Annotated in this window: 99 protein-coding genes and 15 pseudogenes (1 of these 114 running past the window's edge); 58 read left to right on the top strand and 56 right to left on the bottom strand. The window is 60.1% G+C overall.

What is annotated here, in order from left to right; all coding sequences use genetic code 11:
• The 3 genes in view from J1C56_RS28795 to J1C56_RS28785 are tightly spaced (at most 59 nt apart) and all read left to right on the top strand, a layout consistent with a single transcriptional unit that may run on beyond the window.
• Positions 1-268, top strand: partial view of an IS481 family transposase gene (locus J1C56_RS28795; RefSeq protein ID WP_214392401.1) — the end only. It extends 686 nt beyond the left edge of the window; 268 of the gene's 954 nt are visible here — the last part of the coding sequence; the start codon falls outside the window, past its left edge; it ends in the stop codon at positions 266-268.
• A 59-nt stretch (positions 269-327) separates the two neighbouring features.
• Positions 328-837, top strand: coding sequence for a hypothetical protein (locus tag J1C56_RS28790; RefSeq protein ID WP_214393383.1), 510 nt, complete (start codon positions 328-330; stop codon positions 835-837).
• Position 838: 1 nt separating this feature from the next.
• Positions 839-1,537 carry a transglycosylase SLT domain-containing protein gene (locus J1C56_RS28785; protein WP_051355418.1) on the top strand — a complete coding sequence of 233 codons (699 nt, stop codon included), beginning with the start codon at positions 839-841 and terminating at the stop codon, positions 1,535-1,537.
• A gap of 43 nt (positions 1,538-1,580) precedes the next feature.
• Here the strand turns inward: J1C56_RS28785 and J1C56_RS28780 are convergent, their stop codons facing one another.
• Complete coding sequence (locus tag J1C56_RS28780; RefSeq protein ID WP_244493984.1) at positions 1,581-1,913, bottom strand: hypothetical protein; 333 nt, start codon at positions 1,911-1,913, stop codon at positions 1,581-1,583.
• Between the two features lie 129 nt (positions 1,914-2,042).
• Entirely contained in the window at positions 2,043-2,507 is a 465-nt protein-coding gene (locus tag J1C56_RS28775) for a helix-turn-helix domain-containing protein (protein WP_027054613.1), read from the bottom strand.
• Between the two features lie 730 nt (positions 2,508-3,237).
• Here J1C56_RS28775 and J1C56_RS28770 point away from each other — a divergent pair.
• The 3 genes from J1C56_RS28770 (at position 3,238) to J1C56_RS28760 (ending at position 5,676) form a co-directional block, all read left to right on the top strand.
• Positions 3,238-3,582, top strand: a complete 345-nt coding sequence (locus J1C56_RS28770) for a hypothetical protein (protein ID WP_056567658.1) — start codon at positions 3,238-3,240, stop codon at positions 3,580-3,582.
• A 316-nt stretch (positions 3,583-3,898) separates the two neighbouring features.
• The gene (locus tag J1C56_RS28765) at positions 3,899-5,137 is read left to right on the top strand and encodes a DUF1173 family protein (RefSeq protein WP_214393382.1); all 1,239 of its coding nucleotides are present in this window, start codon (positions 3,899-3,901) and stop codon (positions 5,135-5,137) included.
• 254 nt (positions 5,138-5,391) lie between these two features.
• Positions 5,392-5,676: a hypothetical protein gene (locus J1C56_RS28760; RefSeq protein WP_214393381.1), complete on the top strand. Its 285-nt coding sequence runs from the start codon at positions 5,392-5,394 to the stop codon at positions 5,674-5,676.
• Here J1C56_RS28760 and J1C56_RS28755 read toward each other — a convergent pair.
• Together J1C56_RS28755 and J1C56_RS28750 are read right to left on the bottom strand one after the other, a co-directional pair.
• Positions 5,633-6,232 carry a thermonuclease family protein gene (locus J1C56_RS28755; protein WP_214393380.1) on the bottom strand — a complete coding sequence of 200 codons (600 nt, stop codon included), beginning with the start codon at positions 6,230-6,232 and terminating at the stop codon, positions 5,633-5,635. The genes J1C56_RS28760 and J1C56_RS28755 overlap by 44 nt on opposite strands.
• Positions 6,232-6,771, bottom strand: a complete 540-nt coding sequence (locus J1C56_RS28750; RefSeq protein ID WP_214393379.1) for a hypothetical protein — start codon at positions 6,769-6,771, stop codon at positions 6,232-6,234. Before J1C56_RS28750 ends, J1C56_RS28755 begins: the two co-directional genes overlap by 1 nt.
• Before the next feature lie 89 nt (positions 6,772-6,860).
• On the opposite strand from J1C56_RS28750, the gene J1C56_RS28745 reads away from it, so the two are divergent.
• The 14 genes from J1C56_RS28745 to J1C56_RS28680 all read left to right on the top strand — a co-directional run bounded on the left by J1C56_RS28745 (position 6,861) and on the right by J1C56_RS28680 (position 20,770).
• Positions 6,861-7,715 carry a lytic transglycosylase domain-containing protein gene (locus J1C56_RS28745; RefSeq protein ID WP_214393437.1) on the top strand — a complete coding sequence of 285 codons (855 nt, stop codon included), beginning with the start codon at positions 6,861-6,863 and terminating at the stop codon, positions 7,713-7,715.
• A 12-nt stretch (positions 7,716-7,727) separates the two neighbouring features.
• The gene (locus J1C56_RS28740; RefSeq protein WP_081709609.1) at positions 7,728-8,036 is read left to right on the top strand and encodes a TrbC/VirB2 family type IV secretion system protein; all 309 of its coding nucleotides are present in this window, start codon (positions 7,728-7,730) and stop codon (positions 8,034-8,036) included.
• A gap of 5 nt (positions 8,037-8,041) precedes the next feature.
• Positions 8,042-8,350, top strand: coding sequence for a VirB3 family type IV secretion system protein (locus J1C56_RS28735; protein ID WP_214393378.1), 309 nt, complete (start codon positions 8,042-8,044; stop codon positions 8,348-8,350).
• A gap of 2 nt (positions 8,351-8,352) precedes the next feature.
• On the top strand, positions 8,353-10,764 hold the full coding sequence (locus J1C56_RS28730; protein ID WP_214393436.1) for a VirB4 family type IV secretion/conjugal transfer ATPase: 2,412 nt from the start codon (positions 8,353-8,355) through the stop codon (positions 10,762-10,764).
• Between the two features lie 56 nt (positions 10,765-10,820).
• Positions 10,821-11,660, top strand: coding sequence for a hypothetical protein (locus J1C56_RS28725; protein WP_246592082.1), 840 nt, complete (start codon positions 10,821-10,823; stop codon positions 11,658-11,660).
• Positions 11,661-11,671: 11 nt separating this feature from the next.
• The gene (locus J1C56_RS28720) at positions 11,672-12,385 is read left to right on the top strand and encodes a type IV secretion system protein (protein WP_136621825.1); all 714 of its coding nucleotides are present in this window, start codon (positions 11,672-11,674) and stop codon (positions 12,383-12,385) included.
• A 226-nt stretch (positions 12,386-12,611) separates the two neighbouring features.
• Positions 12,612-13,682, top strand: a complete 1,071-nt coding sequence (locus tag J1C56_RS28715) for a TrbL/VirB6 family protein (protein ID WP_214393376.1) — start codon at positions 12,612-12,614, stop codon at positions 13,680-13,682.
• Between the two features lie 13 nt (positions 13,683-13,695).
• A complete protein-coding gene (locus J1C56_RS28710; RefSeq protein ID WP_214393375.1) occupies positions 13,696-14,427 on the top strand; it encodes a VirB8 family type IV secretion system protein in 732 nt (243 codons plus the stop codon).
• Positions 14,424-15,260: a P-type conjugative transfer protein VirB9 gene (virB9, locus tag J1C56_RS28705; RefSeq protein ID WP_214393374.1), complete on the top strand. Its 837-nt coding sequence runs from the start codon at positions 14,424-14,426 to the stop codon at positions 15,258-15,260. The genes J1C56_RS28710 and virB9 overlap by 4 nt, the downstream gene beginning before the upstream one ends.
• 7 nt (positions 15,261-15,267) lie before the next feature.
• Positions 15,268-16,602, top strand: coding sequence for a type IV secretion system protein VirB10 (virB10, locus tag J1C56_RS28700; protein ID WP_246592080.1), 1,335 nt, complete (start codon positions 15,268-15,270; stop codon positions 16,600-16,602).
• The gene (gene virB11, locus J1C56_RS28695) at positions 16,568-17,614 is read left to right on the top strand and encodes a P-type DNA transfer ATPase VirB11 (RefSeq protein WP_214393372.1); all 1,047 of its coding nucleotides are present in this window, start codon (positions 16,568-16,570) and stop codon (positions 17,612-17,614) included. The genes virB10 and virB11 overlap by 35 nt, the downstream gene beginning before the upstream one ends.
• Complete coding sequence (locus J1C56_RS28690; RefSeq protein WP_214393371.1) at positions 17,592-19,919, top strand: type IV secretory system conjugative DNA transfer family protein; 2,328 nt, start codon at positions 17,592-17,594, stop codon at positions 19,917-19,919. Before virB11 ends, J1C56_RS28690 begins: the two co-directional genes overlap by 23 nt.
• Positions 19,920-20,168: 249 nt before the next feature.
• Positions 20,169-20,492 carry a type II toxin-antitoxin system RelE/ParE family toxin gene (locus J1C56_RS28685; protein ID WP_056567608.1) on the top strand — a complete coding sequence of 108 codons (324 nt, stop codon included), beginning with the start codon at positions 20,169-20,171 and terminating at the stop codon, positions 20,490-20,492.
• Positions 20,489-20,770 (top strand): helix-turn-helix domain-containing protein, encoded by a 282-nt coding sequence (locus J1C56_RS28680; RefSeq protein ID WP_056567605.1) that lies wholly within the window; start codon positions 20,489-20,491, stop codon positions 20,768-20,770. The genes J1C56_RS28685 and J1C56_RS28680 overlap by 4 nt, the downstream gene beginning before the upstream one ends.
• A 129-nt stretch (positions 20,771-20,899) precedes the next feature.
• Here J1C56_RS28680 and J1C56_RS28675 read toward each other — a convergent pair whose 3' ends face one another.
• Complete coding sequence (locus J1C56_RS28675) at positions 20,900-23,167, bottom strand: relaxase/mobilization nuclease domain-containing protein (protein ID WP_214393370.1); 2,268 nt, start codon at positions 23,165-23,167, stop codon at positions 20,900-20,902.
• Positions 23,164-23,574 carry a hypothetical protein gene (locus J1C56_RS28670; protein WP_246592078.1) on the bottom strand — a complete coding sequence of 137 codons (411 nt, stop codon included), beginning with the start codon at positions 23,572-23,574 and terminating at the stop codon, positions 23,164-23,166. Before J1C56_RS28670 ends, J1C56_RS28675 begins: the two co-directional genes overlap by 4 nt.
• 327 nt (positions 23,575-23,901) lie before the next feature.
• On the opposite strand from J1C56_RS28670, the gene J1C56_RS28665 reads away from it, so the two are divergent.
• The 3 genes from J1C56_RS28665 (at position 23,902) to J1C56_RS28655 (ending at position 25,488) form a co-directional block, all read left to right on the top strand.
• Positions 23,902-24,594, top strand: a complete 693-nt coding sequence (locus J1C56_RS28665; RefSeq protein WP_214393369.1) for a ParA family protein — start codon at positions 23,902-23,904, stop codon at positions 24,592-24,594.
• Positions 24,591-24,932, top strand: coding sequence for a hypothetical protein (locus J1C56_RS28660; RefSeq protein WP_214393368.1), 342 nt, complete (start codon positions 24,591-24,593; stop codon positions 24,930-24,932). The genes J1C56_RS28665 and J1C56_RS28660 overlap by 4 nt, the downstream gene beginning before the upstream one ends.
• Positions 24,933-25,140: 208 nt before the next feature.
• Positions 25,141-25,488: a WGR domain-containing protein gene (locus J1C56_RS28655; protein WP_214393367.1), complete on the top strand. Its 348-nt coding sequence runs from the start codon at positions 25,141-25,143 to the stop codon at positions 25,486-25,488.
• Between the two features lie 321 nt (positions 25,489-25,809).
• Here the strand turns inward: J1C56_RS28655 and J1C56_RS28650 are convergent, their stop codons facing one another.
• From J1C56_RS28650 to J1C56_RS28630, 5 genes are all read right to left on the bottom strand, one after another.
• Complete coding sequence (locus J1C56_RS28650; RefSeq protein WP_246592076.1) at positions 25,810-26,658, bottom strand: thermonuclease family protein; 849 nt, start codon at positions 26,656-26,658, stop codon at positions 25,810-25,812.
• Between the two features lie 454 nt (positions 26,659-27,112).
• Complete coding sequence (locus tag J1C56_RS28645) at positions 27,113-27,424, bottom strand: DUF736 domain-containing protein (protein WP_027054589.1); 312 nt, start codon at positions 27,422-27,424, stop codon at positions 27,113-27,115.
• A 1,398-nt stretch (positions 27,425-28,822) separates the two neighbouring features.
• Complete coding sequence (locus J1C56_RS28640) at positions 28,823-29,749, bottom strand: ArdC family protein (protein WP_214393366.1); 927 nt, start codon at positions 29,747-29,749, stop codon at positions 28,823-28,825.
• A gap of 334 nt (positions 29,750-30,083) precedes the next feature.
• Complete coding sequence (locus tag J1C56_RS28635) at positions 30,084-30,671, bottom strand: BAR domain-containing protein (protein WP_214393365.1); 588 nt, start codon at positions 30,669-30,671, stop codon at positions 30,084-30,086.
• 26 nt (positions 30,672-30,697) lie between these two features.
• Positions 30,698-31,021, bottom strand: a complete 324-nt coding sequence (locus J1C56_RS28630; RefSeq protein WP_214393364.1) for a hypothetical protein — start codon at positions 31,019-31,021, stop codon at positions 30,698-30,700.
• Positions 31,022-31,180: 159 nt separating this feature from the next.
• Between J1C56_RS28630 and J1C56_RS28625 the strand changes: the two are divergent.
• Positions 31,181-31,378: pseudogene (locus J1C56_RS28625) on the top strand (PhnA protein); the annotation flags it as partial.
• Between the two features lie 46 nt (positions 31,379-31,424).
• On the opposite strand, the gene J1C56_RS28620 reads toward J1C56_RS28625, so the two are convergent.
• The 14 genes from J1C56_RS28620 to J1C56_RS28555 all read right to left on the bottom strand — a co-directional run bounded on the left by J1C56_RS28620 (position 31,425) and on the right by J1C56_RS28555 (position 46,872).
• The gene (locus J1C56_RS28620; RefSeq protein WP_214393362.1) at positions 31,425-32,309 is read right to left on the bottom strand and encodes a DUF7007 domain-containing protein; all 885 of its coding nucleotides are present in this window, start codon (positions 32,307-32,309) and stop codon (positions 31,425-31,427) included.
• On the bottom strand, positions 32,306-32,782 hold the full coding sequence (locus J1C56_RS28615; RefSeq protein ID WP_214393434.1) for a hypothetical protein: 477 nt from the start codon (positions 32,780-32,782) through the stop codon (positions 32,306-32,308). The genes J1C56_RS28620 and J1C56_RS28615 overlap by 4 nt, the downstream gene beginning before the upstream one ends.
• A gap of 96 nt (positions 32,783-32,878) precedes the next feature.
• Complete coding sequence (locus tag J1C56_RS28610) at positions 32,879-34,621, bottom strand: ParB N-terminal domain-containing protein (protein WP_214393361.1); 1,743 nt, start codon at positions 34,619-34,621, stop codon at positions 32,879-32,881.
• Positions 34,622-35,726: 1,105 nt separating this feature from the next.
• On the bottom strand, positions 35,727-36,206 hold the full coding sequence (locus J1C56_RS28605; protein ID WP_214393360.1) for a Ros/MucR family transcriptional regulator: 480 nt from the start codon (positions 36,204-36,206) through the stop codon (positions 35,727-35,729).
• Between the two features lie 174 nt (positions 36,207-36,380).
• The gene (locus J1C56_RS28600; RefSeq protein ID WP_214393359.1) at positions 36,381-36,569 is read right to left on the bottom strand and encodes a hypothetical protein; all 189 of its coding nucleotides are present in this window, start codon (positions 36,567-36,569) and stop codon (positions 36,381-36,383) included.
• A 325-nt stretch (positions 36,570-36,894) separates the two neighbouring features.
• A complete protein-coding gene (locus tag J1C56_RS28595) occupies positions 36,895-42,006 on the bottom strand; it encodes a helicase-related protein (RefSeq protein WP_214393358.1) in 5,112 nt (1,703 codons plus the stop codon).
• 84 nt (positions 42,007-42,090) lie between these two features.
• Positions 42,091-42,489, bottom strand: a complete 399-nt coding sequence (locus J1C56_RS28590) for a DUF3085 domain-containing protein (RefSeq protein ID WP_214393357.1) — start codon at positions 42,487-42,489, stop codon at positions 42,091-42,093.
• A 10-nt stretch (positions 42,490-42,499) separates the two neighbouring features.
• Positions 42,500-43,105 (bottom strand): DUF1419 domain-containing protein, encoded by a 606-nt coding sequence (locus J1C56_RS28585; protein WP_214393356.1) that lies wholly within the window; start codon positions 43,103-43,105, stop codon positions 42,500-42,502.
• A gap of 331 nt (positions 43,106-43,436) precedes the next feature.
• On the bottom strand, positions 43,437-44,339 hold the full coding sequence (locus tag J1C56_RS28580; RefSeq protein WP_214393355.1) for a DUF3991 and toprim domain-containing protein: 903 nt from the start codon (positions 44,337-44,339) through the stop codon (positions 43,437-43,439).
• 178 nt (positions 44,340-44,517) lie between these two features.
• Positions 44,518-44,706: a hypothetical protein gene (locus J1C56_RS28575; protein WP_006205770.1), complete on the bottom strand. Its 189-nt coding sequence runs from the start codon at positions 44,704-44,706 to the stop codon at positions 44,518-44,520.
• Positions 44,707-45,095: 389 nt separating this feature from the next.
• A complete protein-coding gene (locus J1C56_RS28570) occupies positions 45,096-45,503 on the bottom strand; it encodes a hypothetical protein (protein ID WP_056567551.1) in 408 nt (135 codons plus the stop codon).
• Positions 45,500-45,748, bottom strand: a complete 249-nt coding sequence (locus J1C56_RS28565; protein ID WP_027054576.1) for a type II toxin-antitoxin system Phd/YefM family antitoxin — start codon at positions 45,746-45,748, stop codon at positions 45,500-45,502. Before J1C56_RS28565 ends, J1C56_RS28570 begins: the two co-directional genes overlap by 4 nt.
• A 71-nt stretch (positions 45,749-45,819) precedes the next feature.
• Positions 45,820-46,488, bottom strand: a complete 669-nt coding sequence (locus J1C56_RS28560; protein ID WP_246592075.1) for a hypothetical protein — start codon at positions 46,486-46,488, stop codon at positions 45,820-45,822.
• A 108-nt stretch (positions 46,489-46,596) separates the two neighbouring features.
• Positions 46,597-46,872: a hypothetical protein gene (locus J1C56_RS28555; protein WP_214393353.1), complete on the bottom strand. Its 276-nt coding sequence runs from the start codon at positions 46,870-46,872 to the stop codon at positions 46,597-46,599.
• 348 nt (positions 46,873-47,220) lie between these two features.
• Here J1C56_RS28555 and J1C56_RS28550 point away from each other — a divergent pair, with 348 nt between their 5' ends.
• On the top strand, positions 47,221-48,876 hold the full coding sequence (locus J1C56_RS28550; protein ID WP_214393433.1) for an MFS transporter: 1,656 nt from the start codon (positions 47,221-47,223) through the stop codon (positions 48,874-48,876).
• Positions 48,877-48,962: 86 nt separating this feature from the next.
• On the opposite strand, the gene J1C56_RS28545 is transcribed toward J1C56_RS28550, so the two are convergent.
• The 3 genes and pseudogenes from J1C56_RS28545 to J1C56_RS28540 form a co-directional block, all read right to left on the bottom strand.
• Positions 48,963-49,373 carry a hypothetical protein gene (locus J1C56_RS28545; protein WP_420797438.1) on the bottom strand — a complete coding sequence of 137 codons (411 nt, stop codon included), beginning with the start codon at positions 49,371-49,373 and terminating at the stop codon, positions 48,963-48,965.
• Between the two features lie 58 nt (positions 49,374-49,431).
• Positions 49,432-49,539: pseudogene (locus J1C56_RS33795) on the bottom strand (hypothetical protein); the annotation flags it as partial.
• Between the two features lie 172 nt (positions 49,540-49,711).
• The gene (locus tag J1C56_RS28540; protein WP_214393432.1) at positions 49,712-50,098 is read right to left on the bottom strand and encodes a hypothetical protein; all 387 of its coding nucleotides are present in this window, start codon (positions 50,096-50,098) and stop codon (positions 49,712-49,714) included.
• Between the two features lie 394 nt (positions 50,099-50,492).
• Between J1C56_RS28540 and J1C56_RS28535 the strand changes: the two genes are divergently transcribed.
• The 5 genes and pseudogenes from J1C56_RS28535 to J1C56_RS28515 all read left to right on the top strand — a co-directional run bounded on the left by J1C56_RS28535 (position 50,493) and on the right by J1C56_RS28515 (position 55,422).
• Complete coding sequence (locus tag J1C56_RS28535) at positions 50,493-51,398, top strand: ABC transporter substrate-binding protein (protein WP_214393431.1); 906 nt, start codon at positions 50,493-50,495, stop codon at positions 51,396-51,398.
• 30 nt (positions 51,399-51,428) lie between these two features.
• A pseudogene (locus J1C56_RS28530) lies at positions 51,429-52,282 on the top strand (ABC transporter permease).
• Positions 52,283-52,429: 147 nt separating this feature from the next.
• Positions 52,430-53,383, top strand: coding sequence for an IS481 family transposase (locus J1C56_RS28525; protein ID WP_214392401.1), 954 nt, complete (start codon positions 52,430-52,432; stop codon positions 53,381-53,383).
• Positions 53,320-54,028: pseudogene (locus J1C56_RS28520) on the top strand (ABC transporter ATP-binding protein). Before J1C56_RS28525 ends, J1C56_RS28520 begins: the two are co-directional and overlap by 64 nt.
• Positions 54,029-54,075: 47 nt before the next feature.
• Complete coding sequence (locus tag J1C56_RS28515) at positions 54,076-55,422, top strand: LLM class flavin-dependent oxidoreductase (protein ID WP_214393352.1); 1,347 nt, start codon at positions 54,076-54,078, stop codon at positions 55,420-55,422.
• A gap of 222 nt (positions 55,423-55,644) precedes the next feature.
• Here the strand turns inward: J1C56_RS28515 and J1C56_RS28510 are convergent, their stop codons facing one another.
• On the bottom strand, positions 55,645-55,962 hold the full coding sequence (locus J1C56_RS28510; protein WP_214393351.1) for a hypothetical protein: 318 nt from the start codon (positions 55,960-55,962) through the stop codon (positions 55,645-55,647).
• Between the two features lie 71 nt (positions 55,963-56,033).
• Between J1C56_RS28510 and J1C56_RS28505 the strand changes: the two are divergent.
• From J1C56_RS28505 to J1C56_RS28455, 12 genes and pseudogenes are all read left to right on the top strand, one after another.
• A pseudogene (locus tag J1C56_RS28505) lies at positions 56,034-57,329 on the top strand (DUF2130 domain-containing protein).
• 102 nt (positions 57,330-57,431) lie between these two features.
• Positions 57,432-57,575: a hypothetical protein gene (locus tag J1C56_RS28500; protein ID WP_214393350.1), complete on the top strand. Its 144-nt coding sequence runs from the start codon at positions 57,432-57,434 to the stop codon at positions 57,573-57,575.
• 118 nt (positions 57,576-57,693) lie between these two features.
• A pseudogene (locus J1C56_RS33790) lies at positions 57,694-57,936 on the top strand (GrpB family protein); the annotation flags it as partial.
• Between the two features lie 100 nt (positions 57,937-58,036).
• Positions 58,037-58,201: a GrpB family protein gene (locus J1C56_RS33785; protein WP_420797440.1), complete on the top strand. Its 165-nt coding sequence runs from the start codon at positions 58,037-58,039 to the stop codon at positions 58,199-58,201.
• 611 nt (positions 58,202-58,812) lie between these two features.
• Entirely contained in the window at positions 58,813-59,454 is a 642-nt protein-coding gene (gene msuE / locus J1C56_RS28490; protein WP_214393348.1) for an FMN reductase, read from the top strand.
• A gap of 79 nt (positions 59,455-59,533) precedes the next feature.
• Positions 59,534-60,466 (top strand): annotated as a pseudogene (locus J1C56_RS28485) (TauD/TfdA dioxygenase family protein).
• 48 nt (positions 60,467-60,514) lie between these two features.
• Positions 60,515-61,863: pseudogene (locus J1C56_RS28480) on the top strand (LLM class flavin-dependent oxidoreductase).
• A 136-nt stretch (positions 61,864-61,999) separates the two neighbouring features.
• A pseudogene (locus J1C56_RS28475) lies at positions 62,000-62,746 on the top strand (ABC transporter permease); the annotation flags it as partial.
• 37 nt (positions 62,747-62,783) lie between these two features.
• On the top strand, positions 62,784-63,782 hold the full coding sequence (locus J1C56_RS28470) for an ABC transporter substrate-binding protein (RefSeq protein ID WP_214393347.1): 999 nt from the start codon (positions 62,784-62,786) through the stop codon (positions 63,780-63,782).
• A gap of 24 nt (positions 63,783-63,806) precedes the next feature.
• A complete protein-coding gene (locus tag J1C56_RS28465) occupies positions 63,807-64,571 on the top strand; it encodes an ABC transporter ATP-binding protein (protein ID WP_214393346.1) in 765 nt (254 codons plus the stop codon).
• A gap of 216 nt (positions 64,572-64,787) precedes the next feature.
• Positions 64,788-65,054 (top strand): type II toxin-antitoxin system ParD family antitoxin, encoded by a 267-nt coding sequence (locus J1C56_RS28460; RefSeq protein WP_127253916.1) that lies wholly within the window; start codon positions 64,788-64,790, stop codon positions 65,052-65,054.
• Positions 65,051-65,347, top strand: coding sequence for a type II toxin-antitoxin system RelE/ParE family toxin (locus tag J1C56_RS28455; RefSeq protein WP_214393345.1), 297 nt, complete (start codon positions 65,051-65,053; stop codon positions 65,345-65,347). Before J1C56_RS28460 ends, J1C56_RS28455 begins: the two co-directional genes overlap by 4 nt.
• Before the next feature lie 761 nt (positions 65,348-66,108).
• Here J1C56_RS28455 and J1C56_RS33140 read toward each other — a convergent pair.
• A complete protein-coding gene (locus tag J1C56_RS33140) occupies positions 66,109-66,621 on the bottom strand; it encodes a hypothetical protein (RefSeq protein ID WP_246592071.1) in 513 nt (170 codons plus the stop codon).
• A gap of 745 nt (positions 66,622-67,366) precedes the next feature.
• Here J1C56_RS33140 and J1C56_RS33355 point away from each other — a divergent pair.
• From J1C56_RS33355 to J1C56_RS28425, 4 genes and pseudogenes are all read left to right on the top strand, one after another.
• On the top strand, positions 67,367-67,597 hold the full coding sequence (locus J1C56_RS33355; RefSeq protein ID WP_275945188.1) for a hypothetical protein: 231 nt from the start codon (positions 67,367-67,369) through the stop codon (positions 67,595-67,597).
• 138 nt (positions 67,598-67,735) lie between these two features.
• A complete protein-coding gene (locus J1C56_RS28435; RefSeq protein WP_214393344.1) occupies positions 67,736-68,662 on the top strand; it encodes an HNH endonuclease in 927 nt (308 codons plus the stop codon).
• Between the two features lie 427 nt (positions 68,663-69,089).
• Entirely contained in the window at positions 69,090-69,449 is a 360-nt protein-coding gene (locus J1C56_RS28430) for a hypothetical protein (protein ID WP_214393343.1), read from the top strand.
• A gap of 305 nt (positions 69,450-69,754) precedes the next feature.
• A pseudogene (locus J1C56_RS28425) lies at positions 69,755-70,451 on the top strand (IS6 family transposase).
• A gap of 98 nt (positions 70,452-70,549) precedes the next feature.
• On the opposite strand, the pseudogene J1C56_RS28420 reads toward J1C56_RS28425, so the two are convergent.
• The 4 genes and pseudogenes from J1C56_RS28420 to J1C56_RS28405 all read right to left on the bottom strand — a co-directional run.
• Positions 70,550-70,787 (bottom strand): annotated as a pseudogene (locus tag J1C56_RS28420) (transposase); the annotation flags it as partial.
• Between the two features lie 60 nt (positions 70,788-70,847).
• Positions 70,848-71,459, bottom strand: coding sequence for a 4'-phosphopantetheinyl transferase family protein (locus J1C56_RS28415; RefSeq protein WP_214393342.1), 612 nt, complete (start codon positions 71,457-71,459; stop codon positions 70,848-70,850).
• 82 nt (positions 71,460-71,541) lie between these two features.
• Entirely contained in the window at positions 71,542-73,956 is a 2,415-nt protein-coding gene (locus tag J1C56_RS28410) for a phosphopantetheine-binding protein (RefSeq protein WP_275945187.1), read from the bottom strand.
• A gap of 42 nt (positions 73,957-73,998) precedes the next feature.
• Positions 73,999-81,252, bottom strand: a complete 7,254-nt coding sequence (locus J1C56_RS28405; protein ID WP_214393341.1) for a type I polyketide synthase — start codon at positions 81,250-81,252, stop codon at positions 73,999-74,001.
• Positions 81,253-82,019: 767 nt separating this feature from the next.
• Here J1C56_RS28405 and J1C56_RS28400 point away from each other — a divergent pair.
• Positions 82,020-82,358 carry a hypothetical protein gene (locus tag J1C56_RS28400; protein WP_214393340.1) on the top strand — a complete coding sequence of 113 codons (339 nt, stop codon included), beginning with the start codon at positions 82,020-82,022 and terminating at the stop codon, positions 82,356-82,358.
• Positions 82,359-82,432: 74 nt separating this feature from the next.
• Here J1C56_RS28400 and J1C56_RS28395 read toward each other — a convergent pair whose 3' ends face one another.
• Positions 82,433-82,639 carry a hypothetical protein gene (locus J1C56_RS28395; protein ID WP_214393339.1) on the bottom strand — a complete coding sequence of 69 codons (207 nt, stop codon included), beginning with the start codon at positions 82,637-82,639 and terminating at the stop codon, positions 82,433-82,435.
• A 38-nt stretch (positions 82,640-82,677) separates the two neighbouring features.
• Here J1C56_RS28395 and J1C56_RS28390 point away from each other — a divergent pair, with 38 nt between their 5' ends.
• A complete protein-coding gene (locus tag J1C56_RS28390; protein ID WP_214393338.1) occupies positions 82,678-83,220 on the top strand; it encodes a hypothetical protein in 543 nt (180 codons plus the stop codon).
• A 1,400-nt stretch (positions 83,221-84,620) separates the two neighbouring features.
• Here J1C56_RS28390 and J1C56_RS33125 read toward each other — a convergent pair.
• From J1C56_RS33125 to J1C56_RS28365, 6 genes and pseudogenes are all read right to left on the bottom strand, one after another.
• Entirely contained in the window at positions 84,621-85,298 is a 678-nt protein-coding gene (locus tag J1C56_RS33125; RefSeq protein WP_246592113.1) for a CoA transferase, read from the bottom strand.
• A gap of 652 nt (positions 85,299-85,950) precedes the next feature.
• Positions 85,951-86,637, bottom strand: coding sequence for a class I SAM-dependent methyltransferase (locus J1C56_RS28380; RefSeq protein WP_246592063.1), 687 nt, complete (start codon positions 86,635-86,637; stop codon positions 85,951-85,953).
• Between the two features lie 517 nt (positions 86,638-87,154).
• A pseudogene (locus J1C56_RS33780) lies at positions 87,155-88,318 on the bottom strand (transposase); the annotation flags it as partial.
• A gap of 351 nt (positions 88,319-88,669) precedes the next feature.
• Positions 88,670-89,830, bottom strand: a complete 1,161-nt coding sequence (locus J1C56_RS28370; protein WP_214393428.1) for an MFS transporter — start codon at positions 89,828-89,830, stop codon at positions 88,670-88,672.
• Positions 89,831-89,966: 136 nt separating this feature from the next.
• Positions 89,967-90,143 (bottom strand): annotated as a pseudogene (locus tag J1C56_RS33120) (ferredoxin family protein); the annotation flags it as partial.
• The gene (locus tag J1C56_RS28365; RefSeq protein WP_214393337.1) at positions 90,128-90,376 is read right to left on the bottom strand and encodes a CCE_0567 family metalloprotein; all 249 of its coding nucleotides are present in this window, start codon (positions 90,374-90,376) and stop codon (positions 90,128-90,130) included. The pseudogene J1C56_RS33120 and the gene J1C56_RS28365, both read right to left, overlap by 16 nt.
• Positions 90,377-91,104: 728 nt before the next feature.
• On the opposite strand from J1C56_RS28365, the gene J1C56_RS28360 reads away from it, so the two are divergent.
• A complete protein-coding gene (locus J1C56_RS28360; RefSeq protein WP_214393336.1) occupies positions 91,105-91,383 on the top strand; it encodes a hypothetical protein in 279 nt (92 codons plus the stop codon).
• Between the two features lie 611 nt (positions 91,384-91,994).
• Here the strand turns inward: J1C56_RS28360 and J1C56_RS28355 are convergent.
• The 4 genes from J1C56_RS28355 to J1C56_RS28340 form a co-directional block, all read right to left on the bottom strand.
• Entirely contained in the window at positions 91,995-95,198 is a 3,204-nt protein-coding gene (locus J1C56_RS28355; RefSeq protein ID WP_214393335.1) for an acetate--CoA ligase family protein, read from the bottom strand.
• 182 nt (positions 95,199-95,380) lie between these two features.
• A complete protein-coding gene (locus tag J1C56_RS28350) occupies positions 95,381-96,310 on the bottom strand; it encodes a 2-oxoglutarate and iron-dependent oxygenase domain-containing protein (protein ID WP_214393334.1) in 930 nt (309 codons plus the stop codon).
• Positions 96,307-97,014 (bottom strand): class I SAM-dependent DNA methyltransferase, encoded by a 708-nt coding sequence (locus J1C56_RS28345; RefSeq protein WP_214393333.1) that lies wholly within the window; start codon positions 97,012-97,014, stop codon positions 96,307-96,309. The genes J1C56_RS28350 and J1C56_RS28345 overlap by 4 nt, the downstream gene beginning before the upstream one ends.
• Positions 97,011-98,333, bottom strand: a complete 1,323-nt coding sequence (locus tag J1C56_RS28340; RefSeq protein ID WP_246592062.1) for an NAD(P)-dependent oxidoreductase — start codon at positions 98,331-98,333, stop codon at positions 97,011-97,013. The genes J1C56_RS28345 and J1C56_RS28340 overlap by 4 nt, the downstream gene beginning before the upstream one ends.
• 221 nt (positions 98,334-98,554) lie before the next feature.
• On the opposite strand from J1C56_RS28340, the gene J1C56_RS28335 reads away from it, so the two are divergent.
• Together J1C56_RS28335 and J1C56_RS33775 are read left to right on the top strand one after the other, a co-directional pair.
• Complete coding sequence (locus tag J1C56_RS28335; RefSeq protein WP_214393332.1) at positions 98,555-98,776, top strand: hypothetical protein; 222 nt, start codon at positions 98,555-98,557, stop codon at positions 98,774-98,776.
• A 79-nt stretch (positions 98,777-98,855) separates the two neighbouring features.
• Positions 98,856-99,303 (top strand): annotated as a pseudogene (locus J1C56_RS33775) (transposase); the annotation flags it as partial.
• Positions 99,304-99,441: 138 nt separating this feature from the next.
• Here J1C56_RS33775 and J1C56_RS28325 read toward each other — a convergent pair.
• From J1C56_RS28325 to J1C56_RS28300, 7 genes and pseudogenes are all read right to left on the bottom strand, one after another.
• Positions 99,442-99,804 (bottom strand): NUDIX hydrolase, encoded by a 363-nt coding sequence (locus J1C56_RS28325; protein ID WP_246592061.1) that lies wholly within the window; start codon positions 99,802-99,804, stop codon positions 99,442-99,444.
• 467 nt (positions 99,805-100,271) lie between these two features.
• Complete coding sequence (locus J1C56_RS28320) at positions 100,272-101,114, bottom strand: enoyl-CoA hydratase/isomerase family protein (protein ID WP_214393330.1); 843 nt, start codon at positions 101,112-101,114, stop codon at positions 100,272-100,274.
• 548 nt (positions 101,115-101,662) lie between these two features.
• A complete protein-coding gene (locus J1C56_RS33925) occupies positions 101,663-101,782 on the bottom strand; it encodes a hypothetical protein (protein ID WP_476561159.1) in 120 nt (39 codons plus the stop codon).
• Positions 101,783-101,798: 16 nt separating this feature from the next.
• Entirely contained in the window at positions 101,799-102,140 is a 342-nt protein-coding gene (locus J1C56_RS33920; RefSeq protein ID WP_476561158.1) for a pantoate--beta-alanine ligase, read from the bottom strand.
• Between the two features lie 105 nt (positions 102,141-102,245).
• A pseudogene (locus J1C56_RS33770) lies at positions 102,246-102,314 on the bottom strand (hypothetical protein); the annotation flags it as partial.
• A gap of 209 nt (positions 102,315-102,523) precedes the next feature.
• On the bottom strand, positions 102,524-103,456 hold the full coding sequence (locus tag J1C56_RS28305) for a DMT family transporter (protein WP_214393329.1): 933 nt from the start codon (positions 103,454-103,456) through the stop codon (positions 102,524-102,526).
• Positions 103,457-103,955: 499 nt separating this feature from the next.
• Positions 103,956-104,891, bottom strand: coding sequence for a GlxA family transcriptional regulator (locus J1C56_RS28300; RefSeq protein ID WP_338001525.1), 936 nt, complete (start codon positions 104,889-104,891; stop codon positions 103,956-103,958).
• 313 nt (positions 104,892-105,204) lie between these two features.
• Here J1C56_RS28300 and J1C56_RS28295 point away from each other — a divergent pair, with 313 nt between their 5' ends.
• Positions 105,205-106,314 carry a GlxA family transcriptional regulator gene (locus J1C56_RS28295; protein WP_214393328.1) on the top strand — a complete coding sequence of 370 codons (1,110 nt, stop codon included), beginning with the start codon at positions 105,205-105,207 and terminating at the stop codon, positions 106,312-106,314.
• A gap of 2 nt (positions 106,315-106,316) precedes the next feature.
• On the opposite strand, the gene J1C56_RS28290 is transcribed toward J1C56_RS28295, so the two are convergent.
• The 3 genes from J1C56_RS28290 to J1C56_RS28280 form a co-directional block, all read right to left on the bottom strand.
• Positions 106,317-107,243 (bottom strand): 2-hydroxyacid dehydrogenase, encoded by a 927-nt coding sequence (locus J1C56_RS28290; protein WP_214393327.1) that lies wholly within the window; start codon positions 107,241-107,243, stop codon positions 106,317-106,319.
• A gap of 137 nt (positions 107,244-107,380) precedes the next feature.
• Positions 107,381-108,154 carry a class II aldolase/adducin family protein gene (locus J1C56_RS28285; protein ID WP_214393326.1) on the bottom strand — a complete coding sequence of 258 codons (774 nt, stop codon included), beginning with the start codon at positions 108,152-108,154 and terminating at the stop codon, positions 107,381-107,383.
• Positions 108,155-108,180: 26 nt separating this feature from the next.
• A complete protein-coding gene (locus tag J1C56_RS28280) occupies positions 108,181-109,164 on the bottom strand; it encodes an NAD(P)-dependent oxidoreductase (RefSeq protein ID WP_338001519.1) in 984 nt (327 codons plus the stop codon).
• A 79-nt stretch (positions 109,165-109,243) separates the two neighbouring features.
• Here J1C56_RS28280 and J1C56_RS28275 point away from each other — a divergent pair, with 79 nt between their 5' ends.
• The 6 genes from J1C56_RS28275 to J1C56_RS28250 all read left to right on the top strand — a co-directional run bounded on the left by J1C56_RS28275 (position 109,244) and on the right by J1C56_RS28250 (position 114,894).
• Positions 109,244-110,230, top strand: a complete 987-nt coding sequence (locus tag J1C56_RS28275) for a LysR family transcriptional regulator (protein ID WP_246592060.1) — start codon at positions 109,244-109,246, stop codon at positions 110,228-110,230.
• Positions 110,115-111,200 carry a mandelate racemase/muconate lactonizing enzyme family protein gene (locus tag J1C56_RS28270; protein WP_214393325.1) on the top strand — a complete coding sequence of 362 codons (1,086 nt, stop codon included), beginning with the start codon at positions 110,115-110,117 and terminating at the stop codon, positions 111,198-111,200. Before J1C56_RS28275 ends, J1C56_RS28270 begins: the two co-directional genes overlap by 116 nt.
• Before the next feature lie 157 nt (positions 111,201-111,357).
• A complete protein-coding gene (locus tag J1C56_RS28265) occupies positions 111,358-112,329 on the top strand; it encodes an ABC transporter substrate-binding protein (RefSeq protein WP_214393324.1) in 972 nt (323 codons plus the stop codon).
• A 182-nt stretch (positions 112,330-112,511) separates the two neighbouring features.
• The gene (locus J1C56_RS28260; RefSeq protein WP_214393323.1) at positions 112,512-113,546 is read left to right on the top strand and encodes an ABC transporter permease; all 1,035 of its coding nucleotides are present in this window, start codon (positions 112,512-112,514) and stop codon (positions 113,544-113,546) included.
• Positions 113,543-114,598 carry a quaternary amine ABC transporter ATP-binding protein gene (locus J1C56_RS28255; RefSeq protein WP_214393322.1) on the top strand — a complete coding sequence of 352 codons (1,056 nt, stop codon included), beginning with the start codon at positions 113,543-113,545 and terminating at the stop codon, positions 114,596-114,598. The genes J1C56_RS28260 and J1C56_RS28255 overlap by 4 nt, the downstream gene beginning before the upstream one ends.
• Before the next feature lie 26 nt (positions 114,599-114,624).
• A complete protein-coding gene (locus J1C56_RS28250; RefSeq protein ID WP_214393321.1) occupies positions 114,625-114,894 on the top strand; it encodes a hypothetical protein in 270 nt (89 codons plus the stop codon).
• A gap of 30 nt (positions 114,895-114,924) precedes the next feature.
• On the opposite strand, the gene J1C56_RS28245 is transcribed toward J1C56_RS28250, so the two are convergent.
• Positions 114,925-115,343 (bottom strand): UPF0149 family protein (locus J1C56_RS28245; protein ID WP_214393320.1); only part of this gene is annotated, 419 nt, incomplete at its 5' end.

The following is a 115,343-nucleotide window of genomic DNA, read 5'->3' as shown; positions in this document are numbered from 1 at the left end:
CAACGCCTGCCGCGATCTCGGCCTCAAGCACGTCACCACAAGGCCCTATACGCCCAAGACCAATGGCAAGGCCGAGCGATTCATCCAGACGGCGCTGCGCGAATGGGCCTACGCCATAGCCTATCCGACATCCGATCACCGTGCCGCCGAACTGCCCGTCTGGCTGCACAGATACAATTGGCATCGCCCACATGGCAGCCTAAAATCAAAAACGCCTATCAGCCGCCTCGCCTTGACCGAGGACAACCTGTTGAGGCTCCACACCTAGAGGAAGCCGCGATGGCCGGTGTGTTTCCGGCAACCTCGATATTCGGAAGGAGTGCAATCATGATCGACATGGAGAACCTGACGTTATTCAGGACACCAGCCTGCCACCGGCCATCGCCAACGGATCAATGCTTCCCTGACGGCGCGCGATGCGCGGCCTTGACCGCGGCTCCTGCCGGCGGCCACGGCGGGATGATGTTCCGGAGATCTGCCATGGCCAGCCGGACAATCTTCGCGACTCTAGCCGTCTTGATCTCGCCGGCAATCGCGCAAGCACTTGATCCGCTCAAGGCTCCGCAGGGATCATATGTAGCGTCCACGCACACATGTTCCGATCTCGACCAAGGCGTCGGTGCTCTCGAACTTGCCGAGTTCGACGGCGACGCAATCACCGTCGGCGCAAGCACCTGCAAGATAGCAGGCACCCGTCATGCAGACGATGCGTTCCAAGCCTCATGTACAGAGCGTGGCAGCAGCTCCCCGGTCATCACGCCGATGAAGATTACGCGCCCATCCAGCGACGCGCTCTCCATCAATGGCTCCATCTTTAATTTCTGCCCGGGGAAGTAAGATGCTGCGTCCCTTCCCAATACTCCTCTCCGCGCTCCTGGTCGTTGGACAAGCGCGTGTTGCGCAAGCGAATTCCTTCGATCAGGATGCAAGTTCTTGCGACCTCCATGACAAAACCACCTTGCGTTCTCTTTGTACGAACGGAGCGGGTCTGCCGAGCTATCCGTCCACGCAAGAGATGATGGAGCGCAACCCGAACATCGCCAATATGATTGTAGACGCCGCCACCAAGTATGGCGTTGATCCCAAGCTCGCTCTTGCCGTGTCCGCCCACGAAGGCGCGATGTCAGCATGTGCCGGCTCCTTCAGTGGCGTTCTTGGACCGATGCAGCTTACGGGGGCGACCGGTCGCGCCTACGGAATGGATCGGGGTATCTTGTCCGAAAACATTGAAGGCGGCGTAATGACGCTTCGCGATGCTGTCAACTCATGCGGCGGCACGTCAGATATTCGCTGTCTCGCCGATCGTTACAACGGCAGCACTGAAAGCCAGCGCCGTAACTGGACGAACGACGTAAACCGCCGCTACGCCGGCCTCAATTCGGCCGGCCAATCCATTCCTCAGGGATGCGGCGCGCAAGCGGTCTGCCAACTGGGACCAGGCGACTTTCCGACGCCTAACGGTGGTGACACAAAACTCGCTTCATCCGCTCCCGGTCCCGCCGGCAGCGACATCAACGTTGCCTCTGGTCAGGTGTGACCCCGTCTCCCTTATTTGAGGCCGCGCCGTCGGGGCGCAGCCTTCAATGGGAGAGATTTCGCGACGAGAGCTTGCCAAATCCCCGTTTCAGATGACTCGCCAGCTCCTGTCGCACATCATCTGGCCATTGCTCCATCGCAACGCAGTTCACTTCGGCCGCAACCAGCGACCAGTACAACAGATCCGCGTGTCGGCCTTCGAACAGAGCCGCCACGATGAACTGTCCGATCACCAACGTGATCGTCTCGGGCTTGCCTTTCTTCCGCAGAAACTCCGAAACCTCTTCCACCCATGGTTTCGGGTGGCAATCGACGAACGCTGCCGCCTCCTTATAGAGCGCGTCGTCTCCTGCGACTTGCCAGATATTCGCTTGCATCGTGAACCCTTCAGCAAAAGGATGCCATCGCATCGACGCTGCTGGATTCTGTGATATCTGTCAAAGAAATATAAAATAGATTTTCTGCCTATCGTAGCAAATAAATCTACGCTCATTGTTTAGCAGCTTCTACTTTACTCGTATGCTACTGGCCCTGCGTCCCTTTTTGGCCGGAGGTAGCCGCTTCTTCTCGGAGGTTGCCCCAGCGGGGTTGGCTGCCTCTTTCAAAGGAAGCACACCACTAAACTCAGTCATGGAGCGCTTCACAGCACGCGTGGCCTCAATATGCCGCGCAATCTCGTTGAAGTTAAAGCCGAACGTCTCGATGTCCCGCTTCACACTGTCGTCGTCACCAGGCCGACCGATCAGCGTCCACACCGGCACCTTCAGATGCCGTGCCAGCCGCTCAAGAGTAACTAACGTCGGGTTCCCCTTCCCCGCCCGCAACTGGTAGAGCGTGCCACGTGAGAGCCCAGTGGCGTCGGCAAAACTCGCATAGTCGGGGTACTCGTTCTCGATTTGGCGAAGACGCAGTGCGAGCAGGATCGAAAGCCAGCCATCGCTGTCTTCTGTCTTGTTTTTAAATATCGGCACAGCTGCACTCCCGCTTATCGGGCGGAATATGACCGCTATTTTCTGTAAAATGTCTAGTGGTTAGGTTGGCAGCCGAACCGATGACACATTGCCCCATTAAAGTGTCGCGGCATCCTCCCCCATACCTCCCTCAAAGTGAGGCGTATAGCTTTTGGCCACCGCAAATTCATTCGAGGGCACGATAGCATTTCGATCTGCACGCCCTGTGGGAAATGAATAATTAAATGATCCGGTTTGGATGGCCTGGTCATCCGACTTATGAAATTGTCGTGTAATGCCTGATCCGGAGGGACAACCTTGTTCTCTCTTCCCCCGCGACGGGCTGGCCCTGCAATCGTTGCCCCATCCCATTTCGAGTGACCTGGTGCAGAGCGACCAGAAGCGAAACCTCGACGCCGCTGCTTCAAGAGCGTGGATGATTTCCCGGCTATGTGACGGTATTAGGCGGGCTGCGCAGACATGATTCGCATCTGCCAATTACTCTAACGGGCCGCAATGCTTAGCCCCTGCGGAGTCGGCGAGGATCCAATCTCTATCCCGGTTCGAGCTGGAAAAGGCGCCGGGGAATACGCCGCACTCTGAAGCCGGGGTCCCCAAAAGCGACACCATGCCCCCAGCCGTCGATAAACGCTTGATCCATGAGCGGCCCATCCTATCTCTATTGATCATTATAATGACGCGCGATCCGTGATATTATAACGATCGACTTGGAAAACCGAGGCTCTCTGTCATGTTCATCAGGTTCGCGTTCGCAATTTTCGCCGGCGGCGTGCTCGCTTTCTTCGCCCTGCCCGATCAGGAAGCCGGCCTTCGCTTGCTCAGCTTTTCCACTGCTTTCTTGATCCTGTCCCTCGCCGCCGTCTGTGTCATCGCGTTTCTGACGCGCAAACTCGGACGTTATTATCGTCTTCGCTCGTCGTTACAGCCGTCGCGCTGTGATGACGATCTTCCCTTGCATGACGCTGCAAAGTTGGAGCGCTCCGCCTGGTCGACATCCGGCGTCAACCCCAAGGATCCGAACCTCATCTGGCAGTACCGCCTCAACGATCGGCGCCTTGGCCGCTTCAAACTCTAACAGTCCCAACCGCGCCAGGAACCGCTCAATCTCGCGCACATGCCGTCCGCCTGTTTCAACAGGTCTGCGACCTGCCTGATAGGTAACGCAAATGATTGCACGCTTTTGCATGTTAGGCCCGCGTAGTCCATGAGCGTCGCTTTGTTCGGAGGGAAAGCGATGGCGGTGGAATGGACGATCGCCCTGACGCCGCGACGGCCCAGGCTTAACCACGTCAATCCATGGGATGCATCGTTGAAGCCAAAGGGGGTTGAATGAGATATCGATTCAATGATTTAATCATAGGGTGCACGATCTAAGGTCGGATGGCATCCTTATGAGTGACTTTGCTATTCTGGGTCGCACGGTTGGCCCACAGCATCCGGAAATTCAGACGCTCTTGCGTCAGGCGCGCGACAAGCAGGCCCGTGTCTTGTGTTTGTGTCAACATCCCGGAGTGCCGATGTACATTGCCGCTGTCGGCGAGGAATTGATCGTCAAGCGCATGCCGAACACCGGCAAGGACCATGCGGTAGACTGTGATCGCTATGAACTGCCTCTTGCACTGTCGGGAAAGGCGGAGGTCCTGGGTCAAGCGATCATTGAGGATCCTGCATCGGAGGCCGCGCGGCTGAAGCTGGCCTTTGCACTGACACAAGGCAAGGCGCGGCAGGGCCCATCCGGCGAGGGGACTTCGCACCACACCGTAAAAGCCGATCCGAAAAAGCTCACGCTGCGAGGCTTGCTTGATTATCTCTGGGAAGAGGCGGAACTGACGTTAATGGCGCCCGGCTTTGTGGGAAAAAGAAATTGGGGGTTGGTTCGGACATTTCTCTGGGGCGCGGCCGATGCAAAGTCGAGCCAGAAGTTCCAGTTGCGCGAACTGCTGTTTATGCCGGCAATGTACTCGCCTGAGCACAAGGATCGCCTGGCAGCGGATCGGGAGCGGGCTTTCGCCGCGGCAGCTATGGCGAAGCACAGGAAGATCGTGATCGGCATTGTGAAATCGCTGGATCCCGCCCGGTTTGGCGGCAAGCTGTCGATCAAGCATATGCCCGACGCGCCGCTCTTCATGGATGAGAAAATGTTCAAGACTGTGCCGAAGCGCTTTGCAGCGGAATTCGACCTCTGGCGACTGCACGAAAATTCGCACCTGATCACCATCGCAACGGTCACGCAGATGCCGTCCGGCCTTCTGTCGATCGACGAAATCGGCTTTATGAACGTGACGGAAAATTGGATTCCGTTTCAACACAACGACGAAAAGGAATTGATCGAGGTCCTGACCGGGGAGCATCGGCGATTTGTGAAAACGTTGCGCTACAACGTGCTGCCGGCAGCGCCGATGGCCTTCGGTCTTCTGACGGACGTTGACCAACAGGGAACCGCGCTTTTTGTCGTACCGCACGATGCCAAGGAGGCGGTACGGGCGGAATTCGACCATCTGATTTCAAGCTGCGAGCTCGAGACCTGGCGCTGGGACGCAAGCGGCCCCCGGCCGGCGCTACCGGGCAAACAGCAGCGGCTTTCGGCTCCGCCTGGCAGGCAGGCTTTGGAATATCGACGGAACAACTGAAAAGCGGAAGTGATGCGAGGCAGCCGCAGTAATTGGACCCAGCCAGGAAATAGAAATGGTGAACAAGCGAAAGGCCAGATGACGGCACTGATTGGATGCGGTTGGCGAGAGTCCGTGAGAGCGACGAAGCGCAGGCGCCGGCTGGCGCACTCACGGGGCAAGCTGAGCCTGGGGCTTGCGCCTGGCGCCGGTGTTTGCGCTAGAAGCGACCGTTGATCGGGGCCGTGACCCGGGAGTGTGAAAAGGAGAAAGCGATGCTGAAGAAATTCGACATGGATCCGGGAACGGGCATTGTCATCGCAACAATCCTGATTTTGGTGCTGTCCGGCGCCCGGCTTCTGAACCAGTGGGACAGTCTATCGTTTTGGCGAGAGCCGGGGCTGATCGCGGCTATTTTTCTTGGCTCGATTTCGGCGATTGCGCTGGCCGTCGCGTTCGTGATCCGGCGATGGTCTCTGCAGACTGTACAGTATGATCCGGCGCGCCGGGGACCGGTTATCGATTTGCAGGCGGATTCGAAGACTGACCAGCCTGGTTAGATGCGTTTCGGATATCGCGGAGGATGATGGCATTCGGATCGGGCACGTCGGCAAACTGCCACAGGCCAAGGTGCTGCTTTTTAGCGACCTCCTGCGCGACGATATAGGGAGCATGGACCGGAGCGCCGTTCGGAGTCACGGCCGCGAACGCCCAGCCGGTCGAGATCAGCGCCGTGCCGAGATCGATGCGAGAACCGGCCGCGGATCCTGAAGTAGGCTGTGCGACGCAAACAACGAAGCGCGTTTTGGTCGCGGCCTGCCAGGCGGCCGTGTAGCACTGAGGTTTGAGATCCCGGATGAGAGAGACGAGCATGGCAAGGCTTGCATCGCCGCAATCGACACGCCCCCCTGCCCCATTTGTGAAATAAGTGCCTCGCAAGCAGGCTTGAACACCGTAGAGACGGTGGGTCTCGCCGGCATAGGTCCAGGTGTCCCCGGTGCTGAAAGATGCTGTGGCGGGGATCGTAAACCAGGGATTGGGTTTGTCCTCGGCCAGTGCCGGAACACAGGCGAGGACGGCCGCGAGAAGGCCAACGGCTGAGAAGCCAGGCTTCATTATTGATACCTGCTCAGATCGAACCAGAAGCGCTGTTTGCCGTCGGTCGTCGTGAGATCGAGATAGTTTGGCTCCGTCCGCTGCTCGCGCCGCGTCACGGAGGATATGGGATGCGTGCCGGAGCCCGACCCTCTCGGGTAAGTGTCCCAAGAGGCATTCGTCGCATTCCGCAGAGCACAGAAAGCGCCGTTGCTGTCGGGCTTGTAGACAGTTTGTGAGCGAGAGCTGTTGTCGCTCCCGCTCGATTCCGTCTCGGGCGAGACGGCGATCGTGCCGTCCGGGCAGGGTTTGAATTTCTCATATCCGATACGACCGGAACTGCCGGCCTCGGGGCACTGAGGCCAGGGCTGCCCATGCGCGACCATACGGAAAGCGCGCTCGACCGGGGGCACACATTCCCCGACGCTCGCCCAACCCTGAGGGTTTAGGATGCACAGCAAGACCTTGCAGCCGAAGTCATCGGCATGGGCCGGGGCCGCCGACAGAGCCGCCAAGGTCGGCAAAAACGCCACAAGGGGAAGAACTCCGATCATTTTCATTGTGTCTGCCTCAATTTCGCGATTGCAGTTCATCGAATCATTGTATTAATTCGATATCGCAAAATCGGCAACGGCGCAGGATTATCTTGGTGATTCGATTCCGCAAAGCGGTACTGGCAGCGTGTGCGATCCTGGTGATGTGCCAAGGGACGTTTGCGCAGGAAGCCTCGCAAAGATTCCAGGACCGCGTTACGGCACCTGCCACGCGCATCGTTAATGCTGCCGTCGATGCGAATGGCCGGGTGATGCCGGCCTATCAGGTTGAGAGCCAAGACGTGCAGCGGATCGGCGCGCCAGGAGGCGTTGACGGCGCGGCCGCTCCGGTGACATCGACCAAGGCTGACAACCCCTGCCCCGGCGTCGCTGCCCTGTCGAAGGAAGAAGGACAGCGGATCGTCGAAACGATCGCGCGCCAGCAAGGCTTTGCCCCGCCGCTCATTGTCGCGGTTGCACGGGCCGAAAGTCGTTTCAATACGGGCGCGCTATCGCCCAAAGGGGCCTATGGCCTGATGCAGCTTCTGCCATCCACGGCAGCAAGCTACGGTGTCAATATCTGCGATCCCGCGGATAATGTGAAAGGTGGGATCGGCTTTCTACGGGATCTGCATCGCAAATTTCCGAACCCGATATACATGCTCGCCGCGTACAATGCCGGCGAGGTCGCGGTTCTCAAATATAAGGGCGTGCCGCCCTACTCCGAGACGGTCGGTTACGTCGCCAACGTCATCAATGATTTCTACCAATGGCCATCGGCCGGGTCCGAAGCAGTGATGCCCGCCGGCGCCGCGAGCCCCGATCTGGCCGGCGTTCAACAGGCTGCGGCCGGCGCAGCGGATCAACGAAATGACCTATCCCGCAGCAACTCCCGCAATGGCAGCACGACGACGGCTCGAGAAGCGACGGCGCCGGTCTGGCAGGGCGGGATGGTGCAAAACTTTGACTGAGGAGAAGCTTTGATGACCTTGTTGAAGACGATTGCTGCACGCAGCACTGGTGTGGCGATGCCGCTCATGGTGCTGGCGACGCAGGCCATGGCCGGGGGCGGAAATCTCCAGCCGGTGCAAAGCACTTTGCAGACGTTGGTGCAGACCTTGACCGGGCCGATCGCCACGGCCTTGGCGGTTCTGTTTTGCATTTTCATGGGCTTCATGGCCTGGGCGGCACGCCTGTCCTGGTTTGTGGCCGGAAGTTGGGTTTTGGGCATCGTCCTGGTCTTCGGCTCGGCCCAGATCGTCGAATTCTTTCAATCCGCGGTCGGCAGGTGATGGCGATGGCAGACGGCCCGATCGATCCTGGCGAGCCCAAATTGTTGATCACTCCGCTCGTCAAGGGCTTGACCCGAGCGCCGACGGTGCTCGGCATCCCCTACGAGCTTGCGGGGTTCATCGGCGTGCTGACCGCGGTCGTGTTCCTTGCAACCCATAATCTGGTCATGCTCTCTATCTGCGTGCCGCTCTATGCGGTTGCCAGGATCGCGATCATGCGCGATCCCATGTTCATCGAGATCATGTTCATCCGTTCACGGAAGATGCCGCCCCGGAGCGCCAGCTTCTGGGGCGCGCGCAGCTATCGGGTGTGACCGTGGCGATCGCACGGGCTCTTCGTGATGAACTGAGTTTCGGGGCCGTATCTCGTCGGGAGAATCCGGTTTCGGCCCACATACCCTATTCGCGGCATGTGTCCGACGAGGTGATCAAGACGCAGGACGGCATGTTGATGTCCTTCGTTCACATGAGCGGATTGTGCTTCGAGACGATCGATATCGCCGAGATCAATTCGCGCCTGCTCGGCCGCAACGATCTCATTCGGGGGTTGGCGAATTCCCGCTATGCGATCTACTCGCATATCGTGCGCTGCGAGGTGAAGCCGGCGATCGAGTCGAGCTTCGAGAACAAGTTCTGCCAAGAGCTGGATCAGCGCTATACGGCGGCCCTGCGCACGCAGCGCATGTTTGTGAACGACATCTACCTGACGATCGTGCGGCGCGAGTTGCAGGGCACGGTCGGGACGGCGGATCTTGTGCTCCGCAAGCTTTTGGGACGCAGGGCGGCGGACGGTCGAACTTCGAGCGAGGAGCGGGCGCTGATCGAACTGACGGACGTGATGAAAGCTGTCCGAGAGAGCCTGCAGGCGTATGGTGCGCGGGTACTCGGCGCCGTCAAGCGCAATGATGTTTGGCATTCCGAGCCGCTGGAATTCCTGGTGCAGCTTGTCAATGGCGGATTTCCGCGGCCGATGGCACTGCCGCGCATGAAGCTCGCGGAGGCGCTGGCGACGAAGCGGCTGTTCTTCGGCCCGAATGCCCTCGAAATTCGCGGGGCGTTCCCTGGCGAATCGCGATACGGCGCCATCATTTCTGTGGGCGAATACCCCTCCATTACGGGACCGGGGATGCTCAACCCCATGCTGAAGGTGCCGCACGAATTCATCGTCACGCAATCCTTCGCAATCATCGACAAGCCCCAGGCGCTCACCCAGATGGAGCGGGTTGGGCGCAAGATCGACATGTCGGATGAAGCCGGCTCGATCGTCGCCGATCAGCTCGGGGAAGCACGCGATGAGCTTCTGTCCTCGGAAGCGCTCTATGGCTTGCATCATCTGACGGTGCTGTGCCTTGGGAAAACCATGGATGACGTGGCGCGCTGCGTGACCGATGTCGGCACGGCGCTGACCGAGGTGTCCGCGCTATGGGTTCGCGAGGACCTGAATTGCGAACCAGCGTTCTGGGCCACCCTGCCCGGCAATTTCGCTTATGTGGCGCGCAAGTCCATGATCTCATCGAAGAACATGGCGGGCTTCTCGGCCTTCCATAACTATCCGAGCGGCCGGATTGGCGGGGTTCATTGGGGAACGCCGATAAGCGTCCTCGAGACGACGTCGCAAACTGCCTACTTCTTCAACTTCCATGTTCGCGACCTCGGCAACTTCACCCTGAATGGTCCCTCGGGCTCGGGCAAAACGGTGCTGCTCGGCTTTCTTGCCGCACAGGCGCAGCGCATCACGCCGCGGCCCAAGCTGGTTATGATCGACAAGGACCGTGGCCTGGATATCTTCGTGCGGTCGCTTGGCGGCCGCTATGAGGTTCTGAAGGCCGGTGAGCCTTCCGGCTTCAATCCGCTGCGCTTGCCCGATACGCCGCGCAATCGGGAATTTCTGTTCCAGCTTTTCAGCTTCATGCTGCGTCGAGCCGACGGACACGCCCACTCGACGCGCGAGGAGCAAGTCATCCGCAACGCAATCGTCCAGGTGGCGAGCGCGCCGCCCGAAGGTCGAACAATGGAGGAGTTTGCCGAGCTGTTGCGCGGTGCGATGCGCGCCGGCGATGACGATCTCTATTCGCGCTTGCAGCCATGGATGAGGCCGGATCAGCGCGGTTGGTTGTTCAATAACGCGGAAGACTCATTTTCGATGTCGTCCATTTTCGGCTTCGACATGACCAGCGTGTTGAGCGACGCAACGACCAGCACGGCAGCCTTGCTCTATATCTTCCATCGCATTGAGGAGCTGCTTGATGGGCAACCGGTCATGATCTTCCTCGATGAGGGCTGGAAGCTGCTGGACAATGATATTTTCAGCTACTTCATCAAGGACAAGCTGAAAACCATTCGTAAGCTGAATGGCATCATTGGCTTCGGCACGCAGTCAGCGGCGGATATCGTGAAGTCGTCGATCGCCAACACGCTGATCGAACAGACGCCGACCAATATCTTTTTCCCCAACCCGAAGGCCGACGAGGAATCGCACAGGGCGTTCGGGCTGTCGGAGCGCGAGATCAAATGGATCCGCGAAACCCCGCCCGAAGCCCGCAAATTCCTGATCAAGCATGATCAGGACAGCGTCATTGCGCGCCTCAATCTGGGCGCGATGCCTGACGCGATCAAGATCCTCTCCGGTCGAATTGAGACGGTTCAGGAGCTCGACGCGCTGCGCGCGCGCGTCGGCGACGATCCGCAGGTCTGGTTGCCAATCTTTCTTGGGAGGGACCCGGAATGAAGACCATTATAGGCGCGATGGCCGCCCTTGTGACGATTTTCGCGGGATCGACGGCCATGGCGGCCGTGCCGGTTTCTGACAGCCCGATCTTGTCGCAGCGGACCGAGGACAAGGCCGACAAGGTTCAGATCAAGCTCATCCAGGAGGATACGAAGTCCGCCACGCAGGGCGTCAATTGCTCGGTAACGACGCCGAAAAAGGCGCAGAACGTGAAGAGCCCGAAGGCTTCGGTCGATCCGGCGAGTGGCCGGGCGTCCTTGGAACAGGCCAATCCTGACATCAAGGGTTCTTCGGCGTTCGCCTCGACCGGGTCGGGGTCGGGCGCCGTCGGCGGCAATGCCGGTGAAAGGAGCCTGCTCGACAGCACCGGTCAGGTTCTCGGCGGCATGAACGGCAGCATGTCGACCGTGGTCCCCAATAGGCAGGTCCTCGAGACCATGGGGCAGGATGTCGGGACCGACAAAACGGTCATGGAAGCCTTCGACCGCAACAGCGCAATCCGCGCCCAAGGCGGGCTGACCTTCAACGAGGTGATCCAGGCAACCGGGTTCTTCGCCCAAGCTTTCAACGTGCGAAACATCGGCACTGCCACACTGACGAGCCGCGGAACCTCCGGCCTGGTGGTGCCCCCTCCCGCGTCCCCGCCGCCGGGCTCGGGCCCGCCGCCTGGCTCCGGTGGCGCGATGAGCTGCCCCGGGGGTTCGAGCGGCATCGGCAAAGCCGGCAACCCATGCTGCTCGTCGACGGACAGCGCATGCCCGGCGCCGCGCACGACCGACACGGTTGAAAACGTATCGCCCATGCTTACGCAAATCCAAAGGGACGCGACCAGCGCCCCCGTCACCATGACGACCGACGAACTGATGTCGGCTGTCAAGCAATATCAGGCTCAATAGGAGACAGCGCTATGCGTGGAATTGCGTTAACAGCGGCACTCTTGCTTGGCTTTGGCGGCATCGCCTTTGCGCAGGTGCCTACGATCGACGAGGCCAATCTGGAGCAGGCTCGGCAGATTGCATCGGCCACGAGCGAGATCCTCAGCACCGACCGCAACATCATGAACTATACGCAAAAGACGCTCCAGGCCGTCACGGGCGACCGGTCGAGCCAGGCCGGCGAGCTCGCGCAGATGGCCTTGGGCAATGGCGGCTTCTCCATGGGGGACGCGCCCTCGCTTGGGAGCGTGATCTCGGGTGGCTCGTTGTCGTTCGCCGGCCTCGGCAATGGATCGCAGGGGATCGTTTCCAACCTGATCAACGGCTTGCAGTTGGTGAAAACCATCTCGGGTCTGATCAATGGCCAGACGACGCAGATGGATAAGAACTACAGCGCCCTGGTGAACGTCGCGGCCACGGTCACCGGACTGGTCGACTCCTCGCAAAACGGGGTGAAGACCCGTTCCAACGCTTTTCAGTCGGGCGCTCAGCGGATCGGCACGGCGCAGGACATCAAGGGCTCGATCGATCAGAACAGCCAGATCATGGTGCAAACCGGTCTCACCGTGAACGAGCTGATCGGCGCGGTGAACACCGCAACCGCGGCCGCCAACCAGGAAAACATCGATCGTATGAACCTGATCACCCAGGCCTCGCGGGGGCTCGAATACAAGTCCGGCCAATGACGGTGCGCTTTTTTCTAGTAGCGGCCGCCACTATTGGCGCTGTCGCGACCTCGGGGTGCAGCCACAAGCCACTCAAGGCTCCCTGCTCGCGCGACGAGGGACCGATGCAGCCACTGGCGTTCGCGGCGCCCGGACCACAAACAGAAGCGGCGAAGCCATCCGGGTGTGGTCCGATGAAGGCACTCAATAGCGATCCATCTCTGTTTCCAGGTGGGATGGCGAAAAAATGAACTTCAATATCACGACGCTTCTGCAACAGGTCGATCAGTTCGGCAATAACTACGTATCGCAAGCCTACCAGAACCTCGCGTCCGCCTTGACCGGCGGCGGACAGGTGGGCGTCGCCGGCCTGATGCTGACGCTGTACGTGATATTCTGGGCCATCAGCATCTGGCAGGGAACCTCGACCGGATCGGGAAAAGAGATGGTCTGGCGCCTGTTCCGCGCCTTCGTCATCTACGCTCTGGCGACGAGCTGGGGGGACTTTCAAACATATGCCTATTCGTTCGCGAATGAGACACCTTCCGCGATCGGGAACAGCCTTCTCACGAGCGTGTCGGCCAATGTGACCGGGACATCGGCCGGGCTGAACTCCGTCAACTCCGTGCAGACCGCCTTGCAAAATATCTGGGATTCGCTCGCCAACTCCACCGCTGCCTTTATCAAGAGCCTAGGGGTGTTGAACTTCGGCGGCTACGTGCTGGCGGCAATCATCCTCGTCGTCGGCGCGCTGCTCATCGGTTATGCGATCTTCCTCATCATCCTGTCGAAGATCTTTCTTTGGCTTTTGCTGGCGCTCGCCCCAGTGTTCATCATTCTCATGCTGTTCGGCTACACGACCCGGTTCTTCGCTGGCTGGATAACCGCGATCGTGCAGTACATGTGTGTGCAGATTCTGGTCTACGCCTTCTGCGCCTTCTTCATCTCGATCACCCAGACCTATTTCGACGCGGTCAACCGGTCGAACGGTGCTGCGACAACGACTTTGACCGAAGCCGCGCCGCTGATCCTGATCTGCCTCGTCGGCGTGCTGCTGCTGTCGCAAATCACCAACGTTGCCGCCTCACTCGCGGGTGGCATTGGCATTGGAACCCCTTCGTTTGGACGGTTCTACGGCGGTGCTTTCGGAGCGATGGGCCAAGCCGGTCAGCGGACGCTGATGGGACGCATGGGCTGGAGCACGCGGCAGGAACGTTTGGCGGGTCGCGAGCGGGCGCGCGTGAGCCTCGCACAAAGAAGATACGAGAATTCAGCGGAATATGCGCGGCTTTCGCGAAAGCTGACGGATCCCGCATAGTTTTGGGGCACCAATGAGCGATGTGACGGAAAGCGCTGGGGGACCGGCGAAGGAAACCGAGTCTCCATTGCCGTACTACGTGGATGCGGCAATCTGGGAAAAAGATATCGCGCGGCGCAATCGCTGGTCGCGATCTCTGGCATGGTGTGTGGCAAGCGTCGCCTCGGTCATTGCCGTGGCAGCCGTGGGCGCGCTGATCCTGGCGCTGCCGCTCAAGACCTATGAGCCCTACATGGTGGTGGTCGACAAATCCACCGGGTTTGTCGAGGTGAAGCGGCCGCTGGCTGACGGTCCTTTGCAGCAGGACGAGTCGATGGGGATGTTCGATATCGTCCGTTATGTGAAGGCTCGCGAGACCTACGATCCGAAGGCGCTGAAGGACAACTTCGACCTCGCGCAATTGCTGAGCGCCGGCGATGCGTCGAGGGAGCTCGTCGAGCTTTTCAGCCCGGCAAACAAGGTGACCAACCCCGTCGTGCTCTACGGGCGAAACACCGTCGTGGCTGTGACCGTGAAGTCCGTGACATTTCCCAACGAAAGGACCGCCCTGGTCCGGTTCATGACGGAGGAAAAGAGCCAGGCTAACACGGTGCAGCGGCATTGGGTGTCGTTGATCCGGTTCCGCTACACCGGCGCGCCAGCCAGAAACGAGATCCGCTTTCAAAATCCGCTCGGTTTCCAGGTGCTCGAATATCGGCGCGATCAGGAGACGGCGCCGGCACCCACCCCGGAGAGCCCGCAATGAAGGTCGCCGGCATCCTGACGGCAATCGGGCTCGCCGTTTGCGCGGTTCAGCCGGCCCTTGCCGAACAGACCCCTCGGGCGGGATCTCGTGACAGCCGCATTCGCTTCGTCTGGTATCAAAAGGACGATGTCGTGTCGGTGCCGGCCAGCTATGGCGCCTCGACCATGATCGAATTCGGCGATGACGAGAAGATCGAAACCCTCGGCGCTGGCGACGTCCCGGCCTGGAGCATCGAGCCCAACAAGAAGGGCAATGTGCTGTTTGTGAAGCCGATCGAAAAGAATGCGGGCGGCAACCTCAACGTCCTGACGAACAAGCGCAGCTACGTGTTCTTCCTCAACGGCGAGTTTCGGCCGGTTGCGCAACAAGTCTATGCGATCAAGTTCCGCTATCCCGAAGAGGCGTCGGACGCGGCGCTGATGGACGAAGCCCGGGCCCGGGCAGCGCAGCCGAACCGGCAAGGCTTCAAGGCGGAAAATGCCAACTCGTCCTATGCCTATAAGGGGTCGTCGGCAAATAAGCCGCTCGTAATCTACGACGACGGCGTGAAAACCTGGTTCCGCTTCGATCCGGCAAGGGAGGTGCCGGCGATCTATGTCGTCGATAGCGAGCGCAATGAGACCCTTGTGAATTATCGCCGCGAGGGCGCGTACACCGTCGTCGACAAGGTCAATTACCAATGGACCCTGCGCAATGGCAACGAAGCAACCTGCGTCTTCAATCTGAGACTGAACAATGTAAACGAACCGACCGGGCTTGAACCTTACGAGCCGCAGCGTGTCGGCGGTGGGGCTGTTCGGAAAGTGAGGGGACCCGATGCCATCTCCCAATGAGTACAGAATGCTCGCTGAGGAGGGCACGGCGGTCGCCGCGCCAAAATTCGGCGCAAGCACATTGTTCAAGATCGCCGTGCCGCTGGGTGCGGTGGTCTTCGCCGGCTGGATGATCTATGCGGCGACGCGTGCGTCGGACAAGCCGCTGTTGACGGCGTCGGATGGCGAGGAGTTTCACACCACACAGTTTCCCGCACCAGGGCTCGATACGCCGCGTCCCCAGCTTGATAACGGGACCCTGAAAATCCCGACGGCTCCCGAGGAGCCGCCGGCGGCACCAGCACAGCCGCCGTCGACGATCGAGGCTCCCCCTCCCCCTCCGCCAGCATTGCAACCGCCTGCGGCTCCACAGCAGGTACAGGACGATTCCGAGGCCCGTCGTCTGGCTGAGGAAGAACGGCGCAGGCAGGAAGAAGAGGAGCGCCGCAAATGGGAGCGCCTGGGCGCCAAGCAGCTCGTCGTCGATAGCGGCGATACGCCTGGCAGTGCATCAGCACTGGGCGGCAATGGAACGGATGCAGCGGCGGCCGGGAACGCAGGCGAGGGCGAGGAGGACCCCAACCGGCGTTTTTTGGCACGGGCGAGCCAGAGCGGAGCGGATACATCGAAGGCCACGATGAACCCGCGCACCGACGCTCTGGTCGCCCAGGGGACGATGATCAAGGGCGTGCTCGAGACCGCGATCCAGAGCGATCTTGCCGGTATGGTTCGGGCCGTCGTGTCGGAGGATGTATGGTCGTTCGATGGTCGCAGGGTTTTGATCCCCGGTGGCTCCCGCCTTATCGGTGAATATCGCAGTGGCCTCGCAACCGGCCAAACGCGGGTGTTCATTGTGTGGACACGCCTGCTTCGATCGGACGGCATGTCGGTGCAGCTCGGTTCGACGGGCACCGACGAGCTCGGTCGCAGCGGCATGCCGGGCGAGGTCGACAACCATTATTTCGAGCGGTTCGGCTCGGCGATCCTTCTAAGTGTCGTGGGCGGCGCGACCCAGTTCATCGCCAACCTTGGCAATGACCAGAACGGGTCGAACACCAATCAGGCCTATACTGATCCGCAGACCGGACAGACGGTGACAACCCAGACGCAACCCAACCAGTACATGCAGAGCGCCCGCCAGATCGGCGCGCAACAGATTTCGCAAAGCCTCAACCGCATTGCCGAAGAGGCGCTTCGCAACTCGATCAATATCGCGCCCACGATCCACGTCGATCAGGGGTCGCGCATCATGGTGTTCGTGCGCCGCGACCTCGATTTTTCGGAGTTCTATCCGGACCCGGTACGCGAGGCTTTGAGGGAGATACGACGTGAGCGGGCAGCAAAGAACCGTCTTTCTAAATAAGGCGCTGGGGCCCGTGCGGCGCTGGCTCGACGACGAGCGCGTCGTGGAAATCTGTGCGAACGGGCCTGGACTTGTATGGGTCGAAATCGTTGGCTCCACCCATATGGAGCCCTTCGACGTGCCTGAGCTCGACCGCGCCGCAATCACGTACCTCATGGAACGTATAGCGGCATCATCCTCGCAGTCGGTCAGCGAGGAAAATCCCTTGCTTTCGGCCGCCCTCCCCGGCGGCGAACGTTTTCAGGGCGTGCTTGCGCCGGCAACCCCGACAGGGGGCGCCTTCGCGATCCGCAAGCAGGTGGTGAAGGATATGCGCCTTGAGGATTATCGGAAGCGGGGGGCGTTCGATACGATCTCCGTCCAGGATCCCGGCGACTTGAGCGAGACCGACAGCGCCCTTTGCGAATATCTCGACGCCGGCAAGATCGAGGATTTCCTCCGCTTGGCCGTGCGCGAACGTTATTCGATCTTGCTTTCGGGAGGCACATCGTCGGGCAAAACGACATTTCTGAACGCGATTTTGCACGAGGTGCCTTCGGATGAGCGGATTCTCACGATTGAGGATACGCGCGAGGTCAAACCCCACCAGCCCAATTATCTGCCCCTCGTCGCGTCAAAGGGCGACCAGGGCCTGGCGCGCGTGACCGTTGAAACGCTGCTGCAGGCGGCCATGCGCTTGCGGCCGGATCGAATCTTCCTGGGCGAGATCCGGGGAGCGGAAGCCTATTCGTTCTTGCGCGCCGTCAACACGGGTCATCCGGGATCGATCACGACGATCCATGCGGACAGCCCGGCCGGTGCGTTCGAGCAGCTGGCCTTGATGGTCATGCAGGCTGGGCTCGGGCTGAGCAAGGCGGAGATCATCGATTACGTGAGGTCGGTCCTGCCGATTGTGATCCAACAGACGCGCCGGGGCGGCTGGCGCGGAACCTCGGCGATCTGGTTCAACCGCATGACTGAGTGGAGAGCCGCCAGAAAGGTTCCCCAGAATGTCTCGCTTATTGGCTTATAGGCTTTTCCTCGGCCTCATCGGCCTCGCCGCCTTCTTTGCTCTTTGGAGCCTGGCCTACGAGCTGGTGGCGACATGGCGTTGGAATCCCGCCCTCCCTTCCGAAGGCGCCTCGCGCTGGGGGCTTGTAAAGTACCAGAACGCGCAACGCAGCCTGAGCGGCCTGTTCGTTGCCTGGCAGCATTTCAGCCAGCGCCTGGCCTATCATCCCACGCAGGGCGAGACGATCATTCGGGGCGCGATCGCGGTCGCGGTTGTCGTGGCGATCGGCGTCGCCCTGATCTTTGCAAGCCTGATCAACCGCAAGCCAATGCACTACGGCGATGCACGGTTCGGCACGATCATGGACGCCGAAAGGCAAAACCTGCTGGCAAAGCAAGGCTTGATCCTCGGCAAGATGGGTGGGGCGACCATCCGCTCGGATGATCCCGCGCACGTCCTGGTGGTCGGGCCGACCCGATCCGGCAAGGGCGTCAGCTTTGTCATACCGAACGGTTATATGTGGCGAGGATCCTCGGTGTGGTTCGATCCTAAGCGGGAAAACTTCGAGGCGTTCGGTGCGCACCGGCAGGCTCTCGGCGACAAGGTCTTTTTCTTTTCCCCCGGCGAGCGGGATTCGCATCGCTATAATCCGCTGGATTTCATTCGGCGCGATGCGCGCATGCCGACGGACTGCGCGGTGGTCTCCTCCTTCATCATCCCGGAGGCGACAGGAAGTTCCGAGATCTGGGCGCGCGCCGGCCGGCAGCTGCTTTCGGCCATGATCGGCTATGTCCTGACATCGCCACGCTATGAGGGGCAGCGTCATTTGCGAGCTGTCGCGATGCTTCTGTCGACTGGCGTGGATTTTTTGAGGGTGCTGACGAATATCCGCAATGACGAGGAAAAATATCTGCCTTCGTGGGTCGTGCAGGCGCTCAACCAGTTCATTGCGCTGGAAAAGGAAACGCGAAACTCGGCCTACTTCAACCTGACGGCGGCTCTCAACCCCTGGACCAATGATCTCGTTGCAGCCGCAACGGCGTCGACCGATTTCGATATCTCGAAGCTTCGCAAGGATCCGACGGCTCTCTTCATCGGCTGCTCGGTGGCGCAGCTCGAGGTGTTCCGGCCCATCATCAAACTCCTGGTTCAGCAAATCCATGATGTGCTGATGGCTTCCTTACCAGGCCCGGACGAGCCCTATCAGGTCCTGGTGATGATCGACGAGTTTCGCCAGCTCGGCAAAATGGAGACTATCGTTTCCAAGCTGGCTATCAACGCGGGCTATGGATTTCGCATGGTCCTGATCCTGCAGGACCTTGCCCAGCTTGACGAAGTCTATGGAAAAGCGACGCGGCAGACCACGGTGACCGCGTGCCAGGTGAAGCTTTTCATCCGCATGAACGATGTGGAGACATCGGAACATGTCTCTGTAATGCTGGGACCGACCACGATCGAGGTGCCCACACCGATCATCAGGGCTGGTCAAGGCATATTCGGGGGCCGAGACAAGAGTTTAAGTTATCAGGAAAGGCCGTTCCGGACGGCGGCGGAGCTTCGGCAAATGCCGGCGAAGCAGGCCGTGGTTCTGGTCTCGAGCCCACCTGGTTTCATGGTGCGCAAGATTACCTATTATAAGGACGCTCCCTATAAGGCGACCTACCAGGAATTTCGGCACCGGCGCCTCAAGGTTCCGCCTCTCTCCCGATGGCAGGATCTTCCGCTGCGCTCCATGGCGGACGTCGAAGCGGCGGCCAACAGTACGCTAGCGGCGCCTTTCGAGTTGCGGGAACCCGATACCGTCGAAGCGCCGATTTCGGGCGATAAAGCCTCTATCGATGCGGTGCTGCCCGCGACTGGTGCGGCGGCTGAAGGGGTTGAGCCTGTCGCGTTAAAGCCGAAAGCGAATTGCGACAGCGCGGACGCACCGCGGGCGTTGCCAAGCTCAGGCCTTCCAACGGGTGGTGAGGCTGAAGCAAAGAGCAAGGTCGCCGCTGAAGTTCCGGAGTTGAAGCCGAAGCGGACCGATCAGACGGCCGGGGATTCGCCGCGGCCGCTTCCCGCCCTTGGCCGGCGATCGGCGCCGGCAGCATCAAACACGTCCGACCCGAGTGCGTCCGAAGGCAAGGCGAGCGTCTTGCAGTTCCAGGTCCGGCCGGGAAACAAGTCCACGTCGATCGCCGCGCTGCTCGCATCGCTCGATCACGAGGTAGAGGCCGGCGCTCGTTCGCTGTCGCCGTCAGTGAATGACGAAGAGGCCGACACGGTGCCGGTGGCCGCAATTGAGGAGCTGCAGGATCAAATTAGACGTCACGGCGATCGCTAGGACAGGAAATTCAGTTGAATACAAATGCGCGATTTGTGCGTTCCGCGCCTGTGCGGGTGTGACAACACGACCAAGTGTCCCTTAATCCGATAACGGTCGCATCGAACCGTTTCCTTGTGCTCGAGGTATGTGGGCCCGCTGGAGATGATCTGGCGGGTTCGGCAATCCGGTTCAGCTGATTGCTGGCCCTTAAAATGCGATTGGTTTTCTCTCTAGCCAAAATGTATCGATACCGATACAGTGGCCGCGATGAAGGTGATTGAATGGCTCGGAAGCAGCAGAGCGGATGTTCGAGCGTTTCCTGACGATGCGCGGATAGAAGCCGGCTGGCAGCTCGAACTTGTCCAGCGCGGCGACGATCCGGATGACTGGAAGCCTATGCAGATCGTGGGGGCCGGCGTCAGGGAAATCAGGGTTCGGGAGGCATCGGGAGCGTTTCGCGTCATCTATCTGGCAACACTAGAGGACCGCGTTTTGGTGCTTCATGCGTTCCAGAAGAAGACACAGTCCACATCCAAGAAAGACCTCGATCTAGCGGCCCAACGGCTAAAACGATGGAAGGCAGAACGATGAACGTAGAAATCTATGAAAACGTCTGGGATGCCCTGGCGGACACCGAACAGGAGGCAGCAAACCTCAAAGCGCGCTCGGCGCTGCTCTACGAAATCCGTAAGGCAGTCCAGCGTTGGGGCATTCCCCAGGAGGAAGCCGCCAAGCGGCTCGGTCTGACGCGCCCTCGCACCAATGATCTGCTGCGCGGTAAGCTCGCCAAGTTCTCGCTTGACGCGCTCGTCAACATCGCCGCCTCGGCACACCTGGAGATAGAAATCCGGGTAAAGCAAGCGGCATAATCACGAGGTGTCAATCTCGACTTCCTCGGAGCACATCTTGCGTTTGAAGTGAGCGTGTGCCGAACGGAGCCCCCGCCTGGGCCCGGCTTAGGGAACAACGAACCCACGCAGTGCTGCGTGGCGAGGCGACTACTGCTTTTGCGGCTTCTGGGAATCCGGCTCTTCGCCTTCGACCGGAGCGGTGTTAATGCTCCTCGACTGCAGGCGCTGCAGTTCTTCGAGCCGTTCGCCTTTGACGATCTCGGGATCAAGCCGCTCGTTAGGATTCTGCGCCAATGCACGCGCGGCTTCGCTTGCGGCTTGTGCCTCGCGGGCTTCCTTCGCAGCGATGCTTTCGGCGTTGCGCACCATTTCGCGGTCTTGCGCAACCTGCTCAAGCGAGGTCGGATCAGCCGATCCAGCTCGTTCGTCGCGGATCTCCTGCTCGATGGCGCGGTTGCGGATCTCGCGAGCGAGATCGGCCTCAAGCCGCTCGGCCGCCTCGATCTCCTGGGCGCGATGGATCAAAGCTTCGGCGCGTGCGCCGGCAATCCGATGGGCCTGGTCTTCGCTGATATGCGTGACGCCACCTTCCTGCAGGGATTTGAGATCCGTCCGGATCGCAAGCAGCTCCATGGTGGGCGCTGCGCGCCGTAAGAACTCCGCTTTGGTCTGGCCGTTCATCATCGCCGCGGTCTTGTTAACGGTCTCGTTGATCTCTTTTAGGTTTTCCCGCATTTGGTCCGCGGTGGCATCTGAACTCATTTGAACACCCTTTCCATCTCGAATAGCGACCACAACAGTACCGGATCGGAAGGCTTGCGTCATCCGATCAATGAATTGACTCACTATCGCGTTATTCGGCTGAGAAGCAGCGGCCGAGCGCCAGTCCCGAAGGCCTGTCTGGGTGGCCTGCAGCTGGCGCGGCGAAATCGGAATCTTTATCGGGTTGGCCTTTGCGCGGTTGATCCGCTGGCGGGCTTTTTCGATGACGTGCGGGTTTGCACGGGTATAGGCGCGGTCCCGCGCCTCCCGTCCCGGCCGTGGCTTTTCGGCCGTGGCCACAATCGCCTTGTCGCGCGGACCATAGCTTTGCGAAGACGCTCGATAGGCCGCGGAGGTCGCGACGATTTTCATGCCTTGCGCTTGTGCGTGCTGGGCATAGAGCGCGCGCCATTCGCGAAGCTGGGCCGGGCCTGGTCGCAAGCGCTCACCGTCCTCACCCTTCACGGCGACGACGGCATGGACATGTATGTGGCCGCCCTCCTCGGCCATGTCGGCATGCATGCCGAAGGCGAATTTGTGATTGGGGAACTGCTCATGCAGGAACCCACGTGCGGCCCTTACCAGAGCTTGCCTGTCCTCGCCCGCCTTGGCCGACAGGATCATGTGCATGGTGTCGCGAGGCTTGTAGGAATTCAGGGTCTTGTCCCAGGACTGCGCGGTCTGCCGAACCGCCTCCTCAGACGCGATCGTGGCGCCGTCGGCGCCGATCGCGGCTCCGTCATGGGTAAGTCGCGAGAGCTGGAACACAACACCGGCTTTGCCGTGGCTGGGTTCCCCAATCGGCTTCACCGAAACGGCATCCCGCTTGACACCAAGCGCCTCGGAAATCCGCGAGGCGATCATGGCCCGGGTTGGTGCCGAGAACTGGCGATCATGCTGGCGCCGATCGGAAAGGTGAAAGCGATGCTTCACCTTCTTGTCCCCGTTCTCGCTCTCCACGACGCTGTGTCCGGCCATTGTCGAGACAACACGCGCGACGCTCGATCCGTCCTGCAATGTGTCGATGCGATAGGCGAAACCGTGGCCGGCGAAACCGGCCTGAACTGCCTGTGAAAGGCGCACGGCACTCTCCTCCCCTGCCAGCGAAAGCCGGAACGTCGCCACATCCTCGCTTTCCCGCCGCTTGTCGAAGCCCTTGCCCCACTGTTTCATTTCCTCGGCAACGGCCCCCTGCGTTGCGAGGATGCGCGCATCATGCGTTTCGAGCGCGACGCCCTCCTTCTGGATATACTGACCGATAGCGGCTGCCCTTGCGACGCCGTGCCCGTAGGAAATCACCTTCAGGACCGCCGGCTGATACCCGGCCGCCAGCTTGTCGGCAGCCGCCCTCGGCGCAAATCCGCCGGCGAGCTTCCGCCGATTCGTTGGCAGGGGGAGGTTTAGTCGCCCGGCTTTACCCCGCGGCGGCTCGAGCTCCCGGGGAGACGAGCGCGGCACCGGCGGTTCCGGGGACCGGCTTCCCCCGAAACCGCCCGCCTCCTTCCGGCCGCGAACCGTGAGCAACCAATCATCGTCATTTGCAGCGAGTGACAACATGGCCCGATTGCGGCGCTTGCGGTTCTCGTCTTCAAAAGCTGCGCTCGCGCGAATCCGATCGGCTATGGCCTGTATGGACGACTGGTCGAGGTTCACGCGCTCTCACCATCCAGCAGATGCGCCGCCTTCCGAAGTTTCAGGCCATGGGCGATCGTCATCGCCGTCAATTCGGCGTCGACGGCTTTCACCCTCTCATCCAGTGCTTCCCATATCGGCAACGCCGCCTCCATGGGGACGGCGTGGCCGGAATGAATGGCATGGAGAAGCTGGCTGAGGTTTCGGCCGACCATCCGCACTTGCGAGGCCAACGCCGCGACAGTGCGTGAATTCTCAGCCGACAGAGCGGGACCGACATTCAGGCTGGCCCGGATAATGCGCCGCAACGTCTCCGCCCGGTCAAGCTGGAACACCTTGCAGGCCTCGTCCAGGAGCGCGCCCGCCTCCGGCCCGAGATCGATCCGGGAGCGCTTTCGAGTGTCTTTCTGGGCAGCGATAGCGTCCAAAATTCCTCGCCATGGCGGATGGGCCTCCCGTCGAAGACGGTCCAGGTCAAAGCGAAGCGACGACCTGCTCAGCCAATTTGGACCCAAATTGCGTATCTTGTCAATTCACTAGACAACATTATAATAACTAAATGACTCGTCAATCCATCACCTTTTATGCCTCTCGAAACATTGCACCGATGCGCAAATTCATATTATCACGTAGACACTTATGTGCCTTCACACCTTGTCGCATCGGCGCATAGGCATAATGCAAGAAAGTCACTTTGGCGCCAAAGCGCAGAGGCGATTTGACGCCAAAGTGACACGCGAATATTGGGAGAAAAGATGCCGGAACAACGCGCGGTGCAAATCACAGTGGCCTCCCCTAAAGGCGGGGTCGGCAAGACCATGACCACCATCCTGCTCGCTGGCGAATTCGCCGCCGCCGGTCATCGGGTGACGGTGCTGGACACCGATCCGCAACTGTCCGCGGTGGAGTGGAGCAAAAACAGTCGCCGCGCCGGCTACGCTCTTTCAAACATCGACGTCATCCCCATCGGCTCGACCGACGAACTGATCGATCGGCTGGCGCAATCCGACACCGAGGACCTGCTGCTGGTGGATGTGCAGGGCACGGCCGTGGCCGCACTTGGCCCGGCCGTCGCCAACGCCGACTTCGTGTTGATTCCGACGAAAGCGCATGTCTTCGATGTCAAGCAATGCCTCGGTCTGATCCGGCACATCCGCTCACTTGGCGGACGCCACCGCGAAATTCCCTACGCGGTGATGCTCAACATGGTTTCGGGGATCGAGCACAACACGATGGCCTTCCGCACAGCCATCCAGCTGCTGCGGCAGGCCGACGCCAGCGTGCTTGAGACCTTTCTGTCGCAGCGGCCGACCTTCGCCTCGATCGCAACGGCCGGGACGCTTTACGAAGTGCAGCCTGTGAACAAAGCCGTCGAAGACGCTCGCGACCAGACGAATGCCCTGACTGCCGAGATCATCGGCAAACTGAACGGAGCCACCACGCCATGAACGAGAAAAGCGATCGGACCGCAAACCAGTTGCCGCTGCCCGCCTTAAAACCGCGTGCACGTTCGGATGATCCGTTCTCGCGCAACATGGCTGCCATAGTGGAATCCAGCATCAGCGAAACGGACAGCCTGGAGGAGCAGACGAGACCCCAGTCTGCCAGAGCGGCGAAAGCGAAGCTCGAAAGGCCAAAGGCAGACGGCGAGACAGCCCGGCTGCACACACGCATTCCGGTCTCGCAGATGATCGAGCTGCAGGTCCATTGCGCGCGCAATAGGACAACCATGCAGGAGGTGGTGCAGGACCTGATAACGGAATTCCTTGCTCGGCAGCCGAAGTAGCCAGACGCGCTGATTAGCGTCGATTTTCGTCACGACCAACCGCGTATGACTCGGCGAGGCTTCGCTACATCTCTGCGGGGAAGGCCATCACAGATGCCGCTGAACGACTGACGTACGGTTCCATCCATCACGCGAGTGAATCGATCGGCGTCCGCTGATTCAAACCAATCATTGGACGCGCGCGTCCGGCTGCGCGATTCTGTCCGCCATGATCGCGCAGCACTATCGCCTCTATATCGAACGCCGCGATGCGGATCGGAACATGGCGCGCTTCTATGCGCTGTCGATCAAGGAGACTCTGTTCGGGCAGACCTGCCTGGTCCGCCGTTGGGGTCGGATTGGAACCAACGGCCGCACGGTACAGCACTCCTTCGATACCGAGGGCGAAGCCGTAAGGCTTTTCCTCGAGCTGCTGCGTGCCAAGCGGATGCGCGGCTATCAGCCGAGGTCCGCCTACCCGACGCGCAGAAGCGATCTCGTCTGGTTGACGGGGCAGCCGCTGGGACGAGCTGTCGGGCTTTGGGTCAAGCGAGGAATTCGACGGCGTCGACGATGATTTCGGCGCTGTAGCCGCTCGATGCCCGCTCTATCCGTCCGCTTCAAGGAGTGGATACGCGCACGCACCCCGACGGACATGCCCTTGACGCTTCTGCAACGTCACCTTGATGCGCGGCCATTCGATGTCCTGCTCGTGTAGCGGTTTCGCCTTGACCACCATGCCGTCGACCGGCCGGGCGAGATGTCGCCAGCCGGAAGTCAGCGATCTTGACGCTGCCATAGATCGACAAGTTCGGGGCCGTCGCCGATGTTGCATTCAGCGCTCCCGCCGCCCGCGCCAGCGCAGGTGAAAAACAGGGCAACTCCTGCCCCCTGGGACTTAACGCTTTGCTTTCCGCCAACCAGCGGCCACCGCCTCTTCCTCGCTGCAGAACCACCGCTCTCCCTTGCTGGTCGTGATCACGGTGCGATCGTAATACTGTTGGCCGGGCATGTGATAGATGTGCTCACTGCGAGCGTTGATGTTGCCCTTGATGTTGCAGGCACTGGGCGACGCAGCGAGCAGCGGAGCGATCGCCGATGGCTGTTCATTGTCGGCGCGATGCTCGGCACGCCAATCCCAAGGCGCTTCAAACGTTCCTGCCCAGATGCCAACCTTTGCCGCCTTAGCCTTCTCCTGTAGCCTGGCGTAGGCACCTTGGCTGTATTTCGGCCAATCAAGAGCTTGGCCGTTCTCGACCATCCAGACGGCGACGCTGACCCCATCGGCCCGGCTACAATTGCCGACATAGCGGCCGTAGCGATCCCATGACACAAACATGCACTGGGTTGGTCGGGAGGCGGCGAGAAAGGCATCGAGAGCGGCGGCAGACTTGACGCCACATTGATACTGGAAGCCATTGGCGTCGTCGCACTGCTGTGCTGACTCCGGTGCATCGATACCCTTGAAGCGAATGCGCTCGCCATGGATCTCGATCGTGTCGCCGTCGATCACAGAGGAGACGCCAGCAATTGCCACCGGGCTCGGCCTGATTAAATTCTGCAGATTGATGTCCGGCAGCAATCCGCTGCTATGCATGACAAACTGAGACACCAAAGCGGAAGCCGCAGCTACGGTCACCCAGACCAGCCGCATCGGCACGTTGGACCAGCGTCGTACCAGCGAGCGTCTTGCGCCAGTGCGCTTGCGCCACGGGCTCGACCGATCATCGTAGCGGGATTTATCCAAGCCCCTTCTCCCCGGCGGGGAGAATGCGCTCTGAATACACGGAAAGTCCAGAATCTTATCGGAGCCGCTCAACGGCTCGCCCGTCGTGAAGTAGAAGGGACGTTGCCGCTCTATCTGTCATGAGACGGCTCTGGATTTGCTCAGTCGGGCGGCACCATGGCGAGCGCGCACGAGAGTGGGCAAGGCTCGTGCAGCGACCGGCGCAGCAGGCCGCACGGAGGAGCCGAAACGCGTCAGCATTTTGGTGAGGCCGTCCGGCCTTGCGGCGGCCCGAAAAGCCGTAGGCTCAGGTGGGAACAGAGGGGGACACCGGACGATAGGGGCCCGCCTCGGTTTTGCGATGCCGACGGAGCAGCACGTCCGAAAGGCGACGCTTCTTGCTCCGTCCGTCTGCCGGCGTTCGTTTGGGAACGGCCGAAGGCCCCGCCTTGCGGCGGAGCCCTCGTCGAGGCGATCAGTCCCGGTTGGGGCGAGACCAGATCAGTTGCAGGCCTTCCTCGCCTTCCACCTCGATCAGGGTGGCGTAGATCGGAGCGGGGAAGCTCGGGTCGTCCAGCTTGACCGAGAGGTAGTCGCGGCCCTCGTTGGAGACCTTCTGCCAGGCGGCTCCGAGATCGACGCTACCCGAGTAGACGCGGAAGTGAGGGCCTTTGTCGGAAGGGTTCTCGACGCGGATCAGCTTGGCTTTGACGTTGAGGTTGAGGGTCTTGATCGCTCCGGAAAAGCCGGAGTTGCCGTTTGAGGTGAAAGTGCCGATGGTAGCCATTTGTCGTCTCCTTGAGTTTCTCGGGCCGCGACCACCGCGACCTCGATGGCGGTCGAAAGACCGGAGGCGATCGGCCCGCACCCACCGGGGTCCCCATTGCGCGTGCGCAATGGGGTGGTCCTTAGGGCCGGAACGACAGTGAAGGGCAGCCAGGGCGCGGCTTTCTTGTTCCGCGCGGAATGATGGCGAAGCCAGCAGGGGAAGAAAGTCGCGACCGGCTGTTGCGGGCTTGAGAACGAGGCGGAGCGAAGCGAAGACGGCCTTCGGTCAGACCAGCCACATCGAGGACGCAGGTGGTGCGCCCCTTCATGAAACCGCGGCCACGGACGACAGGCGAAGCCTATCGGCATGATAACCGCAACCGCAGCCACGGTGGGGCGCCATCAAGCCCGGCCGTCCACGTCACGCGTCATTGCAGAACGACGGCCCATAGCCGGAAAGATGCGCCAGCCTCCTCATATCGGTCGAACGACGACGAGGCCGATAGGCGAAACAGCAGCCAAGCAACCTGCAGCTTCAAGCAGGAACGCCCCTTGACGGTCATGGACATAGGCATCTCGGACATGGCGCCGGCACGGGCCGGCTGATTGGCTCCGGCCCCTGGGTTACCGCTCTGACAGGGGCCAGCCGCAAGGCGGGGCCTTCAGCCTGATGTGCAGCCCGGTGTGCTGAAGCCAACGACACTTTCCAGGCTGGACGATCACACGCCGCACGTCCCTTCACATTCATTTGGCAACAAGTCGAGCTGGCCTGTGCCGTCGACAAACCGACTTCGCCAAGGGGAACGCCGGATCGGTGCAGAAAGACCTCGCCGCCGATACCGCGCTGCGCCGGTGCGAGTTGCCTGGTCAACGTCGACAGCACCGGGGACATGCCTCGGCGTCATTGTCACGCATGGATCGTAGAGAGGCTGTAGGCTGGGGCAACCGATGCAGGCACTTTTGGGCGGATTCCGAGCCATTGAGTGGCGACCGGATGCTGCAGCGAGCGCCAGCGCGTGAGGCTAGCCGGCGCGGGGATCGTTTCGATCCGCCGGCTGTGGTCGCGCACTGCCAGCGGGTCATGCCGATCAAGAGATTGGCGCGCCGGTCGACGGTGCGGGTAATAGAAGGAATTGATGCCCAACACTTGCCCTCGGCGAGCGTCGAGGAGATTTCGCGCAAATTGCCAGCCGAGACAAACCGGAAACGGGCAGCACATTCGGCGCCATACCTAGAGACAGCGACGGGTTTCCAGCACGCATCGGCGAATATAGTGCAATCCAGCCGCCCGAAATGCCAGGTGCCGCCATCAGGGCGAGCGCGCTCGATTGCACTCCCCCGCCGGGGCTGAGCACGCGAAGGCGGATGATCAGGGAGGGCTCGGCGCCCTCCCCTTGCAATAGCGGAGCGCGTAACGTCAGGCCGCCCTCCCCAATTCTTTCGCCTGCGGCTGGAGTTCGTGGAGATAATTGACCGCGCGTTGCGCGTGGGCGGCTGCCTGGAAGATCGCCCGCTTGTCGCCGCCCAGCAAGCTGGCCCACCCCTGAATGTAGGCCGCATGTTCGGGCCTCGGCTCGAGTTCGGGGACGATATCGAGATCCGCGCAGAGCATGGCGGCGCCAAGCTCGACGAGCAATTCTTCGCGCGCGCGGTCCGTGCGGTCTTTGTGGTAACGGCTGAGGTCTCGGTTCAGTCGATGGGGAGCCGCCGTCCAGTGCAGGGTTTCGTGCGCGCGCGTAGCGACGAACGAAGCCATGTCCCGGAAAAATTCCGGGGACGGTAGCTGCACATGATCGGAAGAGGGAGAATAATAGGCCTTGTCTCCGCCATACCGCACGACCGCTCCAGTATTGTCGAAAAAGCGATCGGCATGCTCGATGCGCTGGACAGGATCGGTAACAGGATCGGGCGCCGCGTAGTAGTGGGCCGGCAGACCCTCGATCTGGTCGGCGCAGAATACCGTATAGGCTTTCAGGAACGGAATGCCCCGTTCGACTTCTTCGCCATGAGCATCGGTTTCGGTCCTGGTGAAGCGGCTGGCATAAACCACCGTTGAGCCGGTTTCCCCCTTGCGGACATGACCCCCCAGTTCGACGCTCTGCTTGAAGGTTATCCACGTCGGAGAGACGAAGCCTTTCGAAGCGGCCTCCGACCAGAGAAGCAAGGTATTGATGCCCTGATACGGAAGGCCATTGTGGCGTAGCGGGCGCGTGATGCGACCCTTCGCATTGCCCACGCTCCACGGCCTCACCCATGGGCGCACACCCTTTTCCAGGTCCGCGACGATGCGATCGGTGATTTTCGCGTAGATGTCGACGCGGGGCGGGTTGCTCTTCTTGTCCATTTCAAACCTCCATTCGAGGCCGCGCCGATCGCGGCCGTCACGAGGTCCGCACGCGCAGGACCGCAGGTCCGCGAACCCGCGGAGGATCGATGGGGAAGCTGAGGACCATCGCTTGCGGGCCGCAACGTCAGTGGAGGACGGCGCAGCCGTTTCGCGGGACGAGCACCGGAGCAGGACCATCATTCGTGACGGCCGCGATCGGCGCGGTCTTAATGACTTGCCGTGTCGATCTTTGAGTCGGGTGCCTTTGGCACACGCAAAGAGGCCGGCTCCCGAACGGACACCAGCCTCAGTATGAGAAGATCGGGCGGAGCCGAAGCTCCGCCCAATGGCATTAGCCAAGGGCCGCCATCTGGAGATCGGCTGCCTGCCGGTTGACGGTCTGGCCGGGGTTCTCGGTCTGGCGTTCGTAGGGCTTCCAGCTCTCGCCGACGATGTGCTCGTAGGCGGTAACGGCGCCCTCGGCGGCCATGCGCAGGGCATGTGCCTGAAGGCCCATTTCGGCGGCGAATTCGCGCTTGCGCTGGGCCTTGCTGTCGAAGCCGACCGGACCGTCAATGTCCTCGTCGCGGGTGTCATTGGCGAGCTTGGCCGTGGCATCCTTCGCCTCGGTAACGGCCTTCGAGTAGAACTGGCCTGCTCCAAAGGCGGAGCCGACATGGGACCCGACGATTCTTTGCAGGTGGATTTGCATGGCCTTTTCGGAAAGGCCCTCGGAGAGCGTATCGGCGCTTTCGATCAGACTGCGCTCGTGGAATTCACGGATGCCGTCGCTGTCGAGGACGCAGAGGCCGAAGCTTTCGGAAATGAGGGTGGCCTGGCGGCCATCCGGGCAGCAGAGCCGGACCATTTCGAGGGTGGTGCCCTTGCGGAGCTGGACGACGCGGGCCTTGGTCTTGGTGGAGCGGGTTGAACTGGACATTGAGCTTTCCTTTCTAGCGATGCCCTTCAGGTGTTCCGGCCCTTGCCGGTTTTCCCTGCGGGTGCGGTCAAAAGGAACCGGCGAAAGCTGGACGCTTCAGGGTCCGGAGCCTGCCAGGCGAGCGAGGTTGGCTTGCGGACAAGCGGGGCCAGTTCTTCACTGGCCCTGCGCAGGACGCGGGCCAGCCTTGCCGAGATCGGCGGGTTCCGGCCGCTCCGCGGCGCGATAGCGGCCTTGAAGCGGACAGCCGCGGGTTCAGACCGCAGCAAACCCGCGGGGAAGACCGGCAAGGGGATGGCACGGATACCGGCATGCGGGAGGAAAAGCACCCGGTCGACCCGCGCTGCCATGCCATCGCACGGCCTGCCCAATGCCGCCGGGCGTCCGCGGTTTGAACGCCGGCTGCTGCTGGTATAGATGAGCTGCGCCGGTCCGCCGCGTGGATCAGATCTTTGGCCTGCACGTCAGACTTAAAGCGCACCGTATTCAATCCCGAGGCGAGGGCAGCGTTGGCCGATCACAACGACGACCACGTCTATGACGATACGACAGGGGAATGGCGACCAGCCTCGGAAAGGGCTGCCATTAAAGCTTGTGCCGGAAGCATTGAAGTGCGCGACGCCGCCGGCACCATGCTGGCCGACGGCGCCTCCGTCGTCCTCGTCAAGCCTCGAGGTCAAGGGGGTGCCGGCCAGACCCTGAAGAGGGCACGGTGATCCATGCGAAGAGCTGCGCGGTGATCGGGGACAGACATTATGTGTCCCTCCGCTGCCAATCCATGAAGCTTGATGGCCCGCCAGAGACACGGTGGCGTGCAACATCGATGACGAATCCAAAGCGGCCGACATGATATTCGTCGGTCGCAACGAGAAAGCGACGTTCCTCAGTGCCCGGTCCGCGCTTGCCGCCAGGGGTCGCGATAATTTCGGTGAACCCGGCCTGGTGCTCGCAACGGATCGCCGACACCACGACCCAGTCATCGGCATGCTTCTCGAAAAATGCCCGCTCGTCCTTTTTCGCCGATTGGCCGGCTTCGAGCGCCCTCCCGTGGATCGCCTCCCAGGCATCCGGGTACCAGTCGCGGATGGTCCTTGCCGCACAAGCCTTCTCGAAGTCCGTGAAGAGCTGCGGGAAAGCCTGGGCGACGGCCGCCCAATCGCAGTCCTCCTCATACCAGCCGCCATCGGAGCGGAGCAAGTCATGGACTTTGCGATTTCGCTCCGCCGACAGATGGAACCCGCCATGGCCTGCCGTCGAGTGAGCCACGACGCCCTCGGCATAGACGGTCGCTCCCTGCGAAGTTCCCCATGGTGTGTGGGCGCGGGAGTGGATCTCGCGACGTCCGAGCGCTGCGCGCTGCCGCTGGTGGAGGGCGTTCTCCTCGACATGCGCGCGAAACGCCGCCTTGTCGGCAAGCTCACCGGCATCGCCGTAGAAATCGCTGCGCGTCCATTCGGCCATGGGACGGCGGATACGCCAGCCCGTGACAAGATAGTGCCGGCCATCGCGGGCTGGAGCCATGGCGAAGGCGTGCTCACCGACAAGGGCAACGCAAAGCCCGTCGGCGCTTCGGCCAAAAGAAACTCCCGGAAAACCGGGGGTTTCGACGTCATGGGTTTCAGAAGTTCGCGCAGTCATGCCGCCGTCCTCCCCTCTACAGCAACCACAGCTACGGTGTCGGCCGTGACTTGCTGCAACACGGCGTTCGGATAGCCGTGGCGAGTAAGCCATTCCTCGGCAGCCATGCGATTGGCGGCAAGATGGATAAGCTCCGAATCGTCGCCGGCGCGGTCGAGAACGAGAACCGTGCCGATGGACGGCCGCTCCTTGGCCGAAAACTTCAGGTCGTTGTTCACCGAAAACGTCTGGTGGACGCGCAACACAATGGTTCCATGACTGCCATAGTCACCCTTGTGCAGGGCGATCGAGGCGGGCAGCGTCGTACTGCCGACGCGGGTCTCGGCCTGTTTGCGGATCAGGCTGCCGCCACCGTTGCGATTTTCCCAGGCTGCGACCTTCTTGCGATGCCGCTCTGGCGGGCGTGGGGATCCGTCGGAATAAGTCACGATCGAACCGAGGGGAACGAGGTCATAGATCAATTGAGCCGACATGATGGTCTCCTTGTTGCTCATGGTGGAAACAGAACCGCCGCCGGTGATGTGCCGGCGGCGGAATGATCGTTCTGAGGGAAAGGTAGGCTGAGCCGCCTACTCGGCGGCCACCTTGTAAGGCTCGATCTGTTCGTCCGCGAGGTCCTCCTCCCGCGGAGCGGAATCCTCGCCGACGTCGTCATGCGCGGGCTCAACAACCGCATCGCCGTCGAGCTCGTCCTGGTGCTGCGGCGTGTCGTCGTCAGGCTGTTTTCTGGCCTCGTTCTTCTTCAGCCAGGAGGTCAGCTTTTCGGGAGCGGGCGCAAACAGCGCCGACGGGTGGACGAAGCGGCCTTCCTTGAAATGCTCGACCAGGGCCGCACGGGTGTCCTTGACCTTCTGACGGGGCGGGACGGATGTATCCGCGCAGGCGGCTTCCAGAGCCTGCCGCGATAGGCATGACAGGAAATCCTCCGTCCCCATGTTGGCCAGGAAGTTGTCGGCGGCGATGACGTCGCCGGCGACACGGGCGACAACGCCGCTGTCCGAGCGATTCTCCCTGCAGGACAGAACGTCGATCAGCAAGGACCGCACGGCAATGCGCAGCGTGTCCATGTCGAACTCGAGCTTGCCGTCGTGGTCGAACAGGCGCGCGGCATGTTCGCCGAGGCCTGCGGCCCCGTAATAGGAGATGTCGCGGGCACCAGATGCCACCGCCACATTCTGGCCGGCGAAGGCGAGAACAAGCAGCGCCATCAGCGTGTCGTCCCCGATCGGTGCGCGCGACAGCGCCTCGTGCAGCGCGTCTGTACGCAGGTCGCCGATCATCTCAATGCCTTTGCGCGTCACGTCCGGACGGGGCTTTGCCGCAACGACGATATCATCGCCGTCGGTCACGACATCGGCGCCATTCTCGCCCCTGGGCTTTTTGGCCGCCGGCATGCGGTACGCGACCGACTGCACCTTGCCTTCGCGGTCGAGATACATGGCAGTGTGATCGGACTTGGACGGCTTGCCGTACACACGCTCGGCCTTGGGCGGCAGCTTCGGCTCGCCCCACTGAGCGGCTTCCACGATCACGCCACGCTTGGGCACAGTGTTTGCCATCCACTCCTGCTGCGCGCCAAGGAAGGCCTCGACATCCGTCGTATAGCGGCTGTCCTCGTCGGCCGGAGCGAACAGGTCCTCGACCCAGGCAATGCCGTAGGCCCGGGCGAGATCGTCACCGAAGCTGGCGTCGCGCGCGTACATGCGACGCTTCGTCAGGCCCTGCGCCACGCTCCACCACGACACCTGCGGATCGGCCTTGGACGGCTTGTGCTTCTTCCAGACCTCCTTTTGCTCATCAAGCGAAGCCGACGCGATGGTGCGCAACTGCTGCTCGTTGGGCATGTCGCCCTTGGCCATCTGGTCGAGCATAGCCGGCAGAACGTTGGCGAGCAGGCGCAGCTTCCTGATCTGGCGGACGGGAAGCGCCAAAGCGACGGCGATGGCTTCTTCGGTCCAGCCCAGTGCAACCAGACGTTCGATCGCTCGCCATTGGTCGACGGGATTGAGCTGTTCGTGCGCCAGCGTCTCGGCCAGCGACCGCATGGCGCCACCATCCTCGGCCCTGTCGATCACCAGGACGGCGATCTCTTCCAGACCGGCCGCAATCGCCTGCTTCACCCGGCGATGGCCGGCATCGATGACGTAGCCATTTCCGCCTTCCGTCTCCAGCGCCACGACAGGCGGCTGCACGATGCCGACGGCGCGAATGGTGGCCAGCAGCAGCGCGTCGGCCTGCGGACTGGACTTCGAGCGTCGCGCCTTGTCAGGGTTATCCTTCAGCGCACGCGGATCGACAAACTTCAGTTCCATGGAGATGCTCCTTCAAGGGGTTTGCGGACACCGCCGTTCGTTCGCTGTGTCCTTCCTCGTCTTCTTCCCGAAGACATCCCCCGGCCCGCGGAGCGGACGGGCCGGTGCAATTGCGGCCGAGCATCCCTGCCCGGCTGGCCGAGCGGGCTCTTGGGCCCTGCGCAGGACGACGCGGCCGGGATTGCGAGCGGCGCGGTTGAGCGCCAGCGTCAGCGGCTCGCCCGATCTGCGAGCGGGTTTTATTCCTCCTCCGTTTTCCTTTCCTCATCCCTGCGACATAGACCGGGGTATGGAGATAGACGGAAAATTTTGCACGCCAAACCGAAGGTTAACGTCTTTGAACCTACGGACGCCGCAAGGAGCCCTCCAGCGGCTCGAAGCTGTCGGGCTGTGATCATGACGTCACCCATTCATGGTCAGAAGGTCAGCTACAAACTGGTGCAGGACAAAAGTTCCAGAAGACGTCGAGCGGCGAACTCCGAACCATCTGATGGAGGCTAACAGGCAGTCCATCTCAACCCTTCCATAGAGTTGAGCGAAGCCGCGCGCTCGAACTCAAAACGATATCGGGCCTTAGCCCAAGCATTGCTTTCCCTGATCGCAGGATAGGCGCAGATGGCCAGCCGCGCCATTTCCTCAACCCGGCTCGCTCCATCCTGGTCACGGCTGTTTTCGCCCACTTCGTTGAGCGCTTGCCGAACGCAGCCTATGCTGTCTTGTCGACATCAATCAGCCCTCGCAGGTCGGTGGACGGTTCTCTGTCTCGGCGCGGCGGCTCCCGTGGCGACAGCCCACCAGGTTTTTGTTCTATGTTTGTTGTTTCTGACGAGAAACCCGGCTGCTGACGGGGGACCCCGGTATTGTCCCATTTCGGGACCAAAGTGCTGGCATTGCTCTTGCTTCGGACGTAGTGCCGGTTGATCCCGGTCCTGATCGCCTACTTTGATCAGGTGTAGGCTCGCCGGGCTTGAGGTGGTTGGGGTTTCTTCGCCCGGCGAGTTCCGCCACGCTAAGAACAAAGGCCGGCGCCCTCGCTGAAGCTTATCCGAATGGCGCCGGCCACGGGCGGGATTGGAATCCGCCGCGCCTTGACACAGCTGGGTCGTTACATAGCGTCAGGTGGTGCGGACGCTTTGGGTTTCCGCTTCGCAGGTGCCTTCTTGGCTGGTGCGACGGGTTCAGCCTTGCGGCCAAGCCCGATGGACTTCGCCAGTTGCGAGCGCTGGGCGGCGTAATTCGGGGCCGTCATGGGATAGTCGCGCGGCAAGCCCCACTTCTCGCGATAGGCGTCCGGCGTCAGACCGAAGTCCGTGCTAAGGTGCCGCTTCAAGGATTTGAACTTCTTGCCGTCTTCGAGGCAGATAATGAAATCTGGCGTCACCGACTTCTTCGGGTTGACCGCGGGAGTTTGCGGCTCAACGACAGGCGCGATCGGCGTACCAAGCCCGGACAGAGACTTGTGCACGGATGCGATTAGTTCAGGCAGACCGGTTGCCGGCACAGGGTTCTTACTTACGTAGGCGGACACAATCTCCGCAGTAAGCTCGGCTAGTTCGGCGGGGAGTTGGTCGGATTCTTTTGTCAATGTGTCGGTCCTTTTGTCTGATTTGTCTCATCTCTATTTGAGCACTGTCCAGTACGCAACCGGGCCTGATCTATTCTGAGCCAATGATGGCGGCCGGCTTTGCGGCGGGCCATCCCGCAACGGATCGATAGCAGACTGAATTTAGGCGGCTATGGTGTGAACGCGGAAGTCGGGTCAGATCCGCTTGAAGTCCTTAAGCCCTAGGCGTGTCCGCTGGCCTTCCGCGAAGGCAAGGGCGACCGATTCTAGGTCGAATGATCGGGTAAGTTCTTCGCCGTTCCCAACAACACGGACGAACCACTCGCCCATGGCCTCGACTATCTCGACGGACGTGTGGTTCGCGCAGCCTTTGGTGTCGTCCATCGCAACTGCCTCGTGTCTGGATGGGGACAAGACGAAACAATATGATTGCTCGCCTCTCAAGCGCTAAAAGGCCGGCGCCTGCTTTTGCGGGGGGCTCTGGCAGGCGCCGGCCGGACGGTCCAATCAGGTCCGCCGCGATGATCCAGTTAGCTGATTCTTGACGTTACGTCATGTGGTCTGGCTGGCCGGACCCGAGTATGACCCAAACGTGGCATCAACATGGGTAAGCAGTACGGCGCACCTCCTGCATCGCCTGCACCGAGCGGCCTTGAACCTTTGCCCCCGGTCAATGGCTGACAATGATCGGCAGCGTGTATCGAGCCTGCTACGCGGCAGCACGCTGATCCCGGCCATCAGTCAAGGACGCGAGATCGGTTTCGATTTCCGCAAGCTGCCGGCGCTTCTCGGCCAGTTCACCAGATAATCCGAACTCGCCGCCCTGACGACAGCGATAGGAGATGAGCCTGCGCTCGGCATCCTCAAGACGCTGGCGGTATTGTACCTGCTCGCCCTCGAAGCCGGCCAAGGCATGCTCGAGGCGAGAAATCGCACCAAGCGGCGTGGTGGTCACCGCGAGCTCAATCTCATGATCGACGCCGGTGCGCACCAGCATGGTGGCATAGCGGTAGCCGTCCTTGCCGAAACGCTCGCCGGAATATTCGAAATTGAACCCGCCGATGCAGGCTATAGGGGTTTTGCCTTCCTGGTGAAGCTGCACGAGAGTCAGGATTTCCTTCATCAGCGCGCGACCAGCGAGTTTGCGCTCAGTGAACGCCTCGCCCCCAACCACCATGCTGAACCCGTCGCCGGTCGTCGGCACGAGGCGCTCGATATCCTTTCCGACCTCGCCGATGCGCCGGGTCGAGTATTCGATATCGCGCTCGGCATCGCGGATCTGCCGTCGAACGGCGTGCTCATCATCGATGTGGGCCGCGCGAAGGCGCTCCAGACGGGCAATGTCTGCCTCCAGACCTGCCTTCTGCATCAGACGCGGATCGCCCGAGGCGATCGCCTTGGCCATGGCGAACTGGTTGGCCTGCCCCTCACCCATATCCTCCAGCCGCCGAATGGACGTGTCACCGGACAGGGCGGCCGCGATGAACCGGGCCTTGCGCTCGTTGTTCTGCCACATCTGGGCGTCCATCGATCCCTCCGTGGCGTAGGCGAAGATATCGATGACATCGTGCTGGTTGCCCTGCCGCAGGATACGACCTTCGCGCTGCTCGATCTGGGAGGGAAGCCACGGCACATCGAGATGATGCAGCGCCTTGAGGCGAAGCTGCGCGTTGACGCCGGTGCCCATCGTGTCGGAGGAGCCGATCAGAAACCGGATTTTTCCAGCGCGCACGTCTCCGAACAGGCGCTGCTTGGCCTCCGACTTCCTGAAATCCTGCATGAAGGCAATTTCCGATGCCGGAACGCCCCTGCGGACCAGCTCGTCGCGAATCCAGCGATAGGCCGAGAAGCCTCTGGTCTTCTCGACGCTGATCGTGCCGAGATCGGAAAAAATCATCTGCGCTGCGCCGGCAAGCTCGAACGGCTTGCCGTCGGCGCGGGCATAGCTGCTTTGCGCTGTTTCTTGCCAGATACGGAAGGCATTGCCGATCAGGGCGTTGAGCTTGTTGTCCGGCTCATTGTCATCGTCCGGATCGACCAGCCGCAGGTCGATCGCGGCGTGCCGGCCGTCGGTGATGACCGAGAGCAGGATGTCGTCACCAGGTTCTGCCGGACGGTCGCGTTCCTCGATGGCCTTGATGCGGGCATCGAGCACCATCTGGTAGCGCCTGAAGGCCGCGGACGGCTTGGCGGTGATGATCTGACGTGCGCCGGTCGAAAGCGCCGGCACCTTCACATAGTCCCGCAGGTCTTGCGGCATCACCACATCCGCGAAGGAGCGGAACATGGCGATCAGCTCCGGCACGTTGACGAAGGTTGCGAAGCGCGTCACCGGCTTGTATTTGCCGGATGGCTGCAATTCGAGTTCAGTCGTGACGTCGCCGAAGGTCGAAGCCCAGGCGTCGAACTCGTGCAGGCCGCGCTGAAGCAGCGCCTCGTAACCGAGATAACGCTGCACCGAGAACATCTCGCCAAGCGTGTTGGTGATCGGCGTGCCGGAGGCCAGCACGAGCGCCCGGCCCGGATTCTTCGTCTCGACGAACCGGGATTTGACATAAAGGTCCCAGGCCCGCTGCGAGCCGTTCGGATCGACGCCCTTGAGTGTCGACATGTTGGTGGCGAAGGAAAGCTTCCTGAACTCCTGCGCTTCGTCGACGATGATCTGATCGACGCCGATCTCGGCGATGGTGAGCAGGTCGTCCTTGCGGGTCGCCAGCGCCTCCAGCCGTTCCCTGAGCCCCTCCTTCAGCCGCTCGAGACGCTTGCGCGAGACGCGGTCATCGCTCTCGGCCTTGGTCAGCAGCGTTTCGTAGAGTTCCAGCTCGTCGTGGATCATCTGCTGCTCGAAGGCGGACGGCACGCCGATGAAGCGGAAGGCGCTGTGGGTGATGATGATCGCGTCCCAGGTCGCCGTCGCCGCACGCGACAGGAAGCGATGTCGCTTGGCTAAAGAAAAATTCGTCTCATCGGCGACGAGGATTCGCGCGGTCGGGTAGAGCGCCAGAAATTCGCGGGCCACCTGTGCAAGGCAATGACCGGGAACGACCAACATGGCCTTGGCAATCAGCCCAAGCCGGCGCTGCTCCATGACGGCCGCGGCAATCGTCATGGTCTTGCCGGCGCCGACGGCGTGGGCGAGGTAGGTCGAGCCGGCCGAGACGATACGCCAGATACCGCGCTTCTGGTGTCCATAAAGAGAAAAGGCGCCGGAGGCGCCTGGAAGCTGCAGGTGATCCCCGTCGAATCTTCGGGGAGCGATGTTGTTGAAGCGGTCATTGTAGACCCGAGCCAGCCGGTCGGTTCGGTCGGGAGCGGACCAGATCCAGTTCTGGAAAGCGGTCTTAATCTTGTGCAGCTTTTCCTTGGCGGCCTCCGTATCCACAACATTGAGCACGCGCTTTTCAGCAGGGCCCTCTTTCACCGTATCGAAGATCTGCGGCACCCGGCTGTTCAGCGCGTCGGCTAGGAGCTCGCCGGCATGACGGCGATCGGTGCCCCATTCGGACGTGCCGGCCGCCATCCATCCCAATTGCCGGGCTTCAACGGTCCACGATGCCAGCTCCGGCATATGATGGATCCTGATCTCGGCACCCATCGTCTCCTTGATGAAGGCGACAACATCGGCGGCGGGTATCCATGGTGCGCCAAGACGGGCGGTAATATCGGAAGGCCGAAGATCGGCCGGCTGAACCTCGACCAGGGCGCGGACATTGCGCTCGAAAATTGGGTCGAGTGCGGCTGCGGCTTCCGCGACCTTTAACTTGTCGCGGACCTGACCGGAGAGATAGGCGTCGGCCGTTTGCCACGAACCGGTCTCGGGATCGCGGTAGATGGCGTCGCCGAGTTCGGTGATGACGGCTTCGGTATCGGCGTGCAGCAATTCGGCGATGTGATCGACGTCGACATGGCCGCGTTCGTTGAGCACGACGGCAAGCGCATCGGCAGCACTTGTGATGATGGGTGGTGCGGGCGGCGCGATGACGCGCTCGGTGAAAATCGGACCCGGCCGGGCGGTGTTGGTTTCGAGATCGTAGTCCTCGATGGAGGCGACCAGCCAGCAATCGGGATCGTCGAGGAAGGGCTGCAGGTTTGGCCGGCGATGCACTTCGCGGACCTCGCCGGTCTCGGCGTCCTCGCTGGTGGAAACGACGGTCGTGTTTATGGGGCCGAAGCCGCGCACAAAATTCGACCATGCGATGCGCAGCTTGACCTGGGCCGGCTTCCAGGGCCGGTCGAACTCCTGGGCCTTCAGGACTTCACGCACCGCATCACGGATGGGGATCAATTTGCGGATGATACGCGCGTGCTTTTCCGGCACGCCTTCGCTCGCCCTGCCCTTGCGCACCGTGATGGTCACCGCAGCGCCATCGATCATCTGCGCGAGGGCGGTATTTTTCGCGACGACGAAACTGCCCTCGCGCACGCCGGCGCCTTCCGGCAGGGTATCGACGACATCGACGACATCGGCACTGGGCTTGGCGTCGTGATCAATCTCATGATCAATCTCGGCCGGCTCGCCGTCATAGATGGCTTCCGGAAGGAGCGAGATCGCTGCGGTGAGCGCACGCTCCAGATCGGCACCGGGATGGGGCAGGCAGGAATAGGCCTCGCCATAAGGCCCCGAGACAGTGGCATGCGTGCCGAGTACGAAATCCGGGTGGCGCGCGAACCAGCGGTTCACGCGGATCGCGCCCTCATCCCGCGTCGCGGCCCGAACTTCTTCGGTGTCGAGCCATGAGAGGTCGCCCTCTGGCTCGCTGAGCTTGCGCTTGCGGAAAAACAAAATGTCGACCACGACGTCGGTGCCGGCGTCGGCCCGGAAACTGCCTTCGGGCAGGCGCATGGCGGCAATCAGATCGGCCGCCTTCGCAATATGCTCGCGCGCGGTGCTATCTGCCTTGTCCATCGTGCCAGAGCTGGTGACGAAGGCGGCAAAAGCTCCAGGCTTCAGCAGATCGACCGACCGGGCAATGAAGTAGTCATGCAGCCGCAATGCCACCGACCGATACGCCCGATCGGAGCGCACCGTGCGATCGGAGAAGGGCGGATTGCCGATGGCGAGGTCGAAGGTCGCCGGCAGCTGCGTGGCGGCAAAGTCGCCGTTTATGACCCGCGCTTGCGGCTGCAACAGCCGGGCGATGCGCGCGGTGACGGGATCGAGTTCGATTCCAGTGACGTGGGAGACGCCGCGCAAGGACCGCGGCATCAGCGCCGGAAACAGGCCCGTTCCGACGCCTGGTTCAAGAACCCGACCGCCGCGCCATCCGAGACGCTGGAGGCCTGACCATATCGCCCGGATGATGAACTCCGGGGTGAAGTGGGCATATTGGGTGCAGCGCGCGAGCGAGGCATGGTCGATCTCGCCGACGGCATCTTCCAGGTCCGAGCCGATCTCGCCCCAGCCTTTGCGAAAATCGCTCTCGCCGGGGCGGCGGAAGACACCATTGGCAAGGTCCGACGCGCCGAAGCCGGTGAACCGGATCAGCCGCTCCTGCTCCTCGCGCGTGGCAGGGCGCTCGTCGGCCTCGATTTCGGCGGCGAGCCGGATCGAAGCGATGTTGTCGCGGGCCCGATCCTTCCAGCCACGGGCCAGCCCACGATCGCCGGCAAGATGAAAGTTCAGTCCATGACCCCGTCGAGGCTTCGACGTCGGTTGCATGGCTGCAACCGCTGGCGTGACCGGCGAAGGCGCGGAAGAATTGGGATCATTGTCATCGCCCGGCCCGAAGTCAGCGGCGAAAGCCGTGACGCCAAGGCCAAGCCCGGACGAAATGGCCGTGCTGCCGAACAGGTCGATGGTAAAGGGGTCGTCATGAGCCATGGAAAATCTCCTTGGATTTGAGGGCGAGCCCGATCGCGCGGACGCCGTTGGCGGCCGCGTGAAAGGCTGGCAGGTTGGCTGGGGTTAGCGGGCGATCAGCGAGAGCGAGACTTCGGTCTCGGTGAGCTGCACGTTGAGATGCGTGCAGCGAAGGTTGCGATCGAACAGCGGGATCAGTTGCTCGGCGCCGATGAATTCGATGCCGTCGTCACCGCCGAAATGCCGGCGCTTGTAGTCCCACCAGTCGGGATTGCCGACAGGGTGGCATTGTTCCGAATAGACGACGAGCGCGCGGGCGCCCTCGGCGAGTTTGCCGTTGGACAGGATGTAGACGCCCTCGTCGCCGACCAACCAGAGGCCGGGCCGTTCGCCCTCGCCAGGCTTCGTCCCATAGTAGGGATTGCGGAAGCCTCCATTGGCGGCGGCATCGGCAATGCCGCAATCGATCACCTTGCGAACGGCAAGGATGGGAAAAGTGAACATCGCTTCCCCCTCACGCGGCAACGGCCAGGGGAAGGTGGCGCAGATGCACCGGCAGCTTGGCCGCGATCTCAGCATCGGTGAGCTCGTCGAGCAGCTTCAGCGTGGTGCCCTGCCGGCCGCCATAACAGAGCACCGTGCGCTTGCCGCGATGCTCGGGCAGCCAGCGATCCCCGGCATAGCCACGATACGCGTCGTGGGTGGCGCTCCAGATATGCTCCAACCGCTCTTCGCGCGTCATCGCCTTCACCGGCGAGGACTCGCGCTCGACGATGGCATCGCGCATTTCGGCAGGCGATCGCGCGACATTCAGATCGCAATAGGCATGATAGTAATGCGTTCCGCCGTCGATGCGCAGTGTGTAGAAGACGCTGGTGATGCTGTCGGTGAGGAACTCGCGCAACGCGAACATCTCACCTCGCATCCAGAGCGGTGGCAGGATCTCCAGCATGTAGTCATGCTCGGCGCGGGCGACTCCAAACCACTCCCCGCGATAAAGAGATCGGGCATCGACGTGATCCCGGTTCGGGCGCTGCGCATGGCGGTCGAACAAACGGAACATCTGCCGGCGGTCGGCAATGCCCTGGTAGATTTTGCGGATGGGAGAAAAGGGGTTCATCGGCGGGCTCCTTCAGTCTCGTCGGGCCTGAGCGCGCAACACCCTCGTGGATGCCCATCATCTTCAGCCCTTCATGACCCCTTCCCAGCGGCCGCCTCTCCGTCCGGGCGGGTCAAGGGCCGGCGCAGCCGGGCGAAGCTTCACCCTTGCACGCGACCGGCGGGCATGCGGCAACCCGGTTTCCTTTCCTTTTCTCTCTCTTCCTCTCCAATTTGGCGGTGCGAACCGGCTGTCATGCCCGCGTGGCGCAGACTTTCGAGTTGACATGGTCATTGGCAGAGCGCTGGCAGCGATCTTCAATCTTGCGCCGGCGGTTGAGTGATCGGCGCCGTCAGGCGGGTGCCGCGTCCTGCAGCATCGCGTTCCAGTCTTCGGCGCGCGGCTTCAGCCGCTCAAAGTCGCAGGCGAGCTCGCCGGCAAGCTCACGCAGCCTCGACACGAATGCCTCGCCTTGCGGGTTGGCGTCGGTGGCCGCCACAAGCCGCGTGTTCGGCCTTGCCCCCAACAGGCGAAGAGCCGTATCCGTCGCCGGCGACCAGCCGCCGCCGGTGCTGGCATACAGCGTATCGCGCCGGATCCGTTCGATCGCGGCCAGGCTCATGGCGTCGATCGCCGCTTCGGTGACGCAGATGCGGGTGGCTGTCATCGTCGTCCCCACCCGGAACAACATCTTGCCGCCTCCAGCCGCAAAACCCCGCCACTGCGGGCCGCGCTCCTCCCAGCCGGTGACGATACCGGCCGCGTCGCTGTGGGCGGCCCACATGCTGCCGCGCGGGCCTTCCCTCAGAACGTTCTGAGCGGTCGCTGTCGCGATGACCTGTTCGGGAATGTGCCGCTCATCGCGCAGATAGCGCCAGGTCGCCGACCCGCGCCACGGCTTGCGTCGCCTCGCCCATCGTTGCGGGACGGACTGGTCGGGTTCGGTCTCCCGGGGCTGCCGTTTCCATTCGGGCTCGCTCGGCACCAATCCCACAAGCGATGCTACCCGCACGAAGGCCTCCACGAAATCGCCGCCGTCCAGATGCTGCACCAGCGAATAGACATCGCCTTTTGCATCCGACAACGGGGCGAACCATCCCTTGCCGTCATGGATGACGATGATGATATCGTCGCCACGGCGATATTTGACCGCTTTGCGGGTGCTTTCCTTGAGGTCGACCGAGAAGCCGCCCGTCTCCAGCACCGCCGCACAGCCGACCCGGCCGCGCAGCTCTTCTATATCCGCCTTTTCCATTCTTCTCTCCTGGCAGCCTGCGGTCCGCCTTTCTCCAAGTCTATCTCTTCCACAATTGGCGGAACACGCCGCGACCGCCGCGAAGAGCAAAGGGCGCAAGGGCGCGGCTACCGCCGCGGCGCAGCCTCCCTTGCGGCCTGCCGCTCGCAAGCGGCACGCCGTGGCATAGAGGGCCGGTTCAATGAACCGGCCGACCGCCTGTGTATGGGCAGTATTCGGCGATCGCCTCGACTTCGTCGCCGTCGAGGTCTTCGGCAGGAAGAACGCCGTACTCGTTGTCATTGACCTTGAACAGGATGACCGGCGTCATCAGGGTGCGAGCGAGGTTCCAGGCGTGGCTCTGAGCGAGGCTGAGTTCGTGCGACATGTGTTTTGCTCCCGTGTTTGCGGGGACCATTCCCCGCTCGACAGGCGCCCGTCGGGTCCAGCCGGGACCGCGATCATCGCGATGGCGAAGCCTTGAGCGACGGCACGCTTTGCGTAGTCCGACCCCGCAGCGGGTTGATCGGCAAGGTCCGGGCTGGAACAAGGGAATTAAGCCGAAAGAGCGGGAAATGGCCCCGCACAGGAGCCACGTCACTCGCCACGAAACCTCGCGGATTCATGACTACAGTACTTGCGGCCAACTTATGCCAGCTTCATCAAGGTCTAGTCCAGGGCAGGAACCGTTCTTGCTGTACCGACGATGCCGCCGCGATAGTGGCGTCCGTGCAAAGAACGCCATTCAAGTGAGGATTTCAGCGAGCAATGCGATAATCATTGCCGCGGTATGCTGCGAATGTTTTTGGCCCGAATGGCGGCCGCTGCCTCGGCCGCAACCTTCGCCATGAAACGTCGCGTGAACTGGCCTACCGGAACGGTGGACTCCAAAGCCCATGAGGTCGTGAGGTCATCGACATTGAATTCGTCCACGATGACCCAGGCCGGCGTATAGAGCTTCGCCCTCTTCGCCTCAGTCTCCGGGACCTCGACGCAACGCCGGTCAGGTCCCGGAGCCTTACTCGTGATGGGAAAAAGCAGAGGCCGCGTGCGGCCATCCTTGCCTGCGACGATTACCATCACACAAGTCGGCCGAGCCTTTCGGCCACTGTCTTCACCGCGATCGAATTCTCGCGCCCACAGATAGGAATAGAGAATGACGTGGCCGTGTTCAGGCTCGGTCATTCTCCGCTATCCCTCAAGGTGACGGCGTCCAGGCCAGCGAGAATTTCATCACGCTCGGCTCCCTTGAGGTCTTCGACACGATACGCCCGTTGTGCGCTTCGTCCCGCCAATCGGTCGAATTGCTCAACGGTCAGAAGCACAAATTTGCGCTTGCCGCGCTTTGTGATCTCAACAGGCCCTCGGTATGCCGCCTCTACCACCTCGCCAGATTTGTTTCCGAGGTCGGTTAGCGTAAAGCTGGTCATCCTAGCTCTCCATCTTTACCCCTAAAATAGGTGAAACAGCTATTTTTGGCAATATGGCTGAATTAGCTGTTTCAGGAAGTGCCATCTCCATCGACTACCGCCGCCCTCGGAAGCTGCCCCTTGAGGCGCGCGCCGGCGAGCTCGAGGAGCGCGTAGACTGTCTCATCCTCGCTCCAGCCTGATTCCAGTGCGCGCTGAACCAATTGCTGGAGGGCCGGTTCCAAGGCGAGCTGGCACTGAAGGGCGCGGTCCGGACGGTCGACCGGGCAGCTTGGTTGCGCGATCGCAATGCTTGATCGCTTCATCGCAGGCCATGGGCTCTCGCCCCTCTCCTTTTGCCAAACGAGGCGCACCAGCTCACGTGTTGTTCGTCCGCGGCTCGGCAATCGCTTCATCTTCTCAACGAGCCGTTCCAGCGATCCCGCGCGTTCCAACTCCCTAAAGAAATGACGCGGCGTGGCGCTACCGAGCCCTTGCAGCTGGGCCAGGTTCCACACATACGGATAGGCGGCCATGAAATCGGATCGAGGCGAGGCCTTGGACGGTTCAGCCTTGGTCAGGATGCCGCCGCCCACGAACCAATCGGCCTTCTCGATGATTTGGCGCACCCTGGCTGTCGACAAGCCATGCTCCTGAGCCAGGTCGGCGAACCGCTTGCCCTTCAGAAAGCCTTCGACCAGGGCGATGTTCCTGTCGACGGTCGGGCTAAACCCCCAACAGGTGCGCAGTTTTTCCAGCATCATCCCGTTCGTTCATGCGGTTGTTCGCGCCCCTACAAACCCTAACCGGCCAAACCGGCGCTTGGAAGCCTCCAGACTCACGTCATGGCTCCGGTGCTTACATCGCCGCTAAAACGGCCAAGTGACAGAACCGACCCCTCCCGACAAAAGCCTGACCTTCGCCAGTCTTCTACGGGCAAGCGTTCGCGCCAAAAGTTCAAAGCCGCGCCCGTAACATTCAATAATGAAAGACAGTGTCATGAGATCGAGCAGAAAGTCGTCGATCGCATGTGTGAGCGCATCAGACCTTTGTTCGAGTTGAAGTAGCAAGGCACGCGCCTCTTCGATCGCGGCCCGGCAATCGTCTGCGTCTATCAGTGAATCGATCCTGTCAAAGATCTGCAAACGTCCTCACTCTCCCCAAGCCACACTCAGCGCATTGACCGCGCCTGGTGAATGAGTTTTCAACGAAAGAACATGGTCGCGTCCCGCGAAAAGGCGTCGCCCGGCAAAGAGCCTGTTGATGAAGCATGCTGCGTCAAACGACAAGCAAGAACGGGCTCCACCCGGGTGATGTCTTCGAAGGCAAGGTGAGTTGGCTCGGGTCAGCGTCTCGGCCGCAAATCACTGATCGGAAGGAACCGTGCCCGCCTCATCGGAGGCAAAAAGTTTCTCTCAATTTTGCCAGCCGCCTCGGTTCAGTCGAGATTACATGCGAGACGGCCGATACCGGAAAGAAAAGGCTTGCAAAAAATGAGTAGGGTAGCTGGATCAGTTGAAGATTTGGCTGCGCCGACGACTTTTGCGCCACTCATGCAGCCGACTTTTCGTTCGATCTGGCTCGCCACGCAGGTCTCTTCTCTCGGCTGGTTGATGCAGACTGTCGCCATCAGCTGGCTGATGGCGACGATCTCGACTTCCGATCTGATGGTTGCGTTGGTACAGGCTTCATCGAACCTGCCCGCGTTCATTTTATCTGTCTTCGCCGGGGTGCTCGCCGACAATTTCAGCCGTCGCAGGGTCATGTTCGCCGGCCGTTGCCTTATGGTGATAGCCTCTGCGATGCTCACTGCGTCCGTGGCGCTGGGCTTTGTTAGTCCGTGGATGATCCTCGGCTTCAGCTTCTTGATCGCAAGCGGCGGCGCTCTCAACGATCCCGCCTGGCAGGCCTCGGTTGGCGATATGGTGCAGCGACGCGATGTTCCCGCTGCCGTCACATTGCTCTCGGTCGGCTTCAACACCGTCCGGACCGTGGGCCCGGCGCTCGGCGGCATCGTGGTTGCCTCGTTCGGGCTTATGACGGCTTTTACCGTGACCACCCTCACCTATTTGGTACCCCTGGGCACGATATGGCGCTGCAAGTGGAAGGTTCGCTCGTCACCTCTTCCACGCGAGTCGATGAGGACGGCGATCTATGATGGGCTGCGCTTCACGGCGATGTCATCGGAAATCAAGGCGGCGATCGCGCGCGGAACCCTCTTTGGCCTGGCGAGCATCGCCATACTCGCGCTGCTGCCGCTGGTTGTCCGCGATCATTTGGGCGGAGGACCGCTCGCCTATGGCACGCTCATGGCCGGTTTCGGGACAGGCGCCGTCTTCGCCGGCCTCGCCAACGGCACATTCAGACGGAGCTTATCGCAGGAACGGTTGATGAGGCTCGCGTGCGTCGCCTGCGCGGCATGCTCCCTTTCCCTTGCACTGACCTCTTCAATTCCAGTGGCCGCAATTGCGCTTGCCCTGGGCGGCGCGGGCTGGGTCACCGCCTGGTCCGGGGTTGGCGTGAGCGTGCAACTGGCGAGCCCGCGCTGGGTCGTGGGGCGTACGATTTCGATCTACTATGCCTTGATAGATGGCGGCATCGCGGCCGGCAGCTGGGTATGGGGCACGGTTTCCCAGAACCATTCGCTGACCTGGGCACTGGAGGGCTCCGCTGGTGCTCTGCTGCTGGTTGCCGCAGCCGGCGTTCTGTTTCCTCTTCGCGAGCGCCGCGAGTCCGAGCCCGATCCTTTGGAGGAATTCGACGCCCCGGCAGTCGCCCTCAATTTGAAGCCGAGAAGCGGGCCGATCGTGGTCAAGGTCGAATATCTGATAGCCGAGAGAAATCTCGAGGCCTTCCTCGACCTCATGCGGCAGCGGCGTCATGTCCACAGCCGCGTCGGTGCTCGGAACTGGACGCTCCAGCGCAACCTGCAGAAGCCCATGCAATGGACAGAAACGTTTCGCACGCCGACCTGGACGGACTACCTTCGGTTAAACCATCGTCTCACGGAAGTGGACAAGGAACTGGACGAGCGTATCCTCCAGTTGCACGCGGGCGAGGAAGCGCCTCAAATGACGCTTTCGATTGAGCGGCCGACAAGCTCGGCCCGCAAACCCTATCAGTCAATCCTTCACCTTCCCCGTCATTGACGCCCGACCGGCACATATCTGGGGCATCAGCGACCGCAACAGCACGCGACTATCGCCGCGTGCCAAATTTGACTTTGAAGTCTTCCTCAGGCCGCCTCGCTGATCCTGGCCAATGCGAGCTTGAGGCTGGCACTTTGCCCCTCCAGGTCGCCGAGACGCTCACGGTCTGCGGCGACCACATCCGGATTCGCGTTGGCAACGAACTTTTCGTTCGCAAGCTTGCCGGCAAAGCGGTCTCCTGCTCGGTTTTTGCAATCGCCTTCTCGAGAAGCGCCTTTTCGGCAGACACATCGATCAGGCTGCCAAGCGGCAGGCAGATGGTCGCCTCGTTGAGCACTGATCTGGGCCGAGCCTTTCGGGGCGACATCTGCCAGAGAGATGTCGCCGACGCGCGCCAACCGCTTGATGGCTGATGCCTGGCGTTCGCGCCGCTCTTGCGTCACCTTGTTGGCGCCGATCACCATCAGCGGCGCGATCGCCGTCGGCGGCACGTTCATCTCGGAGCGCACCGAGCGAATACCGGATACGATGTCGACCAGCCAGTTGATGTCGGCGGCCGCTTCTGCGTCCTCGAAAATCCGGCGACGGCCACGCGGCATGACACAGCAGCGAGGCCCGTTCCTTGCTCTCGCCCGCTGTCTGTGCCCACAACTCCTCGGTCATGAACGGCATCATCGGGTGAAGCAGCTTGAACGAGCCGCTAGCGGCGCGCGCTGAGCAATTGACGGCGGACCCTACCGATGGTGATCAACTCCTTGGATGGCTCAACAGGCGTCTGGTTTTGACGTCGTTATCGACACGTCCTTGGCGGCCGATAAGAGCAGCGGCGAGCCGGCTAGAGACGGTCGAAGTGACCTGAGATACGGAGCTTCGCCAGCAGGATGCTGGCCGTTGCCCTGTGGTCAACCCTCGCTTGCTCACTCAGCGGAGATGCATTCCAGGCAGCCAATTCTGCCACCAAAAGAGCGGTGTCTTCGTTTATCGACGCGCATCTAAGTTGTCCGTTCTTCCCCATCACGATTATCGCTGTGCCGGTCGCGCCATATCCAATCGCCGCCATCCGCTGAACGCAGGCGTCGCCGTCGACGCGAACATCGAACAGAACCGACCCTGCGGTTTTCTCCGCGGCGTCAGCCACACGATCGCCGAACGGTCGATTGAGGCCCTCGATGTTGCCGAGTGACTGCTCAAACAAGGCCAGTTCAACATGCTCCGCCACCATGGCCGCGAGAGTGCGCGCCGGCTGGCGCAATCGGCAAGACGCCAGCGCTGATTATCCACACACCAGCCACCGATGGCCTTTTCATAGGCGACAACAAAGAAGCGCCTTACGTCGGCCGCCGGCTCTCCTGTACTGCAAACGCACTGCTTGGAGGTCCCTCCGTGCCCGCCTAAACTGACTTCGAACGCAAGCAGGCATCGGTCAGAACACTCCTGCGCTGCGGCGACCCAACCCGCCTCATTTGAGGGACACGTGCCCCAAATGCGCATTGGAGACGAACAGAGTTTCCCTCCGGCGGCAAAGAACAGCATCCGATACTTTATCGTCTATATAATTGATAGACATACTGAACAGTGAAGGCAGGGGCCTTTTCCAAAATTGGAGCAAGCCGATGATGTCAGCTGTGGAGAGATTTTCGAGAAGGAGGTTTGGGGCCTTCGTGACCGCTTTTGCGGTAACCTTGGTTGCTTCTTCCTCCACCTTCAGTGCCCAGGCGGGCAGTGCGGACGCCGGTAAGCTGCCGACCAAGATCCCGGAGGGTACGGTGCTTCGCATCGGCGACCCCGAGACGCAAAGGGCACTGGAACTCTCGGGCCTCATCGATAAACTGCCGTTCAAGGTCGAATGGGCCAATATCAGCGGCGGTCCCCAGACAATCGAAGCTTTTCGCGCCAATGCGCTGGACGTCGGATCGGTCGCCGACATTCCGCCCATCCACGCCACCTGGACGGGGCTCAAGGTCAAGATCATTGCCGCGAAGTTCCGCAAGGAACCGGTTGCGCACCCGATTTATCAACTCGGCATTGCGCCGGGCGTCGAGGTCAAGACACTCGCGGACTTGCGCGGCAAACGGATCGCCTTCAGCCCCGGTCAGGCGCAAGGCGCGCTGGTGCTGAGGGTCCTGCAGGCCGCCGGCCTGAAAAAGGAGGATGTCACTCTCATCGAGCTGCCCAGCAAAGGCGATGCCTATCCGGTGGCACTTGCCAGCAAGCAAGTCGACGTCGCGCCGATCTGGGGCGTCCTCGTCAAACACTACCTGCACCAGTACGGTGCCGACGGCGCGACCACTATCCCGCATGGCTTGCGCGACGATCCAGCCCATCTGTATGCGCCACAGGCGGTGCTTGATGACCCGGCCAAAGCTGCCGCTCTCGGCGAATATGTTCACTACTGGGCACCGCGCCAGCAGGCGACGATCGATCTCCTGGCCAGGGAACTGAACAAACCCCCGATCAAGGCCGAGGATCTTTTCGACAGGCGCTTCGAGACGATCGCGGCAAATGCGCTGAACGCGTCCTGACGCCTGCTTCCCAACACTGGAGACGAGCAGATGAATGCATTCTCACATACCGCCGCAGTTGCACTGCCCATTCCCTACGCATCGGATGAAAGGGGATTGTTTCCCCCCGCTGTGCAGGCTCATAAGACCGGGACGAGGCGTCGCCTGGCGCTTGGGCGAGCGATCCCGTTTGGCGCGCTGATCGGGCCTGCAGTATCGCCGGTCTGATCGATCCAAGAACGCTGCCGGCGCCATGGTCCGTTGTCGGCACCGCCATTGATCTCATCGCCGAAGGCAAGCTTCCGGATCATTTGATGACGTCCGCCTGGCGGGCAGCACAGGGTCTGGTGTTCGGAGTCCTGATCGGGACTGTGCTTGCACTCATCTCCGGGTTGTCCCGACTTGGTGAGGCGATCATCGACGGCCCTGTTCAGATCAAGCGGGCGATACCGACGCTCGCCCTGATCCCGCTGCTGATGCTGTGGTTCGGCATCGGCGAGGGCATGAAGGTGACGGCCATCGCGCTGGCTGTGCTGATCCCGATCTATATCCAGACCCACAGCAGCTTGCGCAGCATAGACAACCGTTATGTCGAACTGGCCCAGACTTTGCGAATGGGCTACGGCGAATTCATCCGCGAGGTCATCCTGCCGGGTGCCCTTCCAGGCTTCTTCCTTGGCCTGCGTTTCGCGGTGACCTATGCCTGGCTGTCTCTGGTGGTGGTCGAACAGGTCAATGCCACCAGCGGCATCGGCTACATGATCGACCTCGCACGCAACTACGGCCAGACTGACGTCGTCATCGTCGGTCTCGCCGTCTACGCGTTGCTCGGTCTCGGCTGCGACGGCATCGTCCGCTTCTTCCAGGAAAGGTCGCTGTCATGGCGTCGCACCTTGGCGGATTGAGCGGCGCGCCCGTGGTGCGGGTCGAGAGCCTTGTGAGACGTTTCGGGCCGCGAACCGTCCTAGATGTGAGCTTTCAGGAGGTTGTCCATTCGGACCGAACCGAGGAGACTGGAGTTACCAGGCTTCAGCACTCAGCGGAGGGTCCGAATGAACATCCACAAGAATGCCCGTCTCACGCCGCTGCGTCGAGAGGAGATGGCGCTGGCGGTGATAGAAGGCGGTTTTTCCAAAGCCCATGCGGCGCGGATGTATGGCGTGTCGGCCAAGATCGTGGCGCGTTGGACCGAGCGCTACAAGGCCGCAGGTCGTGACGGCATGGCCGACCGTTCGTCACGGCCCAACGTCATGCCGGACATGACCGAACAGGCAGTGGCCGAGCGCATCGTCGCCTTGCGCCGCCTACGGCTGACCGGCAAGCACATCGCCATGGAGGTCGGCGTCTCGCCTGCCACCGTAAGCCGGGTTCTCAGGCGTGCCGGGCTGTCGCGGCTCAGGGATATCGAGCCGGCCGAACCGATCCGACGCTATGAGCGCGAGCATCCCGGCGAGATGATCCATATCGACATCAAGAAGCTCGGACGTTTCAGCCAAGTCGGCCATCGCATCACCGGCGATCCGCAAAAGGGCAAGTCGCGCGGCGCTGGCTGGGAGTTCGTCCATGTCTGCATCGACGATGCTTCCCGTATCGCTTTCTCGCAAATCCTGCCCGACGAGAAAAAGGAGAGCGCCATCGCTTTCCTCAAGGCGGCGGTGGCCTATTACGCCAGCCTCGGCGTCACCATAGCCCGCGTCATGACCGACAACGGCTCCTGCTACAGATCGAAGGCTTTCGCCAACGCCTGCCGCGATCTCGGCCTCAAGCACGTCACCACAAGGCCCTATACGCCCAAGACCAATGGCAAGGCCGAGCGATTCATCCAGACGGCGCTGCGCGAATGGGCCTACGCCATAGCCTATCCGACATCCGATCACCGTGCCGCCGAACTGCCCGTCTGGCTGCACAGATACAATTGGCATCGCCCACATGGCAGCCTAAAATCAAAAACGCCTATCAGCCGCCTCGCCTTGACCGAGGACAACCTGTTGAGGCTCCACACCTAGACGGCCTAAGTCTCGACATCGAGAAGGGGGAGTTCGTCGCCCTTCTCGGCCGCAGCGGATCGGGCAAGAGTACATTGTTGCGCGCGCTCGCCGATCTCGATGACAAAGTCTCCGGCTCCGGCCGACTCGATACGCCCGAAAAGAAATCGGTGGTGTTCCAGGATGCCCGACTGTTGCCATGGAAACGCGTGCTGGAGAATGTGGTTCTTGGTCTCGACCTGCCGGACGCCGCCGAACGCGGACGGGTAGCGCTCGAAGAGGTTGGCCTGAGCGGCCGCGAAACCGCATGGCCGGTTGAACTGTCTGGTGGCGAGCAGCAGCGCGTGGCATTGGCGCGCTCGCTGGTTCGTGACCTGACCTGCTGCTGGCGGACGAGCCGTTCGGCGCACTCGACGCGCTGACGCGCCTGCGCATGCACGATCTGTTACGCCAGCTCTGCGCCCGGCACCAGCCGGCCGTGCTACTGGTCACCATGATGTCGACGAAGCCGTGACGCTGGCGGACCGGGTTTTGGTGCTCGACAATGGCGCGATCGCCGCCGATATCCCCAGGCCACGCGATCATGGCCATCGCCGGTTCGGCGAGATCCGATCCGAACTTCTGCGTCATCTCGGCGTCGAGACAAAGCCTGCGCTGCCCGTTTGAGCAGCCAACGACCTGTCGCTCAGCGTCACCCCCAGGAGGACTGACATATGCCCACCGAATCACGACAGTTGAACCTCAACCTCTTCATCTATCCTGCCGGCCATCATGAAGCCGGCTGGCGCTACAAGGATTCCGCCCCTGAGAGGGTGCTGGACATCGCCTATTATCAGGAACTGGCGAAAAAGGCCGAGACGAGCAAGTTCGACGCGCTGTTCTTCGCCGATGGGCCCGCGCTCGCCGACAACATCCGCTACGCGAGCCGCTTCAGGCTGGAGCCGCTGACATGGATTTCGGCGCTCGCCGCCGTAACGGAGAAAATAGGCTTCATCGCGACCGCCTCGACCACCTACAACGAACCCTACAACCTGGCCAGGCTGTTTGCTTCCGTCGATCATCTGAGCGGCGGGCGCGGCGGTTGGAACATCGTCACGACGGGTGACGAGTCCGCAGCGTTGAATTTCGGTTTTGACCGACATCCAACCCACGCCGATCGTTACGAACGCGCCGGCGAATTCGTTGACGTGGTGACGAAGCTCTGGGACAGCTGGGAGGACGAGGCGCTCGTCTCGGACCGGGAGTCCGGCATTTTTGCCGACACCGACAAGATCCATCCGATCAACCACATCGGCAAATACCATCGGGTGAAGGGCCCGCTCACGCTTCCGCGCTCGCCGCAGGGACGTCCGGTCTACCTCCAGGCGGGTTCATCGCCAGACGGACGGTCCTTCGCTAGCCGCTATGCCGAGGCGATATTCACAGCCCATCAGACACTCGGCAACGCGCAGGAATTTTATGCCGACATCAAGGCGCGCGTGAAATCAGTTGGCCGCAACCCTGACCACGTCAAGGTGTTGCCCGGCATCAGCCCCTTCATCGGTTCCACCGAGGCCGAAGCCCGCGCGCTGCATGACGAGTTCAACGAGCTGACGCAACCGGAATATTCGCTTCACCAGCTACGCCGCATCGTCGACGCTGATCTTTCCAGCTACGATCTGGACGGGCCATTTCCGCGCGAGCTCATCAGTGTCGAGGGCGAGCGTGGTGCAAGCAGCCGCTTTCATGTCGTGCTTGACATCATCGAGCGCGAGAACCCAACCATCCGCCAGTTGCTCCACCGCCTCGCAGGGGCGCGCGGGCATTGGGTCCAGGCCGGGACGCCCGAACAGATCGCCGACAACATCCAGGAATGGTTCGACAATGGTGCCGCCGATGGCTTCAATATCATGCCGCCCTATCTGCAGGGCGGGTTCGACATATTCGCCGAGGAGGTGGTGCCGATCTTGCGCAGGCGCGGGCTTTTCCGGCACGACTATGACGGGGCAACGCTGAGGGACCATTTCGGTCTGCCGCGTCCGGAAAATACGTTTAGCCAACCGCAAAAGGCGAGCGCCTGAGCTGCTTTCGCAGCGGGCATTCAATCTTGGAGGGATTCGACCGCACACAGGATGCTCGCCCGCATCTTTGGTCGGTGTTTCGCGTCGTGACCGGCTCCTGGCGCATGTATCCGGCCGGTTGGTTTTCGGTTCGGGCGCGGCCTTATTAGGGAGACGATAGCCACCTCCCAGGATCGCGTCCGATTGCTTGACTATCTTGCCGGGCTATTCGTCTTCCTCGCATTAGCGGAAGTTAAATTTTGAGTGTTTCGGCTTGCCGCAAATTAGGGTCTCGGTGGCATAACTGGCAGGAAGGGGTTGCGTCAGGACGATGCCCGGGAGGTGCGTGCGCGCATTGCGGAACTGGAGCGCGACCTCGTGGCGACCACATCGCAGGGACGCCATCGACGTTTCGACGCCGGGAATGAACTTCGTATTGCGAAGTTCCGCCTGGAGCGTCTCGAGGAATGCATCGCCGGAATAGCGGAGAAATGTGGATGTTAGCGGAAGCTCGCCGCTCCGTTCCGTCCTTCCGCTGGGGATAACAGTCATGTTCGACATTTGTTCTTTTCCAAAAGGGGCCGGCAAAATATAGTCTGGGACCATCAGCCCCCAGCCGAGTCAGCGCGCCAATGACCGTCCAGCCCGGGATTCTCAACGAACCGACAATCAGCTGCCCAAGCTGCAAAACGGAGATCAAGCTCAACGAGTCGCTCGCGGCGCCGCTGATTGCCGCCACCCGCGAGGACTATGAACGGCGCTTGGCGCAGAGCAACGCGTCCATGGCGGCCCGAGAGGATGAGCTTGAACGCGAGCAGGCCGCGATCGAAGCCGCCAAAGAGGACATCGGCAATCAGGTGGCTGAGCAAATCAAGCTTGAGCGTGCCGCAATCGCGGTCGAGGAAGCTCGCAAGGCAAAATTGCTGCTTTCGGTAGACCTGGAGAACAGGGATAACAAGCTTGCCGAGCTGGAAGCGACGTTGAAGGCGCGCGACGAAAAGCTCGCCGAGGCCCAGCAGCAACAGGCGGAATTCCTGAAACAGCAACGTGCGCTTGACGATGAAAAGCGGGAGATGGCGCTGACCATCGAAAAGAAGATCCAGGAAGGATTGGATGCGGTTCGCATCAAGGCGAGAACGGAAGCCGAAGACGGCCTCCAAATGAAGGTTGCGGAAAAAGAAGAACAGATCGCCGGCAGGCAGCGCCAGATCGAGGAGCTGAAGCGCCGTGCCGAGCAGGGCTCCCAGCAGCTGCAGGGTGAGGTCCTCGAGCTTGAGCTGGAGTCCCTTATTGCCAGCCGGTTCCCGATGGACATCATTGAACCGGTCGCCAAGGGCGAGTTCGGCGGAGATGTCCTGCACCGCGTGGTCGGACCGGCAGGCCAGTCATGCGGCGCCATTTTGTGGGAATCGAAACGCACCAAGAACTGGAGCCAGGGCTGGCTGGGCAAGCTCAGAGGAGATCAACGCGCGGCGAAAGCGGATATCGCGCTGATGATCTCGGAAGCGTTGCCTTCCGGCGTGGAAACCTTCGATCTTATGGACGGCGTCTATGTCGCCCATCCCAAATGCGCGATCCCCATCGCCATCATGCTTCGATAATCCCTGATCGAGCTGGCCAACTCCCGCCTTGCCCAGGACGGCCAGGCCACCAAGATGGAGCAGGTTTACGGCTATCTGACCGGTGCGCGCTTCCGCCACCGCGTCGAGGCGATCGTGGAGAAATTCTCGGACATGCAGGAGGACCTCGCCAAGGAACGCAAGGCCACAACACGCCTGTGGGCCAAACGCGAGGCCCAGATCCAAGGGGTGATCGGGTCGACCGTCGGCATGTATGGTGACTTGCAGGGTATCGCCGGAAAAGTGATGCAGGAGATTGAGGGGCTGGATGTGCTGGTGATTGAAGCCTCTTCGCCGGAAACCGAATAGTTGACCCTTCACGCCGGCCAAGAACGCCCTCACAAAGACTAAGCCGAAACCCCAGGACGCGACAGACAGAGGGCCCAAGCCCCTCCTCCGCATCCACCCCTTGTGGAATTGTTCCCGGGCTGGGAAATTCCGCCCTATGAAATGATGCTGATCTTCCCCAACCTGAAGAACCAGTCCAAGGCACAGGCCGCATTCCGCGATTATGTGAACACCGTCGATTTTTCAGCGTTTGCCGTTGGGCGTTAGCCGGAACTTCCTGAGTTTGACGGCCGCTTTGTTCCGCAAAGCGGACTATCTGTCGCAAAACTCCCAAAGTTTGCTACGTCACAGGCTTTAGGCGCGACAAAAGCCATCGGTTGGAAAAATGATCAATCCTGTAATTATCGTGCCCTATGATCCCGCCTGGCCCGCTGTTTTTGGCCAGATCAGAGATGAGATCGTACGAGCTTTAGGGGCAACTGCGCTTGAGATTGAGCATATCGGAAGCACTTCGGTCGCCGGTTTGGCCGCGAAGCCCATAATCGACATGGACGTGGTGATCCCAACCGAAGCCGACCTTTCCGTTGCAATCAGCAAACTCTCGCAAATCGGATATACGTATGACGGTGAGAGGGCATTGGTGGGCGTCACGCCTTTATTCAGCCGAGCAGGTTGCCGGCGCATCACCTCTACGTATGTGAGCGGCCAACCCAGAACTCGCGCGGCATATAGCTTTTCGCGACTACCTGCGCGCCAATCGCGACGCGGCGAAAACATACGGGCTTCTCAAGAAGCGTCTTGCCGACAGGTTCGGCTCTGATCGAGACGGATACAGCAACGCCAAAACGGCGTTCATCGCCAAAGCACTGTCAATGCGGTCGCGGAACTCCTGACTTTCCGACCGGATTACGGATGCTGCGCTTTGCTGGCGGCAGACCGCGAATGTTGATGCGGCGCTTGTCAGGTCTTGCGAGGCCGAGGGTGCCTCCAACATGGCGACGGAGAGGTAAATGCGCTTCCGCCGCTGACGAGCTGCATCGCAGACCCGTTGTGTTTCGGCCTCGTCAGACTGGAGCGCGATAATGGCGTTCTAACCGCAAATTCTCCGTCGCGACTGAGTGTACTATCGAGTCGCTCCCCATCGCCAACCTGAAGGAGGAATGCCGGGCGGAGGACCAGGAAGCCATTAAGCGAGCGAGGACCGACTAGCTACGACGGGTCCTGAGCCTCTTGCGCCCTCGTTTCCCAGGCGCGACGTCAGTGCAACTGCCCGTTCAAACGTCTAGGCCGCGAGAACCCGTTCCGAGCCACGCGCGGTGCTGCGCACACCACGATGACGTCGTTCATCGAAAGGCGAGGCTTGAAACGCCACAAGCGGGGAAAGGAATTTCACAAGTAGATGCAAACACGCAATCCCCTTTCTCTATAGATTTTGTAGAAATAACTATTCTGTCCCCATGTCGCGACTGCGGCCCCCGCATTTTCAAGAGAGGGACAGCACCTGATGACCAGACCCGAAATCGTCGGATTTTCCGGCAGCTTCAGTTCTCCCTCCCGCACCCGCGCTTTGGTCGAAGAGATCGCAAGGCGAACAGCGCAACAATACGACAGGAGCTTCGAGGTCATCGATATTGGCCAGTTCCTGCCTTCGCTGGGCGCAGCGCACCGCCTTTCCGATCTGGACACGAAGGCAAGGAGACTTGTTGACCATCTGCTGCAAGCCGAGGCGCTGGTCGTCGCAAGCCCGGTCTACAAAGGCAGTTACGCTGGCCTCTTCAAGCATTTCATCGATCTGCTGGAGCCCACCGCGTTCATAGGCAAGCCGGTACTGCTCGCCGCGACCGGCGGCGGAGACCGACACGCGTTGATCGTCGAGCATCAGCTGCGGCCGCTCTTCGGGTTCTTCGAGGCACGAACGCTGGCGACAGGGATCTATGCTTCAGAACGCGACTTCGTCGACCAAATGTCGGTCTCGCCGATACTGGCCGATCGTCTCGATCGCGCGATCGCGCAATTCGCGCCCTATCTGGCGTCGCGAACTCGAGACGAGTTGGTTTCGGATTCCGACGCGCCTCAGGCGGACATTGCTATCGCCCGCGGCCAGTGGCGCTCTTCGACCCGAGATTCCAACGCAAATCTGGCCTGAAGCGCCTTCTCCAGCCCTGTCTGGATCTTCGAGCAATCGTCAGCCGCAACCAAAAGCTCAATCCGCCTGGAGACTAACCATGACCAAGCCTGCTTTCATTGATGCAACCATTCTGGAAGCCGATGTTGCTCCCCTCACCGCACGCGTCGGCGCAGAGATCAGCAACGTTCGTTTATCCGGGGATCTACCCCACACTGTGGTGGTGGCGATCAATAAGCTTCTGCTCCGCCACAAGGTCGTGTTCTTCCGCGACCAGGGGCACCTGGACGATGCCGAGCAGGAGCGTTTCGCCCAGCGGCTCGGCGACTTGGTGCCGCATCCAACCCAGGGGTCAATCGTCGGCACGACCTCAATCCTCGAACTCGATTCAAGCCGTGGCGGCGGTCGCGCCGATCAGTGGCACACTGACGTCACGTTCGTTGACGCCTATCCAAAGTTCTCGGTCCTGCGCGGCGTCGTCATTCCTTCGGCCGGTGGCGACACGATCTGGTCGAATACCGCGGCCGCCTAAGAGAGTTTACCGCCAACGCTCAAGCGGTTCGCCGACGATCTTTGGGCGGTTCACAGCAACACCTACGACTACGCGGCGGTGCGACCGCGGGCGACAGAGGCGGAAGCAAAACACTTCGATGAGGTGTTTACTTCGACGATTTACGAGACCGAACACCCGGTTGTGCGGGTTCATCCCGAGACCGGTGAGCGCACCCTCCTTCTCGGCAACTTCGTGCAGCGGTTCGTCGGCCTGTCCAGAAGCGACTTCCACCGGATCCACGAGTTGTTCCAATCCTACGTTACCGCACCGGAGAATACCATTCGCTGGCGTTGGCAGCGCGGTGATGTGGCGATCTGGGACAACCGCGCCACGCAGCACTACGCCGTCAATGACTACGGCGATCAGCGCCGCGTCGTCCACCGCGCCACGGTCGACGGCGACGTGCCAGTCGCCGTCGACGGACGTCGCAGCGTCTCTCGGACGAAGGCCGCCAAGCCGGCAAGGATCAAGGCCGCCTGAACACCAGGGGACATGTCTTCAACTGATGCGACAAGAAGGGATTTGACAATGTCCAGACAGATCAAGCTTGCCGCCTTTCTGCCAGGCGGCGGCCAGCATATTGCCGCCTGGCGCCATCCCGACGCTCCCGCCGACGGCGCGACGAACTTCGAGTTCCACAAGCAACTGGCACTGACCGCCGAGCGCGGCCTGTTCGATGCCTATTTCCTGGCCGACAATCTGACCGTCGGCCTCGGCGCTCGCGAAGGCGGCAACGGCAAGATCGCTGGCTTCGAGCCGGTGACGCTGTTTGCAGCACTTGCGCCGCTGACCACGCATCTTGGCTTCATCGCCACGGCGTCGACCACCTATGAGGAGCCCTTTACGCTGGCACGCAAATTCGCTTCGCTCGATCTGTTGTCCAACGGCCGGGCCGGCTGGAATGTCGTGACCTCGGCCGGCGATGAGACCGCCCAGAATTTCAACCGCGATGTCCAGCCCAACCATGCCGACCGCTATGCGCGGGCGCATGAACATGTCGACACGGTCAAGGCGCTGTGGGACAGCTGGGAGGACGACGCCTTCATCCGCGACAAGCAGTCGGGTCGCTTCCATGACAAGGGCAAGTTGCACGACATCAATCACAAGGGCGAGCATTTCAGCGTCAAGGGCCCGCTCAACGTGCCGCGGCCCGTGCAGGGACATCCGGTGGTGGTGCAGGCCGGACAGTCCGAGGATGGACGTGGGCTTGCCGCGCATTCGGCCGAGGTCATCTTCACCGCCCATCAGAAGCTCGAGACGGCGCAGGAATTCTACCGCGACATCAAGGCGCGCGTGGCCGCTGTTGGCCGCGATCCCGACCAAGTGCTGATCATGCCGGGCGTGGCGCCCTTCGTCGGCCATACAAAGCAAGAAGCGCAGGAAAAATACCAGCGGCTGAACGACCTCATCCTGCCGGAGGACGGCGTTGCCTTGCTCAACGGGCTGGCTGGCCAGACGCTCGACATCAGGGGCTATCCGCTCGACGGACCGCTGCCGCCGAGCCGGGAAACCGAAGGCCTGAAAAGCCGCCAGGCGTTGATCGCCAGATCACCGACGAGAACAACTTCACCATCCGCCAGCTCTACCAGTGGGTGGCGACGGCGCGCGGCCACTACACCATCGTCGGCAGCGCCACGGAAGTGGCCGACCTGCTGGAGGAATGGTTCACCAGCGAGGCTGCCGACGGCTTCAACATCCTGCCGCCATGGCTGCCGGGCGCACTCGACGACTTCGTCGACCTAGTCATCCCCGAGTTGCAGCGCCGCGGCCTGTTCCGCACCGCTTACGAAGGCAGGACGCTGCGCGAGAACCTGGGCCTCAGGCGGCCGGAAAATCCGTGGACATCAGCTCGCTCGACCGTGCTGGCCGCCGAATAATCCGACGCGCCAACAATCTTCCAGGGAAGGGACAAGACGATGACTTTGCAGCACATCGAGCGGCCGATCACGATCGGCGCACGCCGCGACGGAACCAGCCTCGACACCGACATCCCGCGGCGGCCGGGTCGCCGCCCGCTTCCTGTCGCGCTACGGCGTTCTTCTGGCCTTCCTCGCTCTCTGGCAGGTGGCGAGCAGCGTCGGGTGGGTCAATGCCGCCGTGCTGCCGCCGATCGACATGATCGGCGCCGCCCTTTGGAAAGGGCTCGCTGGCGGTACCTTGCTCGGCGACATTGCCATCAGTCTGCAGCGCGCCGGCATTGCCTTTGCAGCCGCCGTTGCGGTCGCCATTCCGCTTGGCCTGTTCATGGGCCAGGTGCGCGCCGTCGAAACCGCGCTCGATCCGATCCTGCAGCTGTTCCGGCAGACCTCGGCGCTGGCGCTCTACCCGGTGTTCATCCTGCTGCTGGGGCTTGGCGAAACTTCCAAGATCTTTGTCATCTTCTGGGCGACTTTGTTTCCGCTGCTGCTCAACACCACCAGCGGCGTCAAGTAAGTCGATCCAAAACTGCTCGAAATGGCACGCGTCTATGGCGCGACGCGTCTCACCGTGTTCCGCCGTGTCGTGCTGCCGGGAGCGGTACCCTCGATCTTCGTCGGCTTGAGGCTGAGCGCCACCACGGCGCTGCTGCTCCTGATCGCGTCCGAGATGATCGGCGCCAACAAGGGCATTGGCTTCCAGGTGATGAACGCGCAGTACAATTTCCAGATCCCGCTGATGTTTGCAGCAATCGTCATCCTCGCCGGCTTGGGCCTGATCGCCAACCAGGCGCTGGTTATTCTGCAGCGGCGCCTGTGCCGCTGGAGTAATCCCGTCAACTGAGCAGTCCCCTCCTCTCGACCCCAGGAAAGATAGGACCATGAAAATCACGCGTCGTTCCCTGCTTGCCGGTGCACCGCTTGCCGCCGGTATCATTGCCGCCGGCCTACCCCGCTTCGCCTTTGCGCAAGCCGCACCTGTCAAATTCCGCTACCTCGCCAGCCGGGGCAGCATCTCGCCACATGAATTGGCCGACGAGCTTGGCTACTATAAGGGGCTCGGCGTCGAACTGGAGAACGTCGGCTATGTCGGCGGTGGACCGGAATCGCTGTTTGCGCTTTCCTCTGGCAGCGTCGACATCGGCTCGGCCGCCACCGCCGCGGTGATCAACTCGATCTCCGGCGGCAACGACTTCGTCGCCGCCTATCCGAGCAACGGCATCAACAGGCAAGTCAAAAGCGTCTTCTACGTGCTCGAAGACAGCCCGATCAAATCGATCGCCGATATCGCCGGCAAGACCATCTCGGTCAACACGCTCGGCGCCCATCTCGACTACACGGTGCGCGAGGCGCTGCACAGCGTTGGCCTGCCGCCGGATGCCGCCAACCTTGTCGTCGTGCCCGGGCCGCAGCTCGAACAGACCTTGCGCTCGCGCCAGGTCGATATCGCGGGCCTCGGCTACTGGCAGGCGACCTTCGCCGGCGCGCTGGTCGCCAAAAGCGGCGTGCGCGGCGTGTTCAACGACACCGACGTGCTGGGCGAACTCGCCGGCGGCTTCGTCGTGCTGCGGCGTGATTTCATCGCCGCCAACCCGGACGCGGCGCGCAACTTCGTTGAACAGTCCGCACGCGCTTCCGACTGGTCGCGGCAGAATCCGGACGAAGCCCGCAAGGTGCTGGCTGACATCCTCAACAAGCGCGGCGAAAATGGCGGGCTCGCGCGTTACTGGACCGGCTTTGGCCTGCGCGAAGGGGCGAAAGCAACCGACCGCGACATCGAGTTCTGGGTTGCCGTACTGGAACGTGACGGCCGCCTGGCCAAGGGCAAACTGAAAGGTGCCGACATTCTGTACCGGCCCGGCGAAACCAAGATCAACTGAGCCCTGAAATAGCTGAGATATGAGATGACCGGTTCCAACCGTGGTGGAGAGGTCTCGATCCGCGAGCTCTCCAAATCCTTCAGCCTTGGCGGGCGCCAGCTTGCCGTGCTGAGGAGGCTCAACCTCGACATCCGCTCCGGTGAATGCCTGGTCATCGTCGGCGCCAGCGGTTCGGGCAAGACCACGCTGCTGCGCATCCTTGCCGGGCTGGAGGCGGCCGACAGCGGCGGTGTCGCAATCGACGGCAAGCCGGTGCATGGCGTCGGCGTCGATCGTGCGGTGATCTTCCAGGAACCGCGACTGCTGCCCTGGCTCACCGTGCTCGGCAACGTCGCCTTCGGCCTCGAAGTGCGCGGCGTGCCCAAGAGTGAAGCCGAGGAACGCGCCCGCTTCTACGTCGCGCTGGTCGGACTTGCCGAATTCGCCGATGCTTATCCCAGGCAGCTTTCCGGCGGCATGGCGCAGCGCGTCGGCATCGCCCGGGCGCTCACCGTCCAGCCCGAGATTCTTCTGCTTGACGAGCCGCTGGGAGCGCTGGACGCCATGACCAAGATCGGCATGCAAGAAGAACTGGCGCGCATCTGGAGCGAGGAGAACGTCACCATGGTCATGGTCACCCACGATCTGGAAGAGGCGATCTATCTGGCCGACCGGGTGCTGATCCTGCCCAAGGAGAAGGGCGGCGCGACGCGGCTGATTACCGTCGACCTGCCGCGGCCGCGCCAGCGTAGCGAAAGCCGCTTCGTGCGTTACCGTGAAGAATTGCTGCGCGAGTTCGGCTTGCACTAGGGTCGCGCGCCAGACGGTCAAGCGTCGTCATCGGCCTGATCGCGGCCCAACGAATTGCGGGACGCAACGGCCGAAACGGCTCAAGGCAAGTCGTGATCTGATGCAGTCATGATGTCATCCCGGCCAATTCCCGGCCGGGCCGATGACGGTGATGTCTTGATAATACTTGATAAGCGAACTATCTTGAGCGCAACTCGTCCGAAGGAGGCTTCGCGCATGATCAGTGCCGATCTGGGTAAACAGCTCGAAAGCTATATCCAGCAGCTTGTCGATACGGGCCGCTATGGCTCGAAAAGTGAAGTGCTGCGGGAGGGCGTGCGGCTGATTCAAGATCGTGAGACGCGCCTTCTCGCCCTTGACGCCTCAATCATGCGCGGTATTGCCGATGCTGATGCAGGTCGAACGAAGCCCGCGAGCGACGTTTTTGACCGGCTTGAAGCAAAGTATCGCTCTATTGCTGAACAGGCCGAAAAGTCAGCATGATCGTTGAGTTTTCGGACGAAGCCGAAAGCGATCTTGAACGGATTGCCGCCTACATAGCGAAGGATAATCCTCGTCGTGCTCTTTCGTTCATCCAAGAGCTACGCGGTAAATGTGAAGCCTTAGCCGAGACTCCAAAGGGCGCTTCTTTGGTGCCTCGATATGAACAGCACGGCATTCGCCGCGGGGTTCATGGCGGTTACTTGATTTTCTACCGTGCTGAACGCGAACAGATTGTGATCATCCATGTCCGCCACGGCGCGATGGACTATGCCGCGATACTGTTTGAGGACTAACATAAATTGGCACCGGCTGTTCTCGGCGTGATCCTTCGGCAGCGCGCCGACCGGGCTCGTGCTGCCGTACTGATGTCGATTTCAGGAGACGACTGCAGCAGAGGTCAAAAGAGGATTTCATTCCTATGCATGTTAACTTGGCTGCATCGAAAGAACCACCTGGACCGTTTCAATGACGGAAAATGACTCGATGTAAGGCATCTATACTTATCAAGACATTCATTCTCGTGTTTATGAGAATCGAATGAAGGGCGGAGTTCGCGTGGATCACAACTACCAAAAAAACGGATTGTCATCGATCAATGTTTCTAATTGGGAATTTAGCAACGTCGACGAGCTTATTTCAAAGCAAGTTGATTAATCGACCCATTCGCAGTATTCGAGAGAGGGCACTCCGCCCTCTCTTCTTTTTTTATGGAACCGAAAGTGAGCCGCTTCACGCTGGATGGAGACGTTTTCCTTAGTATGGAGACATTGGGCGGCTTTAAGAAAGTCGTGCAAGGAATTTATAACGACTCAGCACAACGGGTCGGGATTTCCCTTCAGTTTGACCCCAATCGGCAAGAATGGGCTCATACCTTTTGGAAGGAAGATATTGCGAGGCTGGACCCCAGGTGAAGGGCCCCGCTGACCACCCAAAGCAAAATCAAAAATCAATCGCTGGCCTGCGGACGAATAGACTGACCTCGAGTGGAGCGCTAAAGGCGGTTCCAGCGCACACGGGCTCAAATTCAGCTTCGGCTTATCAGGTGGCGAGGGCCTTATTGCAACAAATCGCTGCGAAGCTCCCCGTAGCCGCTTTTCGCCAGCCACCGCGCCCGCGCCAAATGCGATGCCCAGGCCCGGCGTGCCCGTTCCGCCTGGCGCTCTGGGTGAACGTTCAGGATGGCTCGTGCCACCTTGCGCCAATCGACGCCTTTGGCCTCCGAGAATAGCAGGACTGCGTAGGTCGGGAAGTGCGCCTCGTCGTAAGGCGTGACCTTGGCCAACTCGGGGGGCTCAGTATCGATCCAGGTTCCCTCGTCCGGTGGAGGCGCATCGATATAGCGGCCAATCGAGGTAAGGTGCGCGACGATCTGGTAACGCAGGTGATCGCGGCTGCCATAGCGTGCCTCGATGTCGGCGAGCTTCTTGTAGAGCCCCCTGCGCTTGCCGCGCGGAGCATCAGAATCGCCGATAGAGTAGTAAGCCGGGCCGACGGCGCAGACGTCGCAGCCGATCGCGGCTACCTCCTGCACGAACGCCGGAATGTCCTCTTCTCGCATCCGCTTCATTTCAAAAGGCCCTCTTTTCGCGTCACCTTTCCTAGCACAAAGTGCTGGATTTGCAACCATACCGTGCAGCCGCTGCATAACTCTTGATGTAAGTAACGGCTGTGCCGCGGGCGACCGATGTGAGATTTGGGCCTGTATAAGCACCCCCGTTTTCCGAGGGCCGTGCGGATCACATTGGAGAGCCTCCTCGCTCAGGCGGCAGTGTCGAAATGTACTGGCGGGACCACGTCAGTTGATGTTGGGGAAAGTTCGTCACCCTGAGACCGGTTCAGCCGAGCGGCTGACCTCGCAGGATGATCACGGTAGGGACGCTCCTTCGACGGAACCGGAGGGAAGCTCGTTGTTCAACATGGAGCGGCGCTGTCCGTCCGCGCGAACGCCAAGCTGATGCTTTGGGTCGGGCGGGCCTCGAAGCAGTCGCCGCGTTGATAGAACCAGCGCCCTTGTGGCCCGCTGCCGAAATCCGATGGGCGCTACGGACATTTGGTTCCCGGTCAACCGCGGGAAGCGTTAACTCCCACGTGATGCTGCAAAAGTCGCGGAAGGGGCTGACCGGCCGAAGCATCGTCTGAGTCGGTCGCAGGCGACTGGCAGATGTGTATCCACCACGCGCATGCGTTCCATCAACACAATCGATTTTACCAATTCTGGATAATAGCGGATGTGAATACGTCGGCCGGGGAAACAGGTCTACCGAGGAGTGCGAGATGCCTCCCCTGACTGCCCCCCTCTTTCAGGAAGACTTGTGACCCCGGCCGACACCACAAGACGCGAAAGCGTCCAAGCCGCCCAGCGCCAGGTTCCGCGCGGTCTACACGTTCCAATCTCCATGCAGCGGCTTTGGCAAGAGCTTCTGGAGCGCGTGGGTGAACCGGCGTCGCCGTTGAAGTTACATCGGCAGATTGTTTCCCTCCTTCAAAAGCCCGATCCGGTTATCCTGGACATCGGTCACATGACGGAACTGATACTGCTTTGAGCCCGACCCTCGAGCGGCTGCCCGCTTTAAGGATAATTACTTCCCACAATGCGGCCTTTGCAGCCCATTGCACGTTGGCGCCCGAAATCCCCTATCATAGGGTTTTGCCGAAATGGCGTCCGGCGGTATCATGGATCTATGGAAACGCCCGCCCCTGCCTTCGAACTTATGGATTTCCGACCCGAGCGCCCCGTGTCGCTTCGAAATCGGACCTGTGTCTATTGCGGGCTCTTCCTTTCTCCCAGCAACAAGACACGGGAGCATGTCATCGGGCGCCGCTTCGTGCCGGATGGGAAGCTCCAGGGGCAATGGAATCTGATCCTGAATGCTTGCCGTCCTTGCAACTCTCGTAAGGCCGATCTTGAGGACGACATTTCGGCGATCACCCTTCAACCCGATTCCTGGGGTCGCTATGGACATGGCGACATCGCGGCGATCGAGGATGCCCAACGAAAGGCGAGAGACTCACGCAGCCGCCGGACTCGAAAGACGGTCAAGGATAGTAGCGAACAGATAAAGATCCAGGGAACCCTAGGACCGGGCGTCAAACTGTCATTTCAATATTCCAGCCCGCCGCAGATCGACGATGATCGAGCGTTCGAACTGGCGCGCCTGCAACTGACGGCGTTCTTCTACATGCAGACCTATAACCACGAGACACGGCAGGGTGGATATTGGCTTCATGGCTACCATCCTGTCATGACTGCCAACCGCAGCGATTGGGGCAACCCACTGATGGTTGGTTTCATGCGAACGATCGAGAGTTGGGATTGCCGGCTCTTGGCTATCTCCGCTGATGGCTTTTTCAAGCTCATCACTCGCAAGCACCCGTTGACTGAGACTTGGGCTTGGGCACTTGAGTGGAACCACAGCCGCCGCTTAATGGGCTTCTTTGGTGAGCCTGATCCTGCGCAAGACATCGTCAATAGCCTGCCGAGATTGGAGGTCAAAACGGTCTACCAAGCGCCCGACGAATCGCTTTCCTTTCGGGTCGAAACACCGCTTAAGGAGGACGAAGACGCCCTCTTCTTGGTCTTTGATGGAACGGTGCAACCGGACACCTGACCATATCGACGAGACGCCGGTATGGCATCGAGCTCGTTAGCCTCGCGCTTTGCGCCAAGGTGGGCTGTCCCAAACACGCGACGCGGCGGTTGTCCGGCGCCGAAAGCCTGCGCCCGTGTTATTGGTGAAGACGACAGGCTTGTGTCGGAACTTTAGGAACGCGGGCCATCGTGGCGGGACCGACCTGACAGCCCTGACGTGAACGAGTACCGCGTCATGCTCGCCAATGTCTTTTTCTTCTACAACCGCATAGCGAGTGTGGGTTTCGGTCCCACCATCGGATACAGCCACCACGACGTTGAACCGGGTCGGTGGCCGCAGTTGCGCAACTGCGGCCGCCATCGCTTGTACAGCGTTCCCCGAACTCCGGTCGCCAAAGTACAGATTTGCCGCGCAGTTCAATACCTGCTGATGGTTGCAGGCAAGAATGTCCGCCGGATTCGGACTAGCCGGGCAGACGCAACTCACCGAACGACTTAGCCTTTCTGGCGACGTGGCGTTCCTGTTCACGCGATTAAACGGCAAAGATCGGCACCATCTGCGCCCAGAGATCAACCCCCTTCCTGAAGACGGCGACGGGCATGGGGTCCAACTCGAGGCGGTGTTGAACTACAAGGTCACGGATTTGTTCAACATCGGCGTCGGAGCCCGCTACTGGAGGGTGGCATCTGAAGCTGCCGCGCATCTCGAAGAGACTCCGGCCGGTCGTTCCTCCCTCCCGCAGGTCGAGGACTGGCAGGCAGAGCGCTACGGCATGTTCGTGCAGGCCAGCATCAAGTTCAACTGAGAAAGGAAACCCGTGGCGTCCGCCGGCGCACCTTTCATTTGCCGAGCTTCCCGGGTCGATTCCGGTAGGGGGCGAAATGACACCCTAAGCGCCACGGCGACGCTCACACGACGGGACATGGCCGGTTTCGCCACACAACAGTCGTTGGACAAGCACCTTGGCAGACGGCAGAGTGCGACCCATAGCTGCCGCTCGTAGATACGGACCGGAATTTCCGGACCCGGCCGAGGCTGACAATCGGCTAAATTGGCTCGGCGTTATCAACTTAACTCGCGTTCAGGGATTTGCGGCATAGACCCGATGTCATGAACACCGCAACCGTCAGCTACAAGCGCCATCGTTTCCCGCCGCAGACCATCGCCGATGCGGTCTGGCTCTACTACAGGTTCCCCTTGAGCCTGCGTCTGGTCGAGGAAATGCTGCTGGAGCGCGGGATCGTGGTTTCGTATGAGACAATCCGCCGGTGGGGCATCAAGTTCGGTCCCCATTACGCTCGCCGCTTGCGCCGCAAGCAGCACAGCCGAAACGATGTCTGGCACCTGGACGATGTCGTCATCACCATCGCCGGCAGGAAACACTGGTTGTGGCGCGCCGTTGACCAGGATGGCTATGTGCTCGACGAGATCGTCCAGAACCGCCGCAACACCAAAGCGGCCAAGCGCTTGCTGACGCGGCTGCTGAAGAAGCAAGGCGTCGCGCCGAAGCGCATGATCACCGACAAGCTGCGCTCCTATAGAGCAGCCAGGCGACAGGTGATGCCGGACGTCGAGCATCGGTCGCATAAGGGATTGAACAACCGTGCCGGGAATTCGCATGTGCCGCTGCGAAAACGGGATTATGCAAGGCTTCCGATCACCAGGAGCACAGCAATCCTTCGTTTCGATCTTCTCGGCTCTGCGCAATCTCTTCGTCCCGCTCAGCTCAAAACGCTCCGCTCTCGCTACACATATTCACCGCCTGCAGGCCATGGCGGAATGGAAAGCCGTGGCCATGGTCAGCTGACATCAGCGGCTGCAGGTCTCAACGCGTGTATATGCAGACAACGTGAGGTCCCCGCCAAGTTGGCTCGTTGCCCGCAGGCAGTTGGCTTCTGGCGCGGCATCCTTCAGCGCGGCATTGTCGAGCATGGCGTCGGCCAGAAGCCGCTTCAGCCGCGTGTTCTCGTCCGCCAGAGCCTTCAGTCGCCGAGCCTCGGACATCCCTTCCCGCCGAAGCGGCCCTTCCAGTTGTAATCGAGGCGTCGCTGACCCCGTGCTTGCGGACAGATCGCGAACCGACACCCCTCCTCGTTTTTCTTCAAAATTCGATGATCTCTTCAGAAAAGCGGCTACGTTTCATGTCCTGGCCCTCTCGATGGGCCAGAACGAACGTCAACCGGATTAGATCAGCGGGGCAAAGTCACCTTGTCGGCCATGAATACGCCAACCCGATTACATTGTTGGAAATAAGTAACTCGAGCGAAAACGTGCAATTTGCCTTCGACACGTGTCCTAACCGCGCAGGGATATCAATTTCCACGTCCTGGAATTCAATGGACTGATTGTGCAGTGGAAAATACGCTTTATATACCGCCTCCTTCAAAACGAAGAGGTCCCGCCGCTTGAGCAGATGTAGATCGTACATGCGTTGCTCGTTAGGGGTGGCAATCAATTCGATCAGGTTCTCCGGCAGAGGTTCATTAGGCTCAATGTCGATGCCGAGAGCCGCAATCCTTTTCGTCCCTGCAATGGCGGCGGCGGCTACGGTATCGTGGTGCGCCAAAGATCCGACGACGCCGGGTGGCCAGATCGGAACACCAGAGCGCGTCTTTAGAATCGGCAATAGTGGGAATCCCAGTTGCCCAAGGAGTGTTCTGGCGACTACTCTTGCAGCACCGCTTTGGCGGCGAACTTTGGTAACAGCGCGTCCCAACGAGGTAACTTCGGAATCGTATAAGGTGGATTCGTCGCCCGGTTCTATTGGACGGATGCCGACGAGGATGTTCTGTTGATCAATGGTGATAGTCTCCATTCTATCTGGTCCCTTTGAGCTTGTCGGATGAGAAGCTCAGCCAATGCAGCTTGGCCTTGAAGTTGCCCGACTCGGTCGTCGATCAGCAGCGGCGGCAGACCAAATATGCTTCCCATCTTTGGATCACCGAGCCAGAACTCTCCGACATTTGGGGATTGTCGCGATCCGAGATCATCGTCACGTGGTCGCCTACAATCGGTACGGCAGTAATAGCCTCCGGACTCAAGACTCGGTCCCAGCCGCGCATAGGCGAACGAGCCTCTGGGCCTGTTGAGGCTTTATCAGGTGGTATCCGACGGCTGATGAGAGGCTCCATGGCATAGAACTGATGTATCTCGATTGGCAGGGACGGAACTTGATACGCCTGCAATGCCCTATGAAATTGGGCGGTTCTTTCCGACATCAGAATGTCATCGTGGAGATCACGATCCGGAGGTATCGCCCCAATTCTCTTCGCCTTTTCAATCAGCTGAGCAATTGAACATTGTCCAGCAAAGCGTTTCAAAACTTCGAAGGTTTCATCATTCAACGATTCGAAACGCTCCAACACCATGTTTCGGACGATCAGAGAGGGGGACATGCTCGATCGATTCGCAAATAACGTAACATCGATGAACGCCATGAAGGACACGGTTTCATCCAGGGCCAGTAAGCGCTGGGCTATGGCGTAGGCGAGGATGCCGCCCGACGAATATCCTGCGAAGCGGTATGGACCGTGGGGCTGAATTTCTTTGATTTCCAAGATGACCGTGTCAGCAATCGCTTCAAGGGTCAGTGGACGAGCTTCATCGAAAGACGGCCATGGCAAAGCAAAGACGGGACAGTCTACATTCATTTCCTTAACCAAACTGACGACATAGGAACAATCGCCGAAACCTGTGGGAACAAAGAACAGCGGTGGCTGCGATCCGGTTGCTTGAACGGAAATCACTCCCGCACTGCTGGGCTGTGGCTCCAAATGAACCTTCGATGCAAGGTCCTTTAGAACTGGGGCCTGGAAGGCATCGGCAGCGCTAAAATTCAGGCCAAGATCTGATGCTCGGCTGAGTAGCTGCACCGCCAGGAGCGAGTGGCCACCCAGTTCGAAGAAGTTGTCGTGGCGCCCGACCCGCTCGACACCGAGAAGCTCTGCCCAGATCCCGGCCAGCGCCGTCTCGACCGCGCCCTGCGGCGCCTCATAGGCGGTGCGCGCATAGGCCTCGTCGTCGGGGGCCGGCAGCGCCTTGCGGTCGAGCTTGCCGTTCACCGTCAGCGGCAGCGCCGCCAGCCGCACGAACGCCGACGGCACCATGTAGTGCGGCAGCAGGCTGGCCAGATGCGCGCGCAAGGCGACGGCAAGCCCGTCTCCATCGTCGTCGTCCGAGCCGGCCTCCGGCGCGCACACGACATAGGCGACAAGGTGCTTGTCGCCGGCCCGGTCCTGGCGCGCCACCACCACCGCCTCGCGCACCCAGGCGTGCTCGATGAGCCGCGCCGCGATCTCGCCCGGCTCGATGCGGAAGCCGCGGATCTTCACCTGGTCGTCGTTGCGGCCCAAAAACTCCAGATTGCCGTCCGGCAGATAGCGCGCCAGGTCGCCGGTCTTGTAGATCCGGGCGCCGGTCTCATCGCTGAACGGATCGGCCAAAAACCGCTCAGCCGTCAGCTCGGGCCGGTTCAGGTAACCACGCGCAACACCCGCCCCGCCAATGTAAAGCTCGCCCACCGCCCCGAACGGCACAGGAGCACCATGAGCATCCAGCAGATACACCCGCGTGTTCGCAATCGGACGCCCGATGGGGACAACTGGCCTGTTTAATCCAGCGGAATACACCCAGGCCGTCGCGTCAATCGTTGCCTCAGTAGGTCCATAAACATTGAGAAGCGCCGCCTCTGCATCCGGCCTGTCCCGCAGATCGTGCTCCAGCACCGGCAGCCCTGCCTCCGGCGGCAGAACCTCAACCCGCGGCTTGCCCTCCGACGCGACAAAGACACTGCGCAGCGCCTCATGGCGGGCAAACAGACGGTCAAGGCTGCGCTGCCAGGCGCTGCGGTCGAGCACGCCGCGCAGCCGCAAGGCCAGCGGAATATGATAGTTGGTACTGCCCTCGTCCAGCTGCGGCAAAAACCATATCCGCTGCTGCGCAAACGAGGGCACAAGCGGCTCATTGCGCGATACGGCAACAATCGCCGGCAGGTCTTGCGGACCGGAGCGGCTCAACACCTCGACGACGCTTTCGGCCAGATCGGAAAGCACCGGCCTGGCGAACAGCCTAGTCAGCGGCAGTTCGACCCCAACAGCCCGCGACAGCCGGCTGAGCAGCTGCACGGCCAGCAGGGAATGTCCGCCGAGTTCGAAGAAGTTGTCGTGGCGCCCGATGCGCTCGACACCGAGAAGCTCCGCCCAGATCTGCGCCAGCGCCGTCTCGACCGCGCCCCGCGGCGCAAGTCCAGTCGATGTGAATCGAGCAGTTGTCCGCATGTCTTGCCAGATGTGACAGATAGCATTGCAGGGCATGTATGCCCCCCGTTGTTTCCACGGCTATTGCGGGCTGGCGGATCATGTCTGGCAGATTCTCTCGTAGAGATCGCTAAAGTTTGCAGCCTTAAAGATCTCGTTCAGTCGAGGCGGCCTCCAGCGGTCGCTATTATTCAACCGAAGTTGGAGTGCTGTGGCGAGAAGGCTATCTCCCCCAAGGTCGAAGAAGTTATCTTCGAATCTTATCTCCGTGACCTTCAATAGAGATTTCACTTCGCTGAGGAAGGCCTCCTTCAGATCGTCGCTTTGAGCGTCCTCCTCCACCTTTCCGACTTCTTTCGGCGAAGATATGCCTGGGCCGTAGTTCGCTATTGTCCGACCTTGCTCGCTCCATTGCCTTAATCGAGGAGGCAAGGGCCGCGTCGCTATGATCACTTGGCTGTTGTCGACGGTTGCCAGGATGCGTTCGATGATGTCAATTCCTTCGTCGGGACACAGTGCAAGATCCCTCGCTTTAGACGTCGCGTAGGCGGAGGTCACCTGCCCCTCGTCGTAGGCGTAATCCCAGTCATCCCAGTTGGAATTGATCCACCGGACGCCGAGTTTGGCCTGCACCTGGCGTGCAAATGCGTCCATGAACCTGTTGGCCGCCGCATAAGCGGCCATCGCCGGTCCGCCTAGGATGGATGCAACGGATGAGAAAAGGAACACAAACTCGGGGGATTGGGCGTGGGTGGACTGCATTCGCTGGATCGCACTGTAGAGGTTGCGCGTTCCCACGATTTTGGAGGCGAACTCATTGGCGGAGGTCGTGTCCTCCATCTCTGAAAGGAACTTCAGATCGGCTAATCCGGCGGCGTGAAAGATGCCATCGATCCGCCCGAACCTCCGAACCGTCGCGTCGAGCACGCCCGAAAGGTTGTTGAAATCGGATACGTCCGCCTGGTGAAGAATCACCCGCCCCTTTGCGTTGTCAAGCGCGGTCAATCGGCGCATCCAGCCACAGTCATCGATATCTGCGGACTTGCAGTCCAAAGTGGCAGGTACCGCACGGCGGGTTATCGCGATGACCGTCGCTCCAACGGTTACAAGATGTTCAGTCAAGGAAAGCCCGATCTTTCCAAGAGCTCCTGTGATCAGATAGACGCCTTCCGGTCGGAGGACCTCCCCGCCTCCGGGAGTCTTTTCCGCGAGGACCATCTCGGGAAAATGCGGCACCCATCGCCGGTTCCCACGGAGCGCGACGACCGCTTCGGGATCAGGCTCATCACGCCGGATTTCAGCAGCGAGCCGATCGGCGATTATTGGGTCGTCGACGTTCAGGTCAACAACCCGACAATCGACCATCGGGTTCTCCTGCGGCAGCACGATAGCGGGGCCGAAGACGCATGCCTTTTCGGGATCCACAGCTTCGTCGCCGACCTGGACCATCCGGTCACCAACAATCCAGACATCAAGCGGACTCCGGAACGTCAGTGGAGAGAGAACTCGCGCCAAATCGAGTATCGCGTCGTAGCTCCGCAAAAGATCGGTCTGCACCGTGCCCGGGTCCCCAGACGCGTCAGCGCAGCCGCTCAGGTGCCAGAGGCAGAGAATCCGATCAACGGGACGCTCCGAGGCGATCTCGGTGTCGAAGAGCGCCTTCAGGCCTTCTCGGGTGGGGTCAATCATGATGAAAGACCCTTTGACTTTCATGGGTGGGTTCGAGGGTTTGGCTCGTCGGCAAACACGAACAACCTCATGACCAGCATCCTCCAACAGTCGCGTGATGCTATTCGCCAGCATGTCTCCCGCACGCTCTGCCTCACCAAACGGCCGGTCGGCAAGCACCAGCCAACGAAGCGCCTTTGTGCCTCCGTCGCCCGGAACCGTGCGGGAAAGCATTTTCTCCGTCCAACTCTGGGCATAGGTGAACACCTCTCCCCTGCGCCGCTCACGCTCTTCGGTCTTCGGCAGAACCGTCAAGCCGGCAGGCTGACCCTCCGGCCAGCAACGGTGGCGATCAAACGAGTATGTCGGAAGCGAGATCCTGCGGCGAGAACCGAACGGTTCCAATTGATCACTGGCTCGTTTCCAATCCACCGAAACACCCAAGGACCAGAGATTCCCAAGACATTCCAGAAGAACGTGACGGTCGGTGAACTCCTGGTCATCCTTCCCTTGCGCGGCTGAAACGACTACCGGAATTCTAATCTTAGGAGCCTCTGAATTGATTGTTTCATGTGCGAAACGCGTCAGATTGCACGAGGGGCCAACGTCGACGAGCACGGTTGCACCGGCCGCGACGACAGCCGCGAGAGACCGATCGAATCGGATCGTTCCACTTGCTTGCCTACTCCAGTAGGTCTCGGTCAGAGGCACTTTCGCCCGGTGCAGATATCCTCCTGAATTCAGAGCGATGGGCAGGTCCGGTACTCGTTTCTTGAGCGTGCGGACATGTGCGTCAATCATATCAGCCGCCGGTTTCATCAGCGGAGAATGGCTGGGGACGCCAGCTGTGTTGAGGATCTGGTTGGGAACCTCTGCTTTTTCGAGCTCCTTATGAAGTTTTTCAATCAGTTCCCGTTTCCCCGTAAACACTACACTGGATTTGGAGTTCACGACACCGACAGTGATCTCCCCAGCTTCGGCCCAGTCACGCCAAACGTCCTCCTCGAGAATGCGTTTAGCCTCCTCGGGGCCGCATCTCACCGCAAGCATAGCACCGTCGACACCAAGATTCGCCATCGCACGACCACGGGCGACCATTAGAGCTATGGCGTCGTTCAGTTTCAAAATGCCCGCTAGCGTGGCCACGACGTATTCGCTCATGCTGTGTCCGACAAGGTAGTCGGGACGCACGCCACACGCTTCGAGCAGTTGTGTCAGAGCGTACTGCACGGAGAAGATCATGACGTTGATTTCTTCGAAGGATGCGGTCGCGTAGCCTTCGTTCTCCCCAAACACGAGTGACTCCAGATCACGATCCAGGACGGGGCGACTAGCGGCGGCACAAGTCAGAAACGCCTCGCGAAAGTCAGAAACGTGATCAAACAGATCCTTGAACATGCCTGCGTGCTGGACTCCACCGCCCGGCAGCATGAACGCAATCGACGGTGAGGACAGGGCTTGATCACCCGCGCGATCAGCCTCTTCCTCCAGCCTCTTGATGGCCATGTCCAAGTTGCGCGCCACAACGACCGTCCGATGATCGAAATGGCATCGCGCCACCCGGAGGGTATGCGCGACGTCACCGAGATCGACATCCTGGTAGCGCCGTAGGAACGTGGCGAAATTCCGGCAGGCCCGGCTTAGCGCCGACGGCGTCTTTGCGGATAGGCAAAGGGCGTAGGACCCCCGCTCGACCGAGCCGGGCCAATCCCTTGCGTTCTCACCAGTCCATTCCTGCAGAACAACATGGCAGTTGGTTCCGCCTATACCGAGGCCGGTGACTCCGGCAGTTCGCGGTCGTCCCTGCGGCCGAGGCCAGTGTCTAAGCTGCTCATTGACGAAGAAGGGCGTGTTCTCCAGGCCCAGATCTCCGTTCAGCCTGTTGATGTTGATGGTCGGGGGGATTACCCCGTGCTGAAGGGCGAGTACGGCCTTGATAAAGCTCGCAACCCCGGCGGCGGCATTGGCATGGCCAATATTCGGTTTAATTGACCCGAGTGCACAGGCGTGTCCCGTTTCCTCTCGCCCCGCGAAAACTTCGGCCAGTGCGCGGATCTCGATCGGGTCGCCGACCTTAGTGCCGGTTCCATGAGTTTCGATATATTCCACGTCTTCAGCGCCGAGCGCTGCAGACTCAAGTGCCTGGCGCACAACAGCGGTCTGGCCTCCCGCGCTGGGCGCTGAGTAGGAAGTCTTGTTGCGGCCATCATTGTTAATGGCACATCCTTTTATCACTGCTTGAATCGGGTCGCCCGCCGCGAGGGCCTCTTCAAGGCGCTTAAGGACAACGACCCCCACCCCATCTCCAATCACCGTGCCCTTCGCATCAGCATCAAACACTCGGCACACACCGTCCGAGGAATTGATGAAGCCCTCGACATACTGATAACCTGCTTGGGGAAAGTTGATGCTCGCCGCGCCTGCCAGCGCCATGTCGCAATAGCCGGCCGCGAGTGACTGAGTGGCAACCCCGATTGCCACCAGCCCAGTTGAACATGCGGTTTGGACTGCGATGCTTGGACCGTTGAGGTTCAGCATGTAGGAAACGCGCGAGGCAAGATAATCCTTGTCGTTGCCGAGCTCCGTCAGCAAAGCGAGCGGCGCGTTGTTGGGATCTATGAGGTCGCCCCCTTTCAAATGGTGTAGGAGATAGAGTGGGAGGTACGAACCTGCGAATACCCCGGTCCGGCCCTCATGCTCGGTTGGCGCATATGCGGCCGACTCGAGCGCCTTCCAGCAGCATTCGAGAAACAGGCGATGCTGTGGGTCCATTAACGTTGCCTCATGGCTCGACAGGTCCCAGAAACCCGGATCGAAAAGGTCCACACCGTTGAGATGGGCGCCCACCCGCACATAATCGGAGCGCTTCAGGACAGCTTCCGGAACGCCCCGCGCCTTGAGTTCGTCCGCGGAGAGCGGGGCGATCGAGCAGACCCCTTGGCAAAGGTTTTCCCAGAGTGCATCGACTGTATCCGCGCCGGGGAATCGCGCGGCCATACCAATCACCGCAATGTCCATACCGGGGCCGCGTCGCCCGTCGAACGCCTTCAGATGCGCCCTGCCCGCCAAGGCTTTCGGTATGTTGGAGAGCTTCCGGTTTGGGGGACGTCCCTGCACGCCACCGCGCTTGCGGATAAGAGCCGCGAGTTCTTTAAAAGTCGGATTGAGGAAGACCTCCACGACGCGGAGCTCCACCTTCAGACTCCCACGAAGCTGCGTGCAGAGACGGGCAGCCAGAAGGGAGTGTCCACCGCAGTCGAAAAAGTTGTCGGTCGGATCAGCGGGTTCAGCCTTGAGTAGGTCGCGCCAGATTGCGCGAAGTACCGCATCGACCTCGTCGGCACCTGTGACTGGAGTGCAGGCCTCTTGTGCGATATTGCGGAGGCGCGACCGATCAAGTTTCCCGTTGGCCGCAATGGGCAATTCCCTCAGAGCAATAAACTCTGACGGGACTGCGTAGTGCGGCACCTCAGACTTCAAATGCGCCTGCAAAGAAGCCTGCCACCCCTTGCACTGATTCCGCAAGACTACATAGGCGATCAGTCGATCAGTCTGACCGGTAGTCGGATCGAGCTCCGGCACAACCGCGGCGGAGCAGACGTCGGAGTACCGAAGCAAAGCAGCTTCTATAGACGCGGGGACGACGCTATATCCTCGGATCTTCACCATGAAAGCGCAGCGCCCGATAATCTCTAATTGGCCACCGGGCAGCATGCGGCCAAGATCGCCAGTGCGGAACATCTTGCCATCAACGTTGAACGGGTCAGGAAAGAACCTTTCCCGTGTCATCTCCGGGCTGTTGAGATATCCATGACCTAATGAATCGCCGCCGACGAAGACCTCACCCAAGAAGCCCAGCGGTACGGGGTCGCGTTGCTCCCCGAGGATATAGGCACTGACATTGTGCTGAGGCGAACCGACCGGTACAACCTTTTGTGTTGTCGCAGGATCGATCTCACTCAGGTCAATATGCGCGACATCATGTGCCTCCGCTGCGCCGTAGTAATTGATGATTCTGACGTGCGGCAGCGCGTCCATCACACGCGCAAGCAACGCTGCTGTTGTCACCTCGCCTGATAAGTAAATCAATCGGAGATCCGGAAGGCGAGAGGGCACGTCGAGGGAACCGCTGCTGAGAAGCACATCTAGCAGTGAAGGCGTTAGTAATGTTCTGGAGATTCGATTTCGTTCCAGGTAGTCGACCAGCTGGTGCGGATCGTAGATAACGTCGTCAGGGATCAGATAGGCTGGAATCCCGGCGAGGATCGGCCGCATTATCTCCCAGACTAAGAAGAGATTGACCGCCTCGCGCTCATCAGGCGCATACGGCAGCGCGCAATAGCGCCACTGATGAGAGGATACAGCGCTTCGGTGAGGGCAGACGACCCCTTTCGGTTCACCAGTCGTGCCAGACGAAAATACAATCTGGGCCGGCGCATCGAGATCCACCGCTTGGGGATTGGCCGGGCTGGCCTTGCCTAGTTGTGCTTCCCAACCCTCGTCGAGCGACAGCGCAATACCGGACCAGTCAGGCGGAACCTTAGCTGCGAAGCGGTTGTTGGTGACAACGATTTCAACGCATGCCTTCTCAAGTATCCGCCGTAGCGCAACCATGGGCTGCGCTTTTTCAAGCACGACGTAAGCCGCCCCTGTCTTAAGAATACCAAACAGCGCGACGGCGTATTCAGGTGAAGTATCCATCAGAATACCCACGCGGGAACCTCGGCTCTGACCATGTCCGAGGAGGTTCCTGGATAGAATCTCGCTCAGGTCGTCGAGCTCACGGTACGTCAAGACCCTATTCTCTGAGACGACGGCAGGGGCCTCCGGATTGAGGGCCGCTTGTTTGCGAAATTGGTCATGCAGTGGTAGTTCGGGATAAGGTAGGGCCTCGCCAATTCGAATGGAAGCTGGGAGTTGTGCCTTTACCTCCCCAACTTCACGTAGGAGGGTAGATACCACTTCCGCCGTCATGGAATGGGTATAAAAATGATCACCATCAAACATAATCCGGGCGAAGCGCGACGTCGTAAGCCGACGCCATTCGTCTAGGTCATTGGCATTGACCGTTTCGTCTTGCACTCCCCCAATTGCGGTGATCGCCGCGTCGAGAGGCGTTGGTAAGTCCCGGTCGTACGTCTCCGCAAGTTCGAAGTCGGCCCGCAACGGCGGCAAGATGAAGTTATGCAGGAGTTCCTCATTTGCCAGCGCCTCCTTGGGGACCAAGCCAAGGATCCGGACCACATCGGTTAACTTATCATCCACGTATCTATACATTGGCGGCTCATCCGCCGGCACAACCGCCGACTTGTGAGCAGACACGACGACATGGAAGGGAGATGGCCGACCGGCCTTCTCCAGGGAACGGGCGATCTCATAAGCGAAGAGGGCACCGACGCTATGACCGAAGAAAACAAAAGGCCGGTCGTTGTACCCGCGCAGCGCCTCAGTGACCATGGGTACTAGTACGTCCAAGCTGCAGATGGCAGCCTCCGCTGACCGTTTGCCGCGCCCGGGAAGATCCAGGCAAATAAGCTCAACGTCATCGGGGAGATAGTCAGACCAAGTACGGAACGACTGGACGCTACCGCCCCCGTGAGGAAAGCAAATTATGCGATACGATGGGTCAAATGATCTCTTTACGATGCTCAGTAATGCTGTAACTTTCTCGCGAACTTGTTCCATTTTTCAAACTACTCCACTTCGATTCAGCATGAAATAAACGTCTCCGTTTGGACGTTGGTCTTCCCGTGATTTTCATGATTAAGTCGGAACGCTTGTACCCCGCATCTGTGATGACCATGTCTCGCCCGAATTCATATGGATCGTCGAAGATCAGGCGGTTGAGGTGGGTGGGAGCGCTCGACAAGGCTCCAGTGGAAGTCGCTTAGCGGGGACGCGTCTAGCAGAAACATATGTCCAACTCTCGACCTGATCCGCCCGACAGGACTAGCGCGGTATTCTTCGTGTAGGCGGCGTCGCCCCGCATTAATTCCTCCGAAATAAGCCAGTGACCCTCAGCGATTAGATGGCCTTCCCACAACCAAAGGTAACTTTGTCGACGCTATGATACCTGTTACAAGCGATTTCGTGGATGAAATTTATGTAAACTTTATTTTAATCAAAATTAATAGTACTTATATAGTAATAAATTCGTTATAACACTCCATTGCGATCATGTTATAATTTTGATAGCTACACCTTATCGAGAAAGTGAAGCGCCGAATGGCGGCATGGATCGAGCCGGGCGATAGCTTCTTCTCGTTGGTCAGCTAGACCTTATAGGTTCGAATATCCTCTTGCCTGAGCAGGTCCAGCGACTTGCCGAAGTGACGCGCAAAACAGCGAGACCTGCTGAAGGTAGGAGAGCTGAGTGTTTGGTGCGAGGTTGCGCACCTCCGTGTCCTCGCACAATCGGCACTTTTGCCGTTTGTTTCCCCGAGCCGGTTGCGTTGACCGGCATTTCTTCCTTGGCTAAAACTCTTCCGTTCGCCGGGCAGGCTTTGCGTCCTGCGGTTCTGAACCAATCTCCAATCCGTGATGCTGATACCGTCTCGCTTTGCGGCTTCGGTCACATAGAGGCGTTCGGCTCCCGGCTTCCCATTCTCCTTTGTGAGCGCAGTTCTTGCACGGATGGATCCGCCGCCGACTGCAGCAACAAGTCGGTGCGCGACAGCGAGCGCGAAACGATCGGCAACGCCGAGGAAATCTACCGTCGCTTTGTCGCTACATGGAAACAGCAATCGCCGAAGGGGCGCTCGAGCGCCGCACACGAGGTACGACGATCATAGGCTGCGCGACAGGGTTGCAACCTCGACCCTGCTCTTCGCCACGCGGTCACCCGAGCCGCGACAAAGTAGCAAAATCAGCTTCGCCGTTCCATCCCTGGCAATGGCCACCGGCGCGGATCGTAGCGATAGTGGGCGGCAAAGGCGATCAGGGTAGGATTGAAGCGGATTGTGTCGCCACGACGCTCGAGCACTGCGCTCTTCAGATTATCGTAGAGCACGACTTTTGGGATCCCGCCCCATCTCTCGAAGGCTTCGAGGTGACCGGCCAGAAACGCTTCCATCCTTGCATCCAGAAAGAACGCAGGAAGATCCGGCGTGAGTGGCTCAGGACGATGACGAAGGCCATGAGTGGGCGCCGCGCCCGGCCAATCTGCAGATGTCCGAAATGACCCCAGTCGGCCTGGGCCTGCTCGCCAGGAAGCGTGCGCAAGCGCAGATAAGCCTCGGCCTTGGGGCGAGGCCGGTGGCGGGCGATCACGTGACGGAAGTGACCGCTGTCACCGCAGTAACCCCGCTCAACGACCATGCCGTAAAGACGGGCAGCCGTCAGGCTGGGAAAGGCCTTCAAGGTCTCAAGGACGAACGGGAGATAGGGGTCGATCTTGCTGGGTCGGGTCTGCGGGCCATGGGGCACCAGCCCGGATCGGGCAAGCACTCCATGAACGGTGTGGTGGTGGATGCCGAGCTGCCGGGCAATGGTGCCAGCGCGCCACTTCTCGACATGGTGATAGCGCAGGATCTGGGCCTGCAGCTCAGGAGATATGGCCATCGTTATCCTCAAGACGGAGACGTTCGAATGGCTTGGCGGCGACGCAGGGGCTCGCGGCGGACAAACCGCGAGCAGCGGCGATTACACCAGTGACAGTGGCGCCCTAGAATACCCCCCAACGACCCAGTCGAGATCGCAGGCTCGGTTAAGGACGGCGTATCAGCGGTGTCAGGCGCTTGGATCTGCGTCGTAGCCGTTGCCGTCATGACATAAACATCGGCGTCGTCATCGGGTGAACCATGGTGCGTCACTTTATTGCGTCGGGCCCGGTATCGGCGGCTGCGCTCGGCGTGAGCGAAGCGGCCGTTTCTGCTGGCTTGATATCGCTTGGCAACATCCCGTCGTCGCTCGGCACGCGCAACACATGCGCAGCCCTTGGCCCAATAGATCTGTCCACGGTCGCAACGTCTGCAGATCAGTGTCTGAGCCCGGCAACACTCGCAAAGGAAGAAGCGCCCGGTGTCCTCTTCCGCCACCCTGTGGCGGTGTCCATGACGTGTCGGTGTCCATGACGTGGACGCGAGGTGCCATCTGCGCCATAATAGCCCGGCATTCGTCTTCCGCACGGTGTAGGGTGCGGCGCCGGGTAAACTTGCAAGGTTGGGTCGGCGCCGCGCCTGCTTTAACGATCTGGGAAAAGATTAAAGCACGCGCTGCGGCTCCGCCAGCGCCCACGCGCTTCACCGAAAAAGCATCGGCGAAAAATGTTCTCCGGATCTCGCCCCCGCACGCGGTCCGCGCTACGCTGCGCTGCGGGGGCGAGGTCCTCCTATGCGATCCCCCAGACAACCCTTCCGCTTCTCGCGGAAACCTGGATCTCCTTGCTGGCACCGTTTATGCGCACTTCCTGACGACCGTTCACACCATCCATCGCGACGAAAACAAATAGGGCCGTCCGCGTCCCTCACCGGCTGGATACGGCTTTGAAGGCGACGGCATGATTGCGCCTTGGTCACTGGGTGCGGGTCTATCTGCCGACGCAGCCGTGCGACATGCGCATAGGGATGAATGACCGACTTCATCCGTTGCACAAAGGCAATCGTGGCGACGGCAAGAGCGGCGGCGATATCCGGTCCATGACAGAAGGTTACGAGGATCCTAGGACGCCCATGCGACTCAGGCTCTCGATCGTATCCTCGTTGTGGCCAAGCTCGGATATGATGTCTGTGGTGTGCACTCCGAGGGCTGGTATAGAGGTCAGTTCAGGCGACGGTGTCGCTGAAAAGCGCGGAGCGGCGTTGGCCTGCAACACACCGTCGACAGTTCGGTAAACGTCGCGGGCCACCATATGTGGGTGCACAGCAGCCCTCTGGCATGGATAGAAGAGGCGCGAAGCAGGTATCGGTGCCTTCAAGCAACTCAGTCCATTCCGCTCGGGTTTTGGTCTTAAATAGCGCGGCGAGCTCATCTCCGAGCGGCCCCCAAACGTTCGGGTTTCCTCTTTGACTTTCGGCGAAGCGCTCATCGTGATCGAGGCCAAGACGTCTGATAAGCTAAACGTAGAATTGGGGCTCCATAGCCTGCAGAACAATCCACTCACCGTCTGAGCAGACGTAAGTACGGTCGAAATGCTTCCCGAGAGCCCCTGGCCGGGCGTTTGCAATGGAGAGGTCGTAGTCGATAGGAAGAAACGACACCAAGAGGTTCAACAAGTGAGCCGAGCCATCAACCATAGCTGCATCAATCACCTGCCCAGTGCTATCCTGTCTAGCCCGGAGAATTCCGGCGAGAATGCCAACGGCTAGATAGAGCGCCCCTCCGGCTACATCGCCTAGGATTGTGGGGGGTGCTTCAGGTGGCTGGCCAGGCTGGGTCGCGAACCATAGAGCGCCGGAAAGAGCAATGTAATTGGCGTCGTGTGCTGCAGCCTTCGACAGAGGACCATACTGCCCCCAACCGGTCATCCGACCGTAAACTAATGACGGGCGACGGGCGAGGCAGACATCTGGCCCTATCCCGAGGCGTTCCATAACCCCTGGGCGATTGCCTTCGATCAGGGCATCGGCCCCGTCGATCAGTTCTAAGAACGTGTCCACTGCTCCCGGCTTCTTTATATCCAGCACGATTGAGCGCTTCCCACGACTGCATATCGACCAAGGTCGTGGAGCGCCTGCATCTTTGGCTGGGCGCTCCACCGCAATCACGTCAGCCCCTAAGTCGGCAAGCAGCATGCCGCAAAATGGTCCCGGCCCCATCCCAACCATTTCGATGATCTTAACGCCTCTGAGTACTCCCATCGATCACGATTCCCATTGGTGGAGTTTCCAGACCATTTGACGATTACTGGCCAACAAGCCGCATAGCAGCGGCGGCTACATCCGGCGCCCCTCGGTATTGCGCGAAACCCTCTCGCCAGGAAGGCGAATTAAAGTCATTTGCCAAGTGACTTTTTGCGCAACCTCATGGGCTACGTTGAGCAGTTCCCGTGAAACCCGCTAGCGCCTCTTATCGCATGGCGACCCTTCTAAGGGTCGGCGCATGTAGACTAAGATGACTACCGGAGCACTCAAGCGAGCGGACGACCGCGTAAGCCACGAGGCACCCGTACTATGACCAAAGAAGATGAAAGGCCGGTCGACATATCCGCGAAGCGCCTCAGTGACAGCGGATACTAGCAAATCCATGCTCCGGATCGCGGTCTCAGCTGTTCGGCTACCGCGCCCCAGAAAGTCGACGCAGATCAGCTCGACGTTTGGGAAGATAGCCAGACCAGGTACGGAACGATTGGACGCTGCCATCCTCATGCGGGAAGCAAAATATCCGATACGACGGTTGCAGGCGCCGGCCCTATTCGGCACTTGCGCCTTTCCCATCCGAATTGCGCTATCCTGCCGGTGCGCTGTCCCTATCGGGCGCTTGGAAAACCCTAGTCCCTCCCCCCGCGATGAATCTGCCGTCGTATAGACACCGTGCCGTCACAAGCACGCCCTCATCCTGCAGAGACCGCACCTCATCTTCAAAGGATTTAGCCACCGTACAGCTCTTGCGAGTGCTTGCTCTGATGAATCCGTTGGGGCGCGTGACGCGAGCCAGTTCGCGCATGCGTCCGATCGGGCGTGCCCGAGCGTGAAGACGCCGCAGCAGACCCGTAATGTCATAAGTCGTACTGGAGTAGTCGGAGAGCGGCTCGTCTAGGTCGACATCGCTTCGGACATGGCTATAAACGCGAGTTTTCAGAGCCTTGCCCGCCATCTCCTCCTCGGAGAGGTCGAACCAGTCGAGCAAATGGAAACCGAGGCGCTTCAACTGCACGCCCACGAGACCTGTTCCGCACCCAGGGTCCAGGATTGCGATGGCTGCTCGCCCATTGGCCAAATACGCTGCCTGCACGGCATCCGCCAGTTGCGCAACGACCGTCGACCCGCAGTACCCCTCACGGCCAACATACAGGTCATAAGAACTCGCCCATCCGCGATAGAAGTGGGCTAAGCGACCGGCATCGCCGTCGAGGGCATGGCAATGCTTGATGCGCCTTCGTGCGGGCTTGCTCCAATGAGGTACGTTGATCAAGGGTATTCATGACAGCTCCTCGGTATAGGGGCAGATGCGATGCGGTACAGTCGTGATCAGCGGCCCAATGGCTGCGGCTGAATCCGCAACGTTTTCCTCAATGAGCCGGATGCCAGCCGAGCTTTAAGGCCCTATATCTCGCCGGATCGGCCTTAGAGGCCGGCTGTAAATCTCTTGCTCCGTGTGCAGATCGTAGGGTCTGCCGCTCTCCAGGCGGATGTAGGATAACCTAGTTGTCTTTCTCGATTATGGAAGCAGTATACATGATTAACCAAATTTTCCTGTAAAAATTTAATTGCATTAATATTAAAAAAGTTTCACAATAAATACCATAGATTTGGATATTGATTTATGGATTGCGATCTTGATTTGGTGTATTACTTGTAGAGTGAAGGTTATTTTCCATGCATAAGCACCCCTTTTGCAGAACGTGTTTCACACAACCGAGGCTCCATCGGCAGGGTTTAATGAGTCCGCCCTGAACAATGGCTAAGCCATTGACGCGGCAGCGGCCGCGGCGACGGGAGGAAGTATCCGGTTTGGCGGCGCAAGCAGCGATAGCGAGCAGGATGAGCGCACACAAAAGCGCCAGGACGGCGAGGATGAGGCGCAGATTGTGGCCGGCAGCCATGAGCAGAGCATTGATCGCGTCGCCACCATGACCGAGAAGGAAGTTTCGGTCCAGCCGCCCATCGGTTTTCATGTGACCGATGGTGGCCTCGATGGCCGATCGTCGCTTCATCTCCCGCTTCATGGTGGCGCCCAGGCCGCGCTTGCTGCCGGCGATCATCACCGAACCCCAGCCGGCGTAATCATGGCCGCGATAGCCCTTGTCGACGTAGATGCGGTCCGGATCGATACCCCCAATCTCCACCGCCTGATCGACCGTCGCTGCGAGCGTGTGGCCGTCATACGTCATACGGATTGAACCTCGAAGGATTTGGCCGCCAGCACGAGGCCTTCTCGGTTCGTCGTAGCGATCCCGACCTTGCAGCCAAACTCGTAGGGCGCGCGGGCTTTGCCTTTCGAGATGCAGACCACCTCGGGCGCATGGAGCGAATAGAGCTTGTTCTTGTCCTTCGGCTTCTGCGCCAAGAGCCGCTCGACCAGGCCGAGCAGCCGGGCGAACCGGCCTCGAGTTCACCATTGCCGGCGGTCTTGCGGCTGACGTCGCGCAAAACCCGGCCCAGATATGTGCGAAGGCGCTTCAGTTCGCGCCGCATCCGGCGAAACTGCCGGGCGTGAGCATAGCGGCCGGCGCGTACCGCCGCAGCCTTGGCCAGCCGGGTGTGGCTGCCTGAGCACGACACCATACCGCTTCGCCTGGCTCTGGTCCGATCCGCTTGCGCCGACGTGTCATCGTGCTGGCGTCGATCGGCGCCTCGTGCTGGAAAAACTCGAAGCCGCTAAAATAATGCCCGTACGCATTCTCCACCCACCGCTCCACCACCTCTTCGTCCGACACATCGTAGACGTGCTTGAGGTAATGCAGCGCCACCATCAATCGTGTCGGCTTGGCCGGCCTGCCGACCGGGCGGTAGAAGCGGTCGAACGCCTCATCAAACCGGGCCCACGGCATAAACCCCGACAGCCGCACCAGCGGGTGCCTCATGTTGAGGAGCGCATCCAGGCGCTCGCGGAAAAGATCACTCTTGTCGCGGGATGGACCAGATGAAGGCATCGATAAAACACTGGGAAAGGAACGAATCGGATTCGCTTTCCCGCATTCTCCGATACTTCAAACCCCTTGGGAATCCATGTCCTACAAGGCTTTCTGATGTTTTTCAGCGCCGACTAATGACCATGACCGCCTATGCATTCCTACAGGATTACGACGCTCTCAAATTAACCCGCCGTCAAGGATATCCACACTGACGCTAGTTGAGACGCCTCAATGAAACTGCCAAAGTAGCGCTAAAGCGGGCGGAAAGCGGACCCGCTCGTCATGGAGCGGGTCGATCAGCCGAGAGACGCTACCTCAGAATGCCAAATCGGCGGCATCCCCCCGAATGATCGGATCGAGGGATTGATCTCAAACACGGTCCGCAGTTCCTTGTTTCTTTAATGTGCCGAAAAGAGCCAGAACCAACAACACATTTATGACCGCCACCGCGAACAGCACGGCGAGCGAACCGTTCGTGCCGAGCCTCGTGATCAGCTGTGCTCCCAGCGAGGGCGATGCGGCCTGCATGATCAGGCTCGGCATGGCGATGCGCCCCATGATCGATGGGTAAAGGTCGTCACCAAAGACGGCGAGCGGCAGCGTACCGCGGGCAATGGACTCTAAGCCAATTCCCGCCCCGTAAAACACAAGTGCTGCCGTCACGATTGGAACGTTCGCCCACAGAAGGCCAACTCCAATGGCAACGAATACGGTCGAGGCAACCTTCGTCCAGATCGGATGATGGAAGCGACTGATTGCCATGTCGATCGCCCGTGCGCCGACTTGACATGGCCCGACCATCGCCCCGAGGGCGACCGCGGCGGCAAGCCCGATGCCACGAGCCTGAAGGATTGTTAGGAGATGGACGGAAAGCAGCGTTGAACTGATCGAGCTGATAGTAATGACGAGCACCATTAGCATAAACAGCAGCCTCGATCCTGCCGGTAGAGGGCGCTCGCCCAGGTCCCCGCGATCACTTGCGACGACGGCACGTGTCTCTCGTTTCTGCTCTTTCGGCAGCGCGAAGACATAGATTGGCAGCAGCACGAATAGATCCATGCCCGCATAGATCAGGCATGCGTTGCGCCAACCGAATTCGGAGACGAACATGGCCGAGAGCGGCCAGCAGATGGTGCTGGTAAAGCCCCCAAACAGGGTCAGCGTCGCAATCGCGGTTCGCGCACGCTGGCCATATATGCGGCCGAGCGTCGCGAATGCCGGGTCGTAGAGACCCGCGCCCATGCCGACACCGAGCACCAGCCACGAGACGATGTAGATCAGCAGGTTGGGAGAGAGCGCCAAGCCGATTAACCCGGCAGCAAGAAAGACGGCGCTCGTCGCCAGCACAAGGCGACCGCCAAACCGTTGGATATTGTCGCCGACAAGCGGCGAGACGATGCCGGCTACGAGCAGGCCGAGTGAAAGGCCACCGACAATCCAGGCCACCGGCCAGCCCGTATCGCAGGCGATGGGCTGCGTTAGTACGCCCAGCAGAAAGAAAGAGGACCCCCATGCGAGTATTTGCGTCATGCCAAGAACAGGAATTATCGTCCGAAGACGGGGGGCATCCCCGATTGGCGCAGGCTGATTTGAGGGAGTGATGTTCACGGCGCAACTCCGTTTGCCTTGCCATCTTGCTAAGCAACTGCATGGCGTAGGCATCATTCATGATCATACGATTGAGCTCGCCATCGAAGTCGTCGTCCTCGCCGTCGCAGACGCCGAGGATTTCACCCGCTTCATCGCCCCAGTAACGGAGCGCGATCTCGCGCGAGCAGACCTTGAAGCAGCGGCCGCAGCCAATGCAGGGCGGGCCATCGATAGCCGTCAGATATTCCGGCATCCATCTGGAGCGGTCGCATGTGATGTCGTCATCGTGAAACTCTCCAAGTTAGCGAGTTCTGTCTTGGCCGCATCGAACTCGGCAAAAACATCGAATGTTTTTTCAGCGATCGCCTTGATCTCGGTCCAGTTGATCGGGAGGTCGTCGGCAAGGTCGTGCAATTCCATCTTTGCAGTTCCCGCACGCGACTGCAGCTTGCGAACCTTCTTCTGCAGATCTTCAAGGTCTGACATGATCCCTTCCTCGATACCCGGTTCCACCAGCTCGTGCCATGAAGGCATATGAATGGCTGCGATCGCAGCGTCGAGCAGTTTCGTACCGGCCCTCGGCGAACTTCCCGAACGCCTCGAAGCCGAACCGGTGGATGCCGATTGGTAGTTGCTGTGCTGCGACCAGGAGTATTGACCGCCGGATCAATCGGTGCGATCCGGCGCGGCTAGATGCAGGACTGTATCCTGCGCCTTCGAGTTCAGGATGAGGCGAGTGGGGTGGCCCTTTGAGTAGCAGCCGACGATCAGATGTTCTGTCTAAGATCGACATGGGCGGCAAGCGTATTTTGGGAGATTGTCGATTTGGCACTGGCATGTTGCTTTCCTCGTTCCATCGATCGCGATGTCACCCAAGCCAAGGACATAAATGTCAGTCGGCAATTCCTGCCGCTTTACGATGAGGCTGCCTCAAAAATCGTGCCAAACTGGGTCAAAAAGAGTCTCAGAAATTCCCCATAATTTCAGGCCTATATGAGAGCGCGGCAGGAGACCGAACAGCCACTGTCGCGGACTTGACAAACCCGACAGTAGGCTTCGGTTGTCCGCCGTCTTTCAGCCAGGGCCAACTGGATTGCTCCGGGGAAGTGCGATTCACGCTTCATTCGCTCGCGCTCCGCATTGGCAGATCATCCCCTTTGTTAGTCCCAACGCCCGCCGCTCGAGCAGAGGGCGCCAAGGCGAGCGCCGCGATCATGATGATCGCAAGCCGGACCCCCGAGCCCGTGATGGCGACCGACGCGCCTGGGCAATGCGAAGGCGCGCCAGCGCTTTACCTTCAGGCGTCCCGTGCCGCGATCTTCCGCAGCCATTTGCGCAGCAGTACAGCTGCCGGCGAGAGCGTCCAATTGTCGTTCCATGTCAGTATCCCCCTGGCGCAGGCAACTGAGGTCGGTGATCCTGACGAGCTTGCCCTATTCTATCAACGGCCGCATCAGCCGGTGCCAGCCCGCGGCAACGCTCTGATCGCCTGAGTGGCATGCAAGGCCATGAAGAGTTTGCCGAACCTGCGGCCACGGGGCAGCTCGTGGGGAATGCCGGCGCGACGCAAGACCTCGCCCCAGTCCGCCCATCCAGGATCGGCCCCATTGATGTGCAGGAGCGGAAGCTCGGAGAGTGATTCTGCAGTGGCATCCGGTGCTCCTGGCCAACGCCGGACCGCACGCCCTGCCGACCCTTTGGTTGGTCCTACGACATTGATGTCATCTTCCGACAAAATGCGGATAAATACGGACCGACGATACCTCCTACGTTAGCGAGGTGGATTGGGGCCGTCGTATTGGGGGGAGGTATGAAGAACCGTCACTCGGGCTCTGCACGCCACCGCCCCCTGCCGAAGTAGCTTGCAAATGGTCGAGGGACGTCCGGGGTCGAGGCCAGCCACGAAACGGGCCGAGTTCGCCAACTGCCTCCGTCGACGTGCGATTTAGCACATGGCCCTTGGCATCTCGACGAGATGGGTGAGTCCCGATGCGGGAAGCGCCTTACGGCAGCTTTGGGTCCGGGCTCGCAGTCGGCCCGAGCCCCCTAAATTTCGCATATCTTGAGCGCTTGTCGCTTTGACTTCCCCTCCAAACTAGCTTGGTCACCCGCCCCCACGTTTCTTCCGTGGCCTCTTGCGTTGATCCCGCGCTCCGATCGCCGATTGTGCCGCCGGCTCGGCAGCGCTCACTAACGCGCCAGTCTCGCCCATAGCTGTGTGATATTCATCGGCAATCTCGTCCACCACCTCCCCCGCTGATTGGATTTCGGAGACGGCGGAAACTGTATGACCGGCGCTCCAAATATCGGTCCATCGCTTCGGCCCTGTTCCAGCAAGATCGGCGCTGAACCTCTTCCTTGCCTCATCAACGCTTAGCGGTATTTGCAGCTCGGCCAGATCGAGCCCGACGTCCAAGATAGACTGGCGTAGATAATTGGCATCGAATCCGTTAATTGCCTTCGTTAGCAATATGTCATCGATGCCTGCATTGACCACCATTTGCTTGTGACCCTGCGGCGCCAGGCTCTCATGCGTTGCGATGAAACGTGTACCCATCATGCCGAAGTCGCATCCCAGCACCCGTGCTGCCCAAAGCGCATGCCCGTCGGACAGACCGCCCGCGAGCCCCACCGGCCCGTCATAAATCGAGCGTACCGCCCTGACAAAAGACAAGCCGTTCAGCCAGCCGGTCTGTCCTCCTGCCCCTGCGCTCAGAAGTACCAGACCATCGGCACCCACTCTGATCGCTTTTTCCGCATGCCGCATAGTGGCGACATCTGTCAGGACGGTACATCCAACATCATGCAGCTGGGGGATGATTGCCTCAGGCGATCCGACGCTTGCGAGCACAATCTTGACCCGGTGCTTGACCAGAACATCCACGTCGGCCTGAAGGGCCTCAGATGATCTACGCATCACGATGTTGGGGCAGAACGGCGCTGAGATATCGTCGGACTCAGCACAAGCTTTTTCTATCCTAGACAGCCACTGGTCAAGCTCTTCCGGCGAGCGCGCATTGAGGGTTGGAAAAGCTCCTATAGCTCCCTTCCGGCAAACCGCAGAAACGAGTTCAGGGCCTGATACATGCTGCATCGGTGCCGAGATCAAGGGAATGCGCAGTCGGGAAGTGATTGATGTAGGCAAACCCATTTCACTTATCTTATGTGTTAAGATGCTTATGCGCTGGGCCAGCTGATGCCGGGCAAGACGCATTACCGCATCGACGGCGACCGCCCCCTGCCCCATGGGGCGCACGATCAGCGGATTGATTTCGGCTTCGACGAACCGCTCCCCTTTTGAGATGGCGAACTGGGCAAACTTTTGGATGACGTCGACCGCCGCTTCGACATCGCCCTTCGTCCGGCCTCGCCAACCGTCAAGCAGTTGGAACAGTTTTAGACTGCGCAGGGCCTCGGCAATCATAGCACGCGAGGAGGGCAACAGGATCGTGGCAGTATCGCGCAGGAGCTCCCCTTCCGTGCCGCTTGTCCCAATTGTAAGGGTAAGGCCCATCGGGTCTACCCGGTGTATGCCTACAAGCAACTCGCCGACTCCATCTTTCACCATCTCTTCCACTAAGAAGCTCGAAATGGAGATTTCCGGGGCAACATGCTTTAATTTCTCTGCCATCGTGCGCACGGCCTGCCACGCCTCTTCGGGCGTACCCAGGCGCAGCACAACGGCACCCAACTCGCTTTTGTGTGCCAGTCCTGCGCTAAGCGCCTTCACCGCCACTGGAAAATCAAGTTCGTCCAGCCGACCGGTTTGATCTGGTGTCACCACGATACTGCGAGGCACCGCTATACCAGACGCACCCAGTTCGGCTTTCGCAGATGCCTCGTCGAAAGCGATCTCTTCGGTCAGACCAGTCCGGTACGTTGGTACGAGAATTTCTTCGTCGGTCCTTTGAGAAAGGACATCCGCCAGTTCCGACGAGCGTACCGCATTTGACACGGCGCGGATCCCGTCCTCCATCCCCTGCAGCGGGACCAATCCGTCCGCTATCATCCTCTCTCGAATGCTTTTCGGTAACGCTTCCGGCAAAGTGTTGACAAAAGCAGCAGGCATCCGCCGCTCGCGTGCTGCTTGCGCGAATGCCTGGGTGGTGACGTTCCAGATTTGTGGATCCCAGCCGCCCTCGGGCGGGAAGCACATCACACTCAGAGCCACGTCCCGATCATCCGACAAGTATGCCCGATAGATATTTAGATTTCCGTCGAAGCCCGCATTTTGCCCGGAAGAGATGTCGAGAGGATTGGCAGGATGAACAAAGGGCGGCAGATATTTCTCAAGCTCTGCTGCCGCTTCAGCCGAGGGCGGCTGCAGGTCAAGCCCGTTAAATTCAGCGATGTCGCCGCCAAGCACCGCATAGGAGCCCGAACTCGTTGCGAATGCCGTACGACGTCCTTTCACCCTTGGAGCGTACACCAGCATTTTCAGCGTCTCCAACGCCTCAGTCGGAGTTCGAACCTCGACAAATCCGAGTCGCTTAAACAGCGCGGAAGTCACGATATCATCGCCCGCTCGTGAAGCGGTATGTGACTCGGTCGCTCGCCGACCCGCGCTTGTTCGGCCGCCCTTAATAACGACCACTGGAATATCCTTGCGCGCCGCTTTGAGAGCCGCAGCGGAGAGGACGGCCGGGTCTCTAATGCCCTCCAAATAGAGATTCACCGCCCGAATGCGTTCATCATCCAGAACCACATCCATAATGTCGGCTACAGTTACCATCGCCTGATTACCGAGCCCAATGGAGTAAGCCAGCGGCAGCGACCGGTCCGAACAGCCCAGGTCGGAGAGGTACGAGCCTCCATTGCTTATGAGGGCGACGCTGCCATTTTCGTCATGGACACCGAAATGATCCATCATAAAAACGGACCGATCAGCAAAATTAGCAACGCCCGGACAGTTCGGCCCGATTATCGGCATTTCACCTGCCGCTTTCACCAGGTCACGCTGTGACTGTTCTCCGCCATGCATTTCGGAGAAGCCGGAAGTATTACAGATCGCACCTGCGACACCGATCCCCGATAGCTCACGTACAACGCCGACCACGTTTTCTCGCGGTACAGCCAGGAACGTGACGTCCGGTATCTCCGGAAGATCGCCCACGTTGGGCACACAGGGAATGCCCGCCAGTTCATTGCGGCGAGGATTGACAATATAGATATTTCCTCGAAATCCGCGCGTTCGACAATAGTCGATGGCGGGTACAATCGACGCTCCGCCGATGAATACTGCACTTTGCGGCACTAACATGCGTTTTAGACGTTCCCGTCTGTTCTCCCGTACGCTATTGTAGTTCAAGATTAGACTCCCTTGATGGTAGCGACGGCATGGCGCGCCAGCCGACCCGGCGCTTCTGCGGCCGTTCGAAATCCTCACAGGCATCCCCGGTTTCGGCGAAGCCACCGCCTTTACAATCATCGCCGATATGCCGGAACTGAGTACGCTCGAGAACAGGCAGGCCGGCAGTCTCGTGGCGTTGCTTACTGCAACTCTCGCGCCCGCCCGGCGCCATTCCCAGTTTCCCAGATCGAATCGAAGTTGCGCAGCATCATCTCCAGGACACTGAAGGTTTGCTTTCCTTGTTGGGAAGTCAGGCGAGCGTCGATGTCGGGATAGATAAAGAAGGGAAGGGAAATTCGTTCAGCCGGACCAGGGTGCACGACCTGATGGGGCGTGCTCTTGAATCGGTCATCGCTCAAGGCCTGAAGCATGTCGCCCAGATTGACAACGAGACTGTCGGGCAAGCTCGGTGCCGGTGTCCAACGCCCGCCGAGCCACACCTGCAAGGAGCGCGTGGGGAGTTCCTCCTGCAGCAGCAGCGTGAAGAACCCATTGTCGGTATGCTTTCCGGCCGTGCCCCCAGTAGACGGATACCGGATAACGCGCTGCAGGACCGTCGGCGGATTAAAATGGCGTCGAAACCAGCCTTCTTCCATTTCGAGCAGGTCAGCCAGCGCCATTCCGAGCTTCGGCACAACCGCGTTGACCACGGTAGCCTGCAAAGCAAGCAGGCTTCGAGCGAAACCAGGAGCCACCGCGTCATCCGGAAGGCGTGTGCAACCAGCAAACGGACGCTGGTCGCCTTCGTTCTCGATTCCGAGGTCGAACATTTCCTTCGGATCGGGGCCGGCCTCGGGATGTAACACCTCGCCGTACAACGGACTGTACCCACGCGCGGTAGCAGGGTATACGTCTTGGGCGGAGTGACCGTAGCGTTCCTTCGTCGCCTGTGGCAACGCGAAGAACTGCCGGGAAGCATGGATCGCTTCAGCGATCTGTTCTTTCGGGATTCCGTGCTCAAGGTAGAAGAACCCGTACTCCTCACAGGCTAGGCGTAGGCGCTCGCGCTCTTCGAGTCGGGTTGCATCGGCTGCCAGTTTTGCTAATGAGATTTGCGGTAGTGTGGTCATAGCTGCTGCTCCGTTTCTGCGCATGCCCTATCGGGCAATTTGAAAACCCAGTAATGCGCGCCTTCCTCCGCGATATATTTGCCGTCGTTTAGACATTGTGCCGTCACAAGTACGCCCGCATCCTGCAGACGCCGCACCTCATCTTCAAAGGATGTGGTCTCCGCATAGCTCTTGCGGGTGCTTACGATGATGAATCCGTTAGGGCGCGTGACGCGAGCTAGTTCGCGCAGTGCGTCCGGTCGGATGTGCCCGAGCGTGAAGACGCCGCAGCAGACCGTGATGTCATAGCTTGCGCTGGAGTACTCGGAGAGCGGCCCGTTAAGGTCGACATCGCCTTGGACATGGCGGTAGACGCCAGTTCCCCGGGCCTGTTCCGCCATCTCCTCGGAGAGGTCGATGCCGTCGATCAACCGGAAGCCGAGGCGTTTCAGTTCCACGCCCACGAGGCCCGTTCCGCAACCGGCGTCCAGGATTGCGATGGCAGGTCGCTCGCTGGCCAAATAGGCTGTTTGCACGGTGCCCGCCAGTTCCGCCACGATCATCGGCCCGCAGTACCCGTCGCGGCCAACATCCAGTTCGTAGGAACTGGCCCATCCGCGATAGAAGTGGGTCAAGCGATCGACGTCGCCGTCGAGGGCATGGGAATCCTTGATGCGCTTTCTTGCGGTTTGCTCCAGTGCCGTCTGGTGATCGAGGGTGTTCATGACAGTTCCTCCGTGTAGGGACAGATGAGATGCGGTATAGTCGTCAGCGGCGGCGCAATGGGACCAGCTAGATCAATGAGGTCCTCCTTGCCGTATTGCTGAGCATGGCTATCCGACCATGCGGAAGCGCCTACGCTCCAGGTGATAACGTCATGGATCAGGGCATCGCTCAGGCCCATGCCGCGTCCAAGATCAAACGCCTCATCAAGGATCAGGCGATTGACGTGGGTAAGCTCGCCGGCCAGAGACTCGAGCAAGCGTATCTGGATGTCGCTGAGCGTGACGTCCTCGAGCGGAAACACATGCTCGCGCTTCGGTTTGATCCGTCCGATAGGATCGGTGAGGAATTCGTGGTCTGGCGGATGCGCGTGGTTGGCACCGTACTTGGATGGTGCGCGATAGCCCGGCACTTGCAGTCGAACGCCGAAGCCCGCCTCCGCCAACTCGACAACTCGCAGATGATTGTCGTATCGGTCGAACTTCCGTCCCGCCTCGCTATAGCGCTTTTCGACCGCGCGCCCGATCGGCAGTCCCACGCGCAGTTCGTCGGCCAGTTGGACGGTCAAGCCCATATCCTTCACAGTGATCTCCAGAGTGCAAGAGCGATCGTAGCTGCCATCCAGGAGAAACGGGACGAACTGTTCGATTGCAACGGAGTTCGCGGACGAGGCGACAAACTTGCGCCACGCCTGCTGGGCTGGGACGCCCTCTCGCACGCTTTGGCAGAGGGCCTGGCCGCTCGCCACGGCTGCAGTATAAAAGAGCAGGTTCGTGAGCAATTTGACGGATTGGCCCTGACCGATATCACCTACATGGAAGGAGACGGCTCCCATGGTCTGCAACACCGTTTCGCGACGCACATAGGCTTCCAGTGGCCCGCCTACGAAGAAGCTGACATTGGCGAAATCGACCCCCATGTGGGACAAGTTGCTCACGGGCGCTTCCAGTGAATCCACGCCAATTGCTGCAGCCAGTCGGGCGATCTCGATCGTGTTGTGATAGTCGGTGGTGGACGTATCGATCCACACGCTGCCCGGTGGCATTCCGGCCAAGGCGCCTTGCTCGCCTGTCATGTTGTCAAAGACGTCGTGTGGCAGCGGCAGGCAGGTGATGACAATGTCGCAATCGCGGGAAGCGTTGCGCGGTGTGTCATGCAACCGGGCTCCCTTTTCCAGCTCTTGTTTCGCAGCTGCAGGATCGATGTCGTAGACCCCCACCTGATAGCCGGCTTGCAGGAGCTTGGCGATCATCGGCCGCCCCATGCTGCCGCTACCAATGAATCCGATGCGTTCGACGTTGCGGAAATGAGTTGAGCGCAAGGCGCATCCTCCAGTCTCTACAGCACACACGGAATTCCCTTTCACAGGTAAAGTCGTGTCCGGTGCCTGGATGCAGTCCCAATGGCACCGAGAAATAATAAGGCCTGATTTGTGGGGCAGCAATGCAGTGTATATTAAAATTATTGTAATACATATTGCATTTTCATTATTGTAAAATATCTATATTTTTAGCACATAACTACTTTATGAACATTAGATGAATGCCTTTACGTCTTTCCTTCAACCGCAGCCTGTTCGACGAAACGCCGAAAATGAGCCGAAACGCATTGAATTTCGCGCTGATGGCAGATGAAGGGGGGAAGCATCAGTCCGAAACGGGCCATTCGAAGAAGACTATTCTGGCCATCACGTCGAAGATGACGCGGTTGAATCCCGCGCGACTGAGGCGAGATGAGTGCCTCGACCGCTGTGCGGAAATCTAGCGCTTGCGGCAAACCGGGCCGTCGCCACGGCAATCGCTCCGTGCATGAGCACAAGCGTGAGGACTGCCGAGCGTCCCGCAAAGCCTTCGACGCGGGCCGGTTGAAGTTCTTCTCTGACTTGCAAGGCTTTGAGCGAGCGCGATGCCTTCCGGCGCTATCTGGCGCCGCTACGAAAGGCCGGCTGGTCATCTATGGTCCTCGACTATGTCAGCCGCTATACGCACCGCCTCGCCATTTCCAACAATCGCCTCGCCGCCATCGAGGATGGCAAAGTCGCCTTTCGCTGGAAGGACTATCGGCACGGCAGTGGCAGAAAGTCATGACCGTCACGGCCGATGAATTCATTCGCCGCTTCCTGCTACAGGTCCTGCTCGAGGGCTTCCATCGCATCCGCTACTACGGCCTCCTCGGCCTATCGCGCGCAAAAGCTCGCCTGCTGTCGTGACCAGCTCGGCATGCCAGTTCCCAAGCCGTCGGACAACCGATCCGCAAAGGACTATCGCGACCGCTACGAGGACCTCACTGGGCCATAGCGGCCACCCATGCCGGCGGCATAGTCCAACACGTTTTTAGCTCAGCGCCGCGATCCCAGTGCGCTCTCGCCATCCGACTTTCAGCGCGACGCCCGCTTCCGAGGCGTCTTAGCTCGATTGACCGGCCAGGCATTACCGTGTTGCAAAGTTCGGAGCTGCGAGGTCGTCAATCCGTTTGTATCGGCCAGCCACCATCTCGATAAATTGATAGAGAATAGCCGCCGTAGGTGCGTGTATGTGATGATCAAATATTGGAAGGCGTATAAGACGCTGGCCCCCTTCTTCCTGATAGAAAAACTGTGCGGATCGCTCCCCAGAGAGCTCAGAGAGCTTAATCCGGAAAATTTGATCCACTTCGTTTTGGTTGAGGCAGAAATTGGGTTCTTTTGCAGTTTGAAAAACGACCGGTGTGACGGCATAGCCAGATTGAGTCACGTAGAGGTCCAAAGTACCCAATACCTGATCTGCCGAAAGGTCCAGACCAATTTCTTCCATGCATTCCCGAATGACTGTGTCGACTGCGCCTTCCCCACTTCGATCCGCCCTCCCGGCAATGCGTATTGGCCTGCATGGGAACGCGTCTTGGGAGCAAAAAGGCGGTCTCGCCTGAATCATCGTCGGCCGCTACGCGAACGATTCCAACTGCTGCTCGTTTCAAGTTCTCTGGGTATAAAGTTTTCCGCGGTGCAAACTGTAAGAACATGGACCGGATATGGTCGGCAAGAGAAGGTGAAAATGGATATGTCGTCGTCAAAGCTAAGCCTCATTATTGCCTCCCGCGCCTGCTGAGGTCTGGCAGGTCCGCTTTTCGGTCCCAGGCCGGTGCCCATTGGAAACCACCCTACTAAAAAGATTCTTCCAGAGACGAACCTTACCGATATTCGCAGCGGAGGGACGCTCAACGCTATGCTCGCTTGGATGCGCGCCGCAGTGGTATGGTGCGACGCGCCGGGGTTACTGGCTCAATCGAGGCCCTTATAACGAGCTTGAGCGTGATCCAAAGCCGCCCGTAGGCCCTTCTCCACCGTCATCTTGGTGAGTTCGACGTATTCGGGGACCGGCTGTTGACCCAACACAGCTACCAGCTCCAGGTAATAGTCGGTCGCGGTTCTAAGCCCCTGCAGTTCGTAAAGGCGGTTGAGATACATCTTATGCATTCGCTGCATCTCTCGCGGAATTCTGGCCATCAGCGTGGCCTTACGCTTTGTTGCTTCGTGCAAGTCCGCAGGTTCCACCACCTCCGATATCAGGCCCAACACTTTCGCTTCGTGAGCGGGCACTTCGCGTCCGGTCAGCAGGAGGTCCTTCGCGGTCTTCATGTTCACAAGCCAAGGCATGAACAGACAATGAGCGGACAGGCCGTAGCGGACCTCGCTGTATCCCATCTTGGTATCGGAGGTCGCGATGGTGTAATCGCAAAACAGTGAGAACTCGAAGGCTTTGCCGATCGCATACTTGTGCACGGACGCAATCACCGGCTTGCTCAGGAGCCATGGAGTTATGAATTCCTCGAACTGGCGAATGTATTTCAATCGATAGGGGTAGATCGAGGACCGGTCGTCCTGGGCGTCTCCATCCAGGTCGTAGCCCCCCGAGAAGCCGCGGCCAGCGCCGCGTACCACGATTACGTTCACGTCCTCGTCTTGATCGGCACGGAGAAGAGCCGCTCGGAGTTCAAGGATCAGCTGTTCGCTCATGGCGTTGGCTTTTTCTGGGCGATTTAACGTCACCCAGCAAATATGCTCGGAATCGACCTCGTAGAGGATGTTTTCGTAATTCGTTGTGTCAGGGGTGATCTCTGGCATGTGACCTCGCTGAATGTAATGTTCCCGTCTGGTAGGCAATCCTACTCTGCAGGCGCGACTTCTCACCTAGCTGCGGCGCTGCGGCGAGATTGCATAGGGATAGCACCCATTTCAGCGGCGAGTGCCCGCAAAAAAGTAACCTGGCCGATGACTTTGTTTCAGGCAAATATGCTAGCATGAATTCATGTCCGCAAGCTGCGGCAGCTGGTGGATCGAGACGTTAGCTGACGCCCTTCCGCTACATTCCAAGTTCGGCTCGCCGAACGAGTATGGGATCTCACAGATCACCGGCTCCTTACGCTCCGGCTGAGCAGATGAGAGCCTTCGGCGAATGCTATCACGGGCCGGAAGCGTGCGCGACGGCCAACAAAATCGTCAGTGCTAAGCTGCCAGGGTATAGCGAACGCTGGTCGGGGCACGAACCGGCTCGGAGTAGCACGGGAAGCGCGGTGACCGATGTGGTTGGGGCCGGCCGAGCCAGCCGCCGGACGGATCCAATTCGCTCCAGGCCCTTGTTTGTCGGAAAGGATGCCCAGCCGCTACCCGTTTCAAGCCGCTGTGCGCGCGATGACTCCTGGGCGGGGCCGCGCGTCGACATTATCGATCAGACGCGTTTCTCCAAGCCAGGCAGCCGCAACCAGGCGTCCGGGTCTATCAAGTGTGCGCATCGGTGCGAGGTCCTCCTCAGCCCGCAGTTCGAGATACTCGATTCGGGAATATCCCTTCAAAATGCCCCGAACGGAATGCGCCGCATAGACCTTCGCTGAGGCCATTCACCGTAATAGTAGTGGCGAACCCCTCTGGGTACATCTCGGTGCCGTCCGGTAGATAAAGCAGGTGGATGCCCAGCAGCCCCAGCTTGGCGGCATCCTCGTCTTCCGTGCGCGGATATGCGGCGAGATCGGCCTGGCTGTTGAACTGCTTCGGGTTGACGAAGAGCGTGACGATCACTCGATCAACGCGCTCCAGTGCGGTCCTCGCCAGGCTGAGATGGCCCTCATGCAGGGCGCACATGGTCGGCACCATGGCGATGCGCCACCCCTCATCGCGCCAACTCGCCACTGTCTTGCGGAGGTCCGCGACTACTCGAGGCCGCGTCGCACGGCCTGGCCGTGCATGACCCGTCATCTCCAGTGTCACGCCGAGTGTCGAGGGCAGGCCGTGGAGCACCATGCCGACACTATCGCCAACAAGAACAATGTCGCCGTGGCGGTCAACCAGCTTCGCGATCGGCGTGGTATTTGAAGTCAGGCAGACGTCCCGCCCTTTCGCGCACGAATATCCGGCAGTGTGATCGACTTGGTATCACCAATTGCACTCAATAGAGGATGACTCCTTCCCCAGTTACCAGTCCGTGAATTTCGCGTTTGGCACACTGCTGGCACCGACGATTTTCGTGGAGAACCGAACTAAGTCGGTTCAGCTACGTTCTTAGCGAAACTCTGCCCAATCAGCGCAAACAATCCGGCTCCACAGATCAGGGCTGCACCCACGACGGTAGTGAACCTCGGCACTTCGTCGAAGAACAAAAATCCCCATAGTGGAACCCATATGATGGCGCTGTACTCGAAGACGGCGATGTTCCCCGCTGGGGCTAGTCGGTAAGCCTGGGCAAGCAATGTCATTCCGGCAGATGCGATTACGCCACAGCCGGCCATCAGCAACGTATCGTTGAGCGTTGGCCAGACCCATGGGCGCGTAAGGAAGGCAAGACTCGGGTGACCAGCATCTTCAAGGCCGCTTGAACTCACGAGAATGGCCAACACGGGCGCGCCAATGAGGAAGGCCAAATTCTGATAGAATGTGATAACCGCGGCGCTCTCGCTGTCGCCAAGTTTCCTCACCAGGATCTGGGCCGACGAGTAGAGGGCTGCAGCCAAGAGCGTTAACGCAGATGCCCATTCGAAGGCCGCAAGACCCGGTTCCAACGTGATGATCACGCCGATCAAACCCAGCACCAGAGCCATATAGGTGGTCTGGTGAGGTCGCTCACCGAGGAAAAGAATTCCTAGCCCCGCAATGATGAGTGGAGCGACAAAATAGAGCGCGATAGCATCGGCCAGAGGCATCGCTGCGATTGAAAGATAGTAGCAAAGGTATGCGCCTAGGAGGATCACTGCGCGAATGGTCAGCAGGCCGGCACGCTTTGAAAGAAGGAACCGAATACTCCCGGTCGCACGCACCAACACCACCAGTATGGGCAATGCGACAATTGATCGAACCGTTATCGCTTGGGTGACCGAATACGTGTCCGAGAGCCCTTTCAAAATCGCGTCCTGCAGCGAGAAAATGAGAACGCCTAGGCAAAGAAAGCCTGTAGCTGCTAAGGGATTCTTCTGCATGGGGTGCCCCGCTTGAGACGACGCAGCCAGCGCCGATTCGGTGGTCTCGATTGGGCCTGCACAACTGCACATGTAATCCACCAGTCCGCCCCACTCCCCGGCCGGGTACCTTCTCGACGGTGCCGGTACGCCTCAAGGACTCAATTGCTAGACTTCGCCGCGTTAGCAAACTGCAATCGGGTGGTTTACAGTTTGAAGACACCATCCTTCATTCGGACGGTTCAGTGCAGACGCTATCATGTGCCCCAGGCCCGACAGTCGCGCAAAAAACTCATCTGCCGCATGACATTATTTCAACCTTCGGCTGACCTTGCCAGGATGTAGTGGGTGGGCCACCGCAGACTGAGCTCGCAACATCGGTTGTCGACTTCGGGTGGCTACGCAAACCGCAGTTCCAAGCTTGGTGGCCTACAGGGGAACCTCCCCACCGGCAGGGCTTTTTGAACCCCGGAAGAGCTGATTGTACCCACCGCCGCAGCGTATCATGGTACCTCCTGCGCTATACTGTGATTATTCGTGGAATAGGGATCCTGTTCGAGGGGTCATTTTCATCCAAACTGGTTCCCGATACCGGCGGTTCCTGGCTACCGTGCCGTTGGCCGCGATGCAGGGACAGCGATTCTCCTAGCTGCGACCTGAACTGTTGAGGTGTACGCAGGTACTGAAGGCGAAAGACGCGGCTCAGGTGCGAACCGTCGCAGAAGCCGCATTCCAGGGCGATGCTTGAAATCGACCTGTCGGTTCTCTGCAAAAGATGGCGAGCGTGAGCGAGCCGTATCTGGATGTAGACCGCCTGAGGCGAGGTATGGAGTTCCGATCGAAAGCGGCGCTCGACCAGTCGTTTGCTTGTGCTGAGCTTGTCGGCTATCCGGCCGATAGTCAGCGGAACCTCAAGGTGGTGCTGCATAAGCAGCACTGCGCGTTTCAGGATTTCGTCTCGGACGACAACCTCAAGGCGTCCGGTCGGCTGCGCCGTCTCACCCTTTGCCGCCTCGTTAAACATCATAATCCGCAAACTCTTGGAGGCCAGGGCTTTACCGAGATGCCTATCGACGAGGAAAGCGGCGAGATGCGCGGCGCTCGCGCCGCCCGAACAGGTCAGCCGGTCTCGATCGACAACGAAAATTTGGTCGGAAACGGCTTGGAGACCGTCGAAAAGCCGCAGGAAATCCGAATTGTGGAACCAGCTCACGCAACACTTGTAGCCGTGCATCAGACCGGCCCGGTGCAATATGAACGAGCCAGTGCACAGACCCACGAGCGGTATGCCTACCTCGGCAGCGTGTCGAAGATGGTCGTAGAACCGCGCGTCGACCAGGAGGCTGTCCTCTTCGAGAACCCCGCCAACAACCACTAGGTAATCGAAGCGGCGAAGGTCTCCGATCCGTTCGTGGGGAGAGATAGCAACGCCGCAGCTGGACAGGATCGGCGACATGTCAGGCGAGATAATCCGCCACTGACAGTGGATCGGGCGGCTGCGGTCCCCTTCGTCGGCGGCCAGGCGCAGCACGTCAACGAAATTTGCAAACGCCCCCAGGGTGAACCGATGGAGCAGGAGAAACCCGACGGATAACGGGGCAGGGTTGCGCCTTGGCCTTTGAGCCTGATTATTGGTGAAGAAATCACCGTGTCGCATATGTACTGCCATGCTGACGCAACCGTCCTTTCGCCGACTTTCCCTTTCGATCAGATGAAGGCGCGGGCGGGCTATCCCTCGTCGCTAAGAGAACAAGGCGGAGAGTCTGACTATGGTCCACCACTGGTCCCAGGGTGTTTGGGCATCCGCTTCTGCCATCGAACCGATTACTGTCGCACTCTACTTGGCGCCCGGATTCGAACTTCTCGCCGTGGCGTCGGCCTTGGACGTCTTCCGCCTCACCAACAAAGCGGCCGGACGTGAAGCCTTTCGCTGGCGTATTGTTTCCCACCTGGGTGGAGCCGTGAGGGCGAGCTGCGGCATCTTTGTCGCAGCGGACGCCGACTTGGCACAGGAGCGCAGGTATCTGATGCAGCCTGAACGCCCGGTACTGGCTCTGGTCTTCGGTGATGAGCCTGATGGAGGACCTGAAACCAAGGTGCTTAGCGCATGGTTGCGCGAATGTCGGCAGCGCCGCATTGGGACGGGCGCGTTTGAAAACGGTGTCACTGCTTTGGCCAAAGCCGGCCTGCTCAATGACCGCAAGTGCGCCGTCCATTGGGAGGCCCTGCCGGGGTTCAAGGAGCGGTTCATGCGCATTGAGGCGGCAGCCACCGTTTACGAGGTCGACAACAACATCTGGAGCTGCGCCGGGGGCACGGCAGCCTTCGATATGATGATCGAGCTTGTGAAATATCATTGCGGCGAACCTGTCGCGGTGAGTGCTGCGGAGTTGGCCGTTGCGGGCCGTGTCCGCACAGGCGAGGAGCGCCAGCGGCTGCCGCTTCTGCGTCAGCATGGCAGGCTCAACCCCACGGTCGTGAAGCTCATCGAATTGATGCAGAGGAATTTGGCAGCCCCGCTGACCATGGCGGACCTTGCGGCGGCTGCAGGGCTGTCGCGGCGGCAGGTGGAACGCCTCTTCCGCAATGATATCGGTCGCTCTCCCTGCCGCTACTTCCGGGAATTGCGATTGGAACACGCGAAGCTCCTGCTTGCCCAGTCGGCGATGCCAGTTCTGGAAATCGCGGTATCCTGTGGCTTCGTGTCCGCCTCCCACTTTTCGAGGTGTTTCCGCCAGGCGCATCAGATAGCGCCTCACAAAGCCCGAAATCTTCCGGCCGGGAGATTTCTCGGCGTGCCAACGGCACGACCTGCGACCGCCGATACGCACCCTGATTTGGATCTGCACCAAAATCGGAGCATGACATTATGCCGATAAGGTCAATAGCCGTCCTCCCGGTTGAACAGCGGAAAGACCTCAAGCCCGCGCTCAAGACGGCGCACGTTGTTGGCGATCACGGCTACAGCGCTCGATGCAAATGTGGCCCCCGACATATGCGGCGTCACGAACACCTTGGGGTGGGACCAATAGCGATGCGAGACCGGAAGCGGTTCTTGGGCGAATGCATCTAGGGCGGCGCCGGCGAGATGGCCGCGGTCGAGAGCGTCAAGCAGGGACTCGTCATGGACGACAGCGCCGCGGCTAATGTTAACAAAAAAGCTGCCGGGGGGCATGACCGAGAAGATCTTCTCATCGAGAAAGTGCCGCGTCTTCGGGGATAGCGGGAGAGCGTTGATGACGACATCGATACGGCTCAGGAACTCTGGGAGGGTATCCGTTCCGGAATAGCAGTCGATCCCGTCGATCTGTCGCGCGCTGCGATCCCACCCGCTGACCGCGTATCCAAAATCGCGCATGCGGCTGGCGACTTCGGTGCCGATGCGACCCAAACCGAACACGCCCGCGTGAAACTCTTTCGTGGGGACGATTTGCTTGCGATGCCAGATCCGGTCTTTCTGCTGGGATCGGTAGTCCGCGTAGCGCCGGTGAAACGTCAGTACCCAGTAGAGGGCGTGGGCCGCCATGTCGCAGGCGACGGCCGGATCGGCGAGGAGAATCACCGGGACGTCGGGCAAGCTTGTATCAGCCACGAAATGCTCGGCACCGGCGCCGAGCGAGAAAATTGCCTTGAGATTCGGATAGCGGTTAAGATCGCCCGCGGGGTGGTTCCAGACCATCGCATAGACGACTTCATTGGGGTCGATCGGTTCACCGAACAGTTTGACCGGCAATTCAGGAAGCTGGCGGCAGATTTCCCTTCGCCAGCTTTCATTGTCGTAGCCATGGTTATTCAAAAGGATGGTCATCGGTTCGGGTGCCCCCGGCTGGAAGAAATTCGGCTCGCACGGAAGGAACGGCGGGTCGTTCGACCTCCGTGCGGGCGTTGAGGATGTTAGGCACTGGAATCCCGGCCAGTGTCTGCCCCGGGATTCAAGTTGTCGGTTTAATAGCGATAAGAAGGATCGACCCGATCGCACTGGCGCAACAGCGCTGGCCATTCATATTTACCGAGCGGGAAATCGTCATACTGGCGATGCGCCAGCCGCCAGATGTCTTCGCGGCTTTTGTCGAGCTTGAGGCCCGTGGAATAGGCATCGATCAGCACCCGGCACGCACGGACCGTATAATATAGGTTCATGAAAGCTTCGCCGGCGTTAGCGCCGACCGCAAGGAACCCATGGTTCTTCATGATCAGGCATTTCTTGCCTTCGATGTTTTTAGCGAGACGATCCCGCTCCTCAAGGGTCAGCGACAGGCCTTCCCAGTCATGGTAGCCGATGTCGCCCCACAGCATCGAGCCGTCCTGAGTCAGGAACTCCAGGCCATCCTGTAGCGCCGTGATGGCGAGACCTGCCGGCGCGTGACTGTGGAACACCACCTTCATGTCGTGATGGGTGTTGTGGATTGCTGAGTGGATGACGAAACCGGCGGTGTTGACGTCCGGCGGGCCATACAGAACCTTACCCTGCTCGTCGACCTTGATCAGGTTCGACGCCGTGACCTCGTTGTAGAGCAGGCCGAAGCGGTTCAGGAGGAACTGGTGATCGGTGCCGGGAACGCGCATCGTGATGTGGTTCCAGATCAGATCATCGTAGCCGTACATGTTGGCAAGGCGATAGAGGGCCGCAAGGTCCACTCGCGCGTCCCATTCTTCCTTGGAGATGTTGGCATGGCCACCCTGGACACTGAAGTCCTCGGCTTTCAACTCGTATGCCATTGGCAATCCTTTCACTAATCACGTTGTCAGGCGGAACGGAGAAACGTGCCGTTTTGCTCCTCCAGGAGCTTCACGGCCATGAGATGGTTCTGGTGAAACCCGTACTGGTCGACTGCTTTCTTGTAGATCGCCTCAACCTGTTCGCACATGGGTAACGTGGCGCCGACCGACCTTGCCAGTTCCAGGGTCAGGGCCATGTCTTTGTGCGCGAGCCCCAGTGCGAAGCCGGGATCGTAACTGCCGTCGAGAATAGCCGGACCGTAGCGGTCCGCGACGTAACTTGCACCGGTGCTGCCCTGGATGATGCCCAGCATGATGTGAGCAGGAACCCCACCTTTTACCCCCAGCATCAAGGCCTCGCTAAGCGCCACCGAGTTGAGATAGCAGAGTACCACTTGTGCAATCTTGGCCACATAGCCCGCCCCGTGGGGGCCAAGGTGCATGACCCGGTTGCCTATCTTCTCCAGGATCGGCTTGCAGCGTGCAAATACCTGAGCGTCTCCGCCGACCATGATCATCAGCGTTCCGGCAGCTGCTCCTTCAATCCCCCCGGTAACCGGCGCGTCCAGGAAATCGATTTCGCGGGCTGCGGCGGCGGCGCGGATGCGGCTCTCGCATTCGAGATTGTTGGTTGAAAGGTCTATCCAGACCGCGCCTCTCGGCAGCGCCCCCAGGATGCCCTCATCAGATAACGCGACGGCTTCGATGATCTTGGGGTTTGGCAGTGATGTAAAGGCAATATCGGCGCCGGAAGCCGCCTCGGCAGCCGTTGCGGCTGCCAAGATTGCCTGGTTGGCGGCTGCCGCTCCTGCCGCTTGCACGGCCTCGACCTTGTTTGAATCGAGGTCGAAAAGGGCAAGCTCGTAACCGGCGCGTGCCAGGTTGTTGGCCATTGGCCCGCCCATATTGCCCAACCCGATGAATGCAATCCGCATAGATATCTCCGATTTAGCCAGCCCGCCCGTTTCGGCATGCGGCTGGCGCAGTTTTGACTGGATCCGGTCAGACACTCTTTCTCACCCTAATTGACGTGGCAAACGAATATAATTAGGGAGTCATATCGAAGAATTCGATTTAAAGGTCATTTTCTTGAACATCGAGCACATCAGGGCGTTTCTGGAAGTAAGCACGACCGGTAGTTTCCAGCACGCTGCCGACCAGCTTAACGTCACCCAGTCGACCATTAGTGCGCGGATAAAGGCGCTTGAACGGCGGCTTAACCGCCAGTTGTTTCACCGCAAGCGCAACGGAGTGTCGCTTACCACGGGCGGTCATCAGTTCCATGCGAGCGCGGTGAGCATCGTACGCGCCTGGGAACGCGGTCAACAGGTCGCCACGCTGCCGGAAGGCCTTAATGCCTTCGTCACCTTGGGGGTCGAGGATAACCATTGGCCCCGCGTCGTGCCGGGCTGGCTAGAACGGATGGCCAAGGCTTTACCCGATGGCGTGGCAAGCGCGATCAGCGAGCGCTCGGATATTCTTATGGAGAAGCTGCGAGCCGGATTGCTCGACATTGCTGTGCTTTACGACCCGCGGCACTGCGCGGAGGCGCGTATCGAGCCGCTCATCAGCGAAGAACTCGTAATGGTTTCGACGAAGCCACGTGTGGTTCAAAGCGGGGTTGTTCCTGGCTACGTCTTCGTGGATTGGGGTGAAACGTTCCGGGCCCAGCACAGCATGCATTTTCCGGGAGTCTTCAGCCACAAACTCACGATCCGCAGCTCCGCGGTGGCCATGGATCACATTCTGGCCAGCGGTGGTTCGGGCTATTTCCTAGCCGAGTCCGTCGCGCCGCTGGTCAAATCCGGTAGCTTGCACGTGGTCGAAGGCGCGCCTCGCTTTCAGCGAACAGTGTTTGTCGCGTTTCGCATCGATGTGATAGCGCCGGATTCTGTCAAAACCGCTGTCGACGCCTTGCGCGACGCGATCGCTGACCCCTCAAACAGATCAAAGAAATCCCATGAAAATCACGGCGTTGAAGACCCGACTGACGGATGTGCCATTTTCCAAGCCGATTACGACGGCCATCCACAATATGCGCTCGGTCGGATGCCTTCTCGTCTATCTGGAAACTGATGTTGGGCTGGTGGGCCAGAGTTATATCTTCACCTTGAACGCCGTCCGGTTGAAAGCCTTCGACGAGATGGTGCGCGGCTTTTCGCATCGTATCGTGGGCCAGGATCCCCACTACGTAACGGCGATCAACTCAGCTATCTGGTCGGAAATCAATCCAACCGGCTATGCCGGCGTTACAATCTCGGCGCTTTCCGTGCTCGACACGGCCTGCTGGGATCTCGTCGGCAAAAGCGCTGAACGACCACTGCATCATCTCTTCGGAGCGTGCCGGGACCGCATCCGCACATACGCAAGCGGCGGCCTCTGGCTTTCCCAGAGCATTGACGAACTGGTCAATGAGGCGGCGACGTTTCTGAACCAGGGGTTCCGGGCGATGAAGGTGCGCGTCGGCAACAAAGACCCGCGAATGGATTTCGAGCGTGTCAAGGCAGTCCGGGAGGCGGTCGGACCCTCCATCGAAATCCTGACGGACGCCAACCAGGCGCTCACGCCAAAGCAGGCGATCCGTCTTGGTAGGATGCTTGAGGAGCTCGACATCGGCTGGCTCGAGGAGCCTGTATCTGTCCATGACCTCGTGGGTCAGGCCGAAGTCCGTAATGCGCTCGATATGCCGATTGCTTCCGGTGAGACGGAGTGGACACGCTTCGGCATCCGCAACACTATTGAGGCTCGCGCCGCGGATGTGTTGATGCCGGACCTACAGCGCATTGGCGGACTCACTGAAATGCGTCGCGTGGCGGCCCTAGCGGAATCGTACTGCCTGCCGATTTCCACTCACATTTTCACCGAGCACAGCCTGTGCATTGCTGGTTCTGCCGCCAATTGCATCTCCGTGGAGCACATGCCGTGGTATGCCCCGCTGTTTCGCGAGGAGATGGAAATCAAGGATGGCGACATCCTCATACCTACCCGTCCGGGCACCGGTTTCATGTTTGATGAGGCCGCTGTGGAGCGCTTCGCCATCGATTGATTGGGCATCTCTGCATCGGAAAATTCGATGTCAGGGTCGAATTATATTCGTTAGTTCAATGGTTGGTGTTCCTATAATTCTGATGTGGGGAACCGCCCTGGCAACCTCCTGGGTGCCGGGACATCGCCTGGAATTGGAACACCAACAGGAGAAAACAATGCTCTCACACACGCTAAAACTCACTGTCGCAGCATTTATCGCTACCATCGCGGCGACCGCGGCCGAAGCGAAATGCGGCGACGTCACCATCACTGAGATGAATTGGGCCTCGGGCTCCATCGTCACGGCGGTCTCCAAGTTCCTGATGGAGCAGGGATACGGCTGCAAGGTAACCGTTGTCCCATCGGCTACCGCTACCGCAGTCACCTCGGTTGCAGAGACCGGCCGCCCAGACATTGTCACCGAACTCTGGCTCAACGGCGCGCCGGCCTATCCAGGCTTGGTGGCCGCCGGTAAAGTCAAGACATTGGGCCATGTCCTGTCTGATGGCGGCATCGATGCGTGGTGGGTCCCGCAGTACCTGGTGGATGAACATCCCGAATTGGCGAAGATCGATGGCATCCTGGCGCATCCCGACTGGGTCGGCGGTAAATTCCACAACTGCCCGGAAGGCTGGGGCTGCAAGGTTACCAACGAGCATCTGGCCGAAGCCTTCGATCTGAAAGGGCATGGGATTGAAGTCTTCAACCACGGTTCCGGCGAGACACTTGCGGCTGCCATTGCCGCAGCTAACGAAAACAAGCAGCCTTGGTTCGGCTACTATTGGGGTCCTACGTCGGTCCTCGGCAAATACAAGATGGTCAAGGTCGACATCGGCCCGTATGTGGCTGACATCCATGCCTGCAACGCCGTTGAGACCTGCAAGACGCCGGGCAAATCGGCTTACCCGCCGGCAGAGGTCGTGACCGCCGCGACAACGGATTTCGAAAAGCGTGAGCCGGAGATTGCCGACCTGATGTCGAAGGTCAGCTTCACCAATGCGCAGATGAGCGAGACCTTGGCTTGGCAGGACAGCAAGAAGGCATCAGCCGATGAATCGGCCGTTCACTTCCTGACGACCTACAAAACGGTGTGGGCAAACTGGCTCAGCCCCGAAGCCAAAGAAAAGCTGGCGGCGGTCCTGAAGTGAGAGCCAAACTCTCACTTCTCATGGGACTCCGCACCCTTGGGGCTGTGGGGCCCTAAAGACCGACGCGGTAACTGGCGAATGCTTGGCGGCATCTCCCGCACGTCGACAAGCAATTTCCATCAGTACCGGTGGCCGCGCCCTGATACGCGGGGCCGCCGAATCGCGGCAATTCAGGGCTAGACATGGCACCGTACGAAAAAGCTTTTGAGGCGCTGGGACTTTGGTCCTGGTGCGATGCCGGCGCCACCGGCGGTCCGATGTCGATGGACGATCTTTTAGCCAAGGCCGGGGCGGCGGGAAGCGACAACGCAGAATCGTTTCCTTTTCCATCGCTGGACGTCCTTCACAAGGCCTGCGGCGCCATCCCGCGCACCCGCGACATGACAGCCGGGCTGGAACGTCTGTTCCTTGATGTGAAAGACCCCGTGAAAGTCGTTCTGGACCCGGTTACGCAGCCACTGAGTTGGGCGCTGCGCAACGCCATCGACCTGATGCAGTCACTTCCGTGGTGGGCCGCGATCCTGATCCTGGTCGCCATCGCTCATTTCGCCGGACGTCGCATCGGCGTGACGGTCTTCGTGCTAATGGCGTTCCTAGGGTTGGCGTTCATCGACCATTTTGGTTACGCTATGCAGACCCTCGCTATCATCATGGTCTGCACATTTATCTGTGTCCTGTTCGGGGTGCCGATAGGCATTGCGATGTCACGCAGCAACCGATTGGAGCGCTGGTTAACGCCTTTTCTCGACCTGCTGCAGACGCTGCCGACCTTCGTCTACCTTATCCCGCTGATCTTCCTATTCAGCGTCACGGAGCCGAAGCTCTACGGTATCGCGATCATTCTCTATGCGATCGTGCCGTCGATCAGGCTAACAAACCTCGGGATACGGCTGGTGGACAAGGACGTTCTCGAGGCGGGGGAGGCGTTCGGCATGACCTCTTGGCAAAAGCTCTATCGCGTCCAGCTGCCCCTCGCGCTGCCGAACATCATGGCCGGTATCAACCAGACAATCATGTTATCGCTATCTATGGTCGTGATCGCTTCACTGGTCTCCGCACCCGGCCTTGGAACCCTTGTCCTTCGCGGCATCAACAAACTCGAACTCGGCGTCGGCCTAGTCGCGGGCCTCGGCATCGTGCTCCTGGCCATTGTTCTGGACCGGGTCAGCCGGGCAGCCCTCCAGCGCGTCAACAAGATGCACCAGTCGCGGACATGAGCATGACGGAGAGCTTCGTATCCATCCGCAACCTTTACAAGATCTTTGGCAACAATGCGCCGGCCATGGTGTCCTACGCGAAGGCGGGGATGCACAAGAAGGACATGCTGCAGGCCCATGGCCATGTGCTTGGGCTGCGCGACATCAATGTCGAGATCAAAAAAGGCGAGATCACGGTGATCATGGGGCTATCAGGCTCCGGAAAGTCAACCCTGATCCGTCACCTTAATCGCCTCGTTGACCCTACTGCGGGTGAGGTCATCGTCAACGGGACCGACATTATGAAGCTCGACCGGGTCAGGCTTCAACAGCTGCGCCGAACCCAGATGTCGATGGTCTTTCAAAAGTTTGCGTTACTTCCGCATGAGACAGTCCTAAGGAATGCCGGCATGCCATGCTCGGTGCGCGGGGACGGACGGGCCAAAACCGATGAGACGGCCCGCAAGTGGCTCAGAAGGGTCGGCCTCGCGGGCTCGGAGGCGCTATATCCCCACCAGCTCTCGGGAGGCATGCAGCAGCGCGTCGGCCTCGCGCGAGCGCTGACGTCCAACTCCGAGCTCATGCTCATGGACGAGGCCTATTCGGCGCTGGACCCGCTCATCCGGTCAAGCATGCAGGACCTTCTGCAGGAATTACAGAAGGACCTCCAGAAGACCGTAGTCTTCATCACCCATGACCTCGATGAGGCGCTCAAGCTCGCCGACCATCTGGTGATCCTGAAGGACGGGGAAATCGTGCAGCAAGGGGAACCACAATACATCCTCCTCAACCCGGCCGACCCTTACATTGAAGACTTCGTCAGCGACATCAACCGAGCCCGGGTGCTTCGCGTCCGATCGGTAATGGAAAAGACTATCGCCGAGGATGATGGCTATGAAGTTCTCGACGGGGACGAAACCCTGGAGCGGGCGATCCTGCGATCCCACGGTGCCGCCGACAAGTCATTTGCGGTGCACTCGGACGGGACCCGGGTGGGCACTCTCAAGATGACTGACGTTCTAAAGGCCCTCGTACCCACAGCGGCGACAGGACGAAATCACAGCAACGTTTAGATCAGGATCACGACGATGGGATTTCCTTGGCGCTCTTCAACCGAATGGACCTCACTGTTGCCGCGAAAATGCCGTACGCCCTGGCTAAGAAAATATTTGCAGCGGCTTTTCACGCGACGCTCGGGAAAATGACGAATATGAACCCTTTGATCACAGCCTGCGGGGCCCTGCTTTTAGGCATCGTCTCGGAAATCATCGGTTCATCGCTGTTGCCCAAAACGCAGCAATTCACGAAGTTTGGTCCCACAGTAAGCGGTGCGCCAAGGCACCTGTCCCGAAATCGTCTTGATGGTTAGATCGATCGTTGGTCGGCGCGCCGGCGTCGATCACTTCGGATCGTCATAACGGGTGACGTAGTGGAGTTCGCGCAGGGCGGGGATGACGAGGGCGATGTCTTTGTACGCCTCGTGCTCGATGAAGCGCGCGGTCTCGGGCCCCGGCCTGGGCTTGCCGAGGACGGGCCTGCCCTTTTTGTCGACGCAGTAGATCAGGATCGGCAGCAGCAGACCGTGGTTGGGGTTGTTGAGGTCGAGTAGCGATTTCCATTTTTTGATGTTGAGATTGATGGCCGCGTAGAACCCCTGGCACCACGGCCGCGGGTCGATGCCGCCGCTGGGCTTGGTGGTGAAGCGGGGCGCATAATCCTGTGGTCTGTCGAACAGCGTCTCGTTGATCCGGTTGTGGATCCTGGCGACGCTGGCAAACACGGCTTGATCGGTTGCAGAGCCTTTGGCCAGGACGTCGC

This window comes from Aminobacter anthyllidis (assembly GCF_018555685.1).
GTDB lineage: Bacteria > Pseudomonadota > Alphaproteobacteria > Rhizobiales > Rhizobiaceae > Aminobacter > Aminobacter anthyllidis.
This window is presented reverse-complemented; position numbering and strand designations above follow the sequence as displayed.

Bases quoted from the DNA above. Each gene is read 5' to 3' on its own strand.
- J1C56_RS28640 (WP_214393366.1), bottom strand. From the start codon at position 29,749: ATGGACAAGAAGAGCAACCCGCCCCGCGTCGACATCTACGCGAAAATC.
- J1C56_RS28725 (WP_246592082.1), top strand. From the start codon at position 10,821: ATGGCGGCCGTGCCGGTTTCTGACAGCCCGATCTTGTCGCAGCGGACC.
- J1C56_RS28510 (WP_214393351.1), bottom strand. From the start codon at position 55,962: ATGTCGAACATGACTGTTATCCCCAGCGGAAGGACGGAACGGAGCGGC.
- J1C56_RS28285 (WP_214393326.1), bottom strand. From the start codon at position 108,154: ATGGCATACGAGTTGAAAGCCGAGGACTTCAGTGTCCAGGGTGGCCAT.
- J1C56_RS28755 (WP_214393380.1), bottom strand. From the start codon at position 6,232: ATGAAGCCTGGCTTCTCAGCCGTTGGCCTTCTCGCGGCCGTCCTCGCC.
- J1C56_RS28255 (WP_214393322.1), top strand. From the start codon at position 113,543: ATGAGCATGACGGAGAGCTTCGTATCCATCCGCAACCTTTACAAGATC.
- J1C56_RS28435 (WP_214393344.1), top strand. From the start codon at position 67,736: ATGGAAACGCCCGCCCCTGCCTTCGAACTTATGGATTTCCGACCCGAG.
- J1C56_RS28680 (WP_056567605.1), top strand. From the start codon at position 20,489: ATGAACGTAGAAATCTATGAAAACGTCTGGGATGCCCTGGCGGACACC.
- J1C56_RS28550 (WP_214393433.1), top strand. From the start codon at position 47,221: ATGAGTAGGGTAGCTGGATCAGTTGAAGATTTGGCTGCGCCGACGACT.
- J1C56_RS28270 (WP_214393325.1), top strand. From the start codon at position 110,115: ATGAAAATCACGGCGTTGAAGACCCGACTGACGGATGTGCCATTTTCC.
- J1C56_RS28565 (WP_027054576.1), bottom strand. From the start codon at position 45,748: ATGACCAGCTTTACGCTAACCGACCTCGGAAACAAATCTGGCGAGGTG.
- J1C56_RS33925 (WP_476561159.1), bottom strand. From the start codon at position 101,782: ATGCGCACACTTGATAGACCCGGACGCCTGGTTGCGGCTGCCTGGCTT.
- J1C56_RS28360 (WP_214393336.1), top strand. From the start codon at position 91,105: ATGATGATCGCAAGCCGGACCCCCGAGCCCGTGATGGCGACCGACGCG.
- J1C56_RS33920 (WP_476561158.1), bottom strand. From the start codon at position 102,140: ATGGTGCCGACCATGTGCGCCCTGCATGAGGGCCATCTCAGCCTGGCG.
- J1C56_RS28265 (WP_214393324.1), top strand. From the start codon at position 111,358: ATGCTCTCACACACGCTAAAACTCACTGTCGCAGCATTTATCGCTACC.
- J1C56_RS28690 (WP_214393371.1), top strand. From the start codon at position 17,592: ATGTCTCGCTTATTGGCTTATAGGCTTTTCCTCGGCCTCATCGGCCTC.
- J1C56_RS28570 (WP_056567551.1), bottom strand. From the start codon at position 45,503: ATGACCGAGCCTGAACACGGCCACGTCATTCTCTATTCCTATCTGTGG.
- J1C56_RS28785 (WP_051355418.1), top strand. From the start codon at position 839: ATGCTGCGTCCCTTCCCAATACTCCTCTCCGCGCTCCTGGTCGTTGGA.
- J1C56_RS28710 (WP_214393375.1), top strand. From the start codon at position 13,696: ATGAGCGATGTGACGGAAAGCGCTGGGGGACCGGCGAAGGAAACCGAG.
- J1C56_RS28600 (WP_214393359.1), bottom strand. From the start codon at position 36,569: ATGGACGACACCAAAGGCTGCGCGAACCACACGTCCGTCGAGATAGTC.
- J1C56_RS28560 (WP_246592075.1), bottom strand. From the start codon at position 46,488: ATGCTGGAAAAACTGCGCACCTGTTGGGGGTTTAGCCCGACCGTCGAC.
- J1C56_RS33125 (WP_246592113.1), bottom strand. From the start codon at position 85,298: ATGCTGCTTGCCGACTTAGGGGCTGACGTGATTGCGGTGGAGCGCCCA.
- J1C56_RS28460 (WP_127253916.1), top strand. From the start codon at position 64,788: ATGATCAGTGCCGATCTGGGTAAACAGCTCGAAAGCTATATCCAGCAG.
- J1C56_RS28325 (WP_246592061.1), bottom strand. From the start codon at position 99,804: ATGGAAGAAATTGGTCTGGACCTTTCGGCAGATCAGGTATTGGGTACT.
- J1C56_RS28535 (WP_214393431.1), top strand. From the start codon at position 50,493: ATGTCAGCTGTGGAGAGATTTTCGAGAAGGAGGTTTGGGGCCTTCGTG.
- J1C56_RS28455 (WP_214393345.1), top strand. From the start codon at position 65,051: ATGATCGTTGAGTTTTCGGACGAAGCCGAAAGCGATCTTGAACGGATT.
- J1C56_RS28665 (WP_214393369.1), top strand. From the start codon at position 23,902: ATGCCGGAACAACGCGCGGTGCAAATCACAGTGGCCTCCCCTAAAGGC.
- virB9 (WP_214393374.1), top strand. From the start codon at position 14,424: ATGAAGGTCGCCGGCATCCTGACGGCAATCGGGCTCGCCGTTTGCGCG.
- J1C56_RS28345 (WP_214393333.1), bottom strand. From the start codon at position 97,014: ATGAACACCCTCGATCACCAGACGGCACTGGAGCAAACCGCAAGAAAG.
- J1C56_RS28630 (WP_214393364.1), bottom strand. From the start codon at position 31,021: ATGGCAGCGCGGGTCGACCGGGTGCTTTTCCTCCCGCATGCCGGTATC.
- J1C56_RS28770 (WP_056567658.1), top strand. From the start codon at position 3,238: ATGTTCATCAGGTTCGCGTTCGCAATTTTCGCCGGCGGCGTGCTCGCT.
- J1C56_RS28655 (WP_214393367.1), top strand. From the start codon at position 25,141: ATGATCGCGCAGCACTATCGCCTCTATATCGAACGCCGCGATGCGGAT.
- J1C56_RS28410 (WP_275945187.1), bottom strand. From the start codon at position 73,956: ATGCCCTGCAATGCTATCTGTCACATCTGGCAAGACATGCGGACAACT.
- J1C56_RS28295 (WP_214393328.1), top strand. From the start codon at position 105,205: ATGGTCCACCACTGGTCCCAGGGTGTTTGGGCATCCGCTTCTGCCATC.
- J1C56_RS28430 (WP_214393343.1), top strand. From the start codon at position 69,090: ATGTCCGCCGGATTCGGACTAGCCGGGCAGACGCAACTCACCGAACGA.
- J1C56_RS28610 (WP_214393361.1), bottom strand. From the start codon at position 34,621: ATGGAACTGAAGTTTGTCGATCCGCGTGCGCTGAAGGATAACCCTGAC.
- J1C56_RS28585 (WP_214393356.1), bottom strand. From the start codon at position 43,105: ATGAACCCCTTTTCTCCCATCCGCAAAATCTACCAGGGCATTGCCGAC.
- J1C56_RS28715 (WP_214393376.1), top strand. From the start codon at position 12,612: ATGAACTTCAATATCACGACGCTTCTGCAACAGGTCGATCAGTTCGGC.
- J1C56_RS28540 (WP_214393432.1), bottom strand. From the start codon at position 50,098: ATGGTGGCGGAGCATGTTGAACTGGCCTTGTTTGAGCAGTCACTCGGC.
- J1C56_RS28780 (WP_244493984.1), bottom strand. From the start codon at position 1,913: ATGCAAGCGAATATCTGGCAAGTCGCAGGAGACGACGCGCTCTATAAG.
- J1C56_RS33140 (WP_246592071.1), bottom strand. From the start codon at position 66,621: ATGAAGCGGATGCGAGAAGAGGACATTCCGGCGTTCGTGCAGGAGGTA.
- J1C56_RS28395 (WP_214393339.1), bottom strand. From the start codon at position 82,639: ATGGAAGCGTTTCTGGCCGGTCACCTCGAAGCCTTCGAGAGATGGGGC.
- J1C56_RS28515 (WP_214393352.1), top strand. From the start codon at position 54,076: ATGCCCACCGAATCACGACAGTTGAACCTCAACCTCTTCATCTATCCT.
- virB10 (WP_246592080.1), top strand. From the start codon at position 15,268: ATGCTCGCTGAGGAGGGCACGGCGGTCGCCGCGCCAAAATTCGGCGCA.
- J1C56_RS28740 (WP_081709609.1), top strand. From the start codon at position 7,728: ATGACCTTGTTGAAGACGATTGCTGCACGCAGCACTGGTGTGGCGATG.
- msuE (WP_214393348.1), top strand. From the start codon at position 58,813: ATGACCAGACCCGAAATCGTCGGATTTTCCGGCAGCTTCAGTTCTCCC.
- J1C56_RS28415 (WP_214393342.1), bottom strand. From the start codon at position 71,459: ATGGAGACTATCACCATTGATCAACAGAACATCCTCGTCGGCATCCGT.
- J1C56_RS28290 (WP_214393327.1), bottom strand. From the start codon at position 107,243: ATGACCATCCTTTTGAATAACCATGGCTACGACAATGAAAGCTGGCGA.
- J1C56_RS28615 (WP_214393434.1), bottom strand. From the start codon at position 32,782: ATGTCGGCTCAATTGATCTATGACCTCGTTCCCCTCGGTTCGATCGTG.
- J1C56_RS28660 (WP_214393368.1), top strand. From the start codon at position 24,591: ATGAACGAGAAAAGCGATCGGACCGCAAACCAGTTGCCGCTGCCCGCC.
- J1C56_RS28735 (WP_214393378.1), top strand. From the start codon at position 8,042: ATGGCAGACGGCCCGATCGATCCTGGCGAGCCCAAATTGTTGATCACT.
- J1C56_RS28300 (WP_338001525.1), bottom strand. From the start codon at position 104,891: ATGTCGCCGATCCTGTCCAGCTGCGGCGTTGCTATCTCTCCCCACGAA.
- J1C56_RS28545 (WP_420797438.1), bottom strand. From the start codon at position 49,373: ATGAACGTGCCGCCGACGGCGATCGCGCCGCTGATGGTGATCGGCGCC.
- J1C56_RS28645 (WP_027054589.1), bottom strand. From the start codon at position 27,424: ATGGCTACCATCGGCACTTTCACCTCAAACGGCAACTCCGGCTTTTCC.
- J1C56_RS28575 (WP_006205770.1), bottom strand. From the start codon at position 44,706: ATGTCGCACGAACTCAGCCTCGCTCAGAGCCACGCCTGGAACCTCGCT.
- J1C56_RS28765 (WP_214393382.1), top strand. From the start codon at position 3,899: ATGAGTGACTTTGCTATTCTGGGTCGCACGGTTGGCCCACAGCATCCG.
- J1C56_RS28790 (WP_214393383.1), top strand. From the start codon at position 328: ATGATCGACATGGAGAACCTGACGTTATTCAGGACACCAGCCTGCCAC.
- J1C56_RS28305 (WP_214393329.1), bottom strand. From the start codon at position 103,456: ATGCAGAAGAATCCCTTAGCAGCTACAGGCTTTCTTTGCCTAGGCGTT.
- J1C56_RS28405 (WP_214393341.1), bottom strand. From the start codon at position 81,252: ATGGAACAAGTTCGCGAGAAAGTTACAGCATTACTGAGCATCGTAAAG.
- J1C56_RS28635 (WP_214393365.1), bottom strand. From the start codon at position 30,671: ATGTCCAGTTCAACCCGCTCCACCAAGACCAAGGCCCGCGTCGTCCAG.
- J1C56_RS28370 (WP_214393428.1), bottom strand. From the start codon at position 89,830: ATGACGCAAATACTCGCATGGGGGTCCTCTTTCTTTCTGCTGGGCGTA.
- J1C56_RS28335 (WP_214393332.1), top strand. From the start codon at position 98,555: ATGCCTTTACGTCTTTCCTTCAACCGCAGCCTGTTCGACGAAACGCCG.
- J1C56_RS28590 (WP_214393357.1), bottom strand. From the start codon at position 42,489: ATGTTCACTTTTCCCATCCTTGCCGTTCGCAAGGTGATCGATTGCGGC.
- J1C56_RS28260 (WP_214393323.1), top strand. From the start codon at position 112,512: ATGGCACCGTACGAAAAAGCTTTTGAGGCGCTGGGACTTTGGTCCTGG.
- J1C56_RS28620 (WP_214393362.1), bottom strand. From the start codon at position 32,309: ATGACTGCGCGAACTTCTGAAACCCATGACGTCGAAACCCCCGGTTTT.
- J1C56_RS28350 (WP_214393334.1), bottom strand. From the start codon at position 96,310: ATGACCACACTACCGCAAATCTCATTAGCAAAACTGGCAGCCGATGCA.
- J1C56_RS28320 (WP_214393330.1), bottom strand. From the start codon at position 101,114: ATGCCAGAGATCACCCCTGACACAACGAATTACGAAAACATCCTCTAC.
- J1C56_RS28685 (WP_056567608.1), top strand. From the start codon at position 20,169: ATGAAGGTGATTGAATGGCTCGGAAGCAGCAGAGCGGATGTTCGAGCG.
- J1C56_RS28760 (WP_214393381.1), top strand. From the start codon at position 5,392: ATGCTGAAGAAATTCGACATGGATCCGGGAACGGGCATTGTCATCGCA.
- J1C56_RS28525 (WP_214392401.1), top strand. From the start codon at position 52,430: ATGAACATCCACAAGAATGCCCGTCTCACGCCGCTGCGTCGAGAGGAG.
- J1C56_RS28465 (WP_214393346.1), top strand. From the start codon at position 63,807: ATGACCGGTTCCAACCGTGGTGGAGAGGTCTCGATCCGCGAGCTCTCC.
- J1C56_RS28750 (WP_214393379.1), bottom strand. From the start codon at position 6,771: ATGAAAATGATCGGAGTTCTTCCCCTTGTGGCGTTTTTGCCGACCTTG.
- J1C56_RS28580 (WP_214393355.1), bottom strand. From the start codon at position 44,339: ATGGAAAAGGCGGATATAGAAGAGCTGCGCGGCCGGGTCGGCTGTGCG.
- J1C56_RS28595 (WP_214393358.1), bottom strand. From the start codon at position 42,006: ATGGCTCATGACGACCCCTTTACCATCGACCTGTTCGGCAGCACGGCC.
- J1C56_RS28470 (WP_214393347.1), top strand. From the start codon at position 62,784: ATGAAAATCACGCGTCGTTCCCTGCTTGCCGGTGCACCGCTTGCCGCC.
- J1C56_RS28720 (WP_136621825.1), top strand. From the start codon at position 11,672: ATGCGTGGAATTGCGTTAACAGCGGCACTCTTGCTTGGCTTTGGCGGC.
- J1C56_RS28365 (WP_214393337.1), bottom strand. From the start codon at position 90,376: ATGTCAGACCTTGAAGATCTGCAGAAGAAGGTTCGCAAGCTGCAGTCG.